Annotated in this window: 103 protein-coding genes and 2 tRNA genes (2 of these 105 cut by a window edge); 55 read left to right on the top strand and 50 right to left on the bottom strand. The window is 68.5% G+C overall.

The window, feature by feature from the left end:
- Together Q5Z10_RS14690 and Q5Z10_RS14685 are read left to right on the top strand one after the other, a co-directional pair.
- Window positions 1-281 carry the final stretch of a TonB-dependent receptor gene (locus Q5Z10_RS14690; protein ID WP_442758961.1) on the top strand. 1972 nt of this gene lie to the left of the window's left edge, so 281 of the gene's 2253 nt are visible here — the last part of the coding sequence; its start codon lies off the left edge, out of view; its stop codon occupies window positions 279-281.
- Between the two features lie 95 nt (window positions 282-376).
- Entirely contained in the window at window positions 377-1510 is a 1134-nt protein-coding gene (locus Q5Z10_RS14685) for a hypothetical protein (protein WP_303636150.1), read from the top strand.
- A gap of 41 nt (window positions 1511-1551) precedes the next feature.
- Here Q5Z10_RS14685 and Q5Z10_RS14680 read toward each other — a convergent pair whose 3' ends face one another.
- Both Q5Z10_RS14680 and rnd read right to left on the bottom strand, forming a co-directional pair.
- Window positions 1552-3624, bottom strand: a complete 2073-nt coding sequence (locus Q5Z10_RS14680; protein ID WP_303636149.1) for a DUF4034 domain-containing protein — start codon at window positions 3622-3624, stop codon at window positions 1552-1554.
- A 94-nt stretch (window positions 3625-3718) separates the two neighbouring features.
- Window positions 3719-4798, bottom strand: a complete 1080-nt coding sequence (gene rnd / locus Q5Z10_RS14675) for a ribonuclease D (RefSeq protein ID WP_303636148.1) — start codon at window positions 4796-4798, stop codon at window positions 3719-3721.
- Between the two features lie 84 nt (window positions 4799-4882).
- Here rnd and Q5Z10_RS14670 point away from each other — a divergent pair, with 84 nt between their 5' ends.
- Window positions 4883-6775 carry a formylglycine-generating enzyme family protein gene (locus Q5Z10_RS14670; protein ID WP_303636147.1) on the top strand — a complete coding sequence of 631 codons (1893 nt, stop codon included), beginning with the start codon at window positions 4883-4885 and terminating at the stop codon, window positions 6773-6775.
- Window positions 6776-6863: 88 nt separating this feature from the next.
- Window positions 6864-7760 carry a M48 family metalloprotease gene (locus Q5Z10_RS14665; protein ID WP_303636146.1) on the top strand — a complete coding sequence of 299 codons (897 nt, stop codon included), beginning with the start codon at window positions 6864-6866 and terminating at the stop codon, window positions 7758-7760.
- Between the two features lie 35 nt (window positions 7761-7795).
- On the opposite strand, the gene xseA is transcribed toward Q5Z10_RS14665, so the two are convergent.
- Together xseA and queG are read right to left on the bottom strand one after the other, a co-directional pair.
- Window positions 7796-9136 carry an exodeoxyribonuclease VII large subunit gene (gene xseA / locus Q5Z10_RS14660; protein ID WP_303636145.1) on the bottom strand — a complete coding sequence of 447 codons (1341 nt, stop codon included), beginning with the start codon at window positions 9134-9136 and terminating at the stop codon, window positions 7796-7798.
- A 160-nt stretch (window positions 9137-9296) separates the two neighbouring features.
- A complete protein-coding gene (gene queG / locus Q5Z10_RS14655) occupies window positions 9297-10364 on the bottom strand; it encodes a tRNA epoxyqueuosine(34) reductase QueG (RefSeq protein ID WP_303636144.1) in 1068 nt (355 codons plus the stop codon).
- Between the two features lie 23 nt (window positions 10365-10387).
- Here queG and Q5Z10_RS14650 point away from each other — a divergent pair, with 23 nt between their 5' ends.
- From Q5Z10_RS14650 to Q5Z10_RS14625, 6 genes are all read left to right on the top strand, one after another.
- Window positions 10388-11872, top strand: coding sequence for an NAD(P)H-hydrate dehydratase (locus tag Q5Z10_RS14650; protein ID WP_303636143.1), 1485 nt, complete (start codon window positions 10388-10390; stop codon window positions 11870-11872).
- Window positions 11869-12351, top strand: a complete 483-nt coding sequence (tsaE, locus tag Q5Z10_RS14645; RefSeq protein WP_303636142.1) for a tRNA (adenosine(37)-N6)-threonylcarbamoyltransferase complex ATPase subunit type 1 TsaE — start codon at window positions 11869-11871, stop codon at window positions 12349-12351. The genes Q5Z10_RS14650 and tsaE overlap by 4 nt, the downstream gene beginning before the upstream one ends.
- 82 nt (window positions 12352-12433) lie before the next feature.
- Window positions 12434-13987 (top strand): N-acetylmuramoyl-L-alanine amidase, encoded by a 1554-nt coding sequence (locus tag Q5Z10_RS14640; protein ID WP_303636141.1) that lies wholly within the window; start codon window positions 12434-12436, stop codon window positions 13985-13987.
- Window positions 13988-14083: 96 nt separating this feature from the next.
- The gene (gene mutL / locus Q5Z10_RS14635; RefSeq protein ID WP_303636140.1) at window positions 14084-15991 is read left to right on the top strand and encodes a DNA mismatch repair endonuclease MutL; all 1908 of its coding nucleotides are present in this window, start codon (window positions 14084-14086) and stop codon (window positions 15989-15991) included.
- A 26-nt stretch (window positions 15992-16017) separates the two neighbouring features.
- Window positions 16018-16947 (top strand): DUF1684 domain-containing protein, encoded by a 930-nt coding sequence (locus Q5Z10_RS14630; RefSeq protein ID WP_303636139.1) that lies wholly within the window; start codon window positions 16018-16020, stop codon window positions 16945-16947.
- 2 nt (window positions 16948-16949) lie between these two features.
- Window positions 16950-17888 (top strand): TraB/GumN family protein, encoded by a 939-nt coding sequence (locus Q5Z10_RS14625; RefSeq protein WP_303636138.1) that lies wholly within the window; start codon window positions 16950-16952, stop codon window positions 17886-17888.
- A gap of 82 nt (window positions 17889-17970) precedes the next feature.
- Here Q5Z10_RS14625 and phaR read toward each other — a convergent pair whose 3' ends face one another.
- The 3 genes from phaR to gluQRS form a co-directional block, all read right to left on the bottom strand.
- Entirely contained in the window at window positions 17971-18510 is a 540-nt protein-coding gene (gene phaR, locus Q5Z10_RS14620) for a polyhydroxyalkanoate synthesis repressor PhaR (RefSeq protein WP_303639196.1), read from the bottom strand.
- 182 nt (window positions 18511-18692) lie between these two features.
- Entirely contained in the window at window positions 18693-19433 is a 741-nt protein-coding gene (locus Q5Z10_RS14615) for a beta-ketoacyl-ACP reductase (protein ID WP_303636137.1), read from the bottom strand.
- A 17-nt stretch (window positions 19434-19450) separates the two neighbouring features.
- The gene (gene gluQRS, locus Q5Z10_RS14610) at window positions 19451-20371 is read right to left on the bottom strand and encodes a tRNA glutamyl-Q(34) synthetase GluQRS (protein WP_303636136.1); all 921 of its coding nucleotides are present in this window, start codon (window positions 20369-20371) and stop codon (window positions 19451-19453) included.
- A gap of 93 nt (window positions 20372-20464) precedes the next feature.
- Here gluQRS and htpX point away from each other — a divergent pair, with 93 nt between their 5' ends.
- Entirely contained in the window at window positions 20465-21331 is an 867-nt protein-coding gene (htpX, locus tag Q5Z10_RS14605; RefSeq protein WP_303636135.1) for a protease HtpX, read from the top strand.
- A 252-nt stretch (window positions 21332-21583) separates the two neighbouring features.
- Here htpX and Q5Z10_RS14600 read toward each other — a convergent pair whose 3' ends face one another.
- Window positions 21584-22411, bottom strand: a complete 828-nt coding sequence (locus Q5Z10_RS14600; RefSeq protein ID WP_303636134.1) for an inositol monophosphatase family protein — start codon at window positions 22409-22411, stop codon at window positions 21584-21586.
- Between the two features lie 120 nt (window positions 22412-22531).
- Between Q5Z10_RS14600 and Q5Z10_RS14595 the strand changes: the two genes are divergently transcribed.
- The 3 genes from Q5Z10_RS14595 to Q5Z10_RS14585 all read left to right on the top strand — a co-directional run bounded on the left by Q5Z10_RS14595 (window position 22532) and on the right by Q5Z10_RS14585 (window position 25864).
- Window positions 22532-23302, top strand: coding sequence for an RNA methyltransferase (locus Q5Z10_RS14595; RefSeq protein ID WP_303636133.1), 771 nt, complete (start codon window positions 22532-22534; stop codon window positions 23300-23302).
- A 76-nt stretch (window positions 23303-23378) separates the two neighbouring features.
- Entirely contained in the window at window positions 23379-23741 is a 363-nt protein-coding gene (locus Q5Z10_RS14590; protein WP_303636132.1) for a hypothetical protein, read from the top strand.
- Window positions 23738-25864: a putative bifunctional diguanylate cyclase/phosphodiesterase gene (locus Q5Z10_RS14585; RefSeq protein WP_303636131.1), complete on the top strand. Its 2127-nt coding sequence runs from the start codon at window positions 23738-23740 to the stop codon at window positions 25862-25864. Before Q5Z10_RS14590 ends, Q5Z10_RS14585 begins: the two co-directional genes overlap by 4 nt.
- Window positions 25865-25933: 69 nt before the next feature.
- Here Q5Z10_RS14585 and epmB read toward each other — a convergent pair whose 3' ends face one another.
- On the bottom strand, window positions 25934-26974 hold the full coding sequence (gene epmB, locus Q5Z10_RS14580) for an EF-P beta-lysylation protein EpmB (RefSeq protein ID WP_303636130.1): 1041 nt from the start codon (window positions 26972-26974) through the stop codon (window positions 25934-25936).
- A 97-nt stretch (window positions 26975-27071) separates the two neighbouring features.
- Here epmB and efp point away from each other — a divergent pair, with 97 nt between their 5' ends.
- From efp to Q5Z10_RS14555, 5 genes are all read left to right on the top strand, one after another.
- Window positions 27072-27638, top strand: coding sequence for an elongation factor P (gene efp / locus Q5Z10_RS14575; protein WP_108750146.1), 567 nt, complete (start codon window positions 27072-27074; stop codon window positions 27636-27638).
- 180 nt (window positions 27639-27818) lie between these two features.
- Window positions 27819-29162 (top strand): TRZ/ATZ family hydrolase, encoded by a 1344-nt coding sequence (locus Q5Z10_RS14570; protein WP_303636129.1) that lies wholly within the window; start codon window positions 27819-27821, stop codon window positions 29160-29162.
- 25 nt (window positions 29163-29187) lie between these two features.
- Window positions 29188-29904, top strand: a complete 717-nt coding sequence (gene ubiG, locus Q5Z10_RS14565; RefSeq protein WP_303636128.1) for a bifunctional 2-polyprenyl-6-hydroxyphenol methylase/3-demethylubiquinol 3-O-methyltransferase UbiG — start codon at window positions 29188-29190, stop codon at window positions 29902-29904.
- The gene (locus Q5Z10_RS14560; protein WP_303636127.1) at window positions 29901-30596 is read left to right on the top strand and encodes a phosphoglycolate phosphatase; all 696 of its coding nucleotides are present in this window, start codon (window positions 29901-29903) and stop codon (window positions 30594-30596) included. The genes ubiG and Q5Z10_RS14560 overlap by 4 nt, the downstream gene beginning before the upstream one ends.
- 11 nt (window positions 30597-30607) lie before the next feature.
- The gene (locus Q5Z10_RS14555) at window positions 30608-31312 is read left to right on the top strand and encodes an isoprenoid biosynthesis enzyme family protein (protein ID WP_303636126.1); all 705 of its coding nucleotides are present in this window, start codon (window positions 30608-30610) and stop codon (window positions 31310-31312) included.
- Between the two features lie 117 nt (window positions 31313-31429).
- Here Q5Z10_RS14555 and Q5Z10_RS14550 read toward each other — a convergent pair whose 3' ends face one another.
- The 3 genes from Q5Z10_RS14550 to yidD are packed head-to-tail and all read right to left on the bottom strand — an operon-like array spanning window position 31430 to window position 33880.
- Window positions 31430-32278, bottom strand: coding sequence for a M23 family metallopeptidase (locus Q5Z10_RS14550; protein ID WP_303636125.1), 849 nt, complete (start codon window positions 32276-32278; stop codon window positions 31430-31432).
- Window positions 32278-33624, bottom strand: coding sequence for a dihydroorotase (locus tag Q5Z10_RS14545; RefSeq protein ID WP_303636124.1), 1347 nt, complete (start codon window positions 33622-33624; stop codon window positions 32278-32280). The genes Q5Z10_RS14550 and Q5Z10_RS14545 overlap by 1 nt, the downstream gene beginning before the upstream one ends.
- 1 nt (window position 33625) lies before the next feature.
- Window positions 33626-33880 (bottom strand): membrane protein insertion efficiency factor YidD, encoded by a 255-nt coding sequence (gene yidD / locus Q5Z10_RS14540; RefSeq protein ID WP_303636123.1) that lies wholly within the window; start codon window positions 33878-33880, stop codon window positions 33626-33628.
- A 271-nt stretch (window positions 33881-34151) separates the two neighbouring features.
- On the opposite strand from yidD, the gene dksA reads away from it, so the two are divergent.
- Window positions 34152-35372: an RNA polymerase-binding protein DksA gene (gene dksA / locus Q5Z10_RS14535; protein ID WP_303636122.1), complete on the top strand. Its 1221-nt coding sequence runs from the start codon at window positions 34152-34154 to the stop codon at window positions 35370-35372.
- A 157-nt stretch (window positions 35373-35529) separates the two neighbouring features.
- Here dksA and Q5Z10_RS14530 read toward each other — a convergent pair whose 3' ends face one another.
- Genes Q5Z10_RS14530 through cysS form a run of 3 tightly spaced genes read right to left on the bottom strand, consistent with a single transcriptional unit; the run spans window position 35530 to window position 38657 of the window.
- A complete protein-coding gene (locus Q5Z10_RS14530) occupies window positions 35530-36777 on the bottom strand; it encodes an MFS transporter (protein WP_303636121.1) in 1248 nt (415 codons plus the stop codon).
- Window positions 36774-37226, bottom strand: coding sequence for a SufE family protein (locus Q5Z10_RS14525; RefSeq protein ID WP_303636120.1), 453 nt, complete (start codon window positions 37224-37226; stop codon window positions 36774-36776). The genes Q5Z10_RS14530 and Q5Z10_RS14525 overlap by 4 nt, the downstream gene beginning before the upstream one ends.
- Before the next feature lie 54 nt (window positions 37227-37280).
- Window positions 37281-38657, bottom strand: a complete 1377-nt coding sequence (cysS, locus tag Q5Z10_RS14520) for a cysteine--tRNA ligase (RefSeq protein ID WP_303636119.1) — start codon at window positions 38655-38657, stop codon at window positions 37281-37283.
- A 187-nt stretch (window positions 38658-38844) separates the two neighbouring features.
- Here cysS and Q5Z10_RS14515 point away from each other — a divergent pair, with 187 nt between their 5' ends.
- The 11 genes from Q5Z10_RS14515 (at window position 38845) to Q5Z10_RS14465 (ending at window position 50166) form a co-directional block, all read left to right on the top strand.
- A complete protein-coding gene (locus tag Q5Z10_RS14515) occupies window positions 38845-39408 on the top strand; it encodes a glycine zipper 2TM domain-containing protein (protein ID WP_303636118.1) in 564 nt (187 codons plus the stop codon).
- A 328-nt stretch (window positions 39409-39736) separates the two neighbouring features.
- Complete coding sequence (locus Q5Z10_RS14510; protein WP_303636117.1) at window positions 39737-40747, top strand: N-acetylornithine carbamoyltransferase; 1011 nt, start codon at window positions 39737-39739, stop codon at window positions 40745-40747.
- A 64-nt stretch (window positions 40748-40811) separates the two neighbouring features.
- Window positions 40812-42005, top strand: a complete 1194-nt coding sequence (locus tag Q5Z10_RS14505) for an argininosuccinate synthase (protein ID WP_303636116.1) — start codon at window positions 40812-40814, stop codon at window positions 42003-42005.
- Between the two features lie 148 nt (window positions 42006-42153).
- Complete coding sequence (locus Q5Z10_RS14500; RefSeq protein WP_303636115.1) at window positions 42154-43242, top strand: acetylornithine deacetylase; 1089 nt, start codon at window positions 42154-42156, stop codon at window positions 43240-43242.
- 25 nt (window positions 43243-43267) lie between these two features.
- On the top strand, window positions 43268-44596 hold the full coding sequence (locus tag Q5Z10_RS14495) for an acetylglutamate kinase (RefSeq protein ID WP_303636114.1): 1329 nt from the start codon (window positions 43268-43270) through the stop codon (window positions 44594-44596).
- A gap of 3 nt (window positions 44597-44599) precedes the next feature.
- Window positions 44600-45202: a GNAT family N-acetyltransferase gene (locus Q5Z10_RS14490; protein WP_303636113.1), complete on the top strand. Its 603-nt coding sequence runs from the start codon at window positions 44600-44602 to the stop codon at window positions 45200-45202.
- Window positions 45199-46152 carry an N-acetyl-gamma-glutamyl-phosphate reductase gene (gene argC / locus Q5Z10_RS14485; RefSeq protein ID WP_303636112.1) on the top strand — a complete coding sequence of 318 codons (954 nt, stop codon included), beginning with the start codon at window positions 45199-45201 and terminating at the stop codon, window positions 46150-46152. Before Q5Z10_RS14490 ends, argC begins: the two co-directional genes overlap by 4 nt.
- Window positions 46153-46174: 22 nt before the next feature.
- Window positions 46175-47470 carry an argininosuccinate lyase gene (gene argH, locus Q5Z10_RS14480; protein WP_303636111.1) on the top strand — a complete coding sequence of 432 codons (1296 nt, stop codon included), beginning with the start codon at window positions 46175-46177 and terminating at the stop codon, window positions 47468-47470.
- A complete protein-coding gene (locus Q5Z10_RS14475; RefSeq protein ID WP_303636110.1) occupies window positions 47470-47733 on the top strand; it encodes a YciI family protein in 264 nt (87 codons plus the stop codon). Before argH ends, Q5Z10_RS14475 begins: the two co-directional genes overlap by 1 nt.
- A gap of 10 nt (window positions 47734-47743) precedes the next feature.
- Window positions 47744-48901, top strand: coding sequence for a glutamate 5-kinase (proB, locus tag Q5Z10_RS14470; protein WP_442758920.1), 1158 nt, complete (start codon window positions 47744-47746; stop codon window positions 48899-48901).
- A complete protein-coding gene (locus Q5Z10_RS14465) occupies window positions 48898-50166 on the top strand; it encodes a glutamate-5-semialdehyde dehydrogenase (protein ID WP_303636109.1) in 1269 nt (422 codons plus the stop codon). Before proB ends, Q5Z10_RS14465 begins: the two co-directional genes overlap by 4 nt.
- Window positions 50167-50254: 88 nt before the next feature.
- On the opposite strand, the gene pgaD is transcribed toward Q5Z10_RS14465, so the two are convergent.
- The 10 genes from pgaD to Q5Z10_RS14415 form a co-directional block, all read right to left on the bottom strand.
- A complete protein-coding gene (pgaD, locus tag Q5Z10_RS14460; protein WP_303636108.1) occupies window positions 50255-50746 on the bottom strand; it encodes a poly-beta-1,6-N-acetyl-D-glucosamine biosynthesis protein PgaD in 492 nt (163 codons plus the stop codon).
- Window positions 50743-51990 (bottom strand): poly-beta-1,6-N-acetyl-D-glucosamine synthase, encoded by a 1248-nt coding sequence (pgaC, locus tag Q5Z10_RS14455; protein ID WP_442758960.1) that lies wholly within the window; start codon window positions 51988-51990, stop codon window positions 50743-50745. The genes pgaD and pgaC overlap by 4 nt, the downstream gene beginning before the upstream one ends.
- Before the next feature lie 7 nt (window positions 51991-51997).
- Entirely contained in the window at window positions 51998-53908 is a 1911-nt protein-coding gene (pgaB, locus tag Q5Z10_RS14450; protein WP_303636106.1) for a poly-beta-1,6-N-acetyl-D-glucosamine N-deacetylase PgaB, read from the bottom strand.
- Window position 53909: 1 nt separating this feature from the next.
- A complete protein-coding gene (gene pgaA / locus Q5Z10_RS14445; RefSeq protein ID WP_303636105.1) occupies window positions 53910-55949 on the bottom strand; it encodes a poly-beta-1,6 N-acetyl-D-glucosamine export porin PgaA in 2040 nt (679 codons plus the stop codon).
- A gap of 356 nt (window positions 55950-56305) precedes the next feature.
- Window positions 56306-57511, bottom strand: coding sequence for a CynX/NimT family MFS transporter (locus Q5Z10_RS14440; protein ID WP_303636104.1), 1206 nt, complete (start codon window positions 57509-57511; stop codon window positions 56306-56308).
- 222 nt (window positions 57512-57733) lie between these two features.
- Window positions 57734-57810 (bottom strand) — tRNA-Pro (locus Q5Z10_RS14435).
- A gap of 139 nt (window positions 57811-57949) precedes the next feature.
- Window positions 57950-58026 (bottom strand) — tRNA-Pro (locus Q5Z10_RS14430).
- A gap of 56 nt (window positions 58027-58082) precedes the next feature.
- On the bottom strand, window positions 58083-58196 hold the full coding sequence (gene cydX / locus Q5Z10_RS14425; protein ID WP_303636103.1) for a cytochrome bd-I oxidase subunit CydX: 114 nt from the start codon (window positions 58194-58196) through the stop codon (window positions 58083-58085).
- A 27-nt stretch (window positions 58197-58223) separates the two neighbouring features.
- A complete protein-coding gene (gene cydB, locus Q5Z10_RS14420; RefSeq protein WP_303636102.1) occupies window positions 58224-59378 on the bottom strand; it encodes a cytochrome d ubiquinol oxidase subunit II in 1155 nt (384 codons plus the stop codon).
- Window positions 59379-59393: 15 nt separating this feature from the next.
- Window positions 59394-60977 (bottom strand): cytochrome ubiquinol oxidase subunit I, encoded by a 1584-nt coding sequence (locus Q5Z10_RS14415; protein WP_303636101.1) that lies wholly within the window; start codon window positions 60975-60977, stop codon window positions 59394-59396.
- A 228-nt stretch (window positions 60978-61205) separates the two neighbouring features.
- On the opposite strand from Q5Z10_RS14415, the gene cydD reads away from it, so the two are divergent.
- The gene (gene cydD, locus Q5Z10_RS14410) at window positions 61206-62951 is read left to right on the top strand and encodes a thiol reductant ABC exporter subunit CydD (RefSeq protein ID WP_303636100.1); all 1746 of its coding nucleotides are present in this window, start codon (window positions 61206-61208) and stop codon (window positions 62949-62951) included.
- On the top strand, window positions 62948-64627 hold the full coding sequence (gene cydC / locus Q5Z10_RS14405) for a thiol reductant ABC exporter subunit CydC (RefSeq protein ID WP_303636099.1): 1680 nt from the start codon (window positions 62948-62950) through the stop codon (window positions 64625-64627). Before cydD ends, cydC begins: the two co-directional genes overlap by 4 nt.
- A 54-nt stretch (window positions 64628-64681) precedes the next feature.
- Here cydC and Q5Z10_RS14400 read toward each other — a convergent pair whose 3' ends face one another.
- The 11 genes from Q5Z10_RS14400 to ccmA all read right to left on the bottom strand — a co-directional run bounded on the left by Q5Z10_RS14400 (window position 64682) and on the right by ccmA (window position 73056).
- On the bottom strand, window positions 64682-65026 hold the full coding sequence (locus Q5Z10_RS14400; RefSeq protein WP_303636098.1) for a DUF1294 domain-containing protein: 345 nt from the start codon (window positions 65024-65026) through the stop codon (window positions 64682-64684).
- Complete coding sequence (gene metX, locus Q5Z10_RS14395; RefSeq protein ID WP_303636097.1) at window positions 65026-66138, bottom strand: homoserine O-acetyltransferase MetX; 1113 nt, start codon at window positions 66136-66138, stop codon at window positions 65026-65028. Before metX ends, Q5Z10_RS14400 begins: the two co-directional genes overlap by 1 nt.
- A 143-nt stretch (window positions 66139-66281) precedes the next feature.
- Window positions 66282-67274, bottom strand: a complete 993-nt coding sequence (locus tag Q5Z10_RS14390) for a tetratricopeptide repeat protein (protein ID WP_345783996.1) — start codon at window positions 67272-67274, stop codon at window positions 66282-66284.
- On the bottom strand, window positions 67268-67717 hold the full coding sequence (locus Q5Z10_RS14385; protein ID WP_303639194.1) for a cytochrome c-type biogenesis protein: 450 nt from the start codon (window positions 67715-67717) through the stop codon (window positions 67268-67270). Before Q5Z10_RS14385 ends, Q5Z10_RS14390 begins: the two co-directional genes overlap by 7 nt.
- A 13-nt stretch (window positions 67718-67730) precedes the next feature.
- Window positions 67731-68348: a DsbE family thiol:disulfide interchange protein gene (locus tag Q5Z10_RS14380; protein WP_303636095.1), complete on the bottom strand. Its 618-nt coding sequence runs from the start codon at window positions 68346-68348 to the stop codon at window positions 67731-67733.
- Window positions 68349-68357: 9 nt separating this feature from the next.
- Window positions 68358-70277 carry a heme lyase CcmF/NrfE family subunit gene (locus Q5Z10_RS14375; RefSeq protein WP_303636094.1) on the bottom strand — a complete coding sequence of 640 codons (1920 nt, stop codon included), beginning with the start codon at window positions 70275-70277 and terminating at the stop codon, window positions 68358-68360.
- Window positions 70278-70739 (bottom strand): cytochrome c maturation protein CcmE, encoded by a 462-nt coding sequence (gene ccmE / locus Q5Z10_RS14370; protein WP_303636093.1) that lies wholly within the window; start codon window positions 70737-70739, stop codon window positions 70278-70280.
- Window positions 70736-70921 (bottom strand): heme exporter protein CcmD, encoded by a 186-nt coding sequence (gene ccmD / locus Q5Z10_RS14365; RefSeq protein WP_303636092.1) that lies wholly within the window; start codon window positions 70919-70921, stop codon window positions 70736-70738. Before ccmD ends, ccmE begins: the two co-directional genes overlap by 4 nt.
- Window positions 70918-71691, bottom strand: a complete 774-nt coding sequence (ccmC, locus tag Q5Z10_RS14360; protein ID WP_303636091.1) for a heme ABC transporter permease CcmC — start codon at window positions 71689-71691, stop codon at window positions 70918-70920. The genes ccmD and ccmC overlap by 4 nt, the downstream gene beginning before the upstream one ends.
- Before the next feature lie 43 nt (window positions 71692-71734).
- Window positions 71735-72430, bottom strand: coding sequence for a heme exporter protein CcmB (gene ccmB, locus Q5Z10_RS14355; protein WP_303636090.1), 696 nt, complete (start codon window positions 72428-72430; stop codon window positions 71735-71737).
- Window positions 72427-73056 (bottom strand): heme ABC exporter ATP-binding protein CcmA, encoded by a 630-nt coding sequence (gene ccmA, locus Q5Z10_RS14350; protein ID WP_303636089.1) that lies wholly within the window; start codon window positions 73054-73056, stop codon window positions 72427-72429. The genes ccmB and ccmA overlap by 4 nt, the downstream gene beginning before the upstream one ends.
- 215 nt (window positions 73057-73271) lie before the next feature.
- On the opposite strand from ccmA, the gene Q5Z10_RS14345 reads away from it, so the two are divergent.
- The 3 genes from Q5Z10_RS14345 (at window position 73272) to Q5Z10_RS14335 (ending at window position 75803) form a co-directional block, all read left to right on the top strand.
- Window positions 73272-74420, top strand: a complete 1149-nt coding sequence (locus tag Q5Z10_RS14345) for a pyridoxal phosphate-dependent aminotransferase (RefSeq protein WP_303636088.1) — start codon at window positions 73272-73274, stop codon at window positions 74418-74420.
- A gap of 14 nt (window positions 74421-74434) precedes the next feature.
- Entirely contained in the window at window positions 74435-75241 is an 807-nt protein-coding gene (locus Q5Z10_RS14340) for an amidohydrolase (RefSeq protein WP_303636087.1), read from the top strand.
- Window positions 75242-75365: 124 nt separating this feature from the next.
- On the top strand, window positions 75366-75803 hold the full coding sequence (locus tag Q5Z10_RS14335; RefSeq protein WP_303636086.1) for a hypothetical protein: 438 nt from the start codon (window positions 75366-75368) through the stop codon (window positions 75801-75803).
- A 74-nt stretch (window positions 75804-75877) separates the two neighbouring features.
- Here Q5Z10_RS14335 and Q5Z10_RS14330 read toward each other — a convergent pair whose 3' ends face one another.
- From Q5Z10_RS14330 to Q5Z10_RS14310, 5 genes are all read right to left on the bottom strand, one after another.
- The gene (locus Q5Z10_RS14330; RefSeq protein ID WP_303636085.1) at window positions 75878-76123 is read right to left on the bottom strand and encodes a protein L; all 246 of its coding nucleotides are present in this window, start codon (window positions 76121-76123) and stop codon (window positions 75878-75880) included.
- Window positions 76124-76287: 164 nt separating this feature from the next.
- A complete protein-coding gene (locus Q5Z10_RS14325; RefSeq protein ID WP_303636084.1) occupies window positions 76288-77010 on the bottom strand; it encodes a hypothetical protein in 723 nt (240 codons plus the stop codon).
- Window positions 77011-77037: 27 nt separating this feature from the next.
- Window positions 77038-78711 (bottom strand): pseudouridine synthase, encoded by a 1674-nt coding sequence (locus Q5Z10_RS14320; RefSeq protein WP_303636083.1) that lies wholly within the window; start codon window positions 78709-78711, stop codon window positions 77038-77040.
- Window positions 78704-79576 (bottom strand): SMC-Scp complex subunit ScpB, encoded by an 873-nt coding sequence (gene scpB, locus Q5Z10_RS14315; RefSeq protein WP_303636082.1) that lies wholly within the window; start codon window positions 79574-79576, stop codon window positions 78704-78706. The genes Q5Z10_RS14320 and scpB overlap by 8 nt, the downstream gene beginning before the upstream one ends.
- A 13-nt stretch (window positions 79577-79589) precedes the next feature.
- Window positions 79590-80495 (bottom strand): segregation and condensation protein A, encoded by a 906-nt coding sequence (locus Q5Z10_RS14310; protein WP_303636081.1) that lies wholly within the window; start codon window positions 80493-80495, stop codon window positions 79590-79592.
- A gap of 375 nt (window positions 80496-80870) precedes the next feature.
- Here Q5Z10_RS14310 and Q5Z10_RS14305 point away from each other — a divergent pair, with 375 nt between their 5' ends.
- The 10 genes from Q5Z10_RS14305 to Q5Z10_RS14260 all read left to right on the top strand — a co-directional run bounded on the left by Q5Z10_RS14305 (window position 80871) and on the right by Q5Z10_RS14260 (window position 94710).
- Window positions 80871-81170 carry a YciI family protein gene (locus tag Q5Z10_RS14305; protein ID WP_303636080.1) on the top strand — a complete coding sequence of 100 codons (300 nt, stop codon included), beginning with the start codon at window positions 80871-80873 and terminating at the stop codon, window positions 81168-81170.
- Window positions 81167-81442 carry a BolA family protein gene (locus Q5Z10_RS14300; protein WP_303636079.1) on the top strand — a complete coding sequence of 92 codons (276 nt, stop codon included), beginning with the start codon at window positions 81167-81169 and terminating at the stop codon, window positions 81440-81442. The genes Q5Z10_RS14305 and Q5Z10_RS14300 overlap by 4 nt, the downstream gene beginning before the upstream one ends.
- 149 nt (window positions 81443-81591) lie before the next feature.
- Window positions 81592-82629 carry a LacI family DNA-binding transcriptional regulator gene (locus Q5Z10_RS14295; protein WP_303636078.1) on the top strand — a complete coding sequence of 346 codons (1038 nt, stop codon included), beginning with the start codon at window positions 81592-81594 and terminating at the stop codon, window positions 82627-82629.
- Window positions 82630-82706: 77 nt separating this feature from the next.
- Entirely contained in the window at window positions 82707-85763 is a 3057-nt protein-coding gene (locus Q5Z10_RS14290; RefSeq protein ID WP_303636077.1) for a TonB-dependent receptor, read from the top strand.
- A gap of 235 nt (window positions 85764-85998) precedes the next feature.
- Window positions 85999-87603 carry a glucoamylase family protein gene (locus Q5Z10_RS14285; protein WP_303636076.1) on the top strand — a complete coding sequence of 535 codons (1605 nt, stop codon included), beginning with the start codon at window positions 85999-86001 and terminating at the stop codon, window positions 87601-87603.
- Window positions 87604-87667: 64 nt separating this feature from the next.
- A complete protein-coding gene (locus Q5Z10_RS14280) occupies window positions 87668-88948 on the top strand; it encodes a sugar ABC transporter substrate-binding protein (RefSeq protein ID WP_442758959.1) in 1281 nt (426 codons plus the stop codon).
- Complete coding sequence (locus Q5Z10_RS14275) at window positions 88945-89826, top strand: carbohydrate ABC transporter permease (protein ID WP_303636074.1); 882 nt, start codon at window positions 88945-88947, stop codon at window positions 89824-89826. Before Q5Z10_RS14280 ends, Q5Z10_RS14275 begins: the two co-directional genes overlap by 4 nt.
- On the top strand, window positions 89823-90659 hold the full coding sequence (locus tag Q5Z10_RS14270) for a carbohydrate ABC transporter permease (protein WP_303636073.1): 837 nt from the start codon (window positions 89823-89825) through the stop codon (window positions 90657-90659). The genes Q5Z10_RS14275 and Q5Z10_RS14270 overlap by 4 nt, the downstream gene beginning before the upstream one ends.
- On the top strand, window positions 90656-93823 hold the full coding sequence (locus Q5Z10_RS14265; RefSeq protein ID WP_303636072.1) for a discoidin domain-containing protein: 3168 nt from the start codon (window positions 90656-90658) through the stop codon (window positions 93821-93823). Before Q5Z10_RS14270 ends, Q5Z10_RS14265 begins: the two co-directional genes overlap by 4 nt.
- 2 nt (window positions 93824-93825) lie before the next feature.
- Complete coding sequence (locus tag Q5Z10_RS14260; RefSeq protein WP_303636071.1) at window positions 93826-94710, top strand: endonuclease/exonuclease/phosphatase family protein; 885 nt, start codon at window positions 93826-93828, stop codon at window positions 94708-94710.
- A 108-nt stretch (window positions 94711-94818) separates the two neighbouring features.
- Here Q5Z10_RS14260 and rne read toward each other — a convergent pair whose 3' ends face one another.
- On the bottom strand, window positions 94819-98136 hold the full coding sequence (rne, locus tag Q5Z10_RS14255) for a ribonuclease E (protein WP_303636070.1): 3318 nt from the start codon (window positions 98134-98136) through the stop codon (window positions 94819-94821).
- A 408-nt stretch (window positions 98137-98544) separates the two neighbouring features.
- Here rne and Q5Z10_RS14250 point away from each other — a divergent pair, with 408 nt between their 5' ends.
- The gene (locus Q5Z10_RS14250; protein WP_303636069.1) at window positions 98545-99519 is read left to right on the top strand and encodes an RluA family pseudouridine synthase; all 975 of its coding nucleotides are present in this window, start codon (window positions 98545-98547) and stop codon (window positions 99517-99519) included.
- A 125-nt stretch (window positions 99520-99644) separates the two neighbouring features.
- Here Q5Z10_RS14250 and zupT read toward each other — a convergent pair whose 3' ends face one another.
- The 3 genes from zupT to Q5Z10_RS14235 all read right to left on the bottom strand — a co-directional run bounded on the left by zupT (window position 99645) and on the right by Q5Z10_RS14235 (window position 101314).
- Entirely contained in the window at window positions 99645-100454 is an 810-nt protein-coding gene (gene zupT, locus Q5Z10_RS14245) for a zinc transporter ZupT (RefSeq protein ID WP_303636068.1), read from the bottom strand.
- A 96-nt stretch (window positions 100455-100550) separates the two neighbouring features.
- Window positions 100551-100967 (bottom strand): energy transducer TonB, encoded by a 417-nt coding sequence (locus Q5Z10_RS14240; RefSeq protein WP_303636067.1) that lies wholly within the window; start codon window positions 100965-100967, stop codon window positions 100551-100553.
- Complete coding sequence (locus Q5Z10_RS14235; RefSeq protein ID WP_303636066.1) at window positions 100964-101314, bottom strand: 4a-hydroxytetrahydrobiopterin dehydratase; 351 nt, start codon at window positions 101312-101314, stop codon at window positions 100964-100966. The genes Q5Z10_RS14240 and Q5Z10_RS14235 overlap by 4 nt, the downstream gene beginning before the upstream one ends.
- A 90-nt stretch (window positions 101315-101404) precedes the next feature.
- Between Q5Z10_RS14235 and Q5Z10_RS14230 the strand changes: the two genes are divergently transcribed.
- Together Q5Z10_RS14230 and Q5Z10_RS14225 are read left to right on the top strand one after the other, a co-directional pair.
- Window positions 101405-102004 (top strand): NfuA family Fe-S biogenesis protein, encoded by a 600-nt coding sequence (locus Q5Z10_RS14230; RefSeq protein ID WP_303636065.1) that lies wholly within the window; start codon window positions 101405-101407, stop codon window positions 102002-102004.
- A gap of 10 nt (window positions 102005-102014) precedes the next feature.
- Window positions 102015-103778 carry a hypothetical protein gene (locus Q5Z10_RS14225; RefSeq protein WP_303636064.1) on the top strand — a complete coding sequence of 588 codons (1764 nt, stop codon included), beginning with the start codon at window positions 102015-102017 and terminating at the stop codon, window positions 103776-103778.
- Window positions 103779-103847: 69 nt separating this feature from the next.
- On the opposite strand, the gene Q5Z10_RS14220 is transcribed toward Q5Z10_RS14225, so the two are convergent.
- Window positions 103848-104261 (bottom strand): barstar family protein, encoded by a 414-nt coding sequence (locus Q5Z10_RS14220; RefSeq protein ID WP_303636063.1) that lies wholly within the window; start codon window positions 104259-104261, stop codon window positions 103848-103850.
- Window positions 104258-104719 carry a guanyl-specific ribonuclease gene (locus tag Q5Z10_RS14215; protein WP_303636062.1) on the bottom strand — a complete coding sequence of 154 codons (462 nt, stop codon included), beginning with the start codon at window positions 104717-104719 and terminating at the stop codon, window positions 104258-104260. Before Q5Z10_RS14215 ends, Q5Z10_RS14220 begins: the two co-directional genes overlap by 4 nt.
- Before the next feature lie 223 nt (window positions 104720-104942).
- Here Q5Z10_RS14215 and Q5Z10_RS14210 point away from each other — a divergent pair, with 223 nt between their 5' ends.
- On the top strand, window positions 104943-105554 hold the full coding sequence (locus Q5Z10_RS14210; RefSeq protein ID WP_303636061.1) for a superoxide dismutase: 612 nt from the start codon (window positions 104943-104945) through the stop codon (window positions 105552-105554).
- 135 nt (window positions 105555-105689) lie between these two features.
- Here Q5Z10_RS14210 and Q5Z10_RS14205 read toward each other — a convergent pair whose 3' ends face one another.
- Entirely contained in the window at window positions 105690-106538 is an 849-nt protein-coding gene (locus tag Q5Z10_RS14205; RefSeq protein ID WP_303636060.1) for an endonuclease/exonuclease/phosphatase family protein, read from the bottom strand.
- 162 nt (window positions 106539-106700) lie between these two features.
- On the opposite strand from Q5Z10_RS14205, the gene Q5Z10_RS14200 reads away from it, so the two are divergent.
- Together Q5Z10_RS14200 and Q5Z10_RS14195 are read left to right on the top strand one after the other, a co-directional pair.
- Window positions 106701-108266: a POT-type proton-dependent oligopeptide transporter gene (locus tag Q5Z10_RS14200; protein WP_303636059.1), complete on the top strand. Its 1566-nt coding sequence runs from the start codon at window positions 106701-106703 to the stop codon at window positions 108264-108266.
- Window positions 108267-108273: 7 nt separating this feature from the next.
- Window positions 108274-108897 carry a rhomboid family intramembrane serine protease gene (locus Q5Z10_RS14195; RefSeq protein ID WP_303636058.1) on the top strand — a complete coding sequence of 208 codons (624 nt, stop codon included), beginning with the start codon at window positions 108274-108276 and terminating at the stop codon, window positions 108895-108897.
- Between the two features lie 60 nt (window positions 108898-108957).
- On the opposite strand, the gene Q5Z10_RS14190 is transcribed toward Q5Z10_RS14195, so the two are convergent.
- Window positions 108958-109119, bottom strand: a complete 162-nt coding sequence (locus Q5Z10_RS14190) for a hypothetical protein (RefSeq protein ID WP_303636057.1) — start codon at window positions 109117-109119, stop codon at window positions 108958-108960.
- A gap of 209 nt (window positions 109120-109328) precedes the next feature.
- On the opposite strand from Q5Z10_RS14190, the gene Q5Z10_RS14185 reads away from it, so the two are divergent.
- The 3 genes from Q5Z10_RS14185 to cfa are packed head-to-tail and all read left to right on the top strand — an operon-like array spanning window position 109329 to window position 111687.
- Complete coding sequence (locus Q5Z10_RS14185) at window positions 109329-109631, top strand: GNAT family N-acetyltransferase (protein ID WP_303636056.1); 303 nt, start codon at window positions 109329-109331, stop codon at window positions 109629-109631.
- 36 nt (window positions 109632-109667) lie between these two features.
- Entirely contained in the window at window positions 109668-110549 is an 882-nt protein-coding gene (locus Q5Z10_RS14180; RefSeq protein ID WP_303636055.1) for a DUF3298 and DUF4163 domain-containing protein, read from the top strand.
- Window positions 110550-110568: 19 nt separating this feature from the next.
- Window positions 110569-111687, top strand: a complete 1119-nt coding sequence (gene cfa, locus Q5Z10_RS14175) for a cyclopropane fatty acyl phospholipid synthase (RefSeq protein WP_303636054.1) — start codon at window positions 110569-110571, stop codon at window positions 111685-111687.
- A 96-nt stretch (window positions 111688-111783) separates the two neighbouring features.
- Here the strand turns inward: cfa and Q5Z10_RS14170 are convergent, their stop codons facing one another.
- Window positions 111784-112945 carry the 3' portion of a M3 family metallopeptidase gene (locus Q5Z10_RS14170; protein ID WP_303636053.1) on the bottom strand. Its footprint extends 1007 nt past the window's final position, so 1162 of the gene's 2169 nt are visible here — the last part of the coding sequence; its start codon lies beyond the right edge, outside the window; the stop codon is at window positions 111784-111786.

Below are 112945 nucleotides of genomic sequence, written 5' to 3'. Positions count from 1 at the left end.
TCCCGGTCAGCGATGCCGCCACGATGTTCGTGTCCACCGACTGGAACAAGCAGGGCTACACCAGCTTCGTGCTGTACGACAGCAAGGAATTCAACTCCAAGGGTGATTTCGAGGGCGGCCTGAAGATCGGCTACTCGGGCAACTATGGTGCCTACGAAGTGGCGCTGTTCGCACGCAACATCACCAACGAGAAGAACCTCAAGGGCGTGATCGAGAACTACATGGCCGCGGTCTACAACGAACCGCGCACCGTGGGTGTGTCGCTGAACATGAACTGGTAAGTCCAGCGGTCTGGGTTTCGGGAACGGCGCTCCTTGAGCGCCGTTCTTCGTGGGGCCGTGCTAAGTTCCTGCGCCGTGTTGAAAGGACCTCGACCGTGCTCACGACGCTGTTCCAGACCTACTCCGGTTCCACCGCCGCCGAAGCACTGCAGGCCCGCTGCCGGGCGCAGGTGGTGCGCTGGCGCTGGGCAACCGAATCGATGGCGTTTGAGGTGCCGTTCCTGTGCGAGGAATACGGCCGGCCCGCGCCGCGCTGGATCGCCGACGCCAAGGCCGACCCTGCACGGCATGTCCGCCATGGTTTCGACGCGGAAGGGCGGATCATCGTGGAACGTGACCGCAATGGCGGTGTCTCGGTGTGGCTGCACCTGCCGGATCTTCGCCAGCAGGTCTCTTTCTACAACTCCGGCAGCCTCTCCTCGATCACGCAGTTCCGCGAGGCCGATGGACGCCTGCAGGAAATGCAGCAGGTGACCGACGACAGCGGCTTCACCGAAACCTTCGAGTGGCAGGGCGAGCGCCTGCTGCGGGTGCTGGTCGAGTGCTGGGGCAGGGGCGAACGCACCGGGTGGAGCCAGCGCCTGTATGACCATGACGATGATGGGCAGCTGCAGCGCATCACGCTGGAGCACCTGGATCGCCGGAAGCGCCGGACGGGGGATGCGCAGCTGCTTTATCTGCGTCCGCGGAAGGGCGAAACGCTGGCGACGGTGTGCGCGGAGGTGGAACGCCGGCTGCTGGAGGCGATCGCCGAGGCGCTGCCGCGCATCGCGCGGGATGAACCGCTGTACTGTCTGCTGCTGTGCTACACCGAGGAGGACGTAGCGGCCGCGTGGCCGCCCTTCCTGGTCTGGGGGCGTCAGTCCTATCGCGAGCAGGTGCTGGCACGCGGCGAAGAGGTCGCGTACCTCCTGTGGGCGCCGGATGAGATCCGTCAGGCGCAGGGTGAAAGCAGCGAGCAGTGGTTCGACGCGCCGGCCCTGGTCGAGGCGTGCGCCCGGCACAACCAGTACATGGCGCTGCGGCAGAGCTCGGCCTCGGCGAAGCGGCTGCTCACCCGGGTGGCAGCCTGGCTGGACGCACCGGCGCAACGCGCGCAGCTGTGCACCACCGATGATTTCGTGGTGGCGGTGGCGGACAATACCGGTGCAGTCGATCCGCTGCGCGCGCTGCGGCGGGCGATCGCACCCGAGCGCTGGCAGCTGCTGAAGTCACGCGGGTACGTGTGAGGCGGAGCGGCCCGCTGATGCGGGCCGCCGGGCGCGTCGACTCAGACCGCGGTGCGGTCGCTGTCCTGGCTGCGCTGGCCGAAGGTCAGCGCCCAGGTCGCGCTGTCCACCTGCTGGCGGTCCTGTTCCTGCTGCTTGCGTGCACGGCTGGCGCCGAACCAGCGGCCTTCGCCGTTGATCAGCGGCGCCATGCGCGCCACGTCCACGTACTCCGGGTCGATCTCGCTGGCACGCTGCAGCCAGGTCAGCGCCAGGAACGCGTTGGCCGGCACGCCGTTGCCGAAGTGGTAGATGTCGGCCAGGTAGCCGGCGGCCCACAGCTTGTCGTCGTCGTCGCCCCGCCACCACAACGGGATCAGCGCACGCTCGACGGCCTCGCGCTTGTGCGCATCGTTGTCGCCGTCCAGGGCCAGGCAGGCGAGGTTGCGGCAGGTCGGTCCCCACACCCGCTCGCCGGCGTCGGCTTCGCGCAGGCAATGCAGATACAGTTCGCGCGCACGTGCCTGGTTGTCGGCACCCCCGGCGGCGACCAGGCGTACGGCGAGGTTGTAGGTGGCGATCAGGTCGCCACCCTGCACCGCGCGTTCCTGCCAGTGGGCAGCCTGCTCGGCGTCGACGAATTCCGGTTGGTCACGGCCGCCGAGCCGGCCCTTGTACAGGTCGCACAGGGCTGCCATCGCGCCGGCGTCGCCAGCCCCGGCCATGCGCTGCAGCAGCGACAAGCCGGCCGTCTGCGAGACATCGCAGAACAGGTTCGAGGCGAAGGTGACCGTCGAGGTGTTCTGCTGCAGCGCCAGCGCCAATGCGCGCTGCAGCAGGGCCTGTCCGCGCGCCGGATCCGGTGTCAGCCCGAGCAGGCCGTGCTCGATGGCGCTGCCGGCCCAGAGCAGGCCCAGCGCGCAATCGCCTTCGTCTGCGGCGTACGCCACGACCTGTGCGAACAGGGCGTCGGCGCCTTCCACGTGGGCGAACCAGGCGCAGGCTTCCAGGTTGCTGAAGCCCTCGTGCAGGACCACGTCGCGGTCCAGGCGCCAGGCCTGCTGCAGATCCTCCAGGACCGCCTGCATGTGCCGGGCGTCCCACTGCACGTCGCCCTGGGCATCTTCGCTGCGGCCCAGGTGGTAGCGCAGTGATGCGCGCTGGGCCAGCACCTGTGCACGCACGGAGCGTTCCAGGTGCCAGTCGAGAATCTGCGCATACGCGCGCTCGTGCGCGGCCACCGCGTCGGCATCGTCGCGGTGCGGCAGCGCATCCATCCAGTCCTGTTCCTTGCACCAGCGCAGGGCGTTGCGCTGGGCCAGGTCCAGGCCGCGGCACCAGCCGCTCTCGATGAAGTCTTCCATCGCCTCGTGGCTGCCGCCCCAGCGCGGGTACAGGTAGTAGAGGGTGTCTTCCAGCGTGCTCGGGTCATCGGGGCGTTGTTCAAGCACCCGTTGCATCCAGTACGCCAGCGGCGCGTCGAACTGCTCCTGGCTGCGTCCACGCAGCAGCGGCGGCAGGTCGTCGGGCAGCGCCTGCAGCGGCATGCCGAAGCGCGAAAGCAGCTGCAGGGCCTGTGGCCAGGCCTGCGGATAGTGCCCGGCCAATGCCTCCACCGTGGATTCGGCGGCCTGGCCGGCCTGCAGCGCCAGCAGCCAGTCCGGCTCGCCCAAGTAGCTGGTGATGCGCTTGATGCCGTCCAGCGCCAGCGCCGGGCGCGGCGACAGCGCGATCGCCTGCAAATAGGCATGCACGGCATGGTCGCGCGCCAGCTGCGCGGCCAGCCATTGGCTGTCCTCCACCAGGGCGGCGACGTCGGCACTGCGCAGCGCACCGGCGGCCGACTCCCAGCAGGCACCCAGGCTCAGATGTGCGTAGTAGCTTTGCGGCGCGGCGGCGACCCAGCGCTGCGCCTGTTGCAGGCGTTCATCGAGGCTGAGCGTCGCCTCGTGCAGGTTGCGCAGGCGCCAGCGGATCCCGGGCAGCCGCCGCGCGCCCTCCAACCACACCTGTTCGTGGGGTGCCAGCAGCGCGTCCAGCGCTGCGTAGTCCTGTTCCTGCAACGCCCTGCGCGCCTGCGCGCGCCAGGCCAGGTCCTCGGCGGAGAGGCCGTCCTTCGCAAGTCCATCTGTCATCTGTTGCCATCCAACACTAACGGGGCCGCTATTGGACAGGTCCAGATCCACGCCTGCAAGCGCGGCAGATGCGCATGGCGCTGCGCCGGAAGCCTCAGCGCGCCGGAAGCAGCGCCTGCAGCCGGGCTTCCAGTTCCTGCTGGCGCCATCCGGCCAGCGCGGTTGGCCATTCGCGACGCTCCAGATAACTTTCCAGGTGCTTGCGCGAGGCCAGCACGCCGTCGGCCAGTCCGAGCTCGCGGCTGCGTTCGGCCACTGCATCCTGCAGCTTCTTCAGTGCCTGCTTGTGGCTGTCGCCGGCCTGCATCGCCAACGGCGCATCGGCTTCGTCGGCCAGCGGGGTCTCCAGGGCCTGCCATACGGCGGCAGCGAGTTTGCGCGGGGCCTTGGGGAACTGCTCGAACATCCTGCCCAGCGCGGTCGCATCCGCAGGCGGCGTACGTGCCAGGGTGGCGGCCAGTTCGTTGTCGAGAATCCAGCTGCGCGGGCGATCACTGGCGCGTGCCTGTGCGTCGCGCCAGCGCAGCAGCCGCAACAGGCGGCGCTGTGCCGCGGCATCCAGGAACTGCGCCGAACGCATGGCCAGGTGCGGCCAGCGGTCCTCGTCGTTGGCGACGCTGGCCAGCAGGCGCTCGGCGTCATCGTCAAGCCACTGCCGGCGCCCCAGCGCCTGCAGCCTGGCGTCGATGGCATCGTGCATCGCGAACAGGTGCTCGACGTCATCGGCGGCGTACTTCAGCTGCGACGCCGACAGGGGCCGGCGCATCCAGTCGGAACGGGTCTCGCCCTTTTCCAGCGCTACGCCGGTGATTTCCTGCACCAGCTTCTGGTACCCCATGCCGGCGCCGATGCCGGCCAGCGCCGCGCCGATCTGGGTATCGAACAACGGACGCGGCAACACCCCGCAGGTCCACTTGAACGCCACCAGATCCTCGCTGGCGCTGTGCATCACCTTCATGATGGACGCATCGGCCAGCCACGGCGCCAGCGCCTCGGGCATGCCGGGGATCAGCGGGTCGATCAGCAGGATGTCCTCGCCGACCGCCATCTGTACCAGCGCCAGCTGGGGCCAGAACGTGCGCTCGCGGATGAACTCGGTATCCAGGCCGATACGGGTCGGCGGCTGCTGGCGGTATGCATCCAGCTCGGCGGGGGTGGTGATCCAGATTGCCACGGGTCAAGGCCTACTACTCGGGTTTGCTCAGGCAGGGGAGAATAGCCTAACGTCGGTCCGCGCCCGTGCCGAAGGAGGCCCTGCTTGCGTTTTCTGCTGTCGTCCGTGCTGTGCACCGCCCTGGCCGTGGCCCTGGCCGGGTGCGCGCCGTCGCCACCGGCGCCGTCCGCGCCGGCAGACGGGGCGGACGGCAAGGGCGCTGCCGGGCCATCGGCTGCCACGGGCGAGGCGACGCCGTCCGGCCGCGGCACGGTGACCATCGCCGGCGACGATGCCGCCGAGGACGTCCAGCAGTGGACGCCGCCGCGGGTCGACCGCCAGGGGCGCACGCTGGCGCAGCTGCGCCGCGCCGCCGAGCAGGCGTTCACGCGCGGTCATCTGTACGAAGACGGTGATGCAGCGGTGCCGCTGTGGCTGGCGGTGCAGGAGGAAGCACCGGACGACCGGCAGGCACGCGCAGGCCTGCAGCGCGCCCGCCAGCGCCTGCTGCAGGAGGCCGATGCGCTGCTGCAGCGCCCGCTGAAACAGCGCGAAGCGCTGGCCGAAGCCGGGCGCCAGGCGCTGGTCCTGCTGACCCTGGCGCCGAAGGATGAAAAAGTGCGCGCGCTGCAGGGCCGGGTCGAGACCGCGCAGCGGGCCGTGGCCTACAACCGTGCCGGCGAGGACGATCTGCGTGCGGACCGGATCGGCGAAGCGGGCGATGGTGCCATCGGCAATTTCCGTGAGGCGCTGGCGCTGGATCCCCACAACCGTCGTGCCCGGCAGGGCCTGGCCGCGGCCGAGAGCGGCCTGATCCGCCGTGCCGAGGACGCAGCGCGGATCCGTGACTTCGCCAGCGCCGGCGCATGGCTGGCCGAAGCCAGCAAGGTGCGGGACTCGTCACCGACCATCGCCGATGCGTTCGAGCGCATCGAACAGATCCGCGCGGCGGCACTGCTGCAGCTGCGCGACAGCGGCCTGCGCGACCTGGCGACGCCACAGGGCCTGAAGCCGGCCCGCGAGAAGCTGGGCGAGGCACTGCGCATTGCCCTGCCGGGTGACCCGGTGGTGGCGCAGCTGCGCGAACGCATCGAGCTGGCCACCCACTACGGCAGCTTCCGCCCGGGCCAGGTGTTCAGCGATGCGATGCGCGACGGCGGGCGTGGGCCGCAGATGATCGTGGTGCCGCACGGCGGCTTCCAGATGGGCGCCAGTGATTCCGAGCCGGGGGCCACCGATGCGGAGCGACCGTCGCACTATGTGCGCTTCGAGCGTGGCTTCGCGATGGCGATCACCGAGATCACCGTGGGCGACTTCGAGCGCTACGTGAAGGCGACCAGCGCCCGTCCGCGGGCGACCCGGCGTGGCCATTCGGTGGTCTATGACGAGCGCAGTGGCAATTTCATCCGGCGCAGCGGCGTCGATTGGCGCTCGGACTATGACGGCGGGCGGGCGCTGGGCAACTCGCCGGTGATGCACGTGAGCGTGCGCGATGCAGAGAACTACGCCACCTGGCTGTCCGAGCAGACCGGGCGCAGCTACCGGCTGCCCAGCGAAGCGGAGTTCGAATACGCCCTGCGCGCAGGCAGCAACGGCCGCTATCCGTGGGGCGACGCCGGCCTGCCGCCGGAAGGCAGCGGCAACTACACCGGCAGCAAGGACGTGTCGCCGTCCGGCCGGCGCTGGCACAACGCCTTCGTCGGCTACGGCGACGGCTGGTGGGGTCCGGCACCGGTGGCCAGTTTCCAGGCCAACGGCTTCGGGCTGCACGACATGGGCGGCAATCTCAGCGAGTGGGTGGCCGACTGCTGGCATGCCAGCTATCGCCGTGCTCCGGCCGACGGCGCCGCCTGGTTCAATCCGGGCTGCCGTTCGCGGGTGATCCGGGGCGGCAACTGGGCCAATGCGCCCGAGCAGACCCGGGCGGCGTGGCGGCAGTCGCAGGATTCGGATACCACCAACGCCCGCATCGGCTTCCGCCTGGTGCGCGGCATCTGAAAGACACCGGCTTCACCCCGCCACGCCCGCGCCGCACTAAGATTGCGCCGTGCCCGCCGGCCGGCGGGGTCAGCCGGAACACCTGCCGATGCGCAACGATCCTTTTTCCCGCTCGCAACAAGGTCCGCGGCGGCGCGGCCTGTTCGGCAACATCCGCTGGTGGGTGCTGCTGCTGGCTGCCGGCTACGCGGCGTTCTACTGGTTTTCCAACCGCGCCGTCGATCCCTATACCGGGGAGAAGGTGCTGATCGACAGCAGTCTCGATGCCAGCCAGGAGAAGGCCCTGGGCCTGCAGGCCTACCAGCAGATCCTGTCGCAGGAGCGGCCGCTGGATCCCAACGCACAGATCTCGCGCGACATCCGCGCGATCGCGCAGCGGCTGATCGCCAAGGTCGACGTGGTCGAGACCGCACTGGCGCAGGAGCATGGCCTGCAGCCGGGGCATTTCTCGCGAGACTTCGAGTGGGAGGTCAACGTGATTCCCTCCGACCAGGCCAACGCGTTCTGCCTGCCCGGCGGCAAGATGGCGGTCTATACCGGGCTGGTGCCGGTGGCACGCACCACCGATGCGATGGCGGTGGTGATGGGGCATGAGATCGCCCATGCGCTGCTGCGCCATGGCGCGCAGCGCATGGCCCAGCAGAAGTTGACCCAGATCGGCCAGGTGGCGGGCGCCGCCAGCGGCATGGACGCGCAGCAGCAACAGATGATGATGTCGGCGATGGGCTACGGCTACCTGTTGCCGTATGCCCGCAGCCATGAAACGCAGGCCGATGAAGTCGGGCTGATGCTGGCGGCGGCGGCCTGCTTCGATCCGCGTGAGGCGGTACCGCTGTGGCAGCGCATGGGCCAGGCCGGCGGCGGCCAGGCGCCCCCGGAGTTCGCGTCCACCCATCCCAACCCGGGCACCCGTATCCAGAACCTGCAGGCGCTGATGCCGAAGGCGCTCGAGTACCGGCAGAAGTTCTGCGAGCAGGCCCGGTAAGCGCTGTCTGGCCGCGCGCAGCGCTGCAGGAAACCCTATCTGACTGCCGTGACCTGCATGTCGATCACGCCATCACCCACGCGTGCCTGCAGTGCATCGCCCGGCTGCACCTGCGCGACCTGGCGCACCAGCGCACCGTCGTCGCTGCGGGTCAGGATGCTGTAACCGCGGGCCACGGTCGCCAGCGGGCTGACCGCTTCCAGCGAACGGGCGATGCCGCGCAGGCGCAGCGCATCACGCTGCAGCAGGCGCTGCAGCGCCGCCTGGGGGCGGCCTCCCACGGCGCCAAGACGCCGGCGCAGGGCATCGAGCCGGCGCTGCGGATGATGGCCGCGCAGGACCGCGGCGGCGTGGCGCAGACGGGCGCCGCGCCGTTCCTGCTGCTGCTGTTGCGCCGCATGCAGGCGGCGCCCCAGGTCCAGCTGGCGGCGGCGCAGCAGGTCCAGCCGCGCCTGCGGGCTCTGGGCATTCAGCCGCAACAGTGCACGATCGGCCCGTTGCATGGCCTGGCCCATCGCGTGCCGGTGCAGCTGCACCAGGCGTGCGGCGTCGCGGCGCAGGCGCAGGGCCAGGTCGCGCTGGTCGGGTACCAGCAGCTCGGCCGCCACCGAGGGCGTCGGCGCCCGCAGGTCGGCGGCAAAGTCGCTGAGGCTGAAATCGGTCTCGTGACCCACCGCCGACACCACCGGCGTCGCGCTGGCGGCGATCGCACGGGTCAGCGCTTCGTCGTTGAAGGCCCACAGGTCTTCCAGCGAGCCACCGCCACGGGTCAGCAGGATCACGTCGTAGCGGCCGCTGGCATCGGCGGCCTGCAGCAGGCGGGTGATCTGCGCGGCGGCGCTGGCGCCCTGCACCAGCGTCGGCAGCAGGTCCACTTCCAGCATCGGAAATCGACGGCCCAGCACGCTCAGCACATCGCGCACCGCAGCACCGGTCGGGGAGGTGATCACCGCCAGGCGCCGCACGTGCGTCGGCATCGGCCGCTTGCGCGCGGGATCGAACAGCCCTTCGCCGTCCAAACGCGCCTTCAACTGCTCGAAGGCCCGCCGCAACGCACCTTCGCCGGCTTCTTCCATGTGGTCCAGCACCATCTGGTACTCACCGCGCGCGTCGTACAGGGTCACCCGGCCGCGCACCAGCACGCGCATGCCTTCGCGTGGCACGAATGCCAGGTACTGCGCCTTCATCCGGAACATCGCCGCACGCAGCTGCGCGCGCGGATCCTTCAGCGTGAAGTACAGGTGGCCCGAGGCCGGGCGTGCCACGCTGCCCAGTTCGGCTTCGACCCAGATCGCGGGGAAACTGCCTTCCAGCAGATCGCGGGCCAGCGTGTTGAGCTGGCTGGGAGTGAGGATGTCGTGGTTGCGTGGCTGCATGGTGACGGCGTGGGGCAGGTGGAACGGGGGCTCAGGATCGCACGTTGCCGCGCGGGGATCACGCCTGCGGGGCCGTCATGGCGGGCAGTGCGTGGGTGCGCAGCAAGGCGATGGCATCGGGCCAGCGGAATCCAACCATCCTGACGGTTGCGGCGAGGCGTCAGCCGGCGTGTTGCTGCAGGGCCCATTGCACATGCTCGCGGACCAATGGCGAGGGGTCTTCGGCACGCGTCTGCAGTGCGCACAGCGTCTCTGCGCTGGTCGGCGCATTGCCCAGCGCCACCGCGATGTTGCGCAGCCAGCGCTGGTGGCCGCTGCGGCGGATCGGGCTGCCCTCGGTACGGCGCAGGAATTCATCCTCATCCCAGGCGAACAGCTGGTCCAGGCGCGCGATGTCCAGCTGGTTGCGGGCACGGAAGTCGGCTTCGTCGGTACGCTTGGCGAACTTGTTCCAGGGACAGACCAGCTGGCAATCGTCGCAGCCATAGATGCGGTTGCCGATCAGCGGGCGCATCTCGAGCGGGATCGCGCCGTCGTGCTCGATGGTCAGGTAGGAAATGCAGCGGCGCGCATCCAGTCGCTGCGGAGCGGTGATCGCGCGGGTCGGGCACACCTCGATGCAGCGCGTGCAGGTGCCGCAGTGCGCGGTGGCCGGTGCGTCGATCGGCAACGGCAGGTCGATGTAGATCTCGCCGATGAAGAACCACGAACCGCCATGGCGGTCGATCAGGCAGGTGTGCTTGCCGATCCAGCCCAGCCCTGCATTGCGGGCCAGCGCGCGTTCCAGCACCGGCGCCGAGTCGACGAAGACCCGATAGCCCAGCGGCGCGACCTCGTCGTTGATCTGCGTGGCCAGCTTCTGCAGGCGGCTGCGCATCAGCTTGTGGTAATCGCGGCCCAGGGCGTAACGGGCCACATAGGCGCGGCCGGGGTCGGCCAGGGTGGCCCACGCTTCGGTATCATCCTTGTGGCTGTAGTCCATGCCCACCGAGATCACCCGCACCGTGCCGGGCAGCAGTTCGGCCGGGCGCGCACGCAGGGTTCCATGGCGGGCCATCCAGTCCATCGTGCCGTACAGGCCCTGGCCCAGCCAGTCGGCGAGATGTGCCTCGTCCTCGGACAGTTCGATGCCGGCAATGCCGCAGCGCTGGAAGCCGTGCGCACGTGCCAGGTCACGGATGCGCTGCACGGCCAGGGCCGGATCGAGGGGGGCGGGGACGGGAACCATGCGCACCAGTATAAAATCCCTGCATGGCCAACCTCGCCGATCTGTTCGATTCTGCTGCTGCGCGTGCGCTGGATGCCCAGGCCTCGGCGCTGGCGGGCGATGGTGGCTGGGAGCTGATGGCCCAGGCCGGGCTGGCCGCCTGGCAGCGCCTGCTGCGGCACTGGCCGCAGGCACTGAATGTGGGCGTGGTGGTGGGCAGCGGCAATAACGGTGGCGACGGCCTGGTGCTGGCGCGTCATGCGCTGCTGGCCGGGCGCCGGGTGACGGCGCTGAGCCCGCCGGGCAAACCGCCAGCCACCGCGTTGGCGCAACGGGCAGCATCGGAGTTCAAGTCCGTCGGGGGAACCCTGGCGGAATTCGGCGGAACGCTGCCCGCGGCCGATATCTGGGTGGATGGCCTGTTCGGGCTGGGTTTCGACCGGGCGCCGGAAGGTGCAGCACAGGCCGTGATCGAAGCACTGAACGCACAGGACGCACCGGTATTCGCACTGGATGTGCCCAGCGGCGTCGACGCCGACCGTGGCACGGTGCCGGGCGTCGCGGTGCGCGCAGCGCTGACGCTGCAGTTCATCGTGCCGCACCGCGGCCTGTACACCGGCGACGCGCTGGAGCACGCAGGCGAACCCGCGCTGGCCGCGCTGCAGCTGCCCAAGGCGGCGTGGCAAGGCGTTTCGGCAGCGGCCGAGCATTGGACCGGCGCGCGCTTGCCGGCATTGCTGAAGCCGCGCCGCGCCAATACCCACAAGGGCGAATCCGGCCATGTGCTGTGCGTGGGCGGCAATCACGGCAGCGGTGGGGCCATCGCCCTGGCTGCCGAGGCGGGCCTGCGCGCCGGTGCCGGACTGCTCAGCATCGGCACCCGCGGCGACCATGTCGGCCCGCTGCTGGCGCGCCTGCCGGAGGCCATGGTGCATGCGCTGGAAGACGGCGATGCGCTGCCCGGCCTGCTTGAAAAGGCCAAGGTCGTGGCGATCGGGCCTGGCCTGGGCCAGGACGACTGGGCGCGTGCCCTGTTCGCGCGCGTGCTGGCCTGTGGCAAGCCGCTGGTGCTCGATGCCGATGCGCTGAACCTGCTGGCCCGCGACCCACGCGCGCTGCCCGATGCCATCCTTACCCCGCACCCGGGTGAGGCCGCGCGCCTGCTGGAATGCACCACGGCCGAGATCCAGGCCGATCGCTACCGCTGCGCCCAGGCGCTGGCCGAGCGCTACCACGCCGTGGTAGTGCTGAAGGGCGCTGGCAGCATCGTCGCGGCCCCCGGTCGCACCCCGCGCCTGATTGCCGCCGGCAACCCCGGCATGGCGGTGGGTGGCATGGGCGACCTGCTCACCGGCATCATCGCCAGCCTGCGCGCGCAGGACCTGGATGCCTTCGATGCCGCCGCGTGTGGCGCGCTGTTGCATGCGCTGGCTGGCGATGTCGCTGCCCTCGACGGCGCGCGTGGCCTGCTTCCCACTGATCTGCTGGCGCCACTGCGGCGACTGGCCAACCCGGAATGTTCCCGATGACTGATTTTTTCCTGGCCGACAGCGAAGCGACCGAACTGCTGGGGCAGTGGCTGGCGGCAACCCGTCCAGCGCAGGCGCTGGTTGAACTGCGGGGGGATCTGGGAGCCGGCAAGTCGACCACCGCCCGTGCGCTGCTGCGGGCGCTGGGGGTGCAGGGCGCGATCCGCAGCCCGACCTACACGCTGGTTGAACGCTATCCGCTGGCCAGTGGTGGCGAGGCGTGGCACCTGGACCTGTACCGGATCGGCCAGGCCGGCGAGCTGGATTTCCTCGGCCTGGACGAGGGCAGCGCGGTGCTGTGGCTGGTCGAATGGCCCGAACGCGGCGCCGGCGCGTTGCCGCCGACCGATCTGGTGGTGGCGCTGGAGATCGAAGGGCAGGGACGGCGTGCCCGTCTCAGCAGCCTTAGCGACGCTGGGCGTGAATGGCTGGAGCGGCTGCCCGATGGGGGCGACTTGCAGGCCATTTCTGTCGGCTGACGAGAACAAAGATCGGCAGGTTACGGATTATTAAGGAAAAAGGTATTGCATTCCGTTCAGCGCGGTGATTGAATCCTGAGCCATGCGCCCGGGGAACCGTCTCATCGCCATCTGCACCACCGTCGGACTGTGTCTGGCGAGCCTGAGTGCGTGGGCCGGTGAGGTCCGCCAGGTGGTGCTGAACACCGGTGCCACCGGCACCCGCGCCGAGATCGCGCTGGTGGGCAGCGGCGGTTACAAGACCCTGTCACTGGCCGGCCCCAACCGGCTGGTGGTCGATTTCCCCGATTCCAGCGCCGTGCGCAACCTGAAGATGCCCGCGCCGCAGGGCGTGGTCACGGCCGTGCGCACCGGGCAGCCGGTGCCGGGCACGTTCCGCGTGGTGTTCGACCTTGCCGAATCGGTTGCACCGTTCCGCCCCCAGATGCAGCGCGAGGGCAACGAATCCAAGCTGGTGATCGAGTGGCCCGGTGATGGTGCTGCGGTGGCCGCCAGCCGACCCGCGCCGGCCCCGGCGCCGCCGGCAACTGCTGCGGCGGCCGGCTCGACCGCAGCGGACAGCGCGCAGGCCCGCGGCGATGCCGCGCGCGCCACGGCCTTGTTGACCGCGCAGGTGCAGCAGCAGGCCAGCGCCAGCGCCGCGGCGCCGGCATCGCCGACACCGGCGCCGAGCACCGCGCCGGTGCAGGTGGCGGCAGCCGCCACCACCGCCAGCAGCACGCCCACCTCATCGCCGGCAGCGATCCTGGCGGGACAGCCGACCACCGCAGTGGTGACCACGCCGCCGCGCCCGGCACCCACGCCTGCGGTGACGTCCGAGCCTCCGCGCCCGACCATGCCCAGCGATGCGTCGCGCATCCGCATGCAACCGGGCATGCGCCATCTGGTGGTGGCTATCGATCCCGGGCACGGCGGCCAGGATCCGGGTGCGATCGGCCCGACCGGCAAGCGCGAGAAGGACGTCACCCTGGCAGTGGCCCGTGAACTGGCGCGCCAGGTCAATGCCACGCCGGGCCTGAAGGCCTTCCTGACCCGCGACAGCGATGTGTTCATCCCGCTGCCGATGCGTGCGCAGAAGGCGCGCGCGAACAAGGCCGACATCTTCATTTCGATCCACGCCGATGCCGCCGAGAACCGCTCGGCCACCGGTTCGTCGGTGTACGTGCTGTCGACCAAGGGCGCTTCGTCGCAGCGCGCGCGTTGGCTGGCCGACAAGGAAAACGCGGCCGACCTGGTCGGTGGCGTGCGCCTGCAGCAGACCGAGGGAACGCTGGCCAATGTGCTGCTGGATCTGGCACAGAGCGGCTACATGAAGTCTTCCGAAGATGCAGCCGGGCACGTGCTGGGCGGCCTGAAGCGGATCGGCAACAACCACAAGCCGAACATCGAGCGCGCCAACTTCGCGGTGCTGCGCACCTCGGACATGCCGGCGATGCTGGTGGAAACCGCGTTCATCTCCAACCCGGACGAAGAGCGCCGCCTGACCGATCCCGCCTACCAGCGCAAGGTGGCCGGCGCCGTGCTCGATGGCGTGCACACGTTCTTCAGCCGCCAGCCTCCGCCGGGCACCCTGTACGCGGCACGCGCGCAGGCCGAGATCGACGCCGCCAGCACCGTCGCCGGCGGCAGCAAGTAACCCGCCGACGGCGGGTTGCGGTAGCGCCGGGCCATGCCCGGTGGAAGTGCAGCTCCGCTATCATCACCCCATGAAGCCTGCTGCCCCTCCCGCCCCATGACCGTGCCCGATCCACGCCCGATCCGGTCGCTGCCGGAAATCCTGATCAACCAGATCGCCGCCGGTGAAGTGGTCGAGCGGCCGGCATCGGTGGTCAAGGAGCTGGTCGAGAATGCCATCGACGCTGGCGCCAGCCGGGTCGATATCGATCTGGAAGAAGGCGGCGTGCGCCTGATCCGCATCCGTGACAACGGCAGCGGCATCGCACCGGAGCAGTTGCCGCTGGCGGTGTCGCGGCATGCGACCAGCAAGATCGCCAACCTGGACGAACTGGAAGCGGTGGCCACCCTCGGGTTCCGTGGCGAAGCGCTGCCGTCGATCGCATCGGTGAGCCGATTCACCCTGGCATCGCGGCGCGCGCATGACGAGCACGGCTCCGCGCTGCAGATCGAAGGCGGCAAGATCGGCGAGGTGACACCGCGCGCGCATGCGCCGGGCACCACGGTGGAGGTGCGCGAACTGTTCTACAACGTGCCGGCGCGGCGCAAGTTCCTGCGCGCCGAGCGCACCGAGCTGGGCCACATCGAGGAATGGCTGCGTTCGCTGGCGCTGGCCCGCCCCGATGTGGAACTTCGCGTTTCCCACAACGGCAAGGCCTCGCGCCGTTACAAGCCCGGTGACCTGTATTCGGATGTGCGCCTGGCCGAGACCCTGGGCGAGGACTTCGCCAGCCAGGCAGTGCGCGTGGACCACAGCGGTGCCGGCCTGCGCCTGCATGGCTGGATCGCGCAGCCGCACTATTCGCGCGCCAGCGCCGACCAGCAGTACCTGTACGTCAACGGCCGTTCGGTGCGCGACCGCAGCGTCGCCCATGCAGTGAAGATGGCCTACGGCGATGTGCTGTACCACGGGCGGCAGCCGGCCTACGTGCTGTTCCTTGAGCTGGACCCGACGCGGGTCGATGTGAACGTCCACCCGGCCAAGCACGAAGTGCGCTTCCGCGATTCGCGGCTGGTGCATGACTTCGTCTACCGCACGCTGAAGGATGCGCTGGCCGATACCCGTGCCGGCATGAGCGCGCAGGATATCGGCGCGGCAGCCGCGCATCCGGCCGAAGCCGGTAGTGCGGCAGCGGCTCCCGGCGCGGGCGCGGGCGCGTCCAGCTTCGGCTACGTACGCGGTCCGGCACCGGGTGCGGGCGCCGGCGGCAGCGCTGGCTTCTCCGGCTGGCGTCCGCAGCAGCCGCTGGGCCTGCAGGTGGCCGATGCGCCCGCTGCCTACGCGGCGCTGTACGCCACGCCGGCGGGGGCCGAGCGCGCGGCGGCGCTGCCGCCGATGCCGATGGAGAACGGCTTGCCGGTCACCCGCGCCGACGCCGGCGTGCCGCCGCTGGGCTACGCCGTCGCACAGCTGCATGGCATCTACATCCTGGCCGAGAATGCCGAAGGCCTGATCGTGGTCGACATGCACGCCGCGCACGAGCGCATCGGCTACGAGCGGTTGAAGAACGCCCACGATGGCATCGGCCTGCAGTCGCAGCCCCTGCTGGTGCCGATCACCCTGGCGGTGGGGGAGCGCGAGGCCGATACCGCCGAGATCGAGGCCGAGACGCTGGCCGCACTCGGCTTCGAAGTCACCCGCGCGGGCCCCGGCGCACTGCACGTGCGCAGCATTCCCGCGTTGCTTGCCCATGCCGAACCCGAGGGCCTGCTGCGCGACGTGCTCACCGACCTGCGCGAGCATGGGCAGAGCCGTCGTATCGCCACGGCGCGCGATGAACTACTGTCGACCATGGCCTGTCACGGAGCGGTGCGTGCGAACCGGCGCCTGACGGTGCCGGAAATGAACGCACTGCTGCGCGACATGGAAATCACCGAGCGGTCCGGCCAGTGCAACCACGGCCGGCCGACCTGGGCCCGTTTTTCGCTGGCGGAGATCGACCGCTGGTTCCTGCGCGGCCGTTGAGCCGCGCGACATTGAGGGGAGCACCGATGCGACGTTGGGGAATGGGCGGCCTGCTGGCTGTGCTGTGGCTGGCAGGCTGCAGCCAGGCGCCGACGCCGGCGCCGGTGGCGGTTGAGGATCCGGCGTTTGCCGCGCAACAGCAGCAGTGGCGGGTAGCGCGCTACCAGGATCTGACCCGCCCCGATGGCTGGACGGCCCTGGTCGGCCTGCACTGGCTGCAGAACCGCTCGCACTTCGTCGGCAGCGCCGCCACCAGCGGCATCCGCCTGGCGGTCGGCCCGGGCAAGCTCGGCCTGATGCGCCGCGACGGGGACCAGTGGTGGTTCACGCCCGAATCCGGCGCCGATGTGACCCTGGAGGGCGTGCCGGTGCGTGGGCGCGTGCGCATGCAGACCGACAAGGATCCGCAGCCGACCCTGCTCGCCTTCGACGGCGGCAAGGGCCAGCTCAGCCTGATCCGCCGCGGCCCGCGCGATGCGCTGCGGGTCAAGCATGCCGACGCACCCGCGCGCCGCGATTTCGCCGGCCTGCAGTACTGGCCGGGCGGCCCCGGCTGGCAGCTGCAGGCCCGGTTCATCGCGCATCCGCCGGGCAAGACATTGCCGATCGTGGACATCACCGGATTGACCACCGAGATGCCTAATGCCGGTGCCGTCGAATTCGACCGCGATGGCCGCAGCTGGCGGCTCGAGGCGATCGGCGAGCCGGGCCAGCCGCTGTTCCTGATCTTCGCCGACCGTACCAGCGGCCATGGCAGCTATCCCGCCGGGCGCTACCTGGATACCGATGCGCCCACGGCCGATGGCCATGTACGGATCGATTTCAACCACGCCACCAATCCGCCGTGCGCGTTCACCGCATACGCCACGTGCCCGCTGGCACCACCGGAAAACCGCCTGGACCTGCGCGTGGAAGCCGGTGAGAAGGCCTACCACCTGCCTGAAGGAGAAGGTTGACCATGTCGATGAAACGGCTGCTGCGCAGCGCCGTCGTGCTGCTGGCCTGTATGGCCGCTCCGCTGGCCGGCGCGGGCAACGCCCCGACCGAGGCCGGCGCCGGCAAGGCACCGGTGCCACTGCTGTGGAAGGTCAGCGGAGCCGGCGATGCCCGCCTGTACCTGCTCGGGTCCTTCCATCTGCTCAAGCCGCAGGACTACCCGCTGTCGGCCGAGGTCGAGCAGGCGTTCGATGCCGCGCAGCGCGTGGTGTTCGAAGTCACGCCGGAAGAGCTGGAGTCGCCGCAGATGGCCAGCCAGATGGTGCAGGCCGCCATCCGCAAGGATGGCAGCGAGCTCAAGCGTGACCTGGACGCGGCGACCTGGCAGAAGCTGCAGGCCTACGCGGCCCAGAACGCATTGCCGCTGGCGCAGCTGCAGGGCATGAAGGCATGGTTCGTCGGCCTGTCCATCACCGTCGGGCAGATGCAGAAACTCGGCCTGGACCCCGAACTGGGCCTGGACCGTCACTTCATGCAGCGGGCGCAGAAGGCCGGCAAGAAGACGCTGGGGCTGGAGGACATGAACAGCCAGATCGCGCTGCTTGATGGCATGAGCCTGCAGGAGCAGCGGCAGATGCTGTCCGAAGCGCTGGACGAGGCCGGCAAGGGCGATGCACAGGCGAAGATGCTGCATGACGCCTGGCGCCGTGGTGATGACCGCCTGCTGTGGAACCGCATGGGCGTGGAGATGCGCCAGCAGTATCCGCAGCTGTACCAGCGCATCAACACCGACCGCAACGATGCCTGGCTACCCAAGCTGGCGCCGTACCTGCAGGCGGGGCAGGGCGGAACCCTGGTTGTGGTGGGAGGGCTGCATCTGCTCGGCAGCGATGGCCTGGTCGAGAAACTGAAGGCGAAGGGCTACAAGGTCGAGCGCGTCTGCAAGGGCTGCAGGAAGTAGATCGGCGCCCGTCAGCGCTGGGCCGGACACAGGAACGGCGCGCCCAGGGCGCGCCGTTGCCACATCTGCCGGCGTGCTCGCTTCAGCGGCGGGTCTTGCCGCCGGTGCCGCTGCCTGGCTCGTTCGACTTGCCAGCCGTACCGGTCCCGGTACCGGTGCCAGTGCCACCCGGGCGTGGGCCGCCGAAGCCGGTGCCCATGTTGCGCTGGAACTCCTGCCACAGCTCCAGGTTGCGCTCGGTCAGCTGGTTCATCATCGCCCACGGGGTCTGCCCGAGCAGGTTGCCCATCTGCTGGCGGAACTGCTGCTGCTGGTCCAGGAAGACCTGCATGCTGCGCTCCAGGTAGTTGCCCATGAAGCCCTGCAGCGAGTCACCGTAGAAGCGGATCAACTGGCTCAGCAGCTGCGTGGACAACATCGGTTCGCCGTCCTGCTCCTGGTCGGCAATGATCTGCAGCAGCACGGAGCGGGTGAGGTCGTCGCCGCTCTTGGCGTCGCGCACTTCGAAGTCTTCGCCGTCGAGGATCAGCTGGCGCACGTCCTCGATGGTGATGTAGCTGGAGATCTCGGTGTCGTACAGACGACGGTTCGGATACTTCTTGATGATGCGGGTCGCAGCCATGAAGCGGTACTCGTCACAGTAGACGCGCAGCATGGCGCAGTGCAGCAGCCGTTGCAACCGCCTCAGCCCCCGCCAGGCTTGGCTTTCAGCGGGGAAAATGTTGCGCAGCAAGGGGTTGCGTGCTGCGCAGCATGACCATCGGCAGGGGCAGCGGTAATGCTCGCCCGCCCCTGCGGCGCGGCTCACCAGCCCATGTGGTGGCCGCCGTTGATGTCCAGGTTGCTGCCGGTGATCCACGAGGCCTCTTCGGCCACCAGGAAGGACACGCCATAGGCGATTTCCTCCGGCTTGCCGAGGCGGCCGGTGGGAATGTCGGCGATGATCTTGGCGCGCACGTCCTCGGGCACGGCCATCACCATGTCGGTGGCCACATAGCCGGGCGAGATGGTGTTGACGGTGATGCCGAAGCCGGCGTTCTCGCGGGCCAGCGAGATGGTGAAGCCGTGCATCCCGGCTTTCGCGGCGGCGTAGTTGGCCTGCCCGTACTGCCCCTTCAGGCCGTTGATCGAGCTGATCTGGATGACCCGGCCCCAGCCGCGGCGGCGCATGCCTTCGATGACCGGGCGGGTGACGTTGAACACCGAATTGAGGTTGGTGTTGATGACGTCGTGCCACTGCTCCGCGCGCATGCGGTGGAAGGTGGTGTCGCGGGTGATGCCGGCATTGTTGACCAGGATCTCGACCGGGCCCAGTTCGGCCTCGACGGCCCGGATCAGCGCCTCGGCGCTGTCCGGATCGGAGACGTCGCCGGGAAAGATCGCGACCTGGTAGCCCCGTCCGGTCATGGCCTGCTGCCATGCGCGCGCCTTTGCTTCGTCGCGGTAATTGGTCGCGACCCGGTGGCCCTGGTCGGCCAGGCGTTGGCAGATGGCGGTACCGATGCCGCCGGTTCCGCCGGTGACCAGTGCGACGCGAGATGTCATGGAATGCTGTCCGGGTATCAGGTGGGGGAAGGGGGATTCTGCAACATCGGCGCGGAAAGTGCGCCCGCCGGCAGCAGGATGTCCGAGCGTGGCAGCAGGCCGGGATCGAAGGCCCGCCGCGCGGCGGCGAGCAGTGCATCGCGATCGGCTGCGTGGTCCAGCGCGGCCGGCGCCTGGCCCAGCAGCCGCCAGAGCTGGCGCAGCACCGGCAGCGGCTGCGCGCTGTCCACCGGCAGTGCGGCCAGTGACTTGGACAGTTTGTGGCCCGGCGCATCCAGCAGCAGCGGCAGGTGCCAGTAGCGCGGCACGGGCAGCCCCAGCGCCTGCAGCAGCAGGATCTGCCGGGCCGTGGAGTCGAGCAGGTCGGCACCGCGCACCACTTCGGACACGCCCTGCGCGGCGTCGTCCACCACCACCGCCAGCTGATAGGCCCAGCAACCGTCGGCGCGGCGCAGCACGAAGTCGCCGACCTCGGCATGCACGTCCTGCTGCTGCAGACCGCGCAGGCCGTCCACGAACTGGACCACGCTGCCGGGTGGCACGCGGAAGCGGACGGCGGGGTCCGGTCGCGGTTGCCGGGCGACACAGTGATGGTGGATGCCGCCGGCGGCGGCGACGTCGCTGCGGCTGCAGTGGCAGATGAACGCGTGGCCGCCGGCCAGCAGCTGATCCAGTGCGGCCTGGTAGGCGGCGCCGCGTTCGCTCTGCCACAGCACCGGCCCATCGTGGTCCAGCCCGAAGGCGGCCAGCGCCTGCAGCTGCGCGTGGGCGGCGCCGGGTACCGTGCGTGGCGGGTCGACGTCTTCGATGCGCAGCCGCCACAGCCCGCCGTGGTGGCGGGCCAGCAGCCAACTGCCAAAGGCGGCCAGCAGGGAGCCGGGGTGGAGCAGGCCGGTCGGCGAAGGTGCGAAGCGGCCGCAGGGAAGAGAGGAGGTCATGCAGCCTGAATCGTCGGTCAGGTTGGCGCTTGAATTCAAGCTGACTGCACCGCAAATTGACGGATATCGCCCCCTTCCGAGCCGGAATTTCCCATGTTCACCCGTATTGCCCTCTTTCTCGCCACCAACCTTGCGGTGCTGATCCTCGCCGGCATCGTGATGTCGATCCTGGGTGTGGACTCCCGTTCGATGAGCGGTCTGCTGGTCATGGCCGGCATCTTCGGCTTCGGGGGTTCCTTCATCTCGCTGCTGCTGTCCAAGTGGATGGCCAAGCGCTCCACCGGTGCGGTGGTGATCACCGAGCCGCGCAACCCGACCGAGCGCTGGCTGCTGGCCACGGTCGAGCGCCAGGCCAAGGCGGCCGGCATCGGCATGCCGGAGGTGGCGGTGTATGAGGGCCCGGAAATCAACGCCTTCGCCACCGGTGCCAACCGCAACAACGCGCTGGTGGCGGTGTCCACCGGCCTGCTGCACAACATGAGCGAAGACGAGGCCGAAGCAGTGCTGGGCCACGAGATCGCCCACGTTGCCAACGGTGACATGATCACCATGGCGCTGCTGCAGGGTGTGCTGAACACCTTCGTGATCGTGCTGGCCCGCGTGGTCGGCGGCGTCATCGACAGCGCGCTGTCGGGCAACCGCGAAGGCGGCGGCCGCGGCTTCGCCTACTTCATCATCGTGTTCGTGCTGGAAATGGTGTTCGGCCTGTTCGCCACCATGATCTCGATGTGGTTCTCGCGCCACCGCGAATTCCGCGCCGACGCCGGTGGTGCCTCGCTGGCCGGTCGCCAGAAGATGATCGCGGCGCTGGAGCGCCTGCAGCTCAACCACGGCCAGAGCACGCTGCCGACCCAGATCGCGGCGTTCGGCATTGCCGGCTCGACCGCGAAGAAGCTGTTCATGAGCCACCCGCCGCTGGAAGAGCGCATCGCCGCGCTGCGGGCGTCGACGGTGGCGTAAGTTTCCGCTACCCCACTGCAGTGCAGGAACGCCCGGCCCCGCGCCGGGCGTTTCTGTTTGTGCGCATATGCAGTGGTGGTGCGGGATCATGCTGGCGGCCGCTTCGCTCGCCGGGCATGGCCCGGCGCTACCGGGCATCGTCGTGCCGCGGTGGCTCGTGACCTTGACGGTGCGGCGCCAGCGCTGGGTGGGCGCACAAACGAAAACGGCACCTGCGAAGGTGCCGTCCCGCCAACCGTGTCTGCGCGGAGATCAGAACTTCGCGTCGAACTCGGCCGCGTAACCGGTGTTGACCAGCACCTTCTGCAGCGACTCGGCGACCTTCAGGTTGCCGGCCACGATCTGCTGCGTGTCCGGGCCACGGTTGTCCATGCGGGCCGGGGTGGCACCCTTGAAGTCGCAGACCTTGCCACCGGCTTCGCGCACCAGCAGCACGCCGGCGGCGATGTCCCAGGCCTTGACCCCGGCTTCGAAGTAGGCGTCGGCGCGGCCACAGGCGACGTAGGCCAGGTCGAGCGCGGCGGAGCCGGTGCGACGGACGTCCTCGGCATGCACCAGCAGCGCATCGAGCGACTTCAGCTGGGCACTGGCACGGGCGCGCTCGCGCGGGGCGAAACCGGTGTGGATCATGGTGCCTTCCAGATCCTTGCGCTCGGCCACGCGGATGCGGCGGTCGTTGAGTACGGCACCGGCGCCGCGGCTGGCGGTGAACAGTTCATTGCGCAGCGGATCGAAGATCACCGCGTCGGTCGGCTCGCCGTTCTCGACCAGGGCGATCGACACGCAGTAGTGCGGCACGCCGCGCAGGTAGTTGCTGGTGCCATCCAGCGGGTCGATGACCCACATGTGGCGACGCTCGCCCTGCACGCCACCCTCTTCGCCGAAGATGCCGTACTCGGGGTAGGCGCGCTTGAGTTCCTTGACGATGACCTTTTCCGCGTCCGCATCGACTTCGCTGGCGTAGTCCATGCGGCCCTTCTGCACCACATTCAGCGCCTCGAGCTTGTTGATGTTGCGCAACAGGACGTTGCCGGCGAGGCGGGCGGCCTTGACCATGACGGTTACGGCGGGTTTCTGCATGGCGTGGGCTCCCGGAAAGGCAGAAGAGAAGGGCTGGCGGGGGAAAAGAGCGGGTCCGGCGCAGTGGCCGGCCGCACAGTTTACCATTGGTCTTCGTCCAGCTCGACCTTTTCCCTGTTCATGTCCCAGTTTCCCGCTGCCACCCGCCTCCGATTCGTCCTGGTCGGTACCCAACACCCCGGCAACATGGGCGCCGCCGCCCGCGCACTGAAGACCATGGGCCTGGCCCGCCTGGTGCTGGTGGCGCCGGAGAAGCCCCTGGATGAAGAGGCCTTCCGACGCTCGGCCGGCGCCGAGGACGTGCTCGGCGATGCGCCGGTGGTGGCGACCCTGGCCGAGGCCGTGGCCGACTGCCGGTTCGTGCTGGGCTGTACCGCCCGTGCCCGCCGGGTGCAGCTGGAGGAGCTGCTGCCGGCCGATGCCGCTGCCCGTGCGGTGGCCAAGGCCGGCGAGGGCGCCGAGGTGGCGCTGGTGTTCGGCCGCGAGCGCACCGGCCTGACCAACGAGGAGCTGCAGCTGTGCCATGCAGCCGTGCACATCCCGTCCGATCCGGAATTCAGTTCGCTCAACCTGGCCGCGGCGGTGCAGGTGCTGGCCTATGAAGTGCGCATGCAGCTGCTGGGCGCGCAGCCGGTGGCGGCGACCGAGCCCGGTCTGCGCGAGCAGGTGGCCAGTCATGAGCAGATGGAAAGCTTCTTCGCCCAGCTGGGCGACACCCTGGACGAGATCGATTTCCACAAGGGGCGCGCCCCCGAATCGGCGATGCGCAAGCTGCGCCGCCTGTTCCTGCGCAGCGAGCCGAGCGAGCAGGAAGTGCGGCTGCTGCGCGGCATTCTTGCCGACGCCCAGCGCATGGCAAGGCTGGCCCGGAACGACGGCAGGGACGGCTGACGACGTTCCCGTTTTTTCGGGTAGTCTGTCCGGATGCCCTGGGGGAATGATGCGTGTGTCGGGTCTGCATGAGGCAATGCAGGGGGAACTGCTGAGCCTGGGCTGGCGGCGGCTGGCCGTGCCGGTGCGTGCTGCATCGGTGCTGGCGTACGCGCCGGGCCGCGACGACGCAGATCCGGCGGCAGGCCGTGCGCTGGCCGCGCCGGCCGTGCAGGGCGCGCATCGTTCGGTGCCGGGGTGGGGCAAGGGAACCACGCAATCAGCTGCGGCGGCGGGAGCAGGGTGCCAGCGCCGCCGTGAGCGTGGCGCACGGCCGCTGCTGTGCCTGCAGGGGCGCCGGTTGCGGGGAATTTGCGCTGTCCACCGTGCTGCCGAGGTGCAGCTGCCGTGGACGGCATTGAAACAAGGGTTGGCGCGCGTGCGGATGGAAGTGCAATGAAATGGCTTGGCTCCGGGATGCAGACCCGATTCCTGCTCGCAATGGGCGGGGCGATGCTGGTGGTGGTCGCGATCCTCGCCGTGCTGCTGGGGCGGCAGGCCGCCATGCAGAGCGAGGTGAAGAGCCTCAGTGGCGGCGTGCTGCATGAACTGTTCGATCGCAGCGTGCGCAGCCGTGGCGAGGCCATGGTGCGCGAACTGTCCGAAGCGCTGGCCGGTCCGCTGCGCGACAATGACCGCGACCAGATCGGGGTGCTGGTGCGCAGCATTTCGCGGCAGCCGGTGGTGCGCTACGTGCTGGTGTTCGACGCGCAGGGCCGGCTGGTGCATGACGGCAGCGCCGGCGTTGCCGGTGCCGGCCGGCCGATGACCGACCCGCTGGCCGCCGGCGCGGTGGCTGCGCGGTCGCTGGTGGTACAGCAGTCGCCCTCGGTGCTGGACAGCACGATGCCGATCCTGGTGGGCCCGCAGCGCATCGGCGGCGTCCGCGTCGGCATGGCGCTGGATGAAGTGCGGCAGCGCGAGCAGGCGGCCAATGCCACCCTGGGCGAACGCCTGCAGCAGGTCGGCAGCCGGCACCTGGGCTGGCTGCTGCTGATGCTGGGCCTGCTGGTGGTGATCGGGGTGGTGGTGATCCTGTACGTGCAGCGCACCCTGGTGGCGCCGATCCGTGACCTGGCCGCTGCGGCGCGCCGCATCGAGGCCGGCGATTACCAGGCACCCCTGCGGGAGAACACCCGCGACGACGAGGTGGGCGAGCTGGTGCGTGGCTTTGCGCGCATGCGCGATGCGATTGCCCGCCACGACCGCGAAGTGCGGCACATGGCCTACACCGACGCGTTGACCGGGCTGACCAACCGGCTGGCGTTCCGCGAAGCGCTGGACCACCGGCTGATGGCGGCGCGAGCCTCCAACCACCGGCTGGGCCTGCTGTTCGCCGATATCGACGATTTCAAGCGGGTCAACGACACCCTGGGCCACGAAGCCGGCGACGAGGCGCTGCTGCAGTTCGCCCAGCGCATCGGCCGCGCGGTGGCCGAGGCCGGCGGCGACGACGCGCTGCTGGCGCGGTTCGGTGGCGATGAGTTCGTGATCCTGGTCGGTGATGGCGATGTCGTGGCCAATGCGAAGCTGCTGGCCGAAGTGCTGGTGCGCGAGCTGGGCAAGCCGCTGGTGGTGCAGGGGCGTGAGTTGTTCCTGGGCACCTCGATCGGCGTCACCCTGTTCCCCGAAGATGCCGCCGACGCGACCACGCTGCTGAAGAACGGTGACATCGCCATGTACCAGGCGAAGATGGCCGGCAAGAACTGCTACCGCTACTACAGCCGCGCGATGGACCATGCGGTCGAGCGCCGGGTGCACATGGAGCAGGAGCTGCGCGGCGCATGGGAGCGCGGCGAACTGCGGCTGGCCTACCAGCCGATCTTCCGCATGCGCGACCGCCGCCTGGTGGGCGTGGAGGTGCTGCTGCGCTGGCAGCACCCGACCCTGGGCACGATCCCGCCGTCGGTGTTCATCGAGGTGGCCGAGCAGAGTGGCCTGATCGAGATCATCGGCCCGAAGGTACTGCGCGCGGCGTGCATGGAAGCATCGCAATGGCCACGCGGCGTGGCCGGTGACGAGCTGTTCGTTTCGGTCAACGTGTCGCCGCGGCAGCTGCGTGGCGGGGAACTGCCGGCGCTGGTGGCGCAGTGCCTGCACGAGTCGGGCCTGCCGGCGTCACGCCTGCACCTGGAGCTGACCGAAACGGCAGTGATCGGCGATGAAATGGTGGCCGCGCAGTTGCTGGACAAGCTGCACCGCACCGGGGTGAAAGTCTGGCTGGATGATTTCGGCACCGGTTTCTCCGGCCTGAGCCACCTGCGCCAGGTGCCGGTGGACGGGGTCAAGATCGACAAGAGCTTCGTCGCCGACATGCAGCGCGATCCGGACGATCTGGCCCTGACCACGGCCATCATCGCCATGGCCCATGCGCTGGGCATCACTGTGGTGGCCGAGGGCATCGAGCAGGAAGCGCAGTTCGAACTGCTCGCCCAGCGCGGCTGCGACCTCGGCCAGGGCTATCGGCTGAGCCATCCGGTCACCGCCACCGAAGTGGTGCGGATGATCGAATCGGGGCTCTGACGGCAGCTCCCCGCCGCGCGTGGAGGCTCCCGCCGGGCAGCCGCTCCGCGCAGGACGGGCAACGACCAGTTACACCGGGCGCTTGCTCGGGTCGCCGGGCAGCTCGCGCACCAGCTTCGGCACCAGGTAGCCGGACAGGCGTGCCGTCAGGCCGGCAATCAGCGCCTTGGCCTGGGTGTCGTCCACTTCGAAGTGGGCCACGCCTTCCACCTTGTCCAGCTGGTGCAGGTAGTAGGGCAGCACGCCGGCGGCGAAGCTGCGCTCGCTCAGGTCCTGCAGCGCCTGCACGCTGTCGTTGACCCCGCGCAGCAGCACCGCCTGGTTCAACAGCTGGGCGCCGAGGCCACGCAGGCGCGCCAGGGCGGCGTCCACGCCGGCATCGAACTCGTTGGCATGGTTGGCGTGGACCACGATCGCCAGCGGCCAGGGCAGGCTGCCCAGCCACGCCAGCAGTTCCTCGTCCACGCGCTCGGGCAGCACGATCGGCAGCCGGGTGTGGATGCGAAGGCGGCGGAGGTGCGGAATCCGGCGCAGGGCGTCGGTCAGCTCGGCCAGCTTGTGGGTGGCCAGCGACAGCGGGTCGCCGCCGGACAGGATCACCTCGTCGATGTCCGGGTCGGCCGCGATGGCAGCCACGGCCTCCTGCCAGCCGCCCTTGGCGGCGTTTTCCGCGCCGTAGTCGAAGTGCCGGCGGAAGCAGTAGCGGCAGTTGATCGCGCAGCTGCCGGTGGCCACCAGCAGGGCCCGCCCGCGGTACTTCTGGATGACTCCGGTCGCCTTCTTCGCCGCGCCGTCGCCCACCGCGTCGAAACTGAATCCGGGCGCCGGACGCATCTCGGCGTCGACCGGCAGCACCTGGCGCAGCAGCGGGTCGGCCGCGTCGCCGTGGCGCATGCGGGCCACGAAGCCCTGCGGCACGCGCAGCGCGAACTGCGCCATGGCCGCCTCGGACACGCCCAGCGCGGCAGCGTCCAGGCCCAGCTGGGCCAGCAGCTGCTGCGGGTCGCGCAGGGCCTGCCGCCACAGCTGCTGCCAGCGCGCTGGCGCACCTGGCGACGGGGGCCGGGGGAAGGCGGAAAGCTGCATGGAGACGGGGCCTGCGGTTATCATGGGGGCATAAATCAGTTGCCCACCGGCTTCCGGTGGGCTTTCCATTCTATCCGGCTCGCCGCACCCGCGGCGGTTTTGCCATTTGAGGAGCTTGAGCATGGCCACTGTGGGCATGAATGACGTCAAGAACGGGATGAAGATCCTGGTCAACAACGAACCGGCGGTCATCACGGATACCGAGTATGTGAAGCCGGGCAAGGGCCAGGCCTTCACCCGCGTGAAGTACCGCTTCATCCGTTCGGGCCGCGTGGTGGAACTGACCATGAAGGCCACCGATGACCTGGAAGTGGCCGACGTTGTCGACACCGACATGAACTACATGTACAGCGATGGCGAGTACTGGCACTTCATGGACCCGGAGACCTTCGAGCAGGTGCAGGCTGACAAGGCCGGCATGGGCGGCGCCGAGAAGTGGCTGAAGGGCGAGGAAGCCTGCATCGTGACCCTGTTCAACGGCGCGCCGATCTTCGTGCAGCCGCCGAATTTCGTCGAACTGAAGATCACCGAGACCGACCCGGGCGTGCGTGGTGACACCTCCGGCGGTGGCGGCAAGCCGGCCACGCTGGAAACCGGCGCCGTGGTGCGCGTGCCGCTGTTCGTCAACCAGGATGAAATCATCAAGGTGGATACCCGCTCGGGCGAATACTCCTCGCGCGTCAAGTAAGGTTCCGGCCGCAGGCCGACCTTGCTGCAGGGCCGGGCCATGCTCGGCTTTCCGGGCATGGCCCGGAACCCGTTGCCGGCGTCCGTGACGCCGCAACGGACAGCCGCCGGGCACGGCCCGGCGCTACCGCCTCCCCTCAGGCGCCTCCCATCAGGCCGCCCCACAGCCAAGTGAGCCCGCATGAGCGATAGCCCGCACCTCCCCGAAGCCTGCGACCTGCTCATCGAAGCCGGTCATGTCGTACCGATCGAGCCGCATGCGGTGGTGCTGGAAGACCATGCCGTGGCCGTGCGTGGCAGCGAAATCGTCGCCATCCTGCCGCGAGCCGAGGCCCGCGCGCGCTTCCGTGCCGCGCAGGTGGTGAGCCGCCCGGATGCCGCGCTGATGCCGGGCCTGGTCAACGCGCATACGCACAACCCGATGACCCTGCTGCGCGGCGTTGCCGACGACCTGCCGCTGATGACCTGGCTGCAGCAGCACATCTGGCCGGTGGAAGCGGCGGTGATCGGCCCCGAGTTCGTCGCCGACGGCACCACCCTGGCCATCGCCGAGATGCTGCGCGGCGGCACCACCTGCGCCAACGAGAACTACTTCTTCGGCGACGTGCAGGCTGCGGTCTACAAGAAGCACGGTTTCCGCGCGCTGGTCGGTGCGGTGATCATCGATTTCCCCACCGCCTGGGCCAAGACCGACGACGAGTACTTCGCCAAGGCCGGTGAACTGCATGACCAGTGGCGCACCGATCCGCTGATCGGCACCGCGTTCGCGCCGCACGCGCCGTATACCGTCAACGATGCCAATTTCGAGCGGGTGCGGATGCTGTCCGACCAGCTCGACATGCAGGTGCATCTGCATACCCATGAAACCGCGCAGGAGATCAGCGACTCGATCAAGCTGCACGGCCAGCGCCCGCTGGCGCGGCTGGACCGCCTCGGCCTGGTCAACGACCGCCTGATCGCGGTGCACATGACCCAGCTGACCGATGCGGAGATCCACCTGTGCGCCGAGCGCGGCGTCAGCGTGGTGCACTGCCCGGAATCGAACCTGAAGCTGGCCTCCGGTTTCTGCCCGGCCTGCGCCCTGCAGCGCGCAGGCGTGAACCTGGCCATCGGCACCGATGGCTGCGCCAGCAACAACGATCTGGACATGTTCAGCGAGAACCGCACCGCGGCGATCCTGGCCAAGGCCGTCGCCAACGATGCCACGGCACTGGACGCGGCGACCACGCTGCGCGCCGCCACCCTGGGTGGCGCCCGCGCGCTGGGCTTCGGCGAGCGCATCGGTTCGATCGAGGTCGGCAAGCAGGCCGACCTGGTCTGCGTCGACCTGTCCGCGCTGGAAACCCAGCCGCTGCACAACGTGCTGTCGCAGCTGGTGTATGCCACCGGCCGCCAGCAGGTCAGCGACGTCTGGATCGCCGGCAAGCCGAAGCTGGTGCAGCGCGAGCTGGTCGGCATGGACCTGCCGGGCATCATCGCCAACGCGCGCCAGTGGCGCGAGCGCATCCGTCATATCCGCGCCTGACCCTTGGCGCCGCAAGGACTCCCTCATGACCGCCCCTCACGCTTCCTCCAATTTCGATCAGGCCGAGCTGGACAAGTTCGCCGCACTGGCCACCCGCTGGTGGGACGCTGACGGCCCGCAGAAGCCGCTGCACGCGCTGAACCCGGTGCGCCTGCAGTACGTGGCCGAGCGCGTGCCGCTGCGCGGTGCGCGCGTGCTGGATATCGGCTGCGGTGGCGGCCTGCTGAGCGAAGCGCTGGCCCAGGCCGGTGCCGACGTCACCGCGATTGACCTCGCCCCGGAACTGGTCAAGGTCGCTCGCCTGCATGCGCTGGAAAGCGGCGTCACGGTCGACTACCGGGTACAGGCGGCCGAGGATCTGGCCGCCGAGCAGGCCGGCAGCTTCGATGTGGTGACCTGCATGGAGATGCTCGAGCACGTGCCCGACCCGGGTGCGATCATCGCGGCCTGCATGCGCCTGCTGAAGCCGGGCGGTCACCTGTTCCTGTCCACCATCAACCGTACTGCCGCGGCGTTCGCGGTGGCGATCGTCGGTGCCGAATACGTGGCGCGGCTGCTGCCCAAGGGCACCCATCACTACCAGGAGTTCATCAAGCCGGCCGAGCTGGCGCGCTGGCTGCGCGAGGCCGACCTGCAACTGGCCGATGTCAGTGGCATGGCCTACGAGCCGTGGCGCAACCGTGCACGGCTGAGCAGCCGCACCGACATCAACTACCTGGCCCACGCGGTCAAGGCCGCATGAGCCGCGCAGGCTTCCCGCGCGCGGTCCTGTTCGACCTGGACGGCACGCTGCTGGACAGTGCGCCGGATTTCGTCGCCACCTGCGATGCGATGCTCGCCGAACGCGGCCGCGCGCCGGTCGATCCGGCCGTGCTGCGGCCGGTGGTGTCGAAGGGCTCGCGGGCGATGGTCTCGGCCGCCTTTCCGGACCTGGATGCCGCTGCGCGCGACGCGCTGATCCCGGAATTCCTGCAGCGCTACGAAGCATTGATCGGCCAGCATGCGGTGCTGTTCGATGGCGTGGCCGGCATGCTCGGTGCGCTGGACGACGCCGGCACCGTATGGGGCATCGTCACCAACAAGCCCGAATACCTGGCCCGCTTGATCCTGCCGCAGCACGGCTGGCAGCAGCGCTGCGCGGTGCTGGTCGGTGGTGACACCCTGGCCGAACGCAAGCCGCATCCGCTGCCGCTGCTGCATGCCGCGCAGGCCATCGGCATCGCCGCCGAAGACTGCGTGTACGTGGGCGACGACGAGCGCGACATCATCGCCGCGCGCGCGGCGGCCATGCCGTCGGTCGCGGCGCTGTGGGGCTATCGCCTGCACAGCGACGACCCGCTGGCCTGGCAGGCCGACGTGCTGGCGGACAACCCCGCACTTCTGCAACGGGCCAGTCTGTGGCCGACCCGGCCGGCAGCCCCGGCCCAGCCGTAAGGAACAACGTAGTGAGCAGTACCGCGCTGGAAAGCTTCCTCGACAAGTGGCGCAGCCGCTGGCCGGAATGGTCGGTGGCCGCGCCCTTCGTGGCCGAGCCGCAACGTGACCTTGCGGTGGCGTGGTTCGCGCTGCTGCAGGAATTCGATGACATGCTCAACACCAGCGGCGATCCGTTGCCGGCCGACGCCAAGCTGGCCTGGTGGGGCGAAGAGCTGCGCAGCTGGGCTGCGCAACGCTCGCGCCATCCGCTGGGGCGCGTGCTGGAGCCGGTGCGCGCGCCGTGGGCGCAGCTGGCCGAGACTCTGCCGGATCTGGTCGAGGCGCGCACGGTCGCGCTCGATGCGGCCAGTGCCGAGCGCGCGCTGGCCAATTACGCCGACGCGGTTGCCGCTGTGGAAGCGGTGCTGTTCAACGACACCCCGCGCAAAGGCGCGGGCCGTGCCGTCCAGTTGCAGACCCTGGCCCAGCGCCTGCAGGACGCCGGCGTGGCCGGGGTGCCGCGCAGCCTGCTGGATGAGGATGCCAGTACCGCCACGCAGCGCTGGGCGCAGCATCTGCTGAAGGGGTGGGGCGCACGCGTGCCGGGCCCGCGCGCGCGCCGCGTGTGGTCCAGCCTGGCGCGTGCCCGGCTGGCCGCGCAGGCCGCAGGCAAGCCGATCGAAGCGACGCCGGTGCGCACCCTGCTGCGCGTGTGGTGGGCCGCGCGCGGCTGATGCCGCTGCGCTCGCCGGGCATGGCCCGGCGCTGCCCGTTCATCGCACGGCCCATGCGCGATGAACGATCCGTCACGTGGTAGCGCCGGGCCATGCCCGGCGGCGAACCTGCGCGCGCTATTTGCGTTCCAGCACCAGCAACGGGTCGATGCGGGTGTCGAACCAGTTCATGCCCCAGTGCAGGTGCGGGCCGGTGGCACGGCCGGTGGCCCCCACGGCGGCGATCACCTGGCCCTGGCTCACCCGGTCTCCCACCTTCACGTCGATGCGCGACAGGTGCAGGAAGTTCGAGCTGACCCCGTACCCGTGATCGATCAGCAGGGTGCCGCCGGTCAGGTACAGGTCCGGGCCGGCGAAGGTGACCACGCCGGCCGCCGGCGCCTTCACCGGCGTGCCGGTCGGTACCGCGATGTCCATGCCGGAATGACCGGCACCGGGCTGGCCGTTGTACACACGGGCGTTGCCGAAGCGGCCGCTGATGCGGCCCTGCACCGGCCAGATGAAGGTCTGGGTGAAGTCGGTGCGGTCGTCATCGCGGGCGCGTGCGGCGGTGACCTGCGCCTGTTCGCGCTTGATCCGCTCGGCAATCGCCGGTGGTGGGTTGACCGTTTTCGGCGGCACGCCGTTGACCCGCTCGGTCGGCCAGTCGCGCGGCGTCACGCTGATGCTGGCGGTCTCGCTGCCACCATCGCGGCGCTGCACCTGTACCTGCAGCGGGCCCTTCTCATCGCGGCCGATGCCGAACACCACGCTGCCGTAGCTGCTCACCCGCAGCTGGCGGCCGGCATACCGCACGCGGCTGCCGGCGGGCACCTTGCCGATCACCAGCGCGCCCTGCGACGCACTGGCCGGGAACACCACGCGGCTGTCGATCAGGCTGCCGATGCCATCCTGCGCCTGCGCCGGGGATGAGGAAAACAGGGGCGCGGCCAGCAGCAGCGCCCCGATCATCAGTGCCGGACGCATCAGCGGTCGTAGGTCATGCGCTGGCCGGCGGGTTCACCCACCAGCTTGCTGCCGTCCCACACCTGCTGGCCGTTGACCCAGGTGGAGGCGATGCGCGAACGGAAGGTGGTGCCTTCGAACGGCGACCAGCCGCACTTGGACAGCACGTCCTCGCGCTTGACGGTGAACGGCACGTCCTCGACCAGCACCAGGTCGGCGAAATAGCCCTCGCGCAGGAAGCCACGTTCTTCCACGTCGAACAGCTGCGCCGGGGCGTGGGCGAACTTCTGCACCACCTGCTCGCGGGTCAGCTTGCCTTCGTGCACGCGCTCCAGCGCGGCGACCAGCGCGTACTGCACCAGCGGCAGGCCCGACGGCGCCTGTGCATACGGCTTCTGCTTCTCTTCCCAGGTGTGCGGCGCGTGGTCGGTGGCCAGCACGTCCAGCACATCGTCGGCCAGCGCGGCGGTGATGGCCTCGCGGTCGGAGACCTCCTTGATCGCCGGGTTGCACTTGATCAGGTTGCCCTTGGTCGCGTAATCCGGACGCGCGAAGTGCAGGAAGTGCACACAGGTCTCGGCGGTGATCTGCTTGCGGCTGCCGTCGGCGCGGATCAGCGGGCCCTTCTCGAACAGCGCCAGCTCATCGGCGGTGGAGATGTGCAGCACGTGCAGGCGGGTGCCGTGCTTGCGTGCCAGCGACATCGCCAGCCGGGTCGATTTGATGCAGGCTTCGCGCGAACGGATGTCCGGGTGCATGTCCGGGGTCAGCGCGTCGCCGTACTTCTCCTGGAACGCCTTGAGGTTGGCATCGATCATCGGCGTGTCTTCGCAGTGCGTGATGATCGGGGTCGGGCATTCACGGAAGATCGCGTCCAGCGTTTCCGGGTTGTCCACCAGCATGTTGCCGGTGGAGGCGCCCATGAACACCTTCACGCCCGGCGCCTTCTTCGGGTCCAGTGCGCGGATCGCGTCCAGGTTGTCATTGCTGGCGCCGTGGTAGAAGCCGTAGTTAGCCCAGGCGCGGCCGCGTGCGAGTTCGTACTTGGCCTCGAGGATGGTTGAATCCAGGGTCGGCGGGTTGGTGTTGGGCATGTCCATGAAGCTGGTCAGGCCGCCGGCCACGGCCGCCGCCGATTCGCTGGCGATGTCACCCTTGTGGGTCAGGCCCGGTTCGCGGAAGTGCACCTGGTCATCGATCATGCCGGGCAGCAGCCAGCGCCCGGCCGCGTCCACCACCTGCTCGCCGTCGCGCGGCGTCAATCCGCTGCCGATCTGCGCGATGCGGTCGTTCTCGATGCGCAGGTCGCCTTCGAAGGTGCGGCCTTCGTTGACCATGCGGGCGTTGGTGATGAGGGTGGAGGACATGTCAGTGTTTTCCTGTGCAACGGCAAGAAGGGGCATCGGTGCGCTCGGGCACGAGGTCGATACCGCCCGGATGGAAGGGATGACAGCGGCCGAGCCGGCGCGCGGCCAGCCAGCTGCCGCGCAGCGGGCCGTGCCGGGAAATGGCTTCCATCGCGTATTCAGAACAGCTCGGCACGAAACGGCAGCGCGGCCCCAGCAGGGGGCTGATGAAGCGCTTGTAGAAGCGCAGCAGGGCGATGAGCAGGCGCGAGATCACCCAGTCATCTTATGCCAGTTGGCATGAAGGCCGCATTTGTGCAGGATGGGCCGTTGGTCGCATGTCGCCGATGGCCTGTGACCGCGCGTGGCACCCTCGGGTGCCGGACAGGTTCCGTACCGCGCAAGGCGGTCCGTGTTGGTCGGACCACCCCTTGGGCCCGTTGTCTCCAGGACTGAATGGAGCGGGCCCCCAAGGTTGCTGCTGCGGGTCGGGTAGGCTATAAAGGCCCGCTTTCCCGGGCCCCGGGGAATCCAAGGAAGAGCGTTTCGTGGCTGCTAAAAAAACTGCAAAGAAGGCCGTCAAGGCCGCCAAGAAAACCGCCAAGCCTGTTGTGAAGAAGTTGGCGGCCAAGCCCGTTGCCAAGAAGCCGGCCAGCAAGGCGGTGACCAAGGCAGCATCCTCGCAACCGGCGGCCAGGAAGGCCACCGCAAAGAAGTCGCCGGCCAAGGCCGGCAAGCCGGCGGTGGCGAAAAAGCCCGCTGCCCCGGTCAAGGCCAAACCCGCCGCTGCCAGCAGGAAAGCGCCGGCCGTAAAGAAGGTCGCCAGCAAGGCAGCGCCGGTAAAGAAGGCCGCCGCGAAGCCGGCGCCGAAGAAGGCACCTGCCAAGCCGGCGCCGAAGGCGGTGGTGAAGAAGGCGGCCGCCAAGCCGGTTGCCAAGCCGGCACCGAAGAAGGCTGCGCCGGCCAAGCCGACCGCTGCCGCCAAGGCTGCCAGGAATGTCGCCACGCCGGTTGCCAAGCCGACGCCGGCCCCCGTAGTGAAGTCCGCACCGAAGCCGGCTGCCAAGCCGGCCCCGGCCAAGTCTGTCCCGGCCAAGACCGCGGCAGTGGCAGCAGCCAAGCCGGCCCCCAAGCCGGCGCCGGCCGCCACCCCTGCAGCATCGACCGCCCCGCAATCCAAGAATCCCGTGCCCGTTTCGAAATCGCCTGCCAAAACCGCCGTGAAATCCGATTCCGCTCCGAAGACCGTGTCGCGCCCAGTGGGCAAGGTCGCCGTCGCCGTCGCCGCCCGTTCGGCGGCCCCTGCGCCGCGCAGCAAGTACAAGGTGGTCGAATACAAGACCGACGAGGCCACCGGCCGCCCGATCCTGCCGGCCGGTTACAAGCCTGCCTCGGACGAGGAGTACATGAGTCCGCTGCAGCAGGAGTACTTCCGCCAGCGCCTGCAGAACTGGCGCGCTGATCTGGTGGAGGAATCCAAGCAGACCATCGAGAACCTGCGCGAGGAAGTGCGTGACATCGGCGACGAAGCCGAGCGTGCGACCCGCGAGACCGAGAACTCGCTGGAACTGCGTACCCGTGACCGTTACCGCAAGCTGATCGGCAAGATCGACAGCACCCTCAAGCGCCTGGAAGCCGGCGACTACGGGTACTGCGTGGACACCGGTGAGGAAATCGGCCTGGAGCGCCTGGAAGCGCGCCTGACCGCCGAGCGCACCATCGACGCCCAGGAGCGTTGGGAGCACCTGCAGAAGCAGCAGGGCGACTGATTCCCGATCGTTGTCTGGTCATGCAGAAAACCCGGCTCCGGCCGGGTTTTTTGTTGGGTGGCTTGGCCCTTTGTAGCGTCGAGCCATGCTCGACTCCGTTTCAGAGGCGCCAGTCGAGCATGGCTCGACGCTACAGAAAGCCGGCGCGGCGCCGCGGCTACTGCAGGTCGCGAAGATTCAGTTTCCGCAGCGTCGGGTTCTTCCATGCGGTGACCCCGGCCACGCTGAGCACCGCGAAGCCGCCCAGCACCACGGCGGGCACCAGGCCCAGCAGGCGCGCCATGGTGCCGGCATAGAACGCGCCCAGTTCGTTGGACGAACTGATGAAGATGCCGTTGATCGACGATACCCGCCCGCGCATGTCTTCCGGCGTGGCCAGCTGCAGGATGGTCGAGCGGATCACCACCGACACGCCGTCGAAGGCCCCATAGAACAGCAGGATCAGCGCCGACAGCCAGAAGTGCTGCGACAGCCCGAAGCCGATCACGCACAGGCCGAAGCCGGCCACCGCGAACAGCAGCACGCGGCCGGCATTGCGATGCAGCGGGTGCCGGGCCAGCCACAGCCCCACGCAGACCGAGCCCAGGGCCGGTGCAGCGCGCAGGATGCCCAGCCCCTCCGGGCCATGGTGCAGGATCTCGTGCAGGAACGCCGGCAGCATCGCCACCACACCGCCGAGCAGCACCGAGAACATGTCCAGCGCCATCGCCCCGACCATGATCCGGTTGCCGACCACGAAGCGTGCGCCTTCGGCGATGCTCTTGAAGATCGGCGCAGCCGGTCCGGTGTGCACCGGTTCCTCCACCTTCAGGGTGGCCAGGCAGACCATCGCCACCAGCGCGAAGACCGTGGCCACCGCATAGGACAGGCCCTTGCCACCGAAGCCGACCAGCACGCCGCCCAGGGCCGGGCCTGCGATCATGCCGGCCTGGAACACGACAGCACCCAGGCCGGCACCACGCGCGAACTGATCGCGTGCCAGCACCCGAGCGAACAGTGCGTTGTAGATCGGCGACAGGAAGGCGCGGACCATGCCGGTCAGCGCGATGGCGGCATAGATCGGCCACACGCCCTCGACCGGCAGCCACCCCATCGCCACGCTGGTCAGTACCAGCGCGGTGGCGATCAGCCCGGCGCAGGCGACCATGCCCAGCCGGCGGCGTGGCAGATGGTCCACCAGGTAGCCGGCGAACGGGGCCACGCAGAAGAACGGCAGTACCTCGGCTAGGCCGATCAGGCCCAGCGAGAACGGATTGCGGGTGACTTCATAGATGTGCCAGCCGACCGTGACCGCGACCACCTGGTAGGACAGCATCGCGAAGATGCGGTAGGCCAGCAGCCTGGCAAAGCCAGGCCGGGACAGCAGGCCCAGCGCGGTGTCTTCGGCCGTGGCAGGTTCGCTCACGAGGGGTCGCGCTGCAGCTGCGCCTGGGCGGTATCGCGGATGAAGGCCAGCATCGCCGCCACGCCGTTGCTGCGGGTCGGCGAGAGGTGGCGGGCCAGGCCGATGTCCTGGATGTAGCTCGGTTCGGTGGCCAGGATCTCCTGTGCCGAGCGCCCGGAGTACACGCGCAGGGCCAGGAAGATCAGCCCCGACACGATCGCCGAGTCACTGATGGCGTGGAAGCGCAGCGACTGTGCGTTTCCCTCCGGCACGATCCAGACCATCGACTGGCAGCCGAGCAGGCGGTGCTCTTCGGTCTTCCAGTCGTCCGGGAAGGCCGGCAGCTTGCGGCCCAGGTCGATCAGGTACTGGTAGCGCTCGGACCAGTCGCCGAAGAAGCCGAATTCCTCGGCGATGGCGGTCTGGGCCTCGGCGGCCGTAGGTTCAAGCGGGAACGGGGAGTCGGTCACAACAGTCTCTACAGTGGGGCGTGGCCGGGGCTGCCGGCCACGGGGCAGGGCGGGTCAGGCGCGCTTGCGCACCCAGCGCACGCCCTGCGGGGTGTCTTCCAGCACGATGCCTTCGGCGGCCAGCTGGTCGCGGATCGCATCGGAACGGGCGAAATCGCGGGACTGCTTGGCTGCGGCACGTGCGTCGATCAGGCCCTGGATGCGGGCGTCATCGCTGCTGTCACCGGCGGCATTGCCGAACCACTGCGCCGGGTCGGCCTGCAGCAGGCCCAGTGCGATGCCGGCGCCGAGCAGTTCGCCCTTCAGGCGGGCGCGCTGCGCCGGGTCGGTGGCACGGCGGGCCTCGCCGGCGATGCGGGCCACTTCGGCCAGCGCCTGCGGAGTGTTGAGGTCGTCGTCCAGGGTGGCTTCGATCTCGGCCGGGATGACCGCGGTCGCGTCCACCTCGGCCAGGTCGCGCAGGGTGCCGTACAGGCGGTCCAGGGTGCGCACCGACTGTTCGATCAGTGCATCGGACCAGTCCAGCGGCTGCCGGTAGTGCGCCGACAGCAGCGCCAGGCGCAGCGCTTCCGGCGGGTGCTGGCGCACCAGGTCGTGCACGCGCTCGATGTTGCCGATCGACTTGCTCATCTTGGCACCGCCGAAGTTGAGCATGCCGTTGTGCAGCCAGAAGCGGGCGAAGATCCGGCCGCCATGCGCGCATTCGCTCTGCGCGATCTCGTTTTCATGGTGCGGGAACTGCAAGTCGACGCCGCCGGCATGGATGTCGATGGTCTCGCCCAGGTGGGCGGCGGCCATCGCCGAGCACTCGATGTGCCAGCCCGGGCGGCCACGGCCCCAGGGCGATGCCCAGCCGGGCAGGTCGTCGCTGGACGGCTTCCACAGCACGAAGTCGCCCGGGTCGCGCTTGTACGGGGCCACGTCGACGCGGGCACCGGCCAGCATCTCGTCCGGGTCGCGCCGCGACAGCTTGCCGTAGCCGTCGAAGCTGGCCACCGCGAACAGCACATGGCCCTCGGCGGCATAGGCGTGGCCGCGCGCGATCAGCTGCTCGATCATGGTGATGATCTGCGGCATGTGCGCGGTCACCTCCGGTTCGATGTCCGGCGGCACCACACCCAGCGCGGCCATGTCTTCACGGTAGGCGGCGGCGAAGCGGTCGGTGATGGTGCTGATCGGCACCCGCTGTTCGCGCGCGGCGGCGTTGATCTTGTCGTCCACGTCGGTGATGTTGCGCGCGTAGCGCAGCCCGCCGAACCGGCGCCGCAGCAGGTCGGCCAGCACCCCGAACACCACCGGGCCACGGGCGTTGCCGATGTGCACGTAGTTGTAGACCGTGGGGCCGCACACATACAGGGTCGGACAGGCCGGATCGAGCGGAGTGAACGGTTCGAGCTGGCGAGTCAGGTTGTTGTGCAGGCGCAGGGTCATGGGGCTGTGGCTGGGGGACAGCCTGTGATTTTAGAACGTGTCGGCCCGCTTTGGGGGGAACGCCGGCGCCGCTGGGTACCGGCCTCGACCGGGGGTGGGGTGGGCAGGAACGGCGCGGACGGGTAATGTTCAGCCCCTCGCGGTCACCACTGCCTACACTATTGCCGTGTCCCTGCTCCCGTCGCCCATGAAAACCCCCGCGTTGCTGACCCTGGCCTGCCTGTCGGCGTTGCCCGCCGTGGTTCTGGCCCAGGAGGCCGAGCCGCGCAACCGGGTGGTGATCGTGGAGAACGTGAAATTCGACTACGCCCAGGTGCTCAACGTGGAGCCGGTGTTCCAGACCCTGCGCGCCACCCGCACCGAGGAGCACTGCGAGCCGGTGTCCACGCGGACCCTGGCGCCGGTCAACGTGACCGGCGAAGAGCCGGTCGAGGACAAGGGCCGGATCGGCCGTTTCTGGGACTCGGTGCGCTCGATGTTCAAGCGCAGCGACGAGGAGACCCTGGAGGAGGTGCCGGCCGAGACCCCGGCCCCGGCGCCGGCCAACAATGGCCCGATGCTGACCCGGGACTGTCGCATCGTGCCGGTCGGGCGTGAATTCCGCCGCCCCATCGCCTACGACGTGGACTATGTCTACAAGGGCACCAAGTACCGTTCACGGCTGCCGGAAGATCCCGGCAACCGGCTGAAGATCCGGGTTTCGATCACCCCTTGGGTGGGCCCGGAGCAGGCGGCGGCCGGCACCCCCTGATTCTGCGACGGCGGCCCCTTGCGCCGGCTCCGGCCGCATGCAAAGATTGGCGGCCATGAAGCTCACCGACTTCCAGCACGACAGCAGCGCCGCCCGCCAGGCCACTGGCATGACGTCGCGTGCCCGTCGACCGGAACCCCACATTCCCGCTGGGTAATCCGGAGCTTTCTGCTGTTCGTCCGAAAAAAACCCAGCCCACCGGCTGGGTTTTTGCGTTTCCGGGTTCCAGAAATTTCAACTGCAACATTCGCGTCCCACCCTTGGTTTCCGGTTCTCCCTTCCACCTTCCACAGCGTCGATTCACGGCGCCGCCACGCAAGGAATGATGATGTCCCCCAAGCACTTCCTGAACACTCAGGACTGGAGCCGCAGCGATCTCGATGCGCTGTTGACCCAGGCCGCGCTGTTCAAGCGCAACAAGCTCGGCGACCAGCTCAAGGGCAAGTCGATCGCGCTGGTGTTCTTCAACCCGTCCATGCGCACCCGCACCAGCTTCGAACTGGGCGCGTTCCAGCTCGGCGCGCACGCGGTGGTGCTGCAGCCGGGCAAGGATGCGTGGCCGATCGAGTTCAACCTCGGCACGGTGATGGACGGCGATACCGAGGAACACATCGCCGAAGTGGCCAAGGTGCTGGGGCGCTACTGCGACATCATCGCCGTGCGCGCGTTCCCGAAGTTCGTGGACTGGGCCTACGACCGCCAGGACATCGTGCTCAACAGTTTCGCCAGGTACTCGCCGGTGCCGGTCATCAACATGGAGACCATCACCCACCCGTGCCAGGAACTGGCCCATGTGATGGCGCTGCAGGAGCACTTCGGCACCCAGGACCTGCGCGGCAAGAAGTACGTGCTGACCTGGACCTACCACCCCAAGCCGCTGAACACCGCGGTGGCCAACTCGGCGCTGACCATCGCCACCCGCATGGGCATGGACGTGACCCTGCTGTGCCCGACCGCCGACTACATCCTGGACGACCGCTACATGGGCTGGGCCGAGCAGAACGTGGCCGAAAGCGGTGGTTCGCTGAAGATCAGCCATGACATCGACAGCGCCTACGCCGGCGCCGACGTGGTCTATGCCAAGAGCTGGGGTGCGCTGCCGTTCTTCGGCAACTGGGAGCCGGAGAAGCCGATCCGTGACCAGTACAAGCACTTCATCGTCGACGAACGCAAGATGGCGCTGACCAACAACGGTGTGTTCAGCCATTGCCTGCCGCTGCGCCGCAACGTCAAGGCCACCGACGGCGTGATGGATTCGCCGCAGTGCATCGCCATCAACGAAGCCGAGAACCGGCTGCACGTGCAGAAGGCGATCATGGCTGCGGTTGCCGGGCGCTGATTTTTCTTTCGATTCATTGAAACCCCGCCGGGCATGGCCCGGCGCTACCAGGACATACCCCCCCATGAGCAACAAAGACGTCGTTCTCGCCTTCTCCGGCGGCCTGGATACCAGCTTCTGCGTGCCCTACCTGCAGGAGCGTGGCTACAACGTGCACACCGTGTTCGCCGACACCGGCGGCGTGGATGATGAAGAGCGCGATTTCATCGAGAAGCGCGCCGCCGAGCTGGGCGTGACCAGCCACGTCACCGTCAACGGTGGCCCGGCCATCTGGGAAGGCTTCGTCAAGCCGTTCGTGTGGGCCGGCGAAGGCTACCAGGGCCAGTACCCGCTGCTGGTGTCCGACCGCTACCTGATCGTCGATGCCGCGCTGAAGCGTGCCGCCGAACTGGGCACCAACATCATCGCCCACGGCTGCACCGGCATGGGCAACGACCAGGTCCGTTTCGACCTGGCGGTGAAGGCGCTGGGTGATTACCAGATCATCGCGCCGATCCGTGAAATCCAGAAGGAACACACCCAGACCCGCGCCTACGAGCAGAAGTACCTGGAAGAGCGTGGCTTCGGCGTGCGTGCCAAGCAGCAGGCCTACACCATCAACGAGAACCTGCTGGGCGTGACCATGTCCGGCGGCGAGATCGACCGCTGGGAAGCCCCGGGCGAGGGCGCGCGTGGCTGGTGCGCGCCGCGCAGCGAGTGGCCGGAACAGGCGCTGACCGTCACCCTGAAGTTCGTTGAAGGCGAAGCCGTTGAACTGAACGGCAAGGCGCTGCCGGGCGACCAGATCCTGGCCCAGCTCAACAAGCTGTTCGCCCCGTACGGCGTCGGCCGCGGCGTGTACACCGGCGACACCGTGATCGGCCTGAAGGGCCGCATCGTGTTCGAGGCGCCGGGCCTGGTCTCGCTGCTGGCCGCACACCGCGCGCTGGAAGATGCGGTGCTGACCAAGCAGCAGAACCGCTTCAAGCCGGACGTGGCGCGCAAGTGGGTGGAGCTGGTGTACGAAGGCTTCTACCACGACCCGCTGAAGACCGACATCGAGGCCTTCCTGAAGTCCTCGCAGGCCAAGGTCAACGGTGAAGTGGTGCTGGAAACCCGGGGTGGCCGCGTCGACGCGGTGGCGGTGAAGTCGCCGCACCTGCTCAACACCAAGGGCGCCACCTACGCACAGTCGGCCGACTGGGGCGTGGAGGAGGCCGAAGGCTTCATCAAGCTGTTCGGCATGAGTTCGACGCTTTACGCGCAAGTCAATCGCTGAGCGATTGAATTGCGCGCGCGTCTCCCGCGCATTCCACCTAATCCCCGCGCCGTTGGCGCGCCCCCTTGAACATCAAGGGGGCTCTCCACCAGATGCATTACGGTAGCGCCGGGCCATGCCCGGCGGAATTCCACAGGATTGTTGATTCATGCTTGAACAGACGCTCGATCACCTGCAGGCGCTGGTGTCCTTCGACACCCGCAACCCGCCGCGTGCGATCACCACCGGTGGCATCTTCGATTACCTGCGCGACCATCTGCCCGGCTTCAACGTCGAGGTGATCGACCACGGTGCCGGTGCGGTCAGCCTGCATGCCGTGCGCGGGACGCCGAAGTACCTGTTCAACGTGCATCTGGATACCGTGCCGGACTCGCCGCACTGGAGTGCCGACCCGCACGTGATGCGGCGCCTGGACGATCGCGTGGTCGGGCTGGGCGTGTGTGACATCAAGGGCGCGGCGGCGGCACTGGTCGCGGCGGCCAATGCCAGCGATGGCGATGCCGCGTTCCTGTTCTCCAGCGATGAAGAAGCCAACGACCCGCGCTGCATCGCCGCGTTCCTGGCCCGTGGCCTGCCCTACGAAGCAGTGCTGGTGGCCGAGCCGACCATGAGCGAGGCAGTCCTGGCGCATCGGGGCATCAGTTCGGTGCTGATGCAGTTCGCCGGTCGCGCCGGGCATGCCTCGGGCAGGCAGGATGCCGCCGCCAGTGCCTTGCACCAGGCCATGCGCTGGGGCAACCGCGCGCTGGACCACGTGGAATCGCTGGCATCGGCATGCTTCGGTGGACTGACCGGCCTGCGTTTCAACATCGGCCGCGTCGAAGGCGGGATCAAGGCCAACATGATCGCCCCGGCGGCCGAGGTGCGCTTCGGCTTCCGTCCGCTGCCGTCGATGGACATCGATAGCCTGCTGGCGACCTTCGCCGGGTTCGCCGAACCGGAAGCGGCGCTGTTCACCGAGACGTTCCGCGGCCCCAGCCTGCCGGCCGGCGACATCGCCGAGGCCGAACACCGCCGCCTGCTGGCGCGCGACGTGGCCGACGCCCTGGATCTGCCGATCGGCAATGCGGTGGACTTCTGGACCGAGGCCTCGCTGTTCTCCGCGGCGGGCTACACCACGCTGGTGTTCGGTCCGGGTGACATCGCCCAGGCCCATACCGCCGATGAATTCGTGACGCTGGACCAGCTGCAGCGCTACACCGACGCCGTGCATCGCATCATCGCTGCCGGCGCCTGATTCTTCCCTTTCCGACGAAACCGAAATGTCTCCTGCCCTCCAGCCCCACCGCCAGACCCGCCAGACCATCGTGCGCCTGCTTTCCAGCATGGCCAGCGCGAAGGAGATCAGCCAGTACCTCAAGCGTTTCTCGCAGCTGGACGCCAAGCGCTTCGCCGTGGTCAAGGTCGGCGGTGCCGTCCTGCGCGACGACCTTGAAGCACTGACGTCCTCGCTGTCGTTCCTGCAGGAAGTGGGGCTGACCCCGATCGTGCTGCACGGCGCCGGCCCGCAGCTGGACGCCGAACTGTCCGCGGCCGGCATCGAGAAGCAGACCGTCAATGGTCTGCGCGTGACCTCGCCGGAAGCGCTGGCGATCGTGCGCCGGGTCTTCCAGCAGTCCAATCTGCGCCTGGTGGAGGCGCTGCAGCAGAACGGTGCGCGCGCCACCTCCATCACCGGTGGCGTGTTCGAAGCCGAATACCTGGACCCGGACACCTACGGCCTGGTCGGCGAAGTGAAGCGGGTCAACCTGGCACCGATCGAGGCCAGCCTGCGCGCCGGCTCGATTCCGGTCATCACCAGCCTGGGCGAAACCGCTGGCGGCCAGATCCTCAACGTCAACGCCGACTTCGCCGCCAATGAGCTGGTGCAGGAGCTGCAGCCGTACAAGATCATCTTCCTGACCGGCACCGGTGGCCTGCTGGACGAGGCGGGCAACGTGATCGATTCGATCAACCTGTCCACCGAATACGATCACCTGATCGCGCAGCCGTGGATCCATGGCGGCATGAAGGTGAAGATCGAGCAGATCAAGGATCTGCTCGACCGCCTGCCGCTGGAATCGTCGGTGTCGATCACCCGCCCGGCCGACCTGGCCAAGGAGCTGTTCACCCACAAGGGCTCGGGCACGCTGGTGCGCCGCGGTGAGAAGGTGCTGCGCGCCACCGCCTGGGACGAACTGGACCTGCCGCGCCTGAAGGGCCTGATCGAATCCAGCTTCGGCCGCACCCTGTTGCCCGATTATTTCCAGAAGACCCGGCTGCTGCGCGCCTATGTCAGCGAGAACTACCGCACCGCGGTCATCCTCACCGACGAGGCCGAAGGTGTGTACCTGGACAAGTTCGCCGTGCTTGATGACGCGCAGGGCGAGGGCCTGGGACGTGCGGTCTGGAACGTGATGCTGGAGGAAACCCCGCAGCTGTTCTGGCGTTCGCGCCACGGCAACCCGATCAACCATTTCTACTATGCCGAGTCCGACGGCTGCTACAAGCAGGATCACTGGAAGGTGTTCTGGTATGGCGCCGATGGCATCGACCGGATCAAGACCTATGTCGATCATTGCGCCGCGCGCGCACCGAGCCTGCAGGGCTGAACGATGAGCACGCCTGACGCCTGGAACACGGTTCCCGTCCTGCGCGGCCAGCACGTGACGCTGCAGCCGCTGCAGCCCGAGCACGTGCCGGGCCTGCGCGACGCGCTCGAAGGCAGCGGCCTGGACCAGCTCTGGTACACCCAGGTGCCGTCGCCGCAGCAGGTCGAGCACTATGTGCAGGCTGCGCTGCAGGCGCAGACCGAAGGCAGGGTGCTGCCGTTCGTGATCCGCGATGCGGCCGGTGACATCATCGGCAGCACGCGCTTCTATGGGCTGGAGGCGGACGTGCCCAAGCTCAGCCTGGGCTACACCTGGTACACGCCACGCGTACAGCGCACCGGTGCCAATACCGAAGCCAAGCTGTTGCTGCTGCAGCATGCATTCGAGGCCATGGGCTGCATCAGCGTGGTACTGGAAACCAGCTGGTTCAACTTCACCTCGCGCACCGCGATCGCCCGCCTGGGCGCCAAGCAGGATGGCGTGCTGCGCAACCACAAGCGGCATGCCGACGGCACGCCGCGCGACACCGTCATCTTCTCCATCATCGATGCGGAATGGCAGGGCGTGAAGCGCCACCTGCAGTACCGCCTGGACCGCCACGCATGAACGATTCGACTTTCACCCTGGGCATCGTCGGTGCCCGCGGCCATACCGGCGCGGAGCTGATCAAGCTGGTCGCCGCGCATCCGCGCCTGCAACTGGCCTTCGTGTCCTCGCGCGAGCGCGCCGGGCAGCGCCTGTCCGATCACCACCCGGAATTCCAGGGTGAGCTGCAGTACGAGAACCTGGACGCCGATGCAGTGGCGGCCAAGGGCGTGGATGCGGTGATCCTGGCCCTGCCCAACGGCCTGGCCGCACCGTTCGTGGCCGCGCTGGAAGCGGCGAAGCCGGACACCGTGATCGTCGACCTCTCGGCCGATTACCGCTTCGACCACAGCTGGTACTACGGCCTGCCGGAACTGACCCGTGGCCGCTACAACGGCCAGAAGCACATCAGCAATCCGGGCTGCTATGCCACCGCGATGCAGCTGGCGGTGCATCCGCTGCTGGACCTGCTGGCCGGCCCGCCGCAGTGCTTCGGTGTCTCCGGCTACTCCGGCGCCGGCACCACGCCATCGGACAAGAACAACGTCGACCTGCTGGCCGACAACCTGATGCCGTACGCGCTGACCAACCACGTGCACGAGCGCGAGGTGTCGGTGCAGCTGGGCGTGGCGGTCGAGTTCATGCCGCACGTCGCGCCGCACTTCCGCGGCATCACGCTCACCGCCAACCTGTGGCTGAACCGCGCGCAGAGCCGCGAGCAGATCGTCGAGCGTTTCCAGCAGGCCTATGCGGGTGAACCGCTGATCGAGGTGGTGGACGACGCGCCGTGGGTCAGCCGCATCGCCGGACGCCATGGTGCCCAGGTCGGCGGCTTCACCCTGGCCCCGGGCGGCAAGCGGGTGGTGGTCGTGGCGACCCTGGACAACCTGCTCAAGGGTGCGGCCACCCAGGCCATGCAGAACCTCAACCTCGCGCTGGGCATCGACGAACTGACCTCGATCCCGCACTGAACCCCGCTACCGGAGCCCCCCCATGGCAGACCTTCTTTGGCAGAAGCCCGGCGTCGCCGTCGACGCCCAGATTCAGACCTTCCTCGCCGGTGACGACGTCATCCTCGACCGCGAGTTCTTCCTGCACGACATCGCCGCCAGCGCCGCGCATGCGCAGGGCCTGCAGCACATCGGCATCCTCAGCGGTGATGAGCTGGCCGGCCTGCTGCGCGAACTGGAGGTGCTGGCGCAGGACTTCCGCGACGGCCGTTTCGTGCTCGATACGCAGTACGAGGACGGTCACTCGGCGATCGAGGCGCGGCTGACCGAACGCCTGGGCGATGCCGGCCGCAAGATCCACACCGGCCGCAGCCGCAACGACCAGATCCTGGTGGCCACCCGCCTGTGGCTGAAGGAAAAGCTGCAGCGCGTGGCGCAGCTCAGCGCCGAAGTGGCGAAGGTCGCACTGGACCGCGCCCAGGCCGAGAAGGACCTGCCGATTCCCGGCTATACGCACATCCAGCGCGCCGTGGTGTCCTCGGCGGGGATGTGGTGGGCGGGCTGGGCCGAGGCCTTCATCGACAACGCCGTGCGTGCCCGTGATACGCATGCGCTGGTGGATGCCAATCCGCTCGGCACCGCCGCCGGCTACGGGGTGAACCTGCCGCTGGACCGCGAGCACACCACCGCCGCGCTCGGTTTCGCGCGCATGCAGATCTCGCCGATCTACGCGCAGCTGTCGCGCGGCAAGTTCGAGCTGGCCGCGCTGGAAGCGCTGGGCGGCGCCACCCTGGACCTGCGCCGCATCGCCTGGGACCTGTCGCTGTTCACCAGCGCCGAGTTCGGCTTCGTGGCGCTGCCGGCGCAGTACACCACCGGCAGCTCGATCATGCCCAACAAGCGCAACCCGGATGTGATCGAACTGATGCGTGCCACCCACGCCAGCGTCGCCGCCGCGCGGACCGAGATCGAGCAGCTGCTGTCGCTGCCCTCCGGTTACCACCGCGACCTGCAGTCGTCGAAGGGCGCCATCTTCCACGGCTTCGGACGTGGCCTGGCCGCGCTGGAGCTGCTGCCGGCGCTGCTGGCCAATCTGGAATGGCGCGACGACAGGCTGCGCGCGGCGATCGACTCGGGCATGTATGCCACCGATGTCGCCGTGGAAGCGGCCGTGGCCGGCGTACCGTTCCGCGAGGCCTACAAGGCGGCCGCCGCCGGCGCCGACAGTGCAGGGCAGGGGCGCACCCCGGAAGGCAGCCTGGCCGCGCGGGTATCGCCGGGCTCGGCCGCAGACCTTCGCCTGGATGCGCTGCGCGCGCGCTGGCAGGCGCTGTCCTGATGGCCGCCACCGTGTACCTGGTGCTGGCGATGCGGCGGCCGGACTTCAACCCGGCAGCGGTGCAGCCGCACCGTGACTTCCTCGACGCGCTGCAGGCCGACGGCAAGCTGCACCTGACCGGCGGCTTCACCGACGGCAGCGGCGGCGCCTATGTGCTGTGCAACGTCGACAGCCTGGCCCAGGCGCAGGCCATCGTCGCCACCGATCCGCTGGTGACCCTGCACGCCTCGGAGCTGACCGTGCACGAATGGAACATCCGCTGAGGCGCACCTGATGACCCCGCACGCCGCCACCGTCGCATCGCCGTTCACCGAACAAGCGCTGCCGCCGTGGCGGCGTGCCGTGCTGAAGGTGGGCAGCAGCCTGCTGGCCGCCGATGGCGGCGGCCTGTCACCCCGGCATGCGCTGGGCCTGGCCCAGTTCGTATCGGCCAACGTGCTGGCCGGCCGCGAAGTGGTGATCGTGTCCTCGGGGGCGGTCGCGGCCGGTCGCGCCATTCTTCCCCGCGCCGACCAGCCCGGTGCGGCGATGGCCGCCCGGCAGGCGCTGGCCGCACTCGGCCAGGCCCAACTGATCGGCCTGTGGCAGCGCTTCTTCGAGCGTCCGGTGGCGCAGGTGCTGCTGACCCACGACGACCTGCGCAACCGCCGTCGCTATCTCAACGCCCGCGCTACGCTCAACGAACTGCTGCGGCTGGGGGCACTGCCGGTGGTCAACGAGAACGACACCGTCTCGGTGGATGAGCTCAAGCTTGGCGACAACGATAACCTGGCCGCCACCGTGGCCGCTCTGGTCGATGCCGATGCACTGTTCATCGCCACCGATATCGATGGCCTGTACAGCGCCGACCCGCGCGTGCATGCCGACGCCCACCCGCTGCATGAGGTGCCGGAGCTGAGTGATGCGGTGCTGGCGATGGCCGGCGGTGCGGGCTCGCTTGCCGGTACCGGCGGCATGCGGACCAAGCTGGAGGCCGCTGCCAAGGCCGGCCGTGTCGGCATCGAGACTTACCTGTTCAACGGCCGCAGCGGCGAGGTGGTGCGGGCGTTGGCGCAGGATCGCCTGTTCGGCACCCGCATCCATGCCGGCCGCAGCCGCGAAGCCGCGCGCAAGCACTGGCTGCGCCACGCACCGCTGGCCGAAGGCGCGATCGTGGTCGATGCCGGCGCCGCGCAGGCGATGCGCGAGAAGGGCGCGTCGCTGCTGCCGGGCGGCATCATCGGTGCCGAAGGCATGTTCCGCCGCGGCGACATGGTGCAGGTGTGCTGGCTTGCCGAGCGCGGCCGGGTCTGTATCGCGCGCGGGGTCAGCCAGTACGCTGCCGACGACGTGCGCCGCATCGCCGGCCGCCACACCCGCGACATCGAGGCCGTACTCGGCTACAACTACGGTGGCACCGTCGTCCATCGCGACGATCTGGTGTTGCCATGACCGGTTTGAAGGACATCCCGATGAGCGACATCGAATCGCAGGCGCGCGCCTGCCGCGACGCGGCCCAGGTGGTCGCCGGCCTCGACAGTGCGGCCCGCCGCCATCTGTTGCAGGCGATGGCGCAGGCGCTGGAAGCGAATGCCGGGCAGATCCTGGCCGGCAACGCGCGTGATCTTGCTGCTGCACGCGACAAGGGCGTGGGCAGTGCCATGCTCGATCGGCTGGCGCTGGACCCGGCGCGGCTGCTGGCGATGGCCGATGCGGTGCGCGACGTGGCTGCGCTGCCGGATCCGGTCGGCCGGGTGACCCACGACGAGGTCCGCCCGAACGGCATCCGCGTGCAGAAGGTGCGCGTACCGCTCGGCGTGATCGCGATGATCTACGAAGCGCGTCCGAACGTGACCGCCGAAGCGGCGGCGTTGTGCCTGAAGGCGGGCAACGGGGTGATCCTGCGCGGTGGGTCCGAGGCGATCCACTCCAACACCGCCATTGCCGAGGCGCTCGCCGGTGCGTTGCGGGCCAGCGGCGTGCCGACGGCGGCAGTGACCGTGCTCACCGACCTGCGCCGCGAGGCGATGCTGGAGCTGCTGCAGCTGCATGAGCTGATCGACCTGGCCATTCCGCGCGGTGGTGAGGGCCTGATCCGCTTCGTTGCCGAGCATGCGCGGGTGCCGGTGATCAAGCATTACAAGGGCGTGTGCCATCTGTTCGTGGACGCCAGTGCCGACCTCGACAAGGCGATGGCATTGCTGGTGGACGGCAAATGCAGCCGCCCCTCGGCCTGCAATGCGCTGGAGACGCTGCTGGTGCACCAGGACATCGCCGCGCAGTTCCTGCCACGGGCCGGCCAGGCATTGGCCGAGCGCGGCGTGCAGCTGCGCGCCGACGCGCGCGCGCAACCCCTGCTGCCGGGCAGCAGCGCGGCCACCGATGCCGATTTCGCCGCCGAGTTCCTCGACCTGGTGCTGGCCGTGGGCGTGGTCGATGACCTCGATGCCGCCATCGCGCATATCCGCCGCTTCACCTCGGACCACACCGAAGTGATCGCCACCGGAGACGCTGGCCATGCCGAGCGCTTCGTCAGCGCGCTGCGGTCGGCGGTGGTGATGGTCAACGCCTCTTCGCGCTTTTCCGATGGCGGCCAGCTCGGCCTCGGCAGCGAGATCGGCATTTCCACCACGCGTCTGCACGCCTACGGCCCGATGGGCCTGGACGCACTGACGGTTGAACGGTTCGTCGTGCGCGGCGAAGGGCAGACCCGGTAGCGGCCTGCCTGCAGGGCTGTCGCCCTGCACGCCCACACCGTCCGGCCCGCGGCCTCCGCCGTTGCCGGGCGCAACCCGGCCACGCCGGTTACCGCAACGCCTGCGCCGTCATCCCCACCGGCCGCGCGTGCTCGTCCATGTGCAGCGTCACCGCCTTGGCGTTGAACAGATCCTCGGCCAGATGATCGCTGGCGCCCAGCGACTGCGCGATCTCCGCGCGCGTGGCATCCTCGCGCGGGCAGCGCCGCTCCCTACCGGCAAAGCGCAGGCGGTTGTACTCGGCCCAGGCGATCAGCAGCAGCGCGCAGCAGGCCAGGATCACCGGCAGCGCGATGATCACGAACGGATCCAGGTGCTGCTTGTGCTCGTACAGCTGCAGCCACGCCAGATGGCCGCCCAGCAGCCACGAGATCAGGGTCACCAGCGGTGCCCACAGGTAGAAGTAGAACCCCCAGAACGCCAGGGTCACGAAGCCCCACGCGGTACGCTGCAGGCGTGGCTGCTTGCGCGGTTTCTGGATCAGGCGCGAATCGAAGCGGTTGGACGGCCTGCTGGTGGCCGCCTGGCGGTTGGCGTTCATCGGATACCCCGGTCTGGGCTGACCCAGGTGGCACGCTTGCCACGCCGCTTCAGCAGCGTCTTCGGCAAGGCCACCAGGGTGGTGAACAGGCTGATCAACCAGTACGCCATCGGATACCAGATGACCCAGAAGTAGTTGCGGCCGATATGGGTTTCGTAACGCCGGTCGATGATCAGGCTGCTGGCGAACTGCAGCAGGCAGACCAGGGCCAGGATCACGCCATGCCATTGCGGCAGCAACGTGTCGATGTACAGCGACGGCGGCATCGGGAAGAACTTGCCCAACACCCACAACAGCACGATCAGCAGCATCGTGTAGGCCCACAGCACGCTGAGGATGTACTCCAGCAGCACGCCCCACATGCGCCGCTTGCGCCAGCTGAACAGCGAACTGCCGTGGCGCAGCAGCACCTCCACGCCGCCCTGCGCCCACCGCAGGCGCTGCCGCCACAGGCCCTTCAGGGTTTCGGGCATCAGGATGAAGCACAGCGCGTTGGGTTCGTAGCGGATGTCCCAGTGGTCCAGCTGCAGGCGCCAGCTGATGTCGATGTCCTCGGTGACCATGTCGTCGGCCCAGTAGCCGATCCGGTGCAGGGCGGTGCGGCGGAACGCGGCGATCACCCCGGACACGGTGAAGATGCGGCCATAGACGCGCTGGGCGCGCTTGATCATGCCGATGATCGAGGAGAACTCGGCCACCTGCAGGCGACCGAGCAGGGTGGAACGGTTGCGGATGCGCGGGTTGCCGGTGACCGCGCCGACGCGCGGGCCGCTGGTCAGGTGCCAGACCATCCAGTGCATGGCGAACTCTTCCAGCATCGCATCGCCGTCGATGCACACCAGGTATTCCGAACGGGCCGCCAGTGCGCCCATGCGCAGTGCATTGGCCTTGCCCAGGTTGCGGTCCAGGTGTACCACGCGCAGGCGCGGGTGGATCGCCGCCAGCGCATCCAGCCGCGCGCCGGTGTCGTCGCTGCTGCCATCGTTGATGGCGATCACTTCGAAGTCCGGGTAGCGCTGTGCAAGTGCGGCGCCGATGGTGTCGTCCAGGTTCTCCGATTCGTTGTGGCAGGGAATCAGCAGGCTGGCGAACGGCGCATCGACCATCGGCGGGGGATCGTTGCGCGGCCGCGACTTCCGCTCGCGCCGGAAGAAGTAGTACAGGCCGCCCGACATCCAGAAGAACGCCATCACCATCGGGTAGAAGAAGGCGAACTGGAACAGGGCGTTGAGCCACGGGTTCATGTCCACGTCACTTCTCCGGATACGGGAAGTTGCGCGCGGACATCGCCGCGCGTGCATCCTGGGTCGACGGCTTGTCGGCGATGAAATCGTCCGGGTACCACGCGAAATGGCGCACGCCCTGCGCCTGCAGGCGACGGATCTGTGCGCGCAGGCGTTCGCCGCTGATCGGTGTCTGGGTGCGCCAGTCCACCGTCTGCAGTTCGAACATCGTGTGCTTCAGGTCGGGATCGTGCGCACGCACGGCCACCACCAGGCGGTCCAGCCAGCGCTCGGGGCGGCGGCTGCCTTCCATCCACGGCATCGCCATCAGCGCGGTCCGGTCGTAGGCCCGGTTGAACAGGTCCAGCCGCTGTGCGAACCAGGCCGCGCTCTGCGGCTGCAGCACCGGCTGCGCGTACAGGTTGCGCACCGTGCCAAGCTTGGGACGCCAGCGCTGCGCGCTGTCGCGCAGTTCCAGGGTGAAGTCGATCAGTGCCTGGGTCCGGCCACCGTCGCTGCCTTCCTGTGGCAGCTGCGCCAGCTCGGTATCGCGCACGTAACCGTCATCATGGAACAGCAGGCCCTCGAAGTAGGAATTGATGGCGAGGTCTTCGTAGATGTCCTTGATGATCTGCCGTGCCTGCGGCTGGGTGAAGTCCAGCCGGTACATGCCATCGCGCTCGGGGCTCTGGATGCCCAGTGCCGCACGCTGCGCCAGGTCGGGCAGCTCGAAGCCGAGCACCGGCAGCCAGGCATAGACCTTCACCCCGGCACGGGTCTTCAGCTGCCATGCCACACGGTTGAACAGGTCGGCGCGCATCGGCATGTGCCGGTTCGGGAAGTACAGCGCGTCGGCGGTGTTGTTGCCGTCCGGGTCGGCGAACGCCTGCAGGTAGACGTGGGTCGGGCCGATCCGCTTGACCCGCTCGATCAGTACATCCAGGTTGCGCGCCTGCTGCGCGGCATCGCTGTCATAGACCGAATCGAGATCGATCTGCAGGGCGCGGGTGCCGTCCAGGGTGACGTTGCGGCGCAGTTCGAACGCCAGCGAGGTGACGTTCGGGTTGCTGGTCACCAGCAGTCGCGCCAGTCCGTGCAGGTCGGCGGTGACCGGGGTGCTGCGCCCCTCCAGGTCGAACGATACCGGCATGCCGAGCTGCTCGGCGATGTCGTTGCTCAGCTGGTTGTAGGCGGCGTAGGGCCAGACGATGGCCTTCGGACGCACGCCCAGTTCCTTCTCGATGCGCTGCACGCTGCGTCCCAGATCGTCGCGCAGCCGCTTTTCGTATTCCTGTGCGCTCTCGTAACGCTGCGCCTTGGGATCGTAGATGCGGGTGATCACCGCCGGGGTCTGGTTGCCCTGCGGGTTGGACTGCACGCCGTGGTGCAGGTTGTCGGTGTGACTGGCCAGTTCGATCAGCCCGCTGGCCTGCATCTCGCGCAGCTGGTCCCAGGTGAGGAAATCATCGCGGCCGAAGGGGCGGTAGCCATAGTCGATGGTGCGGCCGGGCGCCATGTCCACATAGTCGGTGATCACCGCCACCAGTGCCGGATAGTTGTAGGCGCGCAGCAGCGGATAGACGCGGCTGTAGACGCTGCGCAGGCCATCATCGAAGGTCAGCAGCACCGGCCGCGGCGGCAGCCGTGCTTCACCGCGCGAGGCCTTGATCAGCTGCGACAGCGATATCGGGTGGTAGCCGTGCGCGGACAGCCAGTCCAGGTGGGCGGCGAAGTTCTGCGTGCTGACTGCATAGGCGTCGGCATCGGATTTCTCCCGCACGTCATCGCGCACGTCGTGGTAGCTCAGGACCAGCAGGCCGTTGTCGGCCGAATCCAGTTCCGTCTCACGCGCGCCCTGGGGTTGGGCGGTCGCCGGCAGCGTCACCGCCAGCAGCGCCAGCAGCAGCAGGGTCATCAGGTTGCGAAGCATCCGTTCCATCTCATTCTCCCCAGCGCAGCACGGCATCGAAGCCGATATGACGTTCACGTTGGCCGTCGTACACCGGCCGCGACCAGCTCACGCCGTATTCGAGGATCCGTCCCTGATCGAACTGCCATTCGTGGCGATAGGCCACGGTGGGGATGAGTGCGCTGCCAAACCCTTCCTGCCAGTAATTGCCGAGCGACACGGTCAGGCGGTGGCGGAAGTGGCGCTCGTAGTGGCGCCACAGCTGCTGATCGATGCGCAGGCCCACTTCCACCGACCGATCGCGCGAGGGGTTGAAGTAGGGCGCGTCATCGCGGCTGCCACGGCTGGTGTAGACGCTGCCGAGGCCGTCGATCAACAGCCGCGGGCGGGTCAGCAGGCGCTGTTCGATGGCGCTGTTGAGGGTGTCGCGACGGTTGCCGTCGTCATAGCGGAAGCGGCTGCCGCCGATGCTCCAGTGGGTGCGCTCGCTACGCGTGTACTCCACCGCCACGGCGACGCTGTCGGCGGTGATGCCGGCCACGCGCGCCTGCATCGAGGCCTCCGGATCATTGCGCGCTGCAGTCACGCCGGCGTGCCAGCGGTCGTTGAACTGCCAGCCGAAACCGCCGCGCAGGCCGGTGTCGCCGATGCTGTCGTTGGGACGCATTACCGCGGCCTCGGCGTCGATCCGGTCGAAGCGGTAGCGCACGCCGGCACCGATCCACAGCGGGTCGATCTGCTGGTCCTGGAAGTCCACCGAGCGGCGGTCGGCAAAGGCGAACAGGCGCCAGCGGTCGTTCAGGACCGGGCTGGCCACCTCCATGCCGTAGTGCAGGTCGTCGTTGCCCAGCGGCGACGTTCCGCCACCACCGGAACTGTGGCCGCCTTCGACCATGGCCATCAGCTGCCAGCCGCGATGCGCGCGCCAGTCGCGATCCATGCGCTGTACCGAGGGCTGGGTCGGGTAGCGTGCCAGCAGATCGTCATGCAGCGGCCGCGCCAGGTCGTCGCGCTGCAGCTGCACGTAGGCCTCGTACATGCCCAGGCGCGGTGCGATGTCACGCGGGTCCAGGGTGTAGGCCATCTGGTGGCGTTCCAGCGCCCGCCGTGGCCAGCCGCGCATCTGGTAGACGCTGCCCAGCGAAGTCTGCAGGCCACCGTTGCCGGGGCCGACCTCCACCAGGCTTTCCAGTTCACGCTGGGCGGTGGGCAGGTCGCCGCTGTAGGCGCGCACCATCGCCAGGTTCAGATCGGCTTCGTAGCGCGCCCAGTTCTCGAACGGCGCCTTGCCGCCGCCCCAGCGCCACGCCGGTTCGTCCTTCTGCCAGGCCTGCAGGTAGCCGACCGCCTTCTCGGCCTGCTCGGTTTCCAGGTAGGCATAGGCCAGTTCCGAGCGCGACTGGAACCGCGAGGGATCGTTCTTCGCGGCGGCCTCCAGCAGCGGAATGGCTTCGTCCGGATGCTGGGTGGCCATCATCGAATCACCCACCGCCGGCAGCACGTAGTCGGGGAGCGCATGGCCCTCCTGATGCAGCGCACGGGCTTCGTCACGGACCTGGGCGTGGCGGGCCAGCCGGTTGAGCAGGATCAGCCGGTCCAGGCGGATGCGCAGCGGTGCCTGTGCCTGCGGCGTGCCGTCGCGCTCGACGTAGCGCTCCATTTCCGCCAGCGACGCTTCGGCCTCGTCCAGCCGGGTATCCTCGGTCGCGCCGTAGGCCAGGCTCCAGCTGACCAGCTTGGCCACGTAGTTGGCCTCCAGCCGCGCCTTCTGGTCCTGGTCGAACAGTCCAGGCCGCGCCTGGTACAGGCGCCAGGCGCGGTGGGCATTGCCGATGTCGCCCAGGGTCAGCACCTGCAGCTTGTACAGCAGGTCGTCCTCCGGTTCGCGCAGCTGGGCGCGCTCGATCGCCGCCAGGGCATCGACCCAGCGCGCCTGGTCACGGTAGCGGCCGATTTCGGCGAGCCGGTCGGCCCGCGTGATCGCGGCGGGCGGCGGCGCCGCAACGGCCCAGGACGCCAGAGTGGCGCAGGCCAGGCCAACGCAGAGCGCCAGCGGACGGTGGACAACCATGAGACCCCCTAAGCATCCATACTTGAACGATGTGCGTGAAAGTGTGACGCACATCACATGCCAACTCTACCTGATGCGTCCGCAGGGAGGCCAGTGCCTGCCTGTACCTGGTTGACGGAGAGTGCTGGCGGGACCGGCCACCCTGGCGTGGGAGGCTGCAGGGCGCGCACCGGCGCGCCTGTCGCCGGGCCGTCCCCGTTCCCCGCACCGGTGCCGCCGGCACGCCCTGCGTCATCCAGGCTGCCGCTCCTGGACGCGGAGCGGGTCAGCTTTGGACACGCTACGTCACCCGTTGCGGAGACGGTGTGTAGAGCGTGGGCGGCCGGCCGGGGGGAGGAGCGCGGCCGTCGCCGGGGTCACCAGAGGTCTTCGAGCTTGCGGGGCTTGCAGGCCACCCACGACGCACACAGCATCAGCGTGGCGCAGCCGAACAGGAAGGTGAAGGGCAGGGTCCAGCTGTTGCTGACGCTGTGCAGCCAGCCGACCAGGAACGGCCCCAGGCAGCTGAAGCTGTAGCCCACACCCTGCATGAAGCCGGACAACGCGGCCGAACCGGTCGGGGTGCGCGTGCGCAGGTTGATCAGGGTCAGCGCCAGCGGGAAGGTGGATGGGCCCACGCCGAGCAGGCAGGCCCACAGCAGCGGCGCCTTCATCGGTGCCAGCAGCAGGCCGGTGAAGGCGATCACGAACGAGAAGAAGCCGATCAGCACCAGCGGGAACGGGTTCTGCAGGCGCACCGCCAGCGAGGGGATGACCAGCGAGGGCAGCAGGCCCAGTGCCGAGAACACCGCCACCATCACCCCGCCGAAGGCCGGCGTGGCGCCGGCCTCGACCACGATGCGCGGCAGCCAGGTGAACATCGAATAGGTCATCAGCGAGGTCATGCCGAACATCAGCGTCATGCTCCAGCCCAGCGAGGTACGCCAGACCCTGCCGTGCGGCTGCGCGGTGGGGTCGGTGGTGTCGGCCACCGGCTTCGGTGCGCGCCGCGCCAGCATCAGCCACGGCAGTGCGGCGGCCAGCGCCAGCAGCGCCCACATGCCCAGCGACACCCGCCAGCCGGCGGCATTGGCCACCGGCACCGCCAGCAGTGCCGGCAGCATCGTGCCCAGCTGCAGCACGCTGATGTACAGCGTGCTCATGGTGCCGACCTTGTTGGCGAAGTAGCGCTTGACCAGCGGGGGGACCACCACGTTGCCGATGCCCATGCCGGCCAGCGCCAGCACCGAGCCCAGCAGCAGGGTGCCGACATTGCCGGCGCTGGAACGCAGCAGCAGCCCGGCCATCGCCATCACCATCGCCAGCAGGGTGGTGCGTTCCAGGCCCAGGCGCCGGGCCAGCGCCGGCGTGGCGACCCCGAACAGCGCGAACGAGGCGGTCGGCAGCATGCCGAGCACGCCGGTCATGGTGGTGCCGAAGCCGAACTGCTGGCCCAGCAGGTCCAGCAGCGGGGTGATCGAGGTGACGGCGGTGCGCAGGTTGACCGCCGCCAGCAGGATCGCGGCGAAGGCCAGTACGCGTCCGTGCAGCAGCGACGGCGAGGGGGAAGTCTGGGACGTCATGCGGTGGTCCTTGCAGGTGGCGCATGCCGGCAAGCGGCGTGCAGCGCCGCCATCGGTACGTGCCGATGCGGCAGGTGGGGGAGGTGCGGCGCGGTCGCCCGGCAGCGGCGCCATTGTACGTGGACCGTCCCGAACGGTCCGGCCGGCCGCCGCTGCGGGCGCCGGATACAAAAAAACCCGGAGGACAGTGATGTCTTCCAGGCTTCTTGGTGACCACCGGAGTGGTCGGGGAGACAGGATTCGAACCTGCGACCTCTACGTCCCGAACGTAGCGCTCTACCAGACTGAGCTACACCCCGAAGGGAGCCGCCTATTCTAGCCATTTCCCCCGATGGCGGCAAGGGGGAGGGCCGTACTGCATCGCTGCCGTGGCAGCGGCTCCTGCGGGGAACAAAAAAGCCTGGACGACTGCACCAGGCTTCGATGCGACCACCGAAGTGGTCGGGGAGACAGGATTCGAACCTGCGACCTCTACGTCCCGAACGTAGCGCTCTACCAGACTGAGCTACACCCCGAAGGAGCCGCCAAGAATACGGTGTGAAGACCGTATCGGCAACCCTTTTTTACAGTTTCAGTGCACTTCCTTGTCGGTACGGCCGCTTTCGCGGGCTTCGAACCACATTCCGTTGAGGATGGCCACGACCGAAGCCAGTCCGGCACCGAGGATCCAGGCGAAATACCACATGCGAGTTTCTCCTATCAGGTGGGGATATCAGTACGCGTTGGGGTTGTCGCCCATTTCCTCCGCCGTCGTCTTGCCCTTCAGCACGCGGTACACCCAGGTGGTGTAGGCGAGGACGATGGGCAGGAAGATGGCAGTGGCCAGCAGCATGATCCACAGCGTGAGATGGCTGGACGAACTGTCCCAGACGGTCAGGCTGGAGGTGGGCTGGCTGGAGGACGGCAGCAGGAACGGGAAGATCGCAAAGCCGACGGTAAGGATGATGCCGGCGATGGATGCACCCGATGCGATGAAGGCCAGGCCGCCACGACGTGCGCGCAGCAGCACCGCGCTTGCCAGCGCACCCAGCAGGCCCAGCACCGGGAACACCACGGTCGCCGGCATGCTGCTGTAGTTGCGCAGCCAGCCACCGGCGGCGCTGCCCAGTTCGGCGGTCTTCAGCAGCGGGTTGGTCGGGCCGTCGGTCACCACCTGCGAGGTGATCTGGTAGCCCGGCAGGCCGAACGCCACCCAGGCACCGGCCACGGCGAACAGCACGAAGCTGATGATGGCCGCGATACTGCCATAGCGCGCCGCACGCTCGGCCACCGGGCCGTCGGTCTTGATCACCAGCATGGCCGCGCCGTGCGAAACCAGCATGGCCACGCTGATCAGGCCGGCCACCAGCGCGAACGGCGTGAGCAGGCCGAAGAACGAACCGGTGTAGGTCACGCGCAGCGTGTCATCGAAGTGGAACGGCACGCCGAGCAGCACGTTGCCCACCGCGACGCCGGCGATCAGGCCCGGCAGCAGGCCACCGACGAACAGCACGCGGTCCCAGTTGTCGCGCCAGCGCTTGGACGGCAGCTTGCTGCGGTACTTGAAGCCCACCGGGCGCAGGATCAGCCCGAACAGCATCGCGAACACCGCCAGGTAGAAGCCGGAGAAGCTGACCGCGTACAGCGGCGGCCATGCGGCGAAGATCGCGCCACCGCCGAGCACCAGCCAGACCTGGTTGCCTTCCCAGACCGGACCGACGGTGTTGATCACCAGCCGGCGTTCCTCATCGGTCCTGGCCACGAACGGCAGCAGGGTGCCGACGCCAAGATCGAAACCGTCCATCACGGCCCAGCCGACCAGCAGGATGCCGAGCAGCAGCCACCAGATCACGCGGAGCGTGGTGTAATCAAGTGCAATGAATTCCATCTGGATTCTCCTGCCTCAGGCCTGGCCGGGGGCAACGGCAGTGGGGGAAACAGGGCGGATGTCGGCCTGCAGCGTGGGCAGGATGTCGTCCGGGCCCTTGCGGATCGCCTTCAGCATCAGCTTGATCTCGATGATCAGCAGCACCGTGTACAGGCTGGTGAACACCGCCAGCGTGGTCAGGATTTCATGCAGTGCCAGGCCCGATGCCGCGTAGAAGGTGGGCAGCACGCCATCCACCGCCCACGGCTGGCGGCCGTACTCGGCCACGAACCAGCCGCATTCGATCGCGATCCACGGTGCCGGCAGCGTCCACACCGCCAGCTTCAGGAACCAGCGCTTGTCCTGGAAGTTGTTGCGGCAGGAGAAGTAGAAGGCCAGCGCGAAGAAGGCGATCAGGTAGAAGCCCAGGCCGGCCATGATGCGGAAGGTCCAGAACAGCGGCGCCACGCGCGGCACGGTATCCATCGCCGCCTTGGAGATCTCTTCCGGGGTGGCGTTGAGGATGTCCTCGCGGTAGCGCTTCAGCAGCAGGCCATGGCCGAGATCCTGCCAGTGACGGTCGAACATCTCGCGCGCTTCCAGGTCGTTCTTGTCCTTCTTCACCCGTTCCAGGGCGCCGTAGGCGATCTGCCCGCCACGGATGCGGTGCTCGGCGCGCTCCACCAGTTCCAGGATGCCCGGGATCGGCTGGTCCAGCGAACGGGTGGCGATCAGGCCCATCAGGTACGGGATCTTGATCGCGTAGTCGTTCTGGTGGGTGTCCTGGTTGGGAATGCCGAAGGCGGTGAAGTCGGCCGGGGCACGCTCGGTCTCCCACATCGCTTCGATCGCCGCCAGCTTCATCTTCTGGTGCTCGCTGGCGGCATAACCGCTCTCGTCACCCAGCACCACCACCGACAGCGAGGACAGCAGGCCGAACGCTGCGGCGACCGCGAACGAGCGGCGCGCCATGTCGCGGTGCTTGTTGCGCAGCAGGTACAGCGCGCTGATCGACATCACGAAGATCGCGCCGGTCACGTAACCGGCACTGACCGTGTGCACGAACTTGGCCTGCGCCACCGGGTTGAGCAGCACCGCGGCGAAGTCGACCACTTCCATGCGCATGGTTTCGGGGTTGAACACCGCGCCGGTCGGGTTCTGCATCCAGCCGTTGGCGATCAGGATCCACACCGCCGACAGGTTGGTGCCCAGTGCCATCAGCCAGGTCACGGTGAGGTGCTTGACTGGGCTCAGGCGCTTCCAGCCGAAGAAGAACAGGCCGATGAAGGTCGCTTCCAGGAAGAACGCCATCAGGCCTTCGATCGCCAGCGGCGCACCGAAGATGTCACCGACGTAGTGGCTGTAGTACGACCAGTTCATGCCGAACTGGAACTCCATCACCAGGCCGGTGGCCACGCCGATGGCGAAGTTGATGCCGAACAGGGCGCCCCAGAACAGGGTCATCTGCCGCCAGACCTGCTTGCGGGTCATCACGTACACGCTTTCCATGATGGCCACCATGAAGGACAGGCCAAGCGTGAGCGGTACGAATAGGAAGTGGTACATCGCGGTCAGAGCGAATTGCAGCCGCGACAGTTCTACGACTGTCTGATCAATCATGGCCTGGCTACCTCGTTGGATAGTGCCGTTGCAGGTGGCGGGAAGGGTGGTCTACGGGGTGAATGATGTGACCGACTACTTCAAACAGCCTTGATCCAGATCAATGTATGAATGGGTATGCAGGTCGATCCTATGCCAACCCGATGAAGACTGCGACCGCCGGCCGCAGGGGGAGGCTGTTGCCTGCGCCTACAATGCCGTCCATTCCCCTGTTGCCCGTGAAGAGCCTTGAGCGCCGCCGAACCGACCGCTGACGCCCATGCCCCCGACGCCGAAACCACCCGGCTGCGGCGCATCCGTACCGCCTGGCTGGCCGGCCTGGCCCGCGCCGCACGGGGCCGGCAGCGGTTGGCCGCAGCCTGCATCAGCCTGTCCGGCGCGCTGCTGATCGGGCAGGCAGCGGCCATTGCCTGGCTGGTGCAGCAGGTGCTGGTCGAACGTGGGCCGCTGGCCGACGGCCTGCCGGTACTGGCGGGACTGGCGCTGATCCTGGTACTGCGTACCGTGCTGGCCAGCGTCACCCAGGCGGCTGCCGGCGATGTGGCCGATGCCGCGCGCCTGGCCCTGCGCGAGCGGGTGTTCGCGCGCCTGCTCGCGCACGGCCCGCTGTGGTTGCGGCAGCGCCGCACCGGCGAACTGGGCGAACTGATGCTGCACCACGGCGATGCCATCGAGAGTTACTACAGCGGCTTCCTGCCGGTGCGCACCGAGGTGGTGGTGGTGCCGCTGCTGATCCTGGCCGCGGTGGCGTGGGTCGACTGGGTGGTGGCGCTGATCCTGCTGTTCACCGCGCCGCTGGTGCCGTTCTTCATGATGCTGGTGGGGTGGGGCGCCGAAGCCGCCGGGCGCGCGCAGCTCGGCGAGCTGGCGCGGATGAGCGGCCATTTCGCCGACCGCATCAAAGGGCTGGGCCTGCTGCGCCTGTATGGTCGCGGCGAGGCCGAACTGGCCGGCATCGAGGCCGCTGCCGAAGGCGTCCGCGTACGCACCATGAAGGTGCTGCGCATCGCCTTCCTGTCGTCCACGGTGCTGGAATTCTTCGCCTCGGTCAGCGTCGCGATGGTCGCGTTGTACCTGGGGCTGAGCTATCTCGGGCTGATGTCGCTGCACGCCAGCGTGCCTTCGCTCGGTGCAGGCCTGTTCTGCCTGCTGCTGGCGCCGGAGTTCTATGCGCCGCTGCGGCGCCTTGCCGCGCATTACCACGATCGCGCCAATGCGCTGGCCGCTGCCGCCGAGGTGCAACGCCTGCTGCAGGCACTGCCGGACGAACCGGACGCGGCCAGCACTGACGCGCCGGCGCTGGTGCCCGAACCGGCCGAGGCGGCGCTGCCGCCGCTGCAGGCACAGGGGCTGGTGCTGCGCCCGCTGGGGGCCAGCCACGATGTGCTGCAGGGCGTGGATCTGCACCTGGAACCCGGCCAGCGGCTGGCACTGGTCGGTCCCAGCGGCAGTGGCAAGAGCACCCTGCTGGAAGCGCTGGCCGGCTGGCTGCCGCCGCGCGCCGGACGCGTGCAGGTACGGCCGGGGCTGCAGGTGGCCTATGCCAGCCAGCGCCCGTATCTGTTCCACGGCACCATCGCCGAGAACCTGCGCCTGGCCGACCCCGGCGCCAGTGACGCGCGGCTGCGCGCGGTGGCCGAGGCGGCACAGGTGCTGCAGTTCGCGCAGCGCCTGCCGCAGGGGCTGGATACCCTGATCGGCGAGCGCGGCTTCGGCCTGTCCGGGGGCGAGGCGCGGCGTATCGGCCTGGCCCGGCTGCTGCTGCGCGACCCGCAGATACTGCTGCTGGACGAGCCCACCGCGTTTCTCGATGCCGACACCGAAGCCGCGTTGCTGGGCAGCCTGGCCGCCTATGCGCGGGGCCGCAGCGTGGTGGTGGCTACGCACAGCCCGGCGGTGATCGCCTGGGCGGACCGCTGCCTGCTGTTGCCCGAAGGCCGGCTGGTCGCGCCGGCGCAGGCGGTGCGCGCATGAGCCGCTCGCCGGATGCGCTGCGCGGCGTGTTTGTGCGCCACCGCGCGCGGCTGCTGCTGGCGGTACTGCTGCTGTGGACCACCATGCTGGCCGGCACCGCGCTGCTGGGCCTGTCCGGCGGCTTCCTGACCGCGGCGGCGCTGGCCGGTGCCGCCGGCCTCGGCCAGGGGTTCAACTTCTTCACGCCTTCGGCCGGCATCCGCGGCCTGACCATGGCCCGCATCGCGTCGCGCTACTTCGAAAAACTGGTGGGCCACGATGCCACCCTGCGCATCGCCCGCGACCTGCGCGTGTGGTTCTTCCGCCGCGCGCTGCCCCTGGCGCCGGCACGCCTGGGCGCGACCCGCACCGGCGAGCTGCTGGCACGCCTGCTTGGCGATATCGGCGAGGTCGACGGCCTGCTGGTGCGGGCGATCGGCCCGCTGCTGGCGTTGGCCGCGCTGTCGCTGGTGGGCGTCGCCTCGGCCGCGCTGATCCTGCCCGCCGCCGGCGTACTGCTTGCCGTGCTGGCGCTGCTGATCGGCATCGGCGTGCCCTGGTTCGGCGTGCGTGGGCACGACGATGAAGAGGCCGACCGTGCGGCGCATCGCGCGGCGCTGCGCACTGCGGCCTTCGAGGGCCTGGAAGGTGCCGCCGACCTGGCAGCACTGCAGGCCGGCACCGCGTGGCAGCTCAAGGTGCGGGTCGCGGCCAAGCAGGTCGCCTCGCGCGACCGGCGCCGGCGCTGGCGCCTGATCGCCGCCTCCAGCCTGCATGGCCTGCTGGCCGGGCTCGGCCTGGTGGCGATGCTGGCGCTGGCGCTGCACGCGGCCGAGCAGAACCGGATCGCCGCGGAAATGGCGGCCGGCCTGGTGTTCCTGACCGTGGCGATGATCGAACTGTGGGCCGGCATGGGCCTGGCCTGGCAGTCGCTGCAGTCCGGTCGGATTGCCGCCGCGCGCCTGCAGGCCATCGTCGAGCAGCCGCCGGCGGTGCTCGATCCGGCAACCCCGCAGGTGCTGCCGCAGACCGCAGCGGTGCAATGGCACGATGTGCACTTCCAGTGGCCGGGCGCGGTGCGGCCGGTGCTGCGCGGGCTGCAGCTGACGCTGGCACCCGGCGAGCGGATCGCGATCCGCGGCGACAGCGGCAGCGGCAAGACCACGCTGTCGAGCCTGCTGCTGCGCCTGTGGGATCCGCAGCAGGGGCGCCTGACCTACGGCGGGCTGGACCTGCGCGAGGCCAGCCAGGCCGACTGGCAGCGACGGCTGGCCTGGTTGCCGCAGAACGCTCCGGTGTTTGCCGGTACCGTGGCGGAGAACCTGCGGCTGGGCGACCCTGATGCCAGCGACAGCGCACTGTGGGCGGTGCTGCGGCGTGTGCGCCTGGGCGAGTGGGCTGAGCGCAACGGCGGCCTGCAGGCCTGGGTCGGCGAGAATGGCGCGACGATGTCAGCGGGGCAGGCCCGCCGCCTGGCGCTTGCGCGCGCGCTGCTGCGCAATGCGCCGATCCTGGTGCTGGATGAACCTACCGAAGGCCTGGACGTGGACACTGCGCGTGCGCTGCTGCAGGACCTGCCGCAACTGCTCGACGGCCGCAGCCTGCTGATGATCACCCATGACGATCTGCCCAGCGGCGTGGTGGATGTGCAGTACCGCCTGCGTGACGGGGTGCTGGAGCGGGAAACGCGTCGCTAGGTGCCGGCCCGCGTCGGCACCTGCGTGCATGGCGGCGTTTGCCCCGGCGGCCGTTCACCGCGGAAATTCGCGCAGCATCACCGCGATGGACGCGACGTTGGCCACCACGCACAGCCAGAACACCCACTGGAATTCCGCCTTGCGGTGCTTGTGGCAGAACAGCGCCTGCGCCAGCAGCGCACCCGGCCAACCACCGGCGAATGCCAGCAGCTGCAGCGTGCGCTCGGGAATGCGCCATTGCCTGCGCCGCGCCGCGCGCTTGTCATGCCCGTACAGTCCGAACGACACCGCGCTGGCCAGCAGGCACCAGCCGCCAGCCCACCGCGGCAGCACGCCGCTGACCATCAGCGCGAGCAGGGCGCCGAGCGCGGCCAGCGCCAGCGTGCGCCGCCACGCCACTACAGGTCGTCGAGGAAGCCGCGCACGGCCGGGCCGAAGCGCTCGAAGTCGACCAGGAAGGCGTCGTGGCCCTGCGGTGATTCCAGGCCGATGAACCGCGCATCGGCGCCCCCGGCACGCAGGCCGTCGGCGATCTGCTGCTGTTGCTGCACCGGGAACAGGATGTCGGTGTTGGCCCCGATGGCCAGCGCCTTGTCCACGCGGATCTTCGCCAGCCCGGCCAGCACATCGCCATCGGCATACTCGGCCAGGTCGAACCAGTCCATCGAACGGCTCAGGTACAGGTAGCAGTTCGGATCGAAGAAGCGCACGAAGCGGCGCGCGTGACCTTCCAGATAGCTCTCGACCTGGAATTCCAGCCCGAACGGATCGTCGTCGGCCTGGTCCGAATCCAGCCGCACGCGGCCGAACCGGCCATCCCATTCCAGCGCCGAACGGTAGGTGATGACGCCGAGCTTGCGCGCCATGCGCATGCCCGATTCGGGATAGGCGGCATCGTCGTAGTGGCCGCCGTTCCAACGGGGATCGAGGCGGATCGCCTCGCGCTGCAGCGAACGGATGGCGATGGAGAACGGCAGCGCCTGCGCACTGCCGGAGATGTTGATGTGACTGCGCGCGATGCCCGGATGCAGCATCAGCACCGCCAGTGCCGTCATGCCGCCCATCGAATTGCCGACGATGCAGGCCAGCTGCCCGATGCCCAGCGCGCGCACGACCTCGACCGCGGCGCGCGCGCCGTCCTCGATGGACAGCTCGGGGAAATCGAGCCGATACGGTTCACCGCTGGCCGGGTTGAGCGAGGCCGGGCCGGTGGAGCCCTTGCAGCTGCCCAGCGAGTTCACGCAGATCACGAACCAGCGGTCGCTGTCGATCGGCTTGCCGGGGCCGACCATCGCCTCCCACCAGCCCGCGGCCGGATTGGCCGGGTTGGCGGCCGCGTGCGCATCGGGCGACAGGCCGGTGACGATCAGGATCGCGTTGCTGGCATCCGCGGCCAGCGAGCCCCAGGTCTCGTAGGCCACGCGCGCGCCGAGCAGGGCGCCACCGCGCTTGCATGCAAAGGGCGAGGGCAGGGCGTGGAAACGGGTGCCGGGCGGAATGAATTCGGTCATGTCGACATTCTAGCGGTGCCGCATGTGCAGCTGGCGACACGCTGGTTTCCATTGGCGCACGGCGCAGGTTGGCGCACGGCGCAGGCGGTGTGGCGTTTCACGCTGGCGCCGGGTCGTGTCCGGCGAGCGCAGCGGTGCAGGGTTCAGCGGAAACGCAACTCGACCACGCCATCATGCGGCAGCGTCACCCGCACCACTTCGCTCTGCAGGTCGCCCTCACTGCGGTTGGCGCTGCCGCTGCGCGAGATCCGTGCCAGCACTTCCACCTCGCGGTGCGCCGACAGCGGTGCGGTCGGCATCGGGCTGTCGCCGTCGCCAAGGCCGACGGTGGCCGGGAAGCCGGCCAGCGGCAGCCGGCGCGCCGCCACCGGCATCGGCGGCCCGCCGACCGCGCGTGCAAGCACGAACACCTGGGTGCCGGCTGGCCACGTCGATGCCGCCGGCGATGCGGGCAACTGCACGCGCACCTGCAGCAGCGCAGGCGTCGTCGCGGCAGGCGCATCGGCGGCCTGTCCGGCCGCATCGCGGGCGATGGCGATCTGCGCCTGCAGGGCCTGTGCTGCGCCCGGTTCCAGGCGTGGCAGCAGGCCGCTCCAGACGGCCGCCGCTTCGGCATTGCGGCCGCGCTGGCGCAGCGCAATGCCCAGCAGCCAGCTCGCGCGTTCGGCATCCGGCGCCAGCGTGCGCGCCCGCTGCAGCCAGCCCAGCGCGGTATCGTCGAACTGCTTGGCCGGATCGGCCTGGGCACGCGCCTGCGCTGCTTCCACCAGCACGCCCGGATCATCCGGTGCCAGTGCTGCGGCGCGCTTGAAGGCGTCGGCTGCCGCGGTGACGTTGCCCAGCTCGGCCTGCGATCGACCGAGCAGCGCCCAGCCGTCGGCACGTTGCGGGTCGCGCTCCAGGGCCTGCTGCAGCGCCTGTACGCCGTCGCGCAGGGTGGCGACCGAAGGCGCCGGCTGCACCTGCGCGGCCCGCGGGTTGCCGACCAGCAGGTACAGGCAGGCGCCGGCCACGGCCACCGCGACCACGCCGACGATGAAACCGCTGCGGCCATGCCGACGCAGCGGCCACAGCACCAGCACGGCCATCACGGCTGCCGTCAGCGCGGCCAGGACAAGCAGCGATCCACTCACCAGCCATCGCCTCCATCGCGGTCGGTCGGTACCACCGATGCCACCTGGCGGCTGCGGCGGCGGACGATGCCCAGCACCACCAGCGCACCGCCGCCCAGCACCAGCAGCGGCCCGGCCCACAGCAGCCAGGTGCCCGGCTGCAGCGGCGGCTGGTAAAGCACGAATTCGCCATAACGGGCGACCAGGAACTGCTTGATGGCCGTGTCATCGTGGCCCTGCTGCATCAGCTGCAGTACTTCGCGGCGCAGGTCCTGTGCGATCTGTGCGTTGGAGTCGGCCAGCGACTGGTTCTGGCACTGCACGCAGCGCAGCTGCGCGGCCAGGTCATGGAAGCGGGCTTCCTCGGCCGCATCGCGGAAGGCCAGCGGTCGCGGATCGTGTACGGGCTGCTGGGCCAGGCCGGGCAACGGCAGCGCCAGGGTGATCGCCAGCAGCAGGGGCCGCAACCTGCGCATGCGCTTACGGCGCGGCCTGCAGGGTGTTGCCGGCGTTGCCCTGGGCCTTCTCGAGCTTCTCCAGTGCCGGCACCAGCTTCTCGTCGACCACCTGCTGGGTCATCGCGCCGCTGTACTTCCAGCGCACGATGCCGCTACCGTCGACCAGGAAGGTTTCCGGCGCGGCGGTCACCCCCCAGTCGATCGCGGTGCGCCCTTCGATGTCGCTCAGCACCACCATGAACGGGTTGCCCAGCTGTTCCAGCCAGTGCAGCGCGTCGCTGGGTTCATCCTTCCAGTTGTAGCCGATCACGCGCACGCGCTTGCTTTCGGCGAAGCGGGTCAGCACCGGGTGCTCTTCACGGCAGGCGGCGCACCAGCTGCCCCAGACGTTGAGCAGGTACGGCGCGCCGCGCAGCTCGTCGCTGCGCACGATCATCTGCGGGTCGTGCAGGACCGGCAGCGCGAAGGCCGGGGCGGGCTTGTCGATCAGCGCCGAAGGCAGCACGTCGCGCTGCGGATCGCCCGACTTCATCACCCCGTAGATCATCAGCCCGAGCAGGCCGAAGAAGAACAGGACACCGATCACGATGGCTACCGGCGGCAGCGGACGGGAAGGGCGCGGGGCGGGTGACTCGGACATGGGGAACTCCTACGGACGACGAAAGCGGCGGTCGGCGGCGGTGATGAAACCGCCCAGTGCCATCAACAGCGCACCCAGCCAGATCCAGCGCACGAAAGGCTTGATGTGGACCCGCACCGCCCATGCATTGTTGCCCAGCGGCTCGCCCAATGCCACGTAGACATCACCGCCGATCCGTGCATCGATGCCGGCTTCGGTCATCACCTGGCCACCGCTGGCGTACTGGCGTTTCTCCGGGTGCAGCAACGCCTGCTCGCGGCCATCGCGCAGCACCCGCAGGTGACCGCGGTCGGCGATGAAGTTCGGGCCCTCGTGGTGGTCGACCCCCTCGAAGCGCACTTCATGGCGGCCCACCTGCACCTGCTGGCCGGGCGACAGCGCCACCTCGCGCTGCACATTCAGCGCTTCCACCAGCAGGGCACCGGCCAGGAACACGGCGACGCCTGCGTGGCCGACGATCATGCCGAGCATCTCTGCGGTGAACCGGCCATTGCCGCGCAGGCGCTGCCAGACGAAGCGGGCCGTCCCCAGCCCGACCCACGCCGCGGCCGCAACGCCGATGCCGGCCTTCCAGCCGTTCTGCGGTGCCTGCCACCAGGCCCAGGCGCCCAGCAGCAGCGCCAGGCCCAGCCACGGCAGCAGCAGGGCCAGCGCCCGCGAGGGCTGGTCGCGCTGCCATTTCACCAGCGGGCCGAAGGGCAGCAGCAGCACCATCGGTGCCATCAGCAGCAGGAACAGGCTGCCGAAGTAGGGCGGACCGACCGATATCTTGCCCAGCGACAGCGCATCGGCCAGCAGCGGATACAACGTGCCGAGCAGGACCATCGCGCAGGCACTGGCCAGCAGCAGGTTGTTGGCCAGCAGCAGGGTTTCGCGCGAGGTCGCGGTGAAGCCGCGGCGCGGGTCGTCCGCATCCACCGACAGGCGCGGCGCGCGCAGTGCATACAGCAGCAGGCTGCCGCCGACCAGCACCGACAGGAACACCAGGATGAACAACCCGCGCGAGGGATCGGCGGCGAACGAGTGCACGCTGGTCAGCACGCCGGAGCGCACCAGGAAGGTGCCCAGCAGCGACAATGCGAAGGCCGCGATCGCCAGCAGCAGCGTCCAGCTGCCGAAGGTGCCGCGCTTTTCGGTGACCGCCTGCGAATGGATCAGTGCGGCGCCGGCCAGCCACGGCATGAAGCTGGCGTTCTCCACCGGATCCCAGAACCACCAGCCGCCCCAGCCGAGTTCGTAGTACGCCCACCAGCTGCCCAGCGCGATGCCCAGGGTCAGGAAGCCCCAGGCCACGTTGGTCCAGGGCCGCGTCCAGCGCTGCCAGCGCGCATCCACCCGGCCCTCCAGCAGGGCCGCCACGGCAAAGGCGAACGGCACCGCGAAGCCGACGTAACCCAGGTACAGCATCGGCGGATGGATGATCAGCCCCGGATCCTGCAGCAGCGGATTGAGGTCGCGGCCCTCCAGCGGTGCCGGGTCCAGGCGCAGGAACGGGTTGGAGGTGAAGATCAGGAAGGCGAGGAAGCCGACACTGACCACGCCCATCACCGCCAGCACGCGTGCCTGCACCGGTGCCGGCAGGTGCCGCGACAACAGCGCGACCGCGCCGGTCCACAGCGCCAGCACCAGCGCCCACATCAGCAGCGAGCCTTCGTGCGCGCCCCAGACCGCCGAGTAGCGGTAGATCAGCGGCAGCAGTGAATTGGAATTCTCGGCCACGTAGCGCACCGAGAAGTCCTGCTGCACGAACGCTGCGGTCAGGACCGCGAAGGCACCGGCCAGCAGCAGCAGCTGGGCCAGGGCCGCCGGACGTGCAACCGCCATCCAGGCGGCGTTGCCGCGCTGCGCGCCGGCCAGTGGCAGCCCGGCCTGCAGCAGTGATGCCAGCAGCGCACATACCAGCAGGATCTGACCGAGTTCGGGCAGCACTCAGCGCACCTCGGGCGCCGGGACCGGCACATCATGCTTGCGGTGCGCATCGCCCATCTTGTCGGCCACTTCCTTGGGCACGTAGTTCTCATCGTGCTTGGCCAGCACTTCGTCGGCGACGAAGGTGCCGTCCTGCAGGCGGCCGCTGGCAACCACGGCGGTGCCCTCGCGGAACATGTCCGGCAGGATCCGCGAGGTGGTCACCGGCAGGGTCGCATCGCCGTCGGTCACCACGAAATGCGCCTCCAGCGACCCGCTGGGGCGGTTGAACGAGCCCTTCACCACCATGCCGCCGAGGCGGAAACGTGCCTGGCCATCGACATCGCCGCGCAGCACTTCCGAGGGCGTGTACAGGTAGGCGATATTGCGCTGCAGGGCGAAGGCCACCAGGGTGGTTGCCAGCCCGGAGGCCAGCAGCAGCAACAGCACCCAGATCATGCGGCGTCGCTGGACCGGCGTCATCGGCTGAGCTCGGTGGCCAGCGGTGCCGGCGCCGCCGCGTTGCTGCGCGCCTGCAGTCGCTGCTGGCGGCGCAGCGCCTGTTGCCGCGCATGGCGCAGGCGCAGCCAGGAACCCAGCGCGTCGCAGGCCAGCACCAGCAGGAACACCGCGAAGGCGGCGATGATGAAGGGCAGGTGGGTCATCGTGATCCCTCCTCGAGCGGCCGGGCGCCACGGCCCAGGCGTTCACCGATCCAGGCCTTGCCCGCTTCACGTACGAGATTGTCGGCGCGTGCCTTGGCCAGCAGGGAGCCGACGAACCACAGCTTGGTCGCGACCACCATCCACCACAGCGGCGCGATCAGTTCCGGCCGTACCGCGTTCTCGCCGAACACATTGATCGACTGGCGCTGGTGCAACGCGCCCCACCAGTCCACCGAGTAGCGGATCACCGGCAGCAGGCCGACGCCGACGATGGCCAGCAGGCCGGCCGCGCGCGCGGCGCTGCGGCGGTCCTCGATGGCGTGGTACAGGCCGATCACGCCCAGGTACAGGAACAGCAGGATCAGTTCGCTGGTCATCCGCGGGTCCCAGTCCCACCAGGTGCCCCAGGTGCCCTTGCCCCAGATGCTGCCGGTCAGCAGGGTGATCAGGGTGAAGCCGGCGCCCATCGGTGCACAGGCCATGGCCAGGATCTCGCAGATCTTGATCCGCCAGACCAGCGCGATGGCTGCGTAGAAGGCCATCAGCGCAAACACGAACAGGCTCATCCAGGCGCTGGGCACGTGGATGTAGATGATGCGGAAGGCGTCGTGCTGGTTCTGCTCCTGGGGGGCCACGAACAGGCCCTGCCACAACCCGATCAGCAGCACCGGCACCGCTGCAACGTAGAAGACCCGGGACCAGCGCGCGGCGAAGCGGTCGAAGGTGGGCGGTGAACCGAGTTGATGGAACCAGCGGACGATCGGATTCATGCGTGACGGCTATCCAGCAGGGATGGATTGGCTCTCAGCTCGGTCAACTCAGAGAAATACGGATGGCAGCGGCTGTCGCCAGCGGGGCCAGCACCAGCGCGACCACCAGGCCGGCCCCCAGCATCAGCAGCGCGCCGACCGGGTCCTGACCGCGGCTGGCCGCCGCCACGCTTCCCGCACCGAACACCAGCACCGGTACGTACAACGGCAACGACAGCAACGCAACGAGAATACCAGAGCGGCGGATGCCGACGGTCAGTGCAGCGACCACTCCGCCGATCAGGCTCAACAGCGGCGTTCCCAGCAGCAACGATGCCAGCAACATCGGCAGCTGGTCATGCGGCAGATGCAGCATTTCGGCCAGCAGCGGGCTGAGCACGATCAGCGGCAGGGCGGTGGTGGCCCAGTGCAGCAGCACCCGCACCAGCACCAGCCAGGCCAGCGGCACCGGTGCCAGCAGCCATTGCTCCAGCGAGCCATCTTCGGCATCGGAGCGGAACAGCGAATCCAGCGCCAGCTGCCCGGCCAGCAGCACCGCCAGCCACAGCACGGCGCCGGCGGTGGCCGCCAGCGCGGTCGGTTCGCGGCCCTGCGCAAGCGCGAACAGCACCACCACCAGCAGGGCGAACAGCACCGGCTGCAACGCATCGCCGCGGCGGCGCCAGAGCAGGCGCAGGTCGCGGGTCAGCAGTGCCCGCGCGGTCTGCCACAGGCCCGGTTCGGTGCCCGGCGCGATCATGCTTCACCGCCGAGATCGAGCTGGCGCGTCCGCACCGGCGGCGCGGCATACGCACCGTGGGTGGTGACCAGTGCCGCGCCACCGCTGCGCAGGTGCGCCGAGATCATCCGGTTGACCAGGGTGATGCCCTCCAGGTCGAGGTTGGCATAGGGTTCGTCGAGCAGCCACAGCGGTGCCGGCGACAGCCAGACGCGGGCCAGCGCCAGGCGCCGCTTCTGCCCGGCGGACAGATGCCGGACGAGGGTGTCCTCGTAACCGGCCAGGCCGACGATCGCCAGCGCGTTGCCGGGCATCTGCCGGGCACGGCGCCCGTGCAGGCCACACAGGAAGTGCAGGTTCTCCAGCGTGTCCAGGTCCGGCTTCAGCGCCGGCAGGTGGCTGAGGTAGGCAACGAAGCGCGCGCGCTCGGCATTGCTGGCCGGCTTTCCGTCGATCAGCACCTGGCCCGCGCCCGGCCGCGCCAGACCGGCCAGCACCCGCAGCAGGGTGGTCTTGCCGGCGCCGTTGCCGCCCTGTACCAGCAGCGCTTCGCCGGCATCCACATGGAAGTCCAGCGGGCCGAACACCGGCTCGTCATTGCGGGAGAAACGCAGGCCACTGGCGGCCAGCAATGCAGGGGCGTTCAAGGCGCAGGGATCTTCATGCCGGAGTGCGATGGCAATTGTAGCGGCGAATGTGACCGGGTAGTGCCGGGCCATGCCCGGCGAGCGCGAAGCGCGGCATCCTGGTCGCATTGCATCTACAAACAGCCGCCGGGCATGACCCGGCGGTACCGTCGGCGCCGCAGGCAGGGCCCGGATTTCGTACACTTCCAGCCCTTGTTCCCCCACAGCCCAGGCCGATGCAACCCACCACCAAGCTGCCCAAGGTCGGTACCACGATCTTCACCGTGATGTCCCAGCTCGCTGCCGAACACGGCGCAGTCAACCTGGGCCAGGGGTTTCCGGATTTTTCCGCGCCGCAGCGCCTGATCGACGAAACCACCCGGGCGATGGCCGCCGGCCTGAACCAGTACCCGCCGATGACCGGCGTGGCGCCGCTGCGCCAGGCCATCGCGCAGAAGTCACTGGACCTGTACGGCGCGACGATCGACCCGGACACCGAGATCACCGTCACCAGCGGTGCCACCGAGGCGATCTTCAACGCCATCCACGCCGTGGTGCGTGCTGGCGAGGAAGTAATCGTGCTGGATCCGGCCTACGACTGCTATGAACCGGCCATCGAGCTGGCCGGTGCCACCGCCGTGCACGTGCCGCTGGACCCGCAGACCTTCGCCGTCGACTGGGACCGCGTGCGTGCGGCGATCACCCCGCGCACCCGCCTGCTGATGGTCAACACCCCGCACAACCCGTCCGGCGCGATGCTGGACGAGGCCGACATGCAGGCGCTGGCCGATGTACTGCGCGGCACGCAGATCTACCTGATCTCCGATGAGGTGTACGAGCACATCATCTATGACGGCCGCCGCCACGAATCGGCGCTGCGCTACCCGGAACTGCGCGAGCGCACCTTCGTCATCTCCAGCTTCGGCAAGACCTACCACTGCACCGGCTGGAAGATCGGCTACGCGGTGGCGCCGCCGCTGCTGACCGCCGAGTTCCGAAAGGTGCACCAGTACAACACCTTCACCAGCTTCGGCCCGGCCCAGTACGGCTTTGCCGCGATGATCCGCGACGAACCCGGGCACCACCTGGAACTGGGCGCGTTCTACCAGGCCAAGCGCGACCGCTTCCGCGAGCAGCTGGCCGGCACCCGCCTGAAGCCGCTGCCGGTGCCGGGCGGCTATTTCCAGCTGGTCGACTATTCGGCCATCAGCGATCTGCCCGACCACGAATTCGTGAAGTGGCTGACCGTCGAGAAGGGCGTGACCGCCATTCCGCTGTCACCGTTCTACGAGACCGCGCCGGTGGGCCAGCGCCTGGTGCGCCTGTGCTTCGCCAAGAACGAGGCCACCCTGGACGCGGCGATCGAACGCCTGCGCCTGCTGTAAGCGGAGCGATGACGATGCAGGACCTGCGCATTTCCCTCGTGCAAGGCGACACCCGCTGGCATGACCCGGCGGGCAACCGGGAGTACTACGGCGCGTTGCTGGCGCCGCTGGCCGGCAGCACCGACCTGGTGATCCTGCCGGAGACCTTCACCAGCGGTTTTTCCAACGAGGCCATTGCCCAGGCCGAAGGCATGGACGGCCCGACCGTGGCCTGGGTGCGTGAACAGGCCAGGGCGCTGGACGCGGCGGTGATCGGCAGCGTGCAGCTGCGCGAGGGCGAGGGCGTCTACAACCGCCTGCTGTTCGCCACGCCCGACGGCGACCTGCAGTACTACGACAAGCGCCACCTGTTCCGTTATGGCGGCGAGCACGAGCGCTATGCTGCCGGCCGCGACCGTTTGAGCGTGGAATGGAAGGGCTGGCGGATCAATCCGCAGGTCTGCTACGACCTGCGTTTCCCGGTGTTCTGCCGCAACCGCTACAACGTGGAGCGGGCCGGGCAGATGGATTTCGACCTGCAGATCTTCGTCGCCAACTGGCCGTCGGCGCGTGCCTACGCGTGGAAGACCCTGCTGCGCGCGCGGGCGATCGAGAACCTGTGCTTCGTGGCCGCGGTCAACCGCGTCGGCGTGGACGGCAACCAGCTGCATTACGCCGGCGACAGCGCCGTGATCGATTTCCTCGGCCAGCCGCAGGTGGAGATCCGCGAGCGCGAACAGGTGGTCACCACCACCATTCCGGCCGAGGCGCTGGCCGCGCACCGCGCACGCTTCCCGGCGATGCTCGATGCCGACAGCTTCCAGCTGGGCGATCGGGCCTGACTGGGCAGGGCAGGACCGGCGCGGGCGCCTGAACACTGCCCGCATCGTTGCCCGCGCCTGCATTCTCCCTGCACGTGCGCGCTGCTAGATTCGCCGGCAGTCTGATCGAAGTGGAAGTCCGCCGATGAACACCAAGCCCTTTGCCCTGCTGCTGGCGCTGGCCGCCGCCGCCGTGGCCCCGGCCGCGCAGGCCGGTGGCAATCTGGATTGCCAGCTGCGCTACAACCTGTCCGGCTGGTCGCTGATCTACAAGACCGCGTCCGGCAACGGCACCATCCGCTGCAGCAATGGCGCCAGCATGCCGGTGCGGATCCAGCTCAAGGGCGGCGGCCTGACCGTCGGCAAATCGAAGATCACCGACGGCCGTGGCAGCTTCACCGGCGCCAGCAGCGTCGGTGAGCTGCTGGGCACCTATGCGTCGGTCGGCGCCCATGCCGGCGCGGTGAAGTCCAGCAACGCGCAGGTGATGACCAAGGGCGATATCTCGCTGGCCCTGTCCGGTACCGGCAAGGGGTGGGACCTGGGCGTGGACGGCGCCGCCTTCACTATCAGTCGCCGCTGAGCGCAGAAAGGGGACGGAAGGGATCGGTCGTGTGCGGCACGGACGACGTGGTCCCCGGCGTCCCTGTGTCTGCGTCAGATGACCTGTGCGTTGGTACGCACGATGAGTCGCCAGCGCAGCATGCCTTCGTTCGGCAGATGCGGGTGGTGCGAGCGCGGGGGAAATGCTTCGCCCTGCTTGCAGGTGATCTCGCTCCTGCAGCCTTGGCAGCTGTAGATCCCCGAGACCGGTACCGTGTCGCCGGGGTCGTAGAGGGTGGTCCACCAGCTGTTGCTGGGGTCGACGATCGTCAGGGCAGAACGGCTTGTATGCCAGGCCATCAACGTTGCCTCCTGTGGGTAGGAGACCTCACGATACGAAGCGGGCGCGCCGATTGCGTCGCCTTCTGGCACGAACTGCACGTTTTCAAACAATTCCGACGTGCGCGCCCCACTGCAGGCCGGGTCGGAACCGGGCTTCGGTGGCTCACACCGCCTACGACGGCTTACTGCTGGGCCAGCAACCAGGCCAGGGTGCCACGATGCGGCTTGGGCAGGGTGGCTACGGCGTCGAACATCGTGCGCGAGGCCCAGCAGGCGTCAGCCGGTGTGGCCGTTTCCATCTGCGGCATGATGGCCATGGCGCGGGAACGCGCCGCGTCGCTGGGCAGGCTGGCCATGAAGGCTTCCGATGCCGCCTGGATCTGCGCCTCGCTGACCGTGCTCGGCGGGCGTTGTTCCAGCTCGGCGATGCCGGCCTCGTAGCTCATCTCGAACCACGCGTCGATATCCGCAGGCGGGAGTTTTTCAAGCTGGGCGAAGAACAGTGTGCTCAGCTGTGACACGTCGGCAGCGGTGGTCGCACGGGCACTGCGCGCGCAGTCCTCCACCGGCATGGCGTGCAGGATGCTGGCCATGATCCTGGCGCGTTGTTCCAGGCGCTGCGGCGGCAATCGTGCGATGCCGTCGAGGGTCAGCTGGGTGCCGGCCTGTGCGGCTTTCCCCTTGCTGCCGGCCTGCCTGATGCGCTGCGCATAGCGCGGATCGACGATCAGCCGGCGCACCATCCGATCCGTGGGGGCGTGCAGCGGGGAAGATTCCGGCCACGGGTTCTGCCTGGCGGCCAGTTCCTGCTTGAGGCGGTTGGCGGTGCGTTCGCAGCCGCCCGCCACCAGCGTGAGGAGCAGCAGGGCGCCCATGCGGGCGCCCAGGGACAACATCCGTGTCATCGATCGTTCCGTCCTGGTGAGGTGGGATCAGCCGCCGCGCGGGCCGCTGCGACGCGGGCCGCCGGGGCCGCGGTTGCCGCCGGGGCCACGGTTGCCACCCGGGCCGCCGGGACCCCGGTTACCGCCGGGACCGCCCGGGCCACGGTTGCCGCCCGGGCCCCGATTGCCACCGGGGCGGGCGTTGGCGTGACCGCCCGGACGACCATTGCCGGCCGGACGCGCGTTGCCATACGGATTGAAGCCCGGGGTGGCGTGGTCGGACGGGAAGCTCGGGGCGTTGCCCGGATGGCCGTACGGGTGCTTGTTGCCCTGGCCCTGCGAGCGGTTGCCGGCACCGGCCGGACGCCCCTGGCCACCGCCACCGGCGCCGCCACGACCTTCACCCCCGAAACCGCCACGGCCCTGGCCACCACCGGCGCCCGGACCCTTCGGCTTGCCGTAGGGGCGGCCCTGGCCGCCTGCACCCGGACCACGCGCGCCGGGGCCACGTGCGCCCGGGCCGGCGTTGCGGTGGCCGCTCGGGCCGGTGCTGACACCGTCCGGCACGTACCAGGTGCGGAACGCGGCCGGGTTGCCTTCCGGCAGCGAACGGTCGTTCTTCGGCGCGCGCTGCTTGAACGGGCGCTGCGACTGCTTGGCCGCCGCTTCACCGCTCACCGTCAGGCCGCCCTTGAAACCACCGCCGGCCTTGCCACCGCGACCGCGGCCGCGGTCTTCGCGGACGTTGTCGAAGCGACGCAGTTCGCGGCCTTCATCGGCGGTGCTGTGGCCGTTGACGTAGGCGTTGCCACGGCCACCTTCGCGCACGCGCACGGTGGTCTTGGCGGCGCGGCGCTGGCCGATCACCGGCTGCAGGGTCAGCGCCGAAGGCGCGCCTTCTTCCAGCTTCAGCTGGGCGCGCAGCGCTTCGACCTGGGTGCCCGGCAGCTCGACCGACTGGCCACGGGCCAGTTCGCGCGGCAGGCTGACCTTGCCGTAGCGGGTGCGCTTGAGGCGGCTGACCTGGCAGCCCTGCGATTCCCACAGGCGGCGGACTTCGCGGTTGCGGCCTTCCTTCACCACCACGCGGAACCAGTCGTGTGAATCGGTGCCGCCGATACGTTCGATCTCATCGAACTTGGCCGGGCCGTCTTCCAGCGCAACGCCGCGGGCGAGGCGGTCGACGATGGCGTCGGAGACCTTCTCCTCGCCTTCCGGGGCGCGCACGCGCACCACGTACTCGCGTTCGACCTCGAACGACGGGTGCATCATGGCATTGGCCAGCTCACCGTCGGTGGTGGCCAGCAGCAGGCCGGTGGTGTTGATGTCCAGCCGGCCGATCGCGATCCAGCGCGCGCCCTTCAGCGGCGGCAGCGATTCGAACACGGTCGGGCGACCTTCGGGATCTTCGCGGGTGGTCACTTCGCCTTCCGGCTTGTTGTAGACCAGCACGCGCGAGGGTTCGCTCAGTGCGGTGGCGACGAAGCCACGGCCGTCCAGTTCGATCCTGTCGCCGCTCTTGACCGACATGCCGGTCTGCGCGACTTCACCGTTGACCTTGACCAGGCCTTCGGCGATGCGCTGTTCCAGCGCACGGCGCGAGCCCAGGCCGGCCTGGGCCAGGACCTTGTGCAGGCGTTCTTCCAGCTTGAACTGTTCGGAGGTTGCTTCGCGCTTGAGCGAGAGCTTGTTCAGCGAGGTCTTGCGGGGGGTGTCACTCATCAGTTTTGCTCCGGCCGACGGTTTCGAGGTCGGCCTCTGGTTCGGAATCGGCTTGGTCAACAGCCACGGTCGTCGTCGCGACGGCGTTGTCTTCGCGTTCGTTCACTGTCACCGCGCGCTCGCCCGGCGCGGAATCGGGGTGCCCATCATCGGAGGGCGAAGGTGCTTGCTCGTTGTCGGCCGCCGCAGCATCTGCGGCAGCGGAATCCGGGGTGTCGCCGGCGCTGGGGCCGGCGTCGTCATTTGCAGCAGCGTCCGGGTCGGCGCCCAGGTCCGGGCCGTCGGCACTGGCCGTCGGCGGTGCATCGCGATCCAGGGCCAGCTGCGGTTCCAGCTCGCCCAGGTCCTTCAGTTCGGACAGCGGCGGCAGTTCGTCCAGGCGCTTGAGCCCGAAGTAGTCCAGGAAGCCCTTGGTGGTGCCGAACAGGGCCGGCTTGCCGGGTACGTCGCGATGGCCGACCACGCGGATCCACTCGCGCTCTTCCAGGGCCTGGATGATGTTGCTGCTGACCGCCACGCCGCGCACCTGTTCGATCTCGCCGCGGGTGATCGGTTGCCGGTAGGCGATCAACGCCAGCGTTTCCAGGGTGGCGCGGGTATAGCGGGTCTTGCGCTCGGTCCACAGCCGGCTGATCCAGCCGTGCACTTCGCCGGTGACCTGGTAACGGAAGCCGGAGGCGACCTCGACCAGTTCCACGCCGCGGCCGGCACAGGCCTCGCGCAGGCGTTCCAGCGCACGCTCGATGCTGCCCGGCGGCGCCGGCTCCTCTTCGGGGAACAGGTCCTTCAGCTGGGCCAGGGTCAGCGGCTGGCTGGACGCCAGCAGCGCACCCTCGACAATGCGGTCGATCAGCGGTTGATCCATCGGCAGTCAGCGCTCACTCGTTTTCATTGGCGGCGTCGTTGTCGTCGAACTCGCTGCTGAACTGCAGCGGGGCATTGGTATTGCCGGCAGCCAGGGACTTCACGTAGATCGGCGCCAGCGGCTCTTCCTGGACCAGGTCCAGCAGCTGCTCCTTGGCCAGCTCCAGCACCGCCAGAAACGTGACCAGCACGCCCAGCTTGCCTTCCTCGGCGGTGAACAGGCTCTCAAAACGATAGAACCGGCCATCTTCCAGCCGTCCCAGCACTTCTCCCATGCGCTGCCGCACGCTCAGTGCCTCGCGCTTGATCGCGTGGCCACTGAACAGCTCGGCGCGCTTGAGCACGTCGTGCAGGGCCATCAGCATTTCCTTCAGCTCGACCGGCGGCGGCAGCTTCACCGCAGCGCGTTCGGGCATGAAGGCATGCGCCAGGCTGGTATCGCGGTCCTGCCGGGGCAGGGCATCGATGTCCTCGGCGGCCTGCTTGAACCGCTCGTATTCCTGCAGCCGGCGCACCAGCTCCGCACGCGGATCGGCTTCCTCACCCTCCACGCTGGGGGGGCGCGGCAGCAGCATGCGCGACTTCACCTCGGCCAGGATCGCCGCCATCACCAGGTACTCGGCCGCCAGCTCGAAGCGCAGCTCGCGCATCACGGTGATGTATTCCACGTACTGGCGGGTAATCTCGGCCACCGGAATGTCCAGGACATCCAGGTTCTGCCGGCGGATCAGGTACAGCAGCAGGTCCAGCGGTCCTTCGAAGGCATCCAGGATGACTTCCAGCGCATCCGGCGGGATGTACAGGTCCTGCGGAATCTGCAGGACCGGTTGCCCATGCACCACGGCCAGCGGCATTTCCTGCTGCTGGGGGGCGGGCGGCCGGGTTGGCGGGTTCGCGTCGAGCGCGAGTTCGGAAGTCATCTAATGGACATCAGGATTGCAACGGACCAGTCGCGGTGACCGGGTACGCCGGGCATGCGCCACGGACTCCCAGGACACCAGGCACGCCACGTTCGGCGCGGTTCCACACATCAAACAGCAGGACGCGCCGCAGGACACGGCAGCGACAGAACTACGGGGAGGTCGTCTACGTGGCCCGGTCGGTGGGCCGGTTCGAAGCAGCGGATCGGTCGTCGGGGGCTGCGTTGGCCGCAAAAACCGACGGGCTGCTGCATCCAGCCACGTGCAATGGACCCTAGGGTAAGCCTTTGCCGGGCCAGTGTCCAGCAACGGCCGGGCGGCGGCCGGCATTGGCTAGAATCGGCAGCGTCCAGCAACACGAGCGAGGAGCTGCCGGTGTGGTATGTGATTGAAGGGTATGACGGCCAGGATGTACTGGCGCAGCGGCTGCAGGCGCGGCCTGAACACCTGGCGCGGCTGACCGCGCTGCGCGATGAGGGCCGGCTGCTGCTGGCCGGGCCATGCCCGGCGATCGACAGTGAAGACCCCGGTCCGGCCGGTTTCAGCGGCTCGGTGGTGATTGCCGGCTTCGATTCGCTGGCGGCGGCCCAGGCCTGGGCCGAGGCCGACCCGTACGTGGCTGCCGGGGTCTACGCCCGGGTGCAGGTGCGTCCGTTCCGCAAGGTGCTGCCATGAACGCGCGGCGGATCGAGCAGATCCGTGATGCATTGCAGCAGGCGCTGGCCCCCAGCGTGCTGGACATCGAGGATGACAGCCATCGCCATGCCGGCCACGCCGGTGCACGCGATGGCCGCGGCCATTTCAACGTGCGGGTGGTCAGCGACCGCTTCACCGGACTGGCCCCGCTGGCCCGTCACCGTGCGGTCTACGCCGCGCTGGGGTCGCTGATGGATACCGATATCCACGCTCTGTCCATCGACGCAAGGACACCGTCAGAACAAGGCTGAGCCCTTGTCCTGTGGTGTCCTGGCCGGTCCCGGCAGGGGCCGGTCGAGGACAGGTTTCTGTGTCCGTTGTGGGACATTCGCCTAACGGACTGTTTACAAGCGCGGATGGAAACGCTTACATTCCGCGCCAATGCTGGTAGATCCAAGCCGTGGAGGGCGGCTTCGTGAACAAGGCAGCCATCACAATCAAAGACGTCGCCCGTGAAGCCAGGGTCTCCGTGGCCACCGTTTCGCGCGCGCTCAACGGGCATGAAAATGTCGCCGAACCGGTCCGCCAGCTTGTGCTGGAAGTGGCCGCACGGCTGCGTTACACCCCGCACGCCGCCGCCCGCAGCCTGAGCAGCCGCCGCACCAATACGGTCGGCGTGGTGCTTCCGGACCTGTACGGCGAATTCTTCTCCGAGTTGATGCGTGGCATCGACAACGTCGCCCGCAGCCGTCGCCAGCACCTGCTGGTGTCCAGCTACCACGGCGACCAGGAACAGCAGGGCGCGGCCCTGCGTGCCATGCGCGGCCGGGTCGACGGCCTGCTGGTGCTTTCGCCTTATGCCGAGAGCCCCGGCTTCCTGACCGACAACCTGCCGCAGGCCCTGCCGACGGTCCTGATCAACACCTACCTGCCTGGCCAGGACCATCCGGTGTTGAGCATCGATGACCACGCCGGGGCGATGGCGATGACCCGCCATCTGCTGGATGCCGGCCACCGCCGCATCGCTTTCATTTCTGGCCCGGACCTCAACTTCGACGCGCGCGAGCGCCTGCGCGGCTTCCGTGATGCGCTGGCGGCTTTTGGCGGCAGCGCCGAGGGCATCGAGCTGCCCGGTGATTTCGACGAAGCTTCCGGCCATCGCGCCGGTCAGGAGTTGCTGGCAGCTGGCACGCTGCCCGATGCCGTGTTCGCCGCCAACGACATGATGGCCCTTGGGTGTCTGTATGCCTTCGCGCAGGCAGGTGTCCACGTTCCGTCCGATGTCGCCCTGGCCGGTTTCGATGACATTCCGCTGGCGCGTTTCGTCCACCCGTCGCTGACCACCATGCAGGTCAGCATCGCCGAGCTCGGCGATCGGGCGATGTCGCGCTTGTTGCAGTTGATGGACGGCACCTCCACGGAAGGGGCAGGGGACAAGCAGACCCTGGTCCCGCGCCTGATTGTTCGCGATTCCACCACTCCGCCATCGGGCCATTGAAGCCAGAGGCGTTCCTTCTTTTTCTGACTGATCGCAGGGACCGTGCAAGCGGTCACCACCACCCGGAGATTGAGTTGATGATGCATTCCACTATCCGCATGCCGGCTCGCCGGCTGCTGAGCACCGCACTGGTCAGCTGCCTGATGCTGGCCGCCGCTCCGAACGTCATGGCGCAGTCGGCCAACGCCAGCCTTCGCGGCCAGGTGGCTGGCGCTCAGGCCGGCTCGGAAGTCACCGCCACCAACGTGGCCACCGGCACCGTGCGCCGTGGCAGCGTGCGTGCCGACGGCAGCTACTCGCTGATGGGCCTGGATCCGGGCACCTACAACGTGGTCGCCAACGGTCAGACCCAGAAGGTCACCGTCACCGTGGCCTCCACCGCGACGCTGAACTTCAGCGAGGCCGCTGCCGGCGGCGGCGGCTCCACGGCGGCCACCAATCTGGATACGGTCAACGTCGTTGCGCCGACCCTGCTGCAGGAAGTGCGTACCTCGGAAGTCGGCAAGACCGTCAGCCTGCAGCAGATCCAGACCACCCCGCAGGTGTCGCGCAACTTCCTGGAGTTCGCAGATGCGGTGCCGGGCCTGATCTTCACCCGTGACGCCAAGGGCAACACCTCGCTGCGCGGCGGTGCCACCAATGCCGACGGCACCAACGTCTACATCGACGGCGTGGGCCAGAAGAGCTACGTCAAGGGCGGCGGCGTGGCCGGCCAGTCCGGCAGCGCCGGCAACCCGTTCCCGCAGCTGGCCATCGGCGAATACAAGGTCATCAGCGGCAACTACAAGGCCGAGTACGGCCAGGTCTCCAGTGCCGCGGTGACCGCTGCGACCAAGTCCGGTACCAATGAATTCAAGGGTGAGGCGTTCTACCGCTACACCGACGAGGACATGCGCGCCAAGACCCCGGCCGAGCGCCAGGGCGGCAAGGAGAAGATGGTCTCGGCCGAGAAGGAATACGGCTTCGCCCTGGGCGGCCCGATCATCCAGGACAAGGCCCACTTCTTCGTGACCTACGAAGCCAAGCGCTTCGACCTGCCGGTCACCATCGCACCGGACGGCGCGGTTACCGGCGCTGCCGGCCTGCTGCCGCCGGCCGGCGCCGCCGGCCTCGGCCCGGCCAGCCAGCCGTTCCAGCAGGACCTGATCTTCGGCAAGATCGACTTCGAGCCGACCGACAACGATCGCATCGAGCTGACCTTCCAGGACCGCGACGAGACCCAGTCGCAGTTCAGTGGCCAGACCTCGCCGGAAGCCGGCCGTGAAGTGGTCAACACCGACCGCCGTTACGCCCTGCGCTGGAACCACAGCGGCGAGCGTTACTACAACGAGTTGATGGTCACCCACGAAGATTCGTTCAACAACCCGACCCCGCTGACCCTGGCCAACGGCATCACCTACACCGCACCGGACGGCACCGAAGACCGCACCATCGTGAAGATCGGTGGCGCCTCGGCACTGGACTCGCAGGTGAAGGGCCAGAAGGGCTGGTCGATCGAAGACAACCTGACCCTGGACGGCATCCAGTGGGCCGGCGACCACACCATCAAGATGGGTGTGAAGTACAAGCAGATCGACCTGTACGCCTCCGACGCGGCGCAGATCAACCCGACCTTCACCTACACCCTGGGCGACCCGGATTTCGGCTCCGACATTCCGTACAAGGCGCAGTTCGTCAAGCCGGTGACCGGCGTGTCGGGCGTGTCCGGTGAAGTGCGTTCGAAGTCCAAGCAGTACGGTGTGTTCATCCAGGACGACTGGCAGGTCAACGATCACCTGCAGATCAACCTCGGCCTGCGCTGGGACTACGAAAAGACCCCGTCGTACCTGGACTTCGTGACCCCGCAGCAGGTGGTGGACGCGATCTACTCGCAGGATCCGCGCGCTGCCGCCGGCCAGACCTACGCCGATTCGCTGGCACTGGGCGGCCTGGACATCAGCGACTACATCAGCAACGGCCACAACCGCAAGGCGTTCAAGGATGCCTGGCAGCCGCGCCTGGGCTTCTCGTATGACATCAATGCCGACGAGCAGCATGTGATCCACGGCGGTGCCGGTCGTTCCTACGACCGCGACCTGTTCGACAACCTGCAGCTGGAAACCACCAAGCTGGCGCTGCCGCAGCCGACCATCTACTTCCGCAACCCTGCCACCGGCACCTGCATCAACGGCCAGGCCGCCTGCTATGACTGGAACCCGAACCTGCTCAACGGCATCGGCAACCTGCAGGCGCTGGTCGGTGCGACCAGCAATGCCGGCCTGGAAGTCGACCTGCTGAACAACAAGCTGAAGGCGCCGTACTCGGATCAGTTCAGCCTGGGCATGAGCAACCAGATCGGTGACTGGCTGACCGACGCCACCATCGCCCGTACCCTCAGCTACGACGGCTTCGCCTTCACCCTGGGCAACCGCTACCCGACCGGCCAGTTCTTCGATGACCCGCGCCTGTGCGGCGGCACCGATCCGGGCCTGAGCCAGGCCTGGAGCTGCAACGTGCCGGGCTTCGGCAGCCTGATCATCGGCCAGCAGGGCATCAAGACCCGCGCCACCCAGGTCCTGCTGTCGGCGCAGAAGCCGTTCACCAAGGAAAGCGGCTGGGGTACCTCGATTGCCTACACCTGGACCACCGCGCGCCACAACCGCGACATCAACGAGAAGTACGCCTTCGACCGCGGCCTGATCAGCGACTACCCGACCATCCGTTCCAACGGCGCACCGCGCCACCGCCTGGTGGTCACCGGTTCGTATGCGGGCTTCTGGGGCATCACCTTCGGTGGCAAGATCACCCTGGCCACCCCGACTGCGGTCAACGACTGGTACCCGGTGCCGCAGGCCAGTGGCTACACCCTGCCGACCCCGCAGGCCGCCGTGCCCAACGCCAATGGCAAGTTCCTGGTGGGTGGCAAGATCTTCGGCTACCGTTCGGTGGACCTGCAGGCGACGAAGACGTTCAAGATGGCGGGCGACACCGAGCTGTACGCTCGAATCGACATCATCAACGTGTTCAACTTCGACAACTTCTCCACCTACAACTACGTCAAGACCAACGGCAAGCTGCAGGCCAGCTACAACGAGACCGGCGACATCATCGGTACCCCGCGCCAGGTCAAGGCCGAAGTGGGCTTCCGCTTCTAAGCGGAGCCGTCACGGCGCCATCGGTTCCCCGATGGCGCCGGTTTCAGCGGCGATGGCCGGCTGCGGCCGGTCCATTGCCCAGGCCACTGCTCCCTGTACCGGGCGCAGCGGCGTGGGCAATACGCACCCTGACCGGCCACGTTCGCGTGGCTTTTTCAGCGTGCATTCTGTAAACGATTTCAGGTCATTGGACGTTATGCTCTTTCATCGATCAGCCCACCGGAGGAACCGCGCCATGCAGGCACGCCACCTGTTGACCGCCGCTGCGATGACCCTGGCCATCGCTGCCTGCAAACCGGCCCAGCAGGAACCCGCCAAGCCGCGCCCACCGGTGATCCTGATCGAGGCCGATGCCCCGCCACGGCCGATGAAGCCGGAGCTGCCGCCGCTGTTCGATGACATCGAGCGCCGCACCTTCCAGTTCTTCTGGGATACCACCAACGAGATCAACGGGCTGACCCCGGACCGCTATCCGTCGCGGCCGTTCGCCAGCATCGCTTCGGTGGGTTTCGCGCTGACCGCGTACCCGATCGGCATCGAGAACGGCTGGGTCAGCCGCAACCAGGCGATCGACCGGACCCTGACCACGCTGAAGTTCTTCCGCGACGTGCCGATGGGGCCGCAGCGCACCGGCAAGGCCGGCTACAAGGGTTTCTACTACCACTTCCTGGACATGCAGGAAGGCCGTCGCTACGACAGCTGGGTGGAACTGTCCTCGGTGGATACCGCGCTGCTGATGATGGGCGTGCTGTTCGCGCAGTCGTACTACGACGGCGACGATCCGCGCGAGAAGGAGATCCGGCAGATCGCCGACACCCTGTACAGAAAGGTCGACTGGCCGTGGCTGCAGCAGCGTGCGCCGCTGATCTCGATGGGCTGGTTCCCCGAGAGCGGCTTCATCGATCACGACTGGATGGGCTACAACGAGGCGATGATGGTCTACATCCTCGCCCTGGGCTCGCCCAGCCACCCGGTCAGCCCGGACGCGTGGACGGTGTGGACGCGGACCTACGACAACGACTGGGGCGTCTACCAGGGCCAGGAATACCTGTCCTTCGGGCCGCTGTTCGGTCATCAGTACAGCCACGTCTGGATCGACTTCCGCGACATCCAGGACGCGTACATGCGCGAGCGCGGCAGCACCTACTTCCTCAACAGCCGTTCGGCCGCGCTGGCGCAGCGCGAGTACGCCATCGCCAACCCGATGAACTGGAAGGAGTACGGCGAGAACGTGTGGGGCCTGACCGCCAGCGACGGGCCGCAGAACACCACCCAGGAATACCGCGGCGAGCAGCGCCAGTTCCGCCATTACTCCTCGCGCGGTGCCGGCCTGCGCGAGAACTTCGATGACGGCACCATCGCCCCGACCGCAGCGATCTCCTCGGTGGTGTTCGCCCCGGAGGAAGTGATCCCGGCCACGCTGGAGATGCACAAGCGCTATGGCGACTACATCTATTCCAGCTACGGCTTCCTGGATTCGTTCAATCCCAGCTTCAACTACGACATTCCGATCAAGACCGGCCGCGTGGTGCCGGATCGCGGCTGGGTCGCCAGCGATTACATCGCCATCGACCAGGGCCCGATCCTGACCATGATCGCCAACTACCGGAATGATTTCGTCTGGGAAGTGATGAAGAAGAACCCGTACATCCGCAAGGGCCTGGAACGCGCCGGCTTCAGCGGTGGCTGGCTGGCGCCGGAGGGCGAGTTTCAGCCGCTGCTGCTGCAGAAGGATGAGAAGGCCGCTGCCGCGCGCGCGGTCGGCATCGCCGAATCACGCGCCGCCGCTGCGCAGGAACAGAAAAACAATGCCAACCGCAACACCGGCCAGGGGAAGTAACAAGGTGCACGACTGGAAACACCGCCTGCGGCGCTGGGCACTGCCTGCACTGGCCGCGCTGGCCATGGCCGGCTGCACGCGCCAGGAGCAGGGCACCACCACCGTGCGCTTCTGGGCCATGGGCCGCGAAGCCGAGGTGGTGAGCGAACTGATCCACGAATTCGAGGCGGAGAACCCCGGCATCAAGGTCGATGTGCAGAACATCCCCTGGACCGCCGCGCATGAGAAGCTGCTGACCGCCTTCGCTGCCGATGGCCTGCCCGACGTATGCCAGCTGGGCAACACCTGGGTGCCCGAGTTCGCCGAGCTGGATGCGCTGACGCCGCTGCAGCCGTTCGTGCAGCGCTCGGCCGTGGTCGATCCGGAGGACTATTTCCAGGGCATCTGGGATACCAACGTGATCCACGACCAGCTGGTGGGCGTGCCCTGGTATGTCGATACCCGCCTGATCTACTACCGCAAGGACCTGCTGGCCAAGGCCGGCTACGACCATCCGCCGCGGACCTGGGCCGAGTGGGAAGAGCAGATGGCGGCGATCAAGCGCATGCAGGGACCCAACCGCTATGCCGTGCTGATGCCGATCAATGAATTCGAGCAGCAGCTGTCGCTGGCCCTGCAGCAGCCCGACCCGCTGCTGCGCGACGACGACACCCGCGGCAATTTCTCCAGCCCGGGTTTCCGCCGCACGCTGGGTTTCTACGCCAACATGTTCGAGAAGGGCTGGGCGCCGAAGATGTCCGAGACCCAGATCTCCAACGTCTGGGATGAATTCTTCCGCGGCTTCAACGTGTTCTACATCTCCGGCCCGTGGAACATCCGCGAGTTCAAGAAGCTGCAGCCCAGGGAGCTGGAAGGCCAGTGGGGCACGGCCGCACTGCCGGGCCCGGATGGCCCCGGGGCCGGCATCGCCGGCGGCACCAGCCTGGTGATCTTCCGCAGGTCGCAGCAGAAGGAAGCGTCGTGGAAGCTGATCGAGTTCCTGTCGCGGCCGCAGATCCAGGCCCGCTTCCATTCGATCATCGGTGACCTGCCGCCACGCCGCAGCACCTGGAACGCGCCGTCGCTGGCCAATGATCCGCTTGCCGCCGCGTTCCGCGATCAGCTGGAGCGGGTGAAGCCGACGCCGAAGGTGCTGGAGTGGGAGCGCATCGTGCAGGAAATGCGCATCGTCACCGAACAGGTCGTGCGCGGTGGCCTGCCGCAGGACAAGGCCGTGGCCGAGCTGGACCAGCGCGTGGACAAGGTGCTGGCCAAGCGCCGCTGGATGCATGAACAACAACGCCTGCAACGCAGCGCCCCGCCGTCGGGTACGACCAGTGCGGTGGCCGCCGGGAGCCCGCAATGAAACGTACCTCGCTTGCCGGCTGGATCTTCGCCGGCCCCTCGCTGATCGTGCTGGGCGTGTTCTTCGGCCTGCCGGTGGCCTCGGCGCTGGCGCTGAGCGTGACCGATTTCGACCTGTACGCCCTGGCCGACAGCAGCAACCTGCGTTTCGTCGGCCTGGGCAACTATGTCGATCTGCTGCAGACCCCGATGTTCTGGAAGTCGCTGTGGAACACCACCTATTTCGTGGTGATCGGCGTGCCGCTGTCGATCGGCGTTTCGCTGGGCGCGGCGATGCTGCTCAACGCACCGGCCGCGCGCTTCAAGGCCCTGTTCCGCACCGCGCTGTTCGCACCGGTGGTGACCACCCTGGTCGCCGTCGCGGTGATCTGGCGGTACCTATTCCATACCAGCTACGGCCTGGTGAACTACGGCCTGGGCCACCTGGGCATCAGCCCGATCGACTGGCTGGGCGACCCGAACTGGGCGATGCCCACCATCATGCTGTTCGCGGTGTGGAAGAACTTCGGCTACAACATGGTGATCTTCCTGGCCGGCCTGCAGGCGATTCCGCATGACCTGTACGAGGCCGCGCGCATCGATGGCGCCTCGCGCTGGAAGCAGTTCCTGCACATCACCCTGCCGATGCTGGGCCCGGTCCTGCTGGTGGTCGGGGTGATCACCGTGTCCGGTTACTTCCAGCTGTTCGCCGAACCGTACGTGATGACCCGCGGCGACCCCCTGCAGAGCACCGTCAGCGTGCTGTACTTCATGTTCGAGGAAGGCTTCAAGTGGTGGAACCTGGGACGCGCCTCGGCCGTGGCGTTCCTGCTGTTCCTGATCATCCTGGCGGTGACCACCGTGATGCTGCGTTTCGGCCGCAAGAGGCAGTTGGTATGAGTCGTGAAATCGGCCAGTCGCGCTGGCACCCGTGGATGATCAACGGTGCGCTGCTGGTGCTGGCCCTGGTCAGCCTGGCGCCGCTGCTGTGGATGCTGTCGGTCTCGTTCATGCCGCAGGGCGAAGCCACCCATTTCCCGCCGCCGCTGCTGCCCTCGAGCGTCACCACGCACAATTACCACGAGCTGTTCGCTCGCACCGGGATGGGCGGCAACTTCGCCAACAGCCTGCTGGTGTCGCTGGCGATCACGCTGGGTTCGCTGCTGCTCAACACCATGGCCGGCTATGCGTTCGCCAAGCTGAACTTCGTCGGCCGCGAGCGCCTGTTCCAGGTCCTGATGGCGGCGCTGGTGATCCCGGCGCAGGTGGCGATGCTGCCGCTGTTCCTGCTGATGAAGCAGCTCGGCCTGGTCAACAGCTTCGGTGGCGTGATCGTGCCGGCGCTGGCCAGCGTGTTCGGCATCTTCCTGGTCCGCCAGTACGCGCGCTCGATTCCCGATGAGCTACTGGAAGCGGCGCGCATCGACGGGGCAGGGGAGCTGCGGATCTTCTTCCAGATCGTGCTGCCGATGCTCAAGCCGGTGCTGGTGACCCTGGCGATCTTCACCTTCATGGGCGCATGGAACGATTTCATGTGGCCATTGATCGTGTTGACCGACCAGGAGCACTACACTCTGCCGGTGGCGCTGGCCACCCTCTCGCGCGAACACATCATGGACGTGGAAATGATGATGGCCGGCGCGGTGGTCACCGTGGTCCCGGTGCTGGCGCTGTTCCTGGTGCTGCAGCGGTACTACATCCAAGGGTTGTTGCTGGGGAGCGTGAAGGGATGAAGCGTGCGATCGCCGTTGGACTGGGCCTGGTTTGGTCTTCCCTGGCGATCGCCGCTCCACCGGCGCTGCCAGCGCCCAAGGTGCTGGATGACTTCGACGATGTCGGTGCCTGGAAGCTGGTGCTGTCCGACCAGGTCAGCGGATCGCTGCGCCCGGTCAGTGGCGCCGGCGGTGGCCGCGCGCTGTGCCTGGACTATGACTTCCACAAGGTCTCCGGCTACGTCGGCATCCGCCGCGCACTGAACATCGAGTATCCGGCCAACTACCGCTTCGGTTTCCAGCTGCGCGGCGATTCGCCGGCCAACGATCTCCAGTTCAAGCTGATCGACGCCAGTGGCGACAACGTCTGGTGGGTCAATCGTCCCGGCTATGCCTTCCCCAAGGCCTGGACGCCGGTCGAGTACCGCCGCCGCCAGATCGACAAGGCCTGGGGGCCGTCGCCGGACAAGGAGATGGCACGCAGCGCGGCGGTCGAGTTCACCCTCTACAGCAAGGTCGGTGGCCGTGGCACGGTGTGCTTCGACAAGCTGACCCTGCAGGGCCTGCCGCCGCAGGATGATTCGGCGCTGATGCCCTCGGTGATCACCGATACCGCCTCCGCGCTGCAGGACCGCATGATCGATGGCAAGAGCGATACGTTCTGGGTCAGCGGTGGTGTCAAGCAGCAGACCATCAGCCTGGATCTGCACAAGACCCGTGAGATCGGCGGCGCGGTGATCGACTGGCTGCCGAACCTGGAGGCCCGTCGCTATACCGTACGCACCTCGGAGGACGGCCGCGACTGGCGCACCGTGCGCGAAGTCTCCGCAGGGGCCGGCGGCCGCGACTGGCTGGCCCTGCCGGACACCGACGCGCGCTATGTGCGCTTCGATCTGCAGGATGGCCCGAACTGGCGCTACGGCGTGCGCGACATCGCGCTCAAGCCGCTGGCATTCGCTGCCACGCCGAACGCGTTCCTGTCTTCCGTGGCCGCCGACCTGCCGCGCGGTTCGCTGCCGCGTGCCTACGTGGGCGAACAGCCGTACTGGACCCTTCTGGGGCTGGACGGCGGGCAGGAGCAGGCCCTGATCAGCGAGGATGGTGCACTGGAGCCGGCCAAGGGCAGTTTCAGCGTCGAGCCGTTCATCCGGCTCGATGGCAAGCTGCTGGACTGGTCCAACGTGGCCGTCACCCAATCGCTGCAGGACCGCTATCTGCCGATCGCCAACGTCGACTGGGTGCATGAGAAGGCCGGCCTGTCGGTGACCGGCTTCGTGCAGGGCAGCGCCGACCGCGCGCAGCTGATCGGCCGCTACCGGCTGAGCAATCCGGACAAGGTCACGCACGAATACACCCTGGCGCTGGCGATCCGCCCGTGGCAGGTCAATCCGCCCACCCAGTTCCTCAACACGGTCGGTGGCTTCAGCCGCATCGACAGCCTGGACGTCGGCGAACAGCTGGTGCGCATCAACGGCGAGCCGCGGCTGTACCCGCTGCAGGTGCCCGATGCGCGCTTTGCCAGCACGTTCGATGGCAAGCTGGACGTGATGCACCTGGCCAGCGGCACGCTGCCGGCCACCACGGCGGTGAAGGACCCGACCGGCATGGCCTCCGGTGCGCTGCTGTACACGATCAAGCTGGAGCCGGGGCAGAGCCGCGAGGTGGCGATCGTGCTGCCGCAGACCGGCAGCTGGGCGCCGCAGGCGCTGGACGTGGCCAAGGCCCAGCAGCAGGTTGCCGCGATGTGGCGCGACACGCTGGGCGTGGTCACCCTGCAGGTGCCTGCCGCCGGCCAGCCGCTGGTGGAGACCCTGCGTACGGCGGTGGCCCACATGCTGATCTCGCGCGTCGGGCCGCGCCTGCAGCCCGGCACCCGCTCGTATGCGCGCAGCTGGATCCGCGACGGCGCGATGATCTCCGAAGGCCTGCTGCGCATGGGGCGCAGTGATGCGGTGCGCGACTACGTGCGCTGGTACGCGCCGTTCCAGTTCGAGAACGGCAAGGTGCCGTGCTGCGTCGATGCGCGTGGCAGCGACCCGGTCCCCGAGAACGACAGCCACGGCGAGCTGATCTACAACATCGCCGAGTACGGGCGCTACACCGGCGACACCGCCTTCCTCGAACAGATGTGGCCGCACGTGCTGGGGGCCTACACCTACATGGAGCAGCTGCGCGCCAGCGAGCGCACCGAGGAGAACCGGGCGCGCAATCCGGCGTTCTACGGAATGATGCCGGCGTCGATCAGCCATGAAGGCTATTCCGCCAAGCCGATGCACTCGTACTGGGACAACTTCTGGGCGCTGCGTGGCTACAAGGATGCCGCGCAGCTGGCCGCCCAGCTCGGCAAGCTCGAAGCGATGCAGATCAGTGAATCGCGCGACCAGTTCCGTGATGACCTGCAGGCATCGCTGCACGCGGCCATGCAGCAGCACCGCATCGACTACCTGCCGGGCTCGGCCGAGCTGGGCGATTTCGATGCGACCTCCACCACCATCGCGCTGGCCCCCGGCGGTGAACAGGGCCGGCTGCCTCAGCAGGCGCTGGAAGCCACCTTCCAGCGCTACTGGAACGAGTTCGTCGCCCGTCGCGATGGCAAGCGCGAATGGAAGGACTACACGCCCTACGAATGGCGCAATGTGGCCGCGTTCGTCCGCCTGGGCTGGCGCGAGCGGGCGTGGCAGGCCACCGAGTTCTTCTTCAGGGATCGCGCACCGCAGCCCTGGAACCAGTGGGCCGAAGTGGTCTCGCGCACGCCGCGCAAGCCGTTCTTCGTCGGCGACCTGCCGCATGCCTGGGTGGCTTCGGACTTCGTGCGCTCGGCGCTGGACATGTTCGCCTACAGCCGTGATGTCGACGATGCGCTGGTACTGGCCGCGGGTGTACCGGTGAGCTGGCTGCAGGGCGAGGGCATTGCGGTGCAGGGCCTGCGCACACCGCAGGGCCAGCTCAACTATCGCCTGCAGCGCAGCGACAAGCAGCTGGTGCTGGAACTGCAGCCGGGCCTGGTACCGCCCGCCGGTGGCGTGGTGCTGCCGTGGCCGTATGCCGGAGAACCCGGGCAGGCCAGCCTCAACGGTGAGGCTGTGGAGTGGATCAACAACGAACTGCACGTGCACCAGCTGCCGGCACGTGTCGAGATCGACGTGCCCAGCGCGGTGCGTCGCGCCGAACGCAAGGGACAGTAGGCATGCGCGACAGGGGGAGAGGGCGCAGCGCGCTGGCTGCGCTGGGGCTGGCCGTCGCGCTGGCCCTGGCGGGCAATGCAGCGGCGTCGCCGAAGGCCGCGGGCACCGCGGTGGCCAGCGTGGCCAGCGAGCCCGGCATGAGCATGGTGACGTTCAACTTGCACCATGACCGCGAGGACTGGCCGACCCGGCGTCGTACCATCCTGGCCGAACTGAGGCGCCTGCAGCCTGACGCGGTCGCGCTGCAGGAGGTGATCCAGAAGCGCAACGTGCGCAACCAGGCGCAATGGCTGGCCAGCCAGCTCGGGTATCGCTATGTGTTCGTGTCCACCGACGCGGTCGGTGCGCCCAAGCGCTACGGCAATGCGTTGCTGACCCGGCGACCGATCCTGGCCCAGGGCGAGCACCTGCTGCAGCCGCTGGACGACTACCGCACGGTCGCGCACCTGCGCATCGACGTCGACGGGCACCCGGTGAATGTCTATGCGACCCATCTGAACGAACGCAGCGACGCGCGCGGCCAGGGTATCCGCCGCCGCCAGGTCGAGGATCTGCTGCGCTTCATCACTGCGACCTCGGCGGGCGCGCCGGTGGTGATTGCAGGGGACTTCAACGCACTGGTCGACGCCGGGGATCTGAGCGAACTGCGCAGCCACTATGGCGACAGCTACGGCAGCGTGCACGTGAACACCGACCTGGCTGCGGTGAGCACGCTCAACCGCCACTACTACCAGGCACCATCGCGGATCGACCACATCTTCTTCCAGCAGGAGCAGATGGTCGCGCGCGAGGCCAGCATCCTGTTCGACCAGCCCGACGAGGGCGGACGCTGGGCGTCGGACCATTACGGCGTGTGGACCCGGCTGCAGTTTGCACCGAAGCCCTGAGTCATGAGGGTGCGGCGCACCTGCATCGTGCCCGGCGCCCGACAGCACATACAGAAACGGCGGGGATCATCGATCCCCGCCGTTTCGTTTCAGCCTGTGCAATGACGATCAGGCGGCCGGCGGCGTGCGCTTGCCGGCGTCTTCGTCGTCTTCGCTGGCCTGTGCCTCAGCGGCCAGGGCGGCTGCATCGGCGTGGCCATCGCTGGCCGGATCGACGGCGGTCACGGCCACGGGCTCGGCCACCGGCGCAGCGGCTTCCACCGGCGCGGCATCAACACTGGAAGCTTCGGCCGGCGCTTCGGCCGGCGCCGCCGTGGCGGCCACCTCCGGCGTCGGTTCCGCCTGCGGCGCGGCAGCGACCGGGGCTACCGGTGCCGGCGCAACCACCGCTGCGGCCTCGGCCTTCACCGCGGCCGGCACGGATACCGGCGTGGCCTCGCGGGGCGTGCCTTCGACGGGCGTGCCTTCGACGGGCGCGACCTCGACGGGCGCGACCTCGACGGACGCGGCCGCCTCGGCCACCACCGGCTTCGCTTCGATTGCCGGCGCGGCTTCGGCAGCCGCCACCGGTGCTTCGGCCGGGGTTGCCTCGACCACCGGGGCCGCAGTCGCCACCGGCTGCACCGGGGTGGCAGCGTCGATGGCATCGAGCATGCTGGTCTGCACCGGCGACGGTGTCGGCTCGGCCTTGACCGGGGCGTCGACCGGCGCGGGCTCGACCACGGCGCTGCTTACCGCAGCGACCGGTGCCAGCGCGGCGGCCACGGCGACCGGGGCACGTGCGGGCTTCCCGTTGTCAACCGCTGCCGGCTCGGCGTCGTCATCGAAATCGAACTCCGGCTGCGACCGGCCCGGCTGTGTGGCCGGCGCCTTGCCGACCACCGCGTCGTCGCTCGCCGCATCGGTGCTGTCGTTGTCTTCGCTGTCGTCACCGTCGTCCTGGTCATCGCCCAGGGCATCGGAACCGGCGGCCGTGTCAGCGCCACCGCGACGACGACGACGGCCACCGCGACGGCCACGACGGCGGCGGGTCGCGCCTTCGCCGGCCTGTTCGCCTGCGGCGTCGGTTGCGGCATCTTCGCCGGACACGGCAACCGCGTCGGCGTCAGTGCCTGCAGCAACCGTGGCATCGGCCACCGGTGCGGCATCAGCCACCACCACGTCGGCGACCGGTGCAGCCGGTGCCACCGGAGCGGCCGGTGCGGTGCCTTCCTGCGCGGTCACCGCGTTGGCGGCGACGGCAGTCGCGGCCACGGCGGCAGCCGCGGTTGCGGTGTCGGCCGTAGCCTCGGCTGCGGCACGCTGCGGCTTCTCGGCCGGCTTGTCACCGTCCTGCGGACGCGGCTGGCGGGGCTGCTTCAGCTTCGGCTGCTGCTGGCCCTGGCCCTGCTCGTTGCGCGGCTTGTTCTGCTGCTGCGCATCCTTCTGCTGATCGCGCTGCTTGCCCTGCTGCTGCGGCTGCTGGCCATTGGCGGGCGTGTTGCCGTTGCCGCCGTCCTTGCGGCCATCCTTGCGCTGCTCACCGCGCTCCTTGCGGCTGCCGCCGTCCCGCTGCTGCTGCGCATTGCCGTTGCCACCGTTGCCACGGCTGTCCTCGCGGCGCTCCTTGCGGTCCTTGTTGCGATCCTTGTTGCGGTCGCGACGGCCACCGTCCTGCTGCGGCTGGCGCGCGGCCGGCACCGGAGCGGGCGCCGGCGCCGGCTCGCCACCGAAGATGCGCTTCAGCCAGCCGACCACGCCGCCACTGGCGGCCGGGGCCGGTGCCGGGGCGGCCACCGGAGCCGCGACCGGTGCCACGGTCGGCTCGGCTTCCTCGCGCACCGGCGCGGGGGAGTTGTGCTTGACCTGGGTGACCATCGGCGGCGGGATGTTCAGCTGGCCCTTGGTCAGCGCATGCACCGGCAGCTTGCGCGGGGTGCCACGCTGGTAGCTCGGCTTGCTGCTGTCCTCGCCCAGCTCGTTCTCGCGCAGGCGGGTCACGGTGTAGTGCGGGGTGTGCAGCTGCTCGTCGGCGACGATCACGATCGGCGCTTCGTGGCGCTGTTCGATTTCACGCAGCGCGCTGCGCTTTTCGTTCAGCAGGTAGTTGGCGATCTCCACCGGCGCCTGTACCAGCACCTGCCCGGTGTTCTCCTTCATGGCGTGCTCTTCGGCAACGCGGATGATCGACAGCGACAGCGACTCGACGCTGCGCATGCGGCCATGGCCATCGCAGCGCGGGCAGACGATCTGGCTCGATTCGCCCAGGCTCGGGCGCAGGCGCTGGCGGCTCATCTCGAGCAGGCCGAAGCGCGAGATGCGGCCGACCTGCACGCGCGCGCGGTCGTACTTCAGTGCGTTGGCCAGGCGGTTTTCGACTTCGCGCTGGTGCTTGTTGGAGGCCATGTCGATGAAGTCGATGACCACCAGGCCACCCAGGTCGCGCAGGCGCAGCTGGCGGGCCACTTCCTCGGCCGCTTCCAGGTTGGTCTGGAACGCGGTGTCCTCAATGTCGCTGCCCTTGGTGGCACGCGAGGAGTTCACGTCGACCGCGGTCAGCGCCTCGGTCTGGTCGACCACGATCGAACCGCCCGACGGCAGGCGCACGTTGCGCTCGTAGGCGCCTTCGATCTGCGATTCGATCTGGAAGCGGTTGAACAGCGGGATGTCGTCCTTGTAGTGCTTGAGCTTGCGCAGGGTCTGCGGCATCACCTGCTGCATGAACTCCTTGGCGTGCTCGTACATCTCCTCGGTGTCCACCAGGATCTCGCCGATGTCGGCGCGCAGGTAGTCACGCAGGGCGCGCACGATCAGGCGCGACTCCTGGTAGATCAGGAACGGCGCCGGCTTGCTCAGTGCCGCTTCGGCGATGGCGCGCCAGACGTTGAGCAGGTAGTCCAGATCCCACTGCAGCTCTTCCGCATCGCGGCCGACGCCGGCGGTGCGGATGATCACGCCCATTTCGTCGGGAATGTTCAGCTTATCCAGGGCGTCCTTCAGGGCGGCCCGGTCTTCACCCTCGATGCGACGCGACACGCCGCCGGCGCTGGGCGAATTGGGCATCAGCACCATGTAGCGGCCGGCCAGGGAGATGAACGTGGTCAGGGCGGCGCCCTTGTTGCCACGCTCTTCCTTGTCCACCTGCACGACCACTTCCTGGCCTTCCTTCAGCAGCTCGCGGATGCCGGCCTTGTTGTGGTCGACGCCGGCCTGGAAGTAGTCCCGGGAAATTTCCTTCAGCGGCAGGAAGCCGTGGCGGCCCCCACCGTACTCGACGAAGGCAGCTTCCAACGAGGGCTCGATGCGGAAGATCCGGCCCTTGTAGATGTTGGATTTCTTCTGTTCCTTCGACGGCTGCTCGATATCGATGTCATACAACGACTGGCCATCGACGATGGCAACACGCAGTTCTTCGGCCTGCGTGGCGTTGATCAGCATTCGCTTCATTGTTGCGTTCCTCGCAAGCGGCTACCGCGCGGAACGCCATGGGGTTTCGCCTCTGGACACGGCTCGCCGCCCATTCGCGCAAGCGCGGGGAGGGCGGCTTGGGTTTCCAGCGCTACGACACCACGGCAGGCCGCGGGAGCGCTTCACTCTTATGGGTTTTGGGGTGTTACAAGGCCGCAGGCAGCTGTCAGCCAGGCTGGAGCGCCACGCGGGACATGTTCAGCACGGTTGCGTGTCAGGCATCCGGCGATGGCCGGGAGTGCCGGTGAGCCGCTAACATGGCCGCCCCGCGGGCGGTGGTCGCGCACTGTGCCGGATTCGTCGGAAGCTGGGCTTCTGGCCCTGAGTAACTTCCAACGAAATCAATCCCTTATCTCGCCCCCCGAGTGTAACAGAATAAACAGCCTGATGACTGCCCAAGACCCCACCAAGCCGGCCGGCGACAAGCCTTCCGTGCGCATGATCACCGTTCCTGCCGACCGTGCCGGCCAGCGCCTGGACAATTTCCTGCTGGGCCAGCTCAAGGGCGCTCCGCGCAGCCTGGTCTACAAGCTGGTCCGCAGCGGCCAGGTCCGGGTCAATGGCGGTCGTGCCAAGGCCGAGCGCAAGCTGGAAGCGGGGGACGAGGTGCGGGTGCCGCCGGTTCGTCTCAGTGAAGAAGGAGACAAGGCAGGCCCGCCGGAGGCGTTCATGCGCCGGCTGGAGCAGGCCATCGTCTTCGAGGACGCGCGCCTGCTGGCCCTGAACAAGCCGACCGGCGTGGCCAGCCACGGCGGCAGCGGCATCAGTTTCGGCGCCATCGAGACCCTGCGCGCGCTGCGCCCGGGGCAGACGCTGGAGCTGGTTCACCGGTTGGATCGCGACACGTCGGGCCTGCTGATCGTGGCCAAGAAGCGTTCTGCGCTGAGCGAACTGCAGGCGCTGCTGCGTGAAGACCATGGTGCCGGCATCCGCAAGCGCTACCTGACCCTGCTGGTCGGGCGGATGCCGGACGGCGTGATGACCGTCGATGCGCCGCTGCACGTCGGCCTGCGCCAGGGCGGCGAGCGCCATGTACAGGTCAACGCGATCGGCAAGGAATCGATCAGCCATTTCCGGGTGCTGGAGCGCCGCGGTGGCCATTCCTACTGTGAGGTGCGCATCGAGACCGGTCGTACCCACCAGATCCGCGTACATGCCCAGCACCTGGGTCATCCGGTGGCCGGTGACGACAAATACGGCGATCCTGCGGTCAACAAGCGGCTTCGCGAGCAGATCGGGCTGAAGCGCCTGTTCCTGCACGCCGCCTCGCTGGAGTTCGCGCTGGACGACGGCAAGAGCCCTTATGTGCTGAACGCACCGCTGGCCGATGAGCTGGTGGAGGTCCTGGATCGCCTGCGATGACGGCAGCGCCGGGCCATGCCCGGCGCTTCTGTGTAGCGTCGAGCCATGCTCGACTGGCTTTCCGCGCGACCCGACTGAAGCGCAGTCGAGCATGGCTCGACGCTACAGGGCCGGTCGCAACGCCCTCACCATTTGAACAGCACCAGGCTGATCGCCAGCGTGCCCATGCCCGCCACCAGCCCGTACACCGTCTCGTGGCCCTTGGCGTAGCGCTTGGCCGCTGGCAGCAGTTCATCCAGGGCCAGGAACACCATCACCCCGGCGATCAGCCCGAACACCCAGCCGAACGTGGCGTGTGACAGCGATCCGGACAGCAGCACGTAACCGATCGCCGCACCCACCGGTTCGGCCAAGCCCGACAGCAGGCTGGCGGTGAACGCGTACAGCTTGTTCCGGGTGGCGAAGTACACCGGCACCGCGATCGCGATGCCCTCGGGAATGTTGTGGATGGCGATCGCGAAGGCCAGTGGCATCCCCACCGACGGGCTCTCCAGCGTGGCGAAGAACGTCGCCAGGCCTTCCGGGAAATTGTGCGCGGTGATCGCGATCGAGGTCAGCAGGGCGACCCGTTTCAGGTACTCACGGCTGTTGTCGCGGAACGCCGGGTCCTGCTTGTCCAGGCTCTCATGCGGGTTGGGGATGAAATGGTCGATCAGCACGATCGCCACCACGCCCAGCAGGAAGGCCAGCGTGCCGTAGGTGAACCCGGTGCGCTCGCCATAGGCCAGCGCGAACGAGGCGATGGACTTGTTGAGGATTTCCGACAGCGACACATACACCATCGCGCCGCCGGCGAAGGCCAGGCCGAAGGCGAGCAGGCGCGGGTTGGGGCGGCGCGAGAACAGCACCAGCAGGCTGCCGATCGAGGTGGCCAGGCCCGCAGCGAGGGTGACCGCCAGGGCGATCCAGATGTTTTCGGGGGGAATCTGCAGCATGTACCGACGCGGTCCTGATCAGTGGGTAGCCGCCCCGGGCAGGGCCGGGGCGGCGAGGGCGAGGCGGGCGTCGGCTGGCCTTTTCACCGGCGGCGGTCAGCCGCCGCGGCGCAGGCTTTCTTCAATGGCGAAGCACTGGTCCGGCTTGGGCTGCGGCGGGTTGAAGCTCACCGGCACCTGGATCGTTGCCGGCACCGCTTCACCGTTGCGGGTGGCAGCCTTGAACTGCCAGCCCTGCACGGCGGTCCGGGCCAGTTCGTCCAGCTGCGGGTTGCCGGCGCCGGTCAGCAGGCTGACCTCGCTGGGCCGGCCGTCCGCGCCGATCACCACCTTGAAGGTGCTGGTGCCGCCCACGCCGGTGCAGGCCAGCTCCAGCGGGTACTGCGGCGGCGGGGTCTTCACTGCGGCCACCTCGGTCGGCGCCGGTGCGGGCGGTGCCGGTGGCGCGGACCCGCCACAGCCGGCCAGGCCGGTCGCAGCAAGCAGGGACAGGCTCAGCAGTCGCACGTTCATGGCAGTTGCTCCGTCAGGGCCGAGGTCTTGGCCGCGCAGATGAAGTCGTTCTCGCTCAGGCCGCCCACATCGTGGGTGGAGTAGCGCACGACCGCACGGTCGTAATGCACGCCCAGGTCCGGATGGTGGTCCTGCTGGTGGGCGATCCAGGCCAGCGCGTTCACGAAGGCCATGGTGGCGTAGTAATCCTTGAAGCGGAACGTGCGCACCAGCGCCTGGCCCGCCTCGGCCAGCTCCCAGCCGGGCACCTGCGGCAGCAGTTCGGCCAGGCGGGCCTCGCCAAGCTTGTGGTCGCTGCCCTTGCGTGGCACGCAACGGGCCTGCGCCAGTGGAATCAGGTCGGCCATGGGGTCCTCCACCTCGTGTTGACTGAACAATGCGCCGGCCGGTGTATAAAACGAATGAGCGGCTGACGCTTACTTGGCTAGAATAGCCTGATGATCCAGATCTCCGACACTGCCCAGACCCATTTCCGCAAGCTGATCGAACGTGAGGGCGTGCCCGGCATGGGCGTGCGCCTGAGCGCGGTCGATCCGGGAACCCCGCGCGCCGATGCCCGGCTGGAGTTCGCCGAACCGGCCGACCTGCTCGGTGACGAGTGGGCGGTGGACTGCGACGGCTTCACCCTGTACGTGGATGCGACCAGTGTCGGCTGGCTCGACGGTGCAGAGATCGACATCGTCGCCGGCACCGCCGGGACCCAGCAGCTGACCATCAAGGCGCCGCGCATCAAGGGCGAAGCCCCCGGCGATGCCGCCTCGCTGGTCGAGCGCGTGCACTGGGTGGTCGAGAACGAAATCAATCCGCAGCTCGCTTCGCACGGTGGCAAGGTGGCCGTGCAGGAAGTCTCCGCCGACGGCGTGGTGCTGCTGCGCTTCGGGGGCGGTTGCCAGGGCTGCGGCATGGCCGACGTCACCCTCAAGCAGGGCATCGAGAAGACCCTGATGGGCCGTGTGCCGGGGGTAACCGCAGTGCGTGACGCGACCGATCACGACAGCGGCCACGCACCGTACATCCCACGCGGCAACGCGGCCTGATCGCCGACGCGTGCCTCTGCCCCGGGCCGAGCAACTCATCGACCTGCTGCTGGCGCGCCAGCAGCGACCGCCCATCCTCGAGAAGACCACCGGCCTTCCCTATGGCTGGGCCATCTGGCTGCGCACGCTGACACCGCTGCCGCGCCCCTTGCACGCGCGCGAACTGATCGACGTACTGCTGCCGCGTCCGTTGCCCGGCCCGCCCGGGCGACGGCCCGCGCTGGGACCGTGGGCGTCGCTGCGCCGCCTGTTCTGGCAGGACTGGGACCCGGCACCGCGTGACCAGCGCTGGATGCGCTGGACCTCGGCGCTGGTCAGCGCGCTGCTGCACCTGCTGTTCTTCCTGCTGCTGCTGTGGGTGGCGGTGATCCGTACCAGCGCACCGGATGCGCAGGGCGCTGACGGCCAGCGCGTACAGATCGCGTTCGTCGGCCGGGGTGCGCAGGAAGGCGGCGGCGACCAGGCCGGCGCCGCGCCGGCGGCCGCTGCGGCTGCCGGCACCGCCGCGCCCGGCCAGGACGCCGGCGCAGCAACCGCACCGCGTCCGCAGCCGGCCACCGCTGCGCCACCGTCTGCGGCCGCTGCTGCCGCGCCCGGCGCCCGCGTGCCGGTACCGGCTGAAGCCGAGCCTGCGCCGGCCGCTGCGCCGCCGCCCTCCCCAGTGCAGGCGACCGAGGTGGCGCAGGCCACCACGGATTTCGTGGTGCCGCCGATGGCGCCACCGCGGACCGAGGTCAGCATCGTTCCGCGCGACGCGACGCCGGCCGTGCGCGAGCGCAGCGTGCAGCCATTGTCGGCTGCACCGGCGCCGGCGCCGCTGCGTGCGCCGCAACCGGCAGCGCAGGTTCCGCGCGTGCGCGAGGTGCAGGTGCAGGAGCGCGAGATCGCCATGGTGGATGCGCCCGCAGTGCCGCAGGCGATGCCCAGCACCGATGTCGAGGTGCGCGTGCCGCAGCGCGACCTGCAGGTGCGCGAACGTGAGGTCCAGGCGGTGACCGATCCCCAGGTGCGCATGGCGGCCATCGCGGGTCGCGAGCCCGATGTGCGCGCGCCGCGTGGACGCGAGGTGCAGGTGCGCGAGCGCGAAGTCGCACCGGCCGCGGCCGCAGCCGATGGGGCCGCCAGCGCCAGTACACAGACGGCTGCGCCGGTCCGCGCAGGCGCTGCGGCATCGACCCCTCCCAGCCCGGCCGCCGCGGGCGCAGCGGCGGCGGCCCCGGTGCCGGCGCAGGCGGGCGCACGGCCTGCGCCGACGCCCGGCAACTGGGCGACACCGGCGCGTGGCGATGACTGGGGCGCCTCCAGCCGCAACCGCGACGGTGCCGCTCAGGGCGCGCCGCAGGCCGCGCGCAGCGGCAAGGGCGACGGTCTGTTCAATGCCGACGGCAGCGTGCGCGTACCCGGCACCGAGGGCGCGGGCAGTGCCGGGCGCGGCGCGCCCGGGGGGGGCAATGATGGCTGGAGCAAGGAGCGTATCGCGCAGTCGGGCACGTGGTTGAAGCGGCCGCCCTACGATTACACCCCGACCTCGTTCGACAAGTACTGGGTGCCGCAGGAGTCGCTGTTGGCCGAGTGGGTGCGCAAGGGGGTCAAGGCCATGGAGATTCCGTTGCCGGGCACCAGCACCAGGATTTCGTGCGTGATCTCGATCCTGCAGGCCGGCGGTGGCTGCGGCCTGACCGATCCGAACATGCAGGACCAGCCGGCCGTGGCGCGCCCGCCGCCGGACATCCCGTTCAAGAAAGAGCTGCAGGAAGACAACGGCAGCCGCTGACGCCGGACTGCCCGGCGGCCTTGTGCATGCCGCGCTGCGCGCTCGCCGGGCATGGCCCGGCGCTACCGCTCAGTTGCTCTGCGACAGGAATACCCAGAACGGTACGTCACGCCCGACCCAGTCACGGCTGGCTTCGTCGAGTACGTCCAGCAGGGTGTCGAAGTCCTTGCCGCCGGCCATGCGCAGCGCATCGACGTCGGCCAGGAACAGCGCGTAGCCGGGTGCCGGCAACCACTGCAGGTCGCGCAGGTTGTCCGACAGCGCATCCCAGTTGCCGCCGGTACCGGCCGGGAAATCCAGCTGTGCCGCCAGCCGCGCCAGCAGGGTGCGCTTGTCGCCCACGCCCTCCAGGTCGATCCGGATCACCTTCAGGTCGGCATCGCGCATCGCCGCCGACAACGCGCCGATATCGGAACTGTCGATGGCGTAGACGCCGGCGTTGTTGATGTCGTGCAGGCCGAGGCCGAAATCATCGTGGCTCATGGGCGCTCTCCGGAAGCCGGAACGGTGAAGCTGCGGAACGATTCGTAGTGATCGTCGGTGTAGTACCACGCATCCGGCGGATTGCCGCCGGTCACGATGCGGCGCGCGCCGCGATTGCGGGCGCCGGGGGTGTCGACGGTGTATTCGCGGTAGTAGCCGCGCGGGCGCTCGGGGAGCTGCTGCTCGCGATTGCCGAAGGTGCTGCCGTCCTGCCGGTGCGGGAACGGGCCGCCGCGCTGGATCAGTGCGATGGTCTGGCGTGCTTCGGCAGGCAGGAACGCGGGCAGGGCGCCGCGGGGGCCGGCGCTGCCGCCGCGTTCGGCCGTGGCAGCGGCGGTGGGCGCGCCCTGCAGCGCCGGCGCGAACTGCGGCGCGGGTGGGCGCTGCAGGTAATGGTTGGCGACCAGGCCGAGCAGCAGCAGGGCGATGGCGGTGATCAGCAGCCGGGGATTGCGCATGAGGGCGGGCAGGCAAGGGCAATGCGATCACTGTAGCGCCTGCGCGCTGCACCGTGCATGAGGGCGCGTGGCGCGTCACCGCTGCGTAACAATTGGCGGCAGGCTCACCGGCAGGACGCAATTTCCTTTACATCCCCCTTGGTAATCTTGCGGTCTGTCCCCATCATTCACCGCGCAACGCCCGACGACACCGTCGGGTGCCCTCGCTATCAGGAGATGCATCATGGCCTACACCCTGCCCAAGCTGCCCTACGCCTACGACGCACTGGAACCGCATATCGATGCGGCGACGATGGAAATCCATCACACCAAGCATCACCAGACCTACATCAACAACGTCAACGCGGCACTGGAAGGCACCGAATACGCCGACCTGCCGGTCGAAGAGCTGGTGAAGAAGCTCAAGTCGCTGCCGGAGAACCTGCAGGGTCCGGTGCGCAACAACGGTGGCGGCCATGCCAACCACTCGCTGTTCTGGACCGTGATGGCACCCAAGGCCGGCGGCAACCCGGTGGGCGACGTGGCCAAGGCGATCGACAAGGACCTGGGCGGTTTCGACAAGTTCAAGGATGCGTTCACCAAGGCGGCGCTGACCCGTTTCGGCAGTGGCTGGGCGTGGCTGAGCGTCACCCCGGACAAGAAGGTCGTGGTCGAGAGCACCGGCAACCAGGACAGCCCGCTGATGGAAGGCAACACTCCCATCCTGGGCCTGGACGTGTGGGAACACGCGTACTACCTGAAGTACCAGAACCGCCGTCCGGAATACATCGGCGCGTTCTTCAACGTCATCGATTGGAACGAAGTCGAGCGTCGTTACCAGGAAGCGATTGCCTGAGAACGGTAGCGCCGGGCCATGCCCGGCGGCTTCAACAGAAGGCCGGGGGAGACCCCGGCCTTTTTGTTTGCATGTGACCGCACCCGCCGGGCATGGCCCGGCGCTACCGGAGACGGGGCGAGCGCAGCGGTGCGTTCATTCGGTGGTGGCAGGCACATCCTGCAGGCGCAGGGTGGCCATCACGCCCAGGCGCAGCCCGGGCAGGTCGCCCTCGGCGGGCAGCGCGATCACCTGCTGGCGGATGCCGCCGAAATGCTTGACCTGGAACAGCACGTCCAGGCCATGTCCGCTGGCACCGCCGCCACTGGCTGCCGGTGCCTCCGGGCGGCCGCCGGGATTGCGGCGCGCCGGCTGGAAGCCCGGCGTGCTGCGCACCAGTTCCACGGTGCTGGCGGAGAAATCGCCGGCGATCAGGCTCGGCATGCCTTCGGCGGTCGCGCCGATCCAGGTCATCAGGTCGCTGGTCTGGTGCTGCCGCGCCGTGGCTTCGTCCGGGTCCGGGCGCAGCCGGGCGACGTAGACGTTGACCTCGCCGCCGCCCAGACGCAGGCGCATCATGCCGGCGGCGCTGAAGGTGCCCGGCGGGTGCAGCAGGGTGACGCCGTCCTCGCTGACCGGCAGCCGGGTCAGCATCGCATTGCCATGCCGCAACGGCTGGCTGGGCGGATCGGCCGTGACGAAGTCGCAGCTGTAGCGCAGGCGGCTGGCCAGCCAGCAGGCCGGGTTGCGGCCCTGCTGCTGCAGCACCTGCTGCACCGAGATCACGTCCGGCTGCAGATCGGTCAGCAGCTGCAGCACCTGCTCGCGGCGCTGCTTCCACTGGCCTTCGTCGCGGCTGGGCAGTTCCAGCGCGGCCACGGTCAGTAGCCGGACGTCGGCAGCGAGCCCTGCACCGGGCGGAGACTGCGGCCTGGCCAGGGCCGGCGCGGCCAGCAGCAGGGCCAGGGTGCCAAGCAGGATGCGGACGGAGGGGGCAGGGCGCATAACGATAAGTTTACGCTTTTGTCGTGCAGGTGCCGTGACTTCCGGCCTACCCGCACCGGCCTGCCATGCTTTGGCGCCGCTGTCATGCAGCCCTGCAGCGTGCTTCCGATGCACCGGTTCCGGTACTCTTGCGCCTTTCGCTTTGCAGGAATGCCTTACAGGATGAGCCACGACGCAGTCGCCCCCATCGCCGGCCAGGGAAAGATGCCGCGCCAGATCCCGTACATCATCGGCAATGAGGCCTGCGAGCGGTTCAGTTTCTACGGGATGCGCAACATCCTGGTGCAGTTCCTGATCACCTCGCTGCTGCTGCAGGAAATCACGGCGGAAGGCCGTGCCGGTGAAGCCAAGGACATCATGCACAGCTTCATGATCGGCGTGTACTTCTTCCCGCTGCTCGGTGGCTGGCTGGCCGACAGGTTCTTCGGCAAGTACCACACCATTCTCTGGTTCAGCCTGGTCTACTGCGCCGGCCATCTGTGCCTGGCGCTGTTCGAAGGCAGCCGCGAAGGCTTCTTCCTGGGGCTGGGCCTGATCGCGCTGGGCGCCGGTGGCATCAAGCCGCTGGTGGCGTCGTTCATGGGCGACCAGTTCGACCAGAGCAACAAGCATCTGGCCAAGGTCGTGTTCGACGCCTTCTACTGGATCATCAACTTCGGCTCGCTGTTCGCCTCGCTGCTGATCCCGCTGGTGCTGAAGAACTGGGGCCCGCAGTGGGCGTTCGGCATCCCGGGCATCCTGATGTTCATCGCCACCTTCGTGTTCTGGCTGGGTCGCAAGCGCTACGTGCTGGTGCCGCTGCCGCCGAAGGATCCGCATTCGTTCGCCAACGTGGTGCGTACCGCGCTGACCGCGCGCGTGGCCGGGCAGGGTCGCCCGGGCCTGGCCATCGCGGTGGCCGGCATGGTGCTGGCGGTGGCCTCGTTCGGCCTGGTCGGCTCGCTCGGCATCGTGATCTGCCTGTGCCTGGCACTGGTGGCGCTGCTGGCCGGCGTCGGCGGCGGCACCTGGCTGCAGCTGGACCGCGCGCGTGCCCAGCATCCGGCCGAAGCCGTGGAAGGCGTGCGCTCGGTACTGCGCGTGCTGGTGATCTTCGCGCTGACCACGCCGTTCTTCTCGCTGTTCGACCAGAAGGCCTCGACCTGGGTGCTGCAGGGCCAGCAGATGCAGATGCCGAGCTGGTTCACCGCCTCGCAGATGCAGGCGTTGAACCCGCTGCTGGTGATGATCCTGATTCCGTTCAACAACCTGGTGCTGTACCCGGCGCTGCGCCGTTTCGGCTTCGAGCCGACCGCACTGCGCCGGATGACCGCCGGCATCGCCTTCAGCGGCCTGGCCTGGATCGTGGTCGGTGGCATCCAGGTGGTGATGGACGGCGGCAACGCGATGTCGATCTTCTGGCAGATGCTGCCGTACGCGCTGCTCACCTTCGGTGAGGTGCTGGTCTCGGCCACCGGCCTGGAGTTCGCCTACAGCCAGGCGCCGCAGGCGATGAAGGGCGTGGTGATGAGCTTCTGGAACCTGACCACCACCATCGGCAACCTGTGGGTGCTGCTGTCCAACGCTGCCGTGCGCAACGATGCGGTGACCCACAAGATCGCCAGTACGGGCCTGAGCGAAGCGGCCTTCCTGATGTTCTTCTTCGCCGGTTTCGCCTTCGTCGCGGCGTTGGCCTTCGGTTGGTATGCGAAACGCTATCGTATGGTCGACAACTACCGCACCGCCTGAGCCTGACATGACCCCCGTCAATCTGCTGTTGATCGCCATCACCGCCCTCCTGTCGTGGATGGCGTTCAACAACCGCAAGCTGGCCGACCGCCTGATCCTGTGGCCGCCGGCGGTGGACCGCCACCGCCAGTACGACCGCCTGGTCACCTATGGGTTCATCCACGCCGACTGGTCGCACCTGATCTTCAACATGATCACCCTGTTCTTCTTCGGGGGATTCATCGAGAGCGTGATGGTGCAGCTGACCGGCAGCTACCTGACCTATCCGGCGTTCTACATCGGCGCGCTGCTGGTTTCGATCCTGCCCAGCTATCTGAAGAACCAGAAGAATCCGAACTACCTGAGCCTGGGCGCGTCCGGCGCGGTATCGGCGGTGCTGTTCGCCTTCATCCTGATCAAGCCGTGGTCGATCATCCTGGTGTTCTTCATCCCGGCACCGGCGATCATCTATGCCGCGTTCTACGTCGGTTACAGCATCTGGATGGACAAGCGCGGCGGCGACCGCATCAACCACAGCGCGCACCTGGCCGGTGCGGCGTTCGGCGTGATCTTCATGCTGGCCATGCAGCCGAGCATCTTCACCCACTTCCTGCGCGAGCTGTCCAACCCCAGCTTCCGCCTCGGCGGCTGAAGGCCTGCCGGGTCGGATCCGCAGGGATCCGGCCCGGTCGCGTGCAACGGCGGGGCCGGGTCAGGCCCGGCTTTCCTGGCCGTAGGTGTCGAGCAGGCGCGAGAACACTTCCTCGCCGATGCGCTGGAACGCCTGGTCCTCGGTCTGGCCTTCCACGGCCAGCTGCAGCAGGCCCTCCAGCAGGGCATGGTCGGTATCGGAACGGGTATCGCTTGGGATCATGACGGGCCTCCACGGCAGGTCGCATAGTCAACTGTCGCAAGGGGCGTGCCATGCTGGCCGGACCCCTCCAGAGGGGTTAGCGGCCGTGGCGGCTGCAGCTTGAGGGCCGCAACTGACGTGGCGGGGCCAGACGTGCCCCTGTTCAGGCTTCACGCGATCATGGCGCCCGGCTGCGCACCATCCACGCAGTCGCCGCAGGAGACAGTCCCATGGCTTCGGTCACACCCCCCGGTCTGGCCTACGAGGTCGAACACGACCAGGCCAACCACCGCTTCATCGCGCGCGTGCGTGGCCAGCAGGCGGTGCTGGAGTACCAGATCAAGCGGCGGCGGATGGTCATCACCCATACCGAAGTGCCCGAGGCGATCGCCGGCCGCGGCATCGCGGGCGAACTGACCCGGGTGGCGCTGCGTTTCGCCCGCGAGCAGAAGTACAAGGTGGTGCCCGCCTGCGCCTATGCAGAGGCCTTCCTGCAGCGGCACGAGGAGTATCACGATCTGCTGGTAGGCTGAATCCAGCGGGCCACGCTTCAGCCAGGGCAGGCGATGATGTACGAACATGAACAGGGGATCCCGATGAAGATTGGAAACAACCGGCCATTGCACGCGAGCGTGCTGGTCGGCGCGATGGGCGTGCTGTTGCTGGCCGGTTGCCAGCGTGACAACGACGCGGCACCGGCCACCGACGCCGCGCCTGCGGCCGAGGCCACCGCCTCCCAGCAGGCGCCTGTCGCGGAAGCGCCGCTGGACCTGCGCGATGTGATCGAGAACAACGAGCGCGAAGTGGTCGGCATCAGCTATCCGGCGGGCATTGATCGATACCCCGGCCTGGCGCGCGCGCTGCAGGACTACGCGAGCGCCGCCCGTGGCGACCTGCAGCAGGCGCTTGACGGACTGGGCAACGACAAACCGAGCATGCCCTACGAGCTGTCACTGAGTTTCGAGAAGCTGCTGGAAACCCCGCAGCTGGTGGTGGTCAGCGCGGATGGCAGTCGTTACACCGGTGGGGCCCACGGCGAGCCGCTGGTGGCACGTTTTGTATGGCTGCCGCAGCAGCAGCAGATGCTCAGCGCCGACAAGCTGCTGGGCGATGCCAAGGGCTGGAAGGCGATCAGTGATTTCGTCGCCGACCAGCTGCGCGAACGCGTGGCCACCCGCCTCAGTGGCGAGGACATGGACCCGGCCCAGCTGCAGGAATCGCTGCGCAACGCGTCGCGGATGATCGCCGACGGCACCGGCCCGCAGGCGGACAATTTCAGCCAGTTCCAGCCGCTGACCGACGACAAGGGGCAGATCACCGCGCTGCGGTTCGTGTTCCCGCCGTACCAGGTGGGCCCGTACTCGGATGGCACGCAGACCGCGGATGTGCCGGCGGCGGTACTGTTGCCGCACGTGGCCAAGGATTACGTGGAACTGTTCGCACGCGGGTAACCGCAGACGAGGAGGTGGCGTGGATACAGGGTTGCAGGAGCGGGTCACCGGCCTGCTCCAGGAGGCGGGGGTGCAGATCGGTGGCACCCGGCCGCAGGATATCCAGGTGCACGACCCGCGCTTCTTCGCGCGGGTCATGGGCCACGGCTCGCTCGGCCTCGGCGAGAGCTACATGGAGGGCTGGTGGGATGCCAACGTCCTGGACGACTTCCTGTTCCACCTGATGCAGGCCCACCTGGACGAACGCGTGCATGGCTGGCGCGACGTTGCCGATGCGCTGAAGGCACGCCTGTTCAACCTGCAGTCCGGGCAGGGCAGCTATGAAGTCGGGCGCCGCCATTACGACCTCGGCAATGATCTGTACCAGGCCATGCTCGGACAGCGCCTGGTCTACAGCTGCGGCTACTGGCGCACCGCCACCGATCTCGACGCCGCGCAGGAAGCCAAGCTGGATCTGGTCTGCCGCAAGCTGGGACTGCGTCCGGGCCAGCGCGTGCTGGACATCGGCTGCGGCTGGGGTGAAGCGCTGAAGTTCGCTGCCGAGCGCTATGGCGTCAGCGGTGTCGGAGTGACCATTTCGCAGGAGCAGGCAGGCTTCGCCCGTGAGCTGTGCGCCGGGCTGCCGATCGAGATCCGCCTGCAGGACTACCGCGAGCTCGACGAACCTTTCGACGCCGTGTTCTCGATCGGCATGTTCGAACACGTGGGCGACAAGAACTACCACAGCTTCTTCGAGGTGGCCCGGCGCTGCCTGTCGCCGCGGGGCCTGCTGCTGCTGCACAGCATCGGTACCAACGTCTCGCGCCACCGCACCGATCCGTGGATCGCGCGCTACATCTTCCCCAACTCGATGCTGCCTTCGGCGGCACAGATCACCAGGGCGTTCGAAGGCCTGTTCGTGCTGGAAGACTGGCACAACTTCGGCACCGACTACGACCTGACCCTGCAGGCATGGCGGCGCAACGTGGAAGCGGCGTGGCCGGTGCTGGATGCGCAGCGGTATGACGAGCACTTCCGGCGCATGTGGCGCTTCTACCTGGCGGGATCGATGGCGTCCTTCCGTTGCCGGCACGCGCAGCTGTGGCAGCTGGTGCTGTCGCCGCAGGGGGTGCCGGGCGGGTATGTGGCGCCGCGTTGAGGTGGAATCGCATCCACGCCATGCGTGGACGACCCAACAGAAAACCGCCCGGTTTCCCGGGCGGTTTTTTTCTGCGTCACGCTATCGCCGGGGCAATCAGTTGCCGGCGCCGGTCAGGCCACGCTTTTCCAGCAGCGGTTCGATCTGCGGCTCGTGGCCGGCGAAATCGCGGAACAGCTGCATCGCATCGACGCTGCCGCCCTTGGACAGCAGGGTGGCACGGAAGTGGTCGCCGTTCTTGCGGCTCAGGCCACCGTTGTCGCGGAACCACTTCTGGGTGTTGGCGTCGAGCACTTCCGACCAGATGTAGGCGTAGTAGCCGGCCGAGTAGCCGCCCATGATGTGGCTGAAGTACGGGGTCCTGTAGCGCGGCGGAACCGGCGCGTAGTAGATGCCGTCCTTCTCCAGCGCGGCGCGCTCGAAGGCCATCACGTCCTTGGCCGCCGGTACCTGGTCCGGGCCGATCTGGTGCCAGCGCTGGTCGAGCATGGCCGCACCCAGGTATTCGGTGGTGGCAAAGCCCTGGTTGAACTTGGCTGCGGCCAGCACCTTGTCCAGCAGTGCCTGCGGCATCGCCGAACCGTTCTGGTAGTGCTTGGCGTAGTTCTTCAGGATGGCCGGGTTGTCCGCCCACATCTCGTTGACCTGCGAGGGGAACTCGACGAAGTCACGCGGCACCGCGGTGCCCGAGAAGTACGGGTACTTCACGTTGGAGAACATGCCGTGCAGGGCGTGGCCGAACTCGTGGAAGGTGGTGTTCACCTCGTCCCAGGTCAGCAGGGTCGGCTGGCCGGCCGGCGGCTTGGGGATGTTCAGGTGGTTGGCCACCACCGGCTTGAACCCGGTCAGCTTGGACTGCGACACATAGGAATTCATCCAGGCACCGCCGCGCTTGGATGCGCGCGCGTAGGGGTCGAAGATGAAGATCGCCAGCTGGCTGCCGTCGGCGTCGAACACGTCGTAGACGGTGACGTCATCGTGGTAGACCGGCAGGTCGGTGCGCTGCTTGAAGGTCAGGCCGAATTCGAGGTTGGCGGCATGGAACACGCCGTTCTCCAGCACGTTCTTCATTTCGAAGTACGGCTTCAGCTGCGACTCGTCGAAGTTGTACTTGGCCTGGCGCACCTTCTCGCTGTAGAAGGCCCAGTCCCACGGCTCCAGCTTGAAGGTCGGCTTGCCGGCGGCCTTCTGTTCCTGGTCGATCATCGCCTGCAGGTCGGCGGCTTCACGCTTGGCATTGGCCACGGCGGCCGGGGCC

The organism is Stenotrophomonas sp. 704A1, assembly GCF_030549525.1.
Lineage (GTDB): Bacteria > Pseudomonadota > Gammaproteobacteria > Xanthomonadales > Xanthomonadaceae > Stenotrophomonas > Stenotrophomonas tuberculopleuritidis.
The sequence above is the reverse complement of the archived record's forward strand: the minus strand, read 5'-3'. Positions and strand labels throughout refer to the sequence as shown.

What these genes read in the sequence shown, in the direction of transcription:
- Q5Z10_RS14205 (WP_303636060.1), bottom strand. Translation starts at nt 106,538, where the DNA reads ATGCGCCCTGCCCCCTCCGTCCGCATCCTGCTTGGCACCCTGGCCCTG.
- Q5Z10_RS14185 (WP_303636056.1), top strand. Translation starts at nt 109,329, where the DNA reads ATGGCTTCGGTCACACCCCCCGGTCTGGCCTACGAGGTCGAACACGAC.
- Q5Z10_RS14280 (WP_442758959.1), top strand. Translation starts at nt 87,668, where the DNA reads ATGGCCGGCTGCACGCGCCAGGAGCAGGGCACCACCACCGTGCGCTTC.
- epmB (WP_303636130.1), bottom strand. Translation starts at nt 26,974, where the DNA reads ATGATAACCGCAGGCCCCGTCTCCATGCAGCTTTCCGCCTTCCCCCGG.
- pgaA (WP_303636105.1), bottom strand. Translation starts at nt 55,949, where the DNA reads ATGGTTGTCCACCGTCCGCTGGCGCTCTGCGTTGGCCTGGCCTGCGCC.
- Q5Z10_RS14300 (WP_303636079.1), top strand. Translation starts at nt 81,167, where the DNA reads ATGAACGCGCGGCGGATCGAGCAGATCCGTGATGCATTGCAGCAGGCG.
- Q5Z10_RS14600 (WP_303636134.1), bottom strand. Translation starts at nt 22,411, where the DNA reads ATGCAGAAACCCGCCGTAACCGTCATGGTCAAGGCCGCCCGCCTCGCC.
- Q5Z10_RS14625 (WP_303636138.1), top strand. Translation starts at nt 16,950, where the DNA reads ATGTCGATGAAACGGCTGCTGCGCAGCGCCGTCGTGCTGCTGGCCTGT.
- Q5Z10_RS14570 (WP_303636129.1), top strand. Translation starts at nt 27,819, where the DNA reads ATGAGCGATAGCCCGCACCTCCCCGAAGCCTGCGACCTGCTCATCGAA.
- Q5Z10_RS14265 (WP_303636072.1), top strand. Translation starts at nt 90,656, where the DNA reads ATGAAGCGTGCGATCGCCGTTGGACTGGGCCTGGTTTGGTCTTCCCTG.
- Q5Z10_RS14640 (WP_303636141.1), top strand. Translation starts at nt 12,434, where the DNA reads ATGCGCCCGGGGAACCGTCTCATCGCCATCTGCACCACCGTCGGACTG.
- Q5Z10_RS14380 (WP_303636095.1), bottom strand. Translation starts at nt 68,348, where the DNA reads ATGTCCGAGTCACCCGCCCCGCGCCCTTCCCGTCCGCTGCCGCCGGTA.
- Q5Z10_RS14285 (WP_303636076.1), top strand. Translation starts at nt 85,999, where the DNA reads ATGCAGGCACGCCACCTGTTGACCGCCGCTGCGATGACCCTGGCCATC.
- Q5Z10_RS14630 (WP_303636139.1), top strand. Translation starts at nt 16,018, where the DNA reads ATGCGACGTTGGGGAATGGGCGGCCTGCTGGCTGTGCTGTGGCTGGCA.
- cysS (WP_303636119.1), bottom strand. Translation starts at nt 38,657, where the DNA reads ATGACCCTGCGCCTGCACAACAACCTGACTCGCCAGCTCGAACCGTTC.
- Q5Z10_RS14335 (WP_303636086.1), top strand. Translation starts at nt 75,366, where the DNA reads ATGAACACCAAGCCCTTTGCCCTGCTGCTGGCGCTGGCCGCCGCCGCC.
- Q5Z10_RS14180 (WP_303636055.1), top strand. Translation starts at nt 109,668, where the DNA reads ATGTACGAACATGAACAGGGGATCCCGATGAAGATTGGAAACAACCGG.
- Q5Z10_RS14490 (WP_303636113.1), top strand. Translation starts at nt 44,600, where the DNA reads ATGAGCACGCCTGACGCCTGGAACACGGTTCCCGTCCTGCGCGGCCAG.
- Q5Z10_RS14680 (WP_303636149.1), bottom strand. Translation starts at nt 3,624, where the DNA reads ATGACAGATGGACTTGCGAAGGACGGCCTCTCCGCCGAGGACCTGGCC.
- proB (WP_442758920.1), top strand. Translation starts at nt 47,744, where the DNA reads ATGACCCCGCACGCCGCCACCGTCGCATCGCCGTTCACCGAACAAGCG.
- argH (WP_303636111.1), top strand. Translation starts at nt 46,175, where the DNA reads ATGGCAGACCTTCTTTGGCAGAAGCCCGGCGTCGCCGTCGACGCCCAG.
- Q5Z10_RS14475 (WP_303636110.1), top strand. Translation starts at nt 47,470, where the DNA reads ATGGCCGCCACCGTGTACCTGGTGCTGGCGATGCGGCGGCCGGACTTC.
- ccmD (WP_303636092.1), bottom strand. Translation starts at nt 70,921, where the DNA reads ATGACCCACCTGCCCTTCATCATCGCCGCCTTCGCGGTGTTCCTGCTG.
- Q5Z10_RS14190 (WP_303636057.1), bottom strand. Translation starts at nt 109,119, where the DNA reads ATGATCCCAAGCGATACCCGTTCCGATACCGACCATGCCCTGCTGGAG.
- Q5Z10_RS14270 (WP_303636073.1), top strand. Translation starts at nt 89,823, where the DNA reads ATGAGTCGTGAAATCGGCCAGTCGCGCTGGCACCCGTGGATGATCAAC.
- pgaC (WP_442758960.1), bottom strand. Translation starts at nt 51,990, where the DNA reads ATGAACCCGTGGCTCAACGCCCTGTTCCAGTTCGCCTTCTTCTACCCG.
- Q5Z10_RS14320 (WP_303636083.1), bottom strand. Translation starts at nt 78,711, where the DNA reads ATGAGTGACACCCCCCGCAAGACCTCGCTGAACAAGCTCTCGCTCAAG.
- queG (WP_303636144.1), bottom strand. Translation starts at nt 10,364, where the DNA reads ATGGTTCCCGTCCCCGCCCCCCTCGATCCGGCCCTGGCCGTGCAGCGC.
- Q5Z10_RS14200 (WP_303636059.1), top strand. Translation starts at nt 106,701, where the DNA reads ATGAGCCACGACGCAGTCGCCCCCATCGCCGGCCAGGGAAAGATGCCG.
- Q5Z10_RS14275 (WP_303636074.1), top strand. Translation starts at nt 88,945, where the DNA reads ATGAAACGTACCTCGCTTGCCGGCTGGATCTTCGCCGGCCCCTCGCTG.
- Q5Z10_RS14550 (WP_303636125.1), bottom strand. Translation starts at nt 32,278, where the DNA reads ATGCGTCCGGCACTGATGATCGGGGCGCTGCTGCTGGCCGCGCCCCTG.
- argC (WP_303636112.1), top strand. Translation starts at nt 45,199, where the DNA reads ATGAACGATTCGACTTTCACCCTGGGCATCGTCGGTGCCCGCGGCCAT.
- cydX (WP_303636103.1), bottom strand. Translation starts at nt 58,196, where the DNA reads ATGTGGTATTTCGCCTGGATCCTCGGTGCCGGACTGGCTTCGGTCGTG.
- Q5Z10_RS14560 (WP_303636127.1), top strand. Translation starts at nt 29,901, where the DNA reads ATGAGCCGCGCAGGCTTCCCGCGCGCGGTCCTGTTCGACCTGGACGGC.
- scpB (WP_303636082.1), bottom strand. Translation starts at nt 79,576, where the DNA reads ATGGATCAACCGCTGATCGACCGCATTGTCGAGGGTGCGCTGCTGGCG.
- Q5Z10_RS14290 (WP_303636077.1), top strand. Translation starts at nt 82,707, where the DNA reads ATGATGCATTCCACTATCCGCATGCCGGCTCGCCGGCTGCTGAGCACC.
- htpX (WP_303636135.1), top strand. Translation starts at nt 20,465, where the DNA reads ATGTTCACCCGTATTGCCCTCTTTCTCGCCACCAACCTTGCGGTGCTG.
- Q5Z10_RS14505 (WP_303636116.1), top strand. Translation starts at nt 40,812, where the DNA reads ATGAGCAACAAAGACGTCGTTCTCGCCTTCTCCGGCGGCCTGGATACC.
- Q5Z10_RS14195 (WP_303636058.1), top strand. Translation starts at nt 108,274, where the DNA reads ATGACCCCCGTCAATCTGCTGTTGATCGCCATCACCGCCCTCCTGTCG.
- Q5Z10_RS14230 (WP_303636065.1), top strand. Translation starts at nt 101,405, where the DNA reads ATGATCCAGATCTCCGACACTGCCCAGACCCATTTCCGCAAGCTGATC.
- Q5Z10_RS14650 (WP_303636143.1), top strand. Translation starts at nt 10,388, where the DNA reads ATGGCCAACCTCGCCGATCTGTTCGATTCTGCTGCTGCGCGTGCGCTG.
- Q5Z10_RS14585 (WP_303636131.1), top strand. Translation starts at nt 23,738, where the DNA reads ATGAAATGGCTTGGCTCCGGGATGCAGACCCGATTCCTGCTCGCAATG.
- Q5Z10_RS14495 (WP_303636114.1), top strand. Translation starts at nt 43,268, where the DNA reads ATGTCTCCTGCCCTCCAGCCCCACCGCCAGACCCGCCAGACCATCGTG.
- Q5Z10_RS14665 (WP_303636146.1), top strand. Translation starts at nt 6,864, where the DNA reads ATGCGCAACGATCCTTTTTCCCGCTCGCAACAAGGTCCGCGGCGGCGC.
- Q5Z10_RS14250 (WP_303636069.1), top strand. Translation starts at nt 98,545, where the DNA reads ATGACTGCCCAAGACCCCACCAAGCCGGCCGGCGACAAGCCTTCCGTG.
- Q5Z10_RS14590 (WP_303636132.1), top strand. Translation starts at nt 23,379, where the DNA reads ATGCAGGGGGAACTGCTGAGCCTGGGCTGGCGGCGGCTGGCCGTGCCG.
- pgaD (WP_303636108.1), bottom strand. Translation starts at nt 50,746, where the DNA reads ATGAACGCCAACCGCCAGGCGGCCACCAGCAGGCCGTCCAACCGCTTC.
- Q5Z10_RS14465 (WP_303636109.1), top strand. Translation starts at nt 48,898, where the DNA reads ATGACCGGTTTGAAGGACATCCCGATGAGCGACATCGAATCGCAGGCG.
- ccmC (WP_303636091.1), bottom strand. Translation starts at nt 71,691, where the DNA reads ATGAATCCGATCGTCCGCTGGTTCCATCAACTCGGTTCACCGCCCACC.
- Q5Z10_RS14545 (WP_303636124.1), bottom strand. Translation starts at nt 33,624, where the DNA reads ATGTCCTCCACCCTCATCACCAACGCCCGCATGGTCAACGAAGGCCGC.
- Q5Z10_RS14240 (WP_303636067.1), bottom strand. Translation starts at nt 100,967, where the DNA reads ATGAACGTGCGACTGCTGAGCCTGTCCCTGCTTGCTGCGACCGGCCTG.
- Q5Z10_RS14325 (WP_303636084.1), bottom strand. Translation starts at nt 77,010, where the DNA reads ATGACACGGATGTTGTCCCTGGGCGCCCGCATGGGCGCCCTGCTGCTC.
- mutL (WP_303636140.1), top strand. Translation starts at nt 14,084, where the DNA reads ATGACCGTGCCCGATCCACGCCCGATCCGGTCGCTGCCGGAAATCCTG.
- Q5Z10_RS14210 (WP_303636061.1), top strand. Translation starts at nt 104,943, where the DNA reads ATGGCCTACACCCTGCCCAAGCTGCCCTACGCCTACGACGCACTGGAA.
- Q5Z10_RS14340 (WP_303636087.1), top strand. Translation starts at nt 74,435, where the DNA reads ATGCAGGACCTGCGCATTTCCCTCGTGCAAGGCGACACCCGCTGGCAT.
- Q5Z10_RS14415 (WP_303636101.1), bottom strand. Translation starts at nt 60,977, where the DNA reads ATGATTGATCAGACAGTCGTAGAACTGTCGCGGCTGCAATTCGCTCTG.
- ubiG (WP_303636128.1), top strand. Translation starts at nt 29,188, where the DNA reads ATGACCGCCCCTCACGCTTCCTCCAATTTCGATCAGGCCGAGCTGGAC.
- Q5Z10_RS14310 (WP_303636081.1), bottom strand. Translation starts at nt 80,495, where the DNA reads ATGACTTCCGAACTCGCGCTCGACGCGAACCCGCCAACCCGGCCGCCC.
- cydB (WP_303636102.1), bottom strand. Translation starts at nt 59,378, where the DNA reads ATGGAATTCATTGCACTTGATTACACCACGCTCCGCGTGATCTGGTGG.
- Q5Z10_RS14330 (WP_303636085.1), bottom strand. Translation starts at nt 76,123, where the DNA reads ATGGCCTGGCATACAAGCCGTTCTGCCCTGACGATCGTCGACCCCAGC.
- metX (WP_303636097.1), bottom strand. Translation starts at nt 66,138, where the DNA reads ATGACCGAATTCATTCCGCCCGGCACCCGTTTCCACGCCCTGCCCTCG.
- tsaE (WP_303636142.1), top strand. Translation starts at nt 11,869, where the DNA reads ATGACTGATTTTTTCCTGGCCGACAGCGAAGCGACCGAACTGCTGGGG.
- rne (WP_303636070.1), bottom strand. Translation starts at nt 98,136, where the DNA reads ATGAAGCGAATGCTGATCAACGCCACGCAGGCCGAAGAACTGCGTGTT.
- pgaB (WP_303636106.1), bottom strand. Translation starts at nt 53,908, where the DNA reads ATGGAACGGATGCTTCGCAACCTGATGACCCTGCTGCTGCTGGCGCTG.
- zupT (WP_303636068.1), bottom strand. Translation starts at nt 100,454, where the DNA reads ATGCTGCAGATTCCCCCCGAAAACATCTGGATCGCCCTGGCGGTCACC.
- Q5Z10_RS14235 (WP_303636066.1), bottom strand. Translation starts at nt 101,314, where the DNA reads ATGGCCGACCTGATTCCACTGGCGCAGGCCCGTTGCGTGCCACGCAAG.
- efp (WP_108750146.1), top strand. Translation starts at nt 27,072, where the DNA reads ATGGCCACTGTGGGCATGAATGACGTCAAGAACGGGATGAAGATCCTG.
- Q5Z10_RS14215 (WP_303636062.1), bottom strand. Translation starts at nt 104,719, where the DNA reads ATGCGCAATCCCCGGCTGCTGATCACCGCCATCGCCCTGCTGCTGCTC.
- Q5Z10_RS14595 (WP_303636133.1), top strand. Translation starts at nt 22,532, where the DNA reads ATGTCCCAGTTTCCCGCTGCCACCCGCCTCCGATTCGTCCTGGTCGGT.
- Q5Z10_RS14440 (WP_303636104.1), bottom strand. Translation starts at nt 57,511, where the DNA reads ATGACGTCCCAGACTTCCCCCTCGCCGTCGCTGCTGCACGGACGCGTA.
- cydC (WP_303636099.1), top strand. Translation starts at nt 62,948, where the DNA reads ATGAGCCGCTCGCCGGATGCGCTGCGCGGCGTGTTTGTGCGCCACCGC.
- phaR (WP_303639196.1), bottom strand. Translation starts at nt 18,510, where the DNA reads ATGGCTGCGACCCGCATCATCAAGAAGTATCCGAACCGTCGTCTGTAC.
- Q5Z10_RS14260 (WP_303636071.1), top strand. Translation starts at nt 93,826, where the DNA reads ATGCGCGACAGGGGGAGAGGGCGCAGCGCGCTGGCTGCGCTGGGGCTG.
- Q5Z10_RS14220 (WP_303636063.1), bottom strand. Translation starts at nt 104,261, where the DNA reads ATGAGCCACGATGATTTCGGCCTCGGCCTGCACGACATCAACAACGCC.
- Q5Z10_RS14515 (WP_303636118.1), top strand. Translation starts at nt 38,845, where the DNA reads ATGAAAACCCCCGCGTTGCTGACCCTGGCCTGCCTGTCGGCGTTGCCC.
- Q5Z10_RS14510 (WP_303636117.1), top strand. Translation starts at nt 39,737, where the DNA reads ATGTCCCCCAAGCACTTCCTGAACACTCAGGACTGGAGCCGCAGCGAT.
- Q5Z10_RS14500 (WP_303636115.1), top strand. Translation starts at nt 42,154, where the DNA reads ATGCTTGAACAGACGCTCGATCACCTGCAGGCGCTGGTGTCCTTCGAC.
- Q5Z10_RS14615 (WP_303636137.1), bottom strand. Translation starts at nt 19,433, where the DNA reads ATGACATCTCGCGTCGCACTGGTCACCGGCGGAACCGGCGGCATCGGT.
- xseA (WP_303636145.1), bottom strand. Translation starts at nt 9,136, where the DNA reads ATGCAGCCACGCAACCACGACATCCTCACTCCCAGCCAGCTCAACACG.
- Q5Z10_RS14345 (WP_303636088.1), top strand. Translation starts at nt 73,272, where the DNA reads ATGCAACCCACCACCAAGCTGCCCAAGGTCGGTACCACGATCTTCACC.
- gluQRS (WP_303636136.1), bottom strand. Translation starts at nt 20,371, where the DNA reads ATGACCTCCTCTCTTCCCTGCGGCCGCTTCGCACCTTCGCCGACCGGC.
- ccmE (WP_303636093.1), bottom strand. Translation starts at nt 70,739, where the DNA reads ATGACGCCGGTCCAGCGACGCCGCATGATCTGGGTGCTGTTGCTGCTG.
- ccmB (WP_303636090.1), bottom strand. Translation starts at nt 72,430, where the DNA reads ATGATCGCGCCGGGCACCGAACCGGGCCTGTGGCAGACCGCGCGGGCA.